The sequence below is a fragment of the Burkholderia sp. 22PA0106 genome (assembly GCF_047497155.1).
Taxonomy (GTDB): domain Bacteria; phylum Pseudomonadota; class Gammaproteobacteria; order Burkholderiales; family Burkholderiaceae; genus Burkholderia.
On the sequence record NZ_CP163163.1, the window covers coordinates 2,971,906 to 3,084,459 of the forward strand.

The 112,554-nt window shown below is 66.6% G+C and carries 107 protein-coding genes, 2 tRNA genes and 5 pseudogenes (2 of these 114 cut by a window edge); 46 read left to right on the forward strand and 68 right to left on the reverse strand.

What is annotated here, in order from left to right; all coding sequences use genetic code 11:
- From AB4850_RS28125 to AB4850_RS28135, 3 genes are all read left to right on the forward strand, one after another.
- Nucleotides 1-357, forward strand: the 3' portion of a protein-coding gene (locus tag AB4850_RS28125) for a glycosyltransferase family 2 protein (RefSeq protein WP_414442704.1). 423 nt of this gene lie to the left of the window's left edge; the window shows 357 of its 780 coding nt (coding positions 424-780); the start codon falls outside the window, past its left edge; the stop codon is at nt 355-357.
- Between the two features lie 144 nt (nt 358-501).
- Nucleotides 502-1,344 (forward strand): glycosyltransferase family 2 protein, encoded by an 843-nt coding sequence (locus AB4850_RS28130; protein ID WP_414442705.1) that lies wholly within the window; start codon nt 502-504, stop codon nt 1,342-1,344.
- A gap of 211 nt (nt 1,345-1,555) precedes the next feature.
- Nucleotides 1,556-2,836, forward strand: coding sequence for an O-antigen ligase family protein (locus AB4850_RS28135; protein WP_414442706.1), 1,281 nt, complete (start codon nt 1,556-1,558; stop codon nt 2,834-2,836).
- A 61-nt stretch (nt 2,837-2,897) separates the two neighbouring features.
- Here the strand turns inward: AB4850_RS28135 and AB4850_RS28140 are convergent, their stop codons facing one another.
- Nucleotides 2,898-4,112 (reverse strand): glycosyltransferase family 9 protein, encoded by a 1,215-nt coding sequence (locus tag AB4850_RS28140; RefSeq protein ID WP_414445633.1) that lies wholly within the window; start codon nt 4,110-4,112, stop codon nt 2,898-2,900.
- 144 nt (nt 4,113-4,256) lie between these two features.
- A complete protein-coding gene (dnaE, locus tag AB4850_RS28145) occupies nt 4,257-7,799 on the reverse strand; it encodes a DNA polymerase III subunit alpha (RefSeq protein WP_414442707.1) in 3,543 nt (1,180 codons plus the stop codon).
- A gap of 280 nt (nt 7,800-8,079) precedes the next feature.
- Between dnaE and AB4850_RS28150 the strand changes: the two genes are divergently transcribed.
- Nucleotides 8,080-8,967 (forward strand): sulfurtransferase, encoded by an 888-nt coding sequence (locus tag AB4850_RS28150; protein WP_414442708.1) that lies wholly within the window; start codon nt 8,080-8,082, stop codon nt 8,965-8,967.
- A 31-nt stretch (nt 8,968-8,998) separates the two neighbouring features.
- Nucleotides 8,999-9,892: a tRNA glutamyl-Q(34) synthetase GluQRS gene (gluQRS, locus tag AB4850_RS28155; protein WP_414442709.1), complete on the forward strand. Its 894-nt coding sequence runs from the start codon at nt 8,999-9,001 to the stop codon at nt 9,890-9,892.
- A 103-nt stretch (nt 9,893-9,995) separates the two neighbouring features.
- On the opposite strand, the gene AB4850_RS28160 is transcribed toward gluQRS, so the two are convergent.
- The 4 genes from AB4850_RS28160 to purT all read right to left on the reverse strand — a co-directional run bounded on the left by AB4850_RS28160 (nt 9,996) and on the right by purT (nt 13,571).
- The gene (locus tag AB4850_RS28160) at nt 9,996-11,459 is read right to left on the reverse strand and encodes a DEAD/DEAH box helicase (protein ID WP_414442710.1); all 1,464 of its coding nucleotides are present in this window, start codon (nt 11,457-11,459) and stop codon (nt 9,996-9,998) included.
- 224 nt (nt 11,460-11,683) lie between these two features.
- Complete coding sequence (locus AB4850_RS28165; RefSeq protein ID WP_414442711.1) at nt 11,684-12,067, reverse strand: MliC family protein; 384 nt, start codon at nt 12,065-12,067, stop codon at nt 11,684-11,686.
- Nucleotides 12,068-12,125: 58 nt separating this feature from the next.
- Nucleotides 12,126-12,287, reverse strand: a complete 162-nt coding sequence (locus AB4850_RS28170; RefSeq protein ID WP_414442712.1) for a DUF6726 family protein — start codon at nt 12,285-12,287, stop codon at nt 12,126-12,128.
- Nucleotides 12,288-12,356: 69 nt separating this feature from the next.
- Complete coding sequence (gene purT / locus AB4850_RS28175) at nt 12,357-13,571, reverse strand: formate-dependent phosphoribosylglycinamide formyltransferase (protein ID WP_414442713.1); 1,215 nt, start codon at nt 13,569-13,571, stop codon at nt 12,357-12,359.
- A gap of 187 nt (nt 13,572-13,758) precedes the next feature.
- Between purT and AB4850_RS28180 the strand changes: the two genes are divergently transcribed.
- Nucleotides 13,759-14,307, forward strand: coding sequence for an META domain-containing protein (locus tag AB4850_RS28180; RefSeq protein WP_414442714.1), 549 nt, complete (start codon nt 13,759-13,761; stop codon nt 14,305-14,307).
- A gap of 144 nt (nt 14,308-14,451) precedes the next feature.
- Nucleotides 14,452-18,384, forward strand: coding sequence for a DNA translocase FtsK (locus tag AB4850_RS28185; RefSeq protein ID WP_414442715.1), 3,933 nt, complete (start codon nt 14,452-14,454; stop codon nt 18,382-18,384).
- Between the two features lie 212 nt (nt 18,385-18,596).
- Here AB4850_RS28185 and AB4850_RS28190 read toward each other — a convergent pair whose 3' ends face one another.
- Nucleotides 18,597-19,805, reverse strand: a complete 1,209-nt coding sequence (locus AB4850_RS28190; protein WP_414442716.1) for a lactonase family protein — start codon at nt 19,803-19,805, stop codon at nt 18,597-18,599.
- A gap of 220 nt (nt 19,806-20,025) precedes the next feature.
- On the opposite strand from AB4850_RS28190, the gene AB4850_RS28195 reads away from it, so the two are divergent.
- Nucleotides 20,026-21,855 (forward strand): glycoside hydrolase family 15 protein, encoded by a 1,830-nt coding sequence (locus AB4850_RS28195; RefSeq protein WP_414442717.1) that lies wholly within the window; start codon nt 20,026-20,028, stop codon nt 21,853-21,855.
- Nucleotides 21,856-22,088: 233 nt separating this feature from the next.
- Nucleotides 22,089-23,630: a polyhydroxyalkanoate depolymerase gene (locus AB4850_RS28200; RefSeq protein ID WP_414442718.1), complete on the forward strand. Its 1,542-nt coding sequence runs from the start codon at nt 22,089-22,091 to the stop codon at nt 23,628-23,630.
- A gap of 111 nt (nt 23,631-23,741) precedes the next feature.
- Here the strand turns inward: AB4850_RS28200 and AB4850_RS28205 are convergent, their stop codons facing one another.
- Entirely contained in the window at nt 23,742-24,374 is a 633-nt protein-coding gene (locus tag AB4850_RS28205) for a TetR/AcrR family transcriptional regulator (protein ID WP_414445634.1), read from the reverse strand.
- A gap of 252 nt (nt 24,375-24,626) precedes the next feature.
- Between AB4850_RS28205 and rsxB the strand changes: the two genes are divergently transcribed.
- Complete coding sequence (rsxB, locus tag AB4850_RS28210) at nt 24,627-25,484, forward strand: electron transport complex subunit RsxB (protein WP_414442719.1); 858 nt, start codon at nt 24,627-24,629, stop codon at nt 25,482-25,484.
- A complete protein-coding gene (nth, locus tag AB4850_RS28215; protein ID WP_414442720.1) occupies nt 25,481-26,125 on the forward strand; it encodes an endonuclease III in 645 nt (214 codons plus the stop codon). The genes rsxB and nth overlap by 4 nt, the downstream gene beginning before the upstream one ends.
- A gap of 111 nt (nt 26,126-26,236) precedes the next feature.
- Here the strand turns inward: nth and AB4850_RS28220 are convergent, their stop codons facing one another.
- A complete protein-coding gene (locus AB4850_RS28220) occupies nt 26,237-27,172 on the reverse strand; it encodes a DMT family transporter (protein WP_414442721.1) in 936 nt (311 codons plus the stop codon).
- 189 nt (nt 27,173-27,361) lie between these two features.
- Here AB4850_RS28220 and AB4850_RS28225 point away from each other — a divergent pair, with 189 nt between their 5' ends.
- Complete coding sequence (locus AB4850_RS28225; RefSeq protein ID WP_414442722.1) at nt 27,362-27,796, forward strand: DUF1841 family protein; 435 nt, start codon at nt 27,362-27,364, stop codon at nt 27,794-27,796.
- Between the two features lie 109 nt (nt 27,797-27,905).
- Here the strand turns inward: AB4850_RS28225 and AB4850_RS28230 are convergent, their stop codons facing one another.
- Both AB4850_RS28230 and AB4850_RS28235 read right to left on the reverse strand, forming a co-directional pair.
- Nucleotides 27,906-28,274, reverse strand: a complete 369-nt coding sequence (locus AB4850_RS28230) for a c-type cytochrome (protein ID WP_414442723.1) — start codon at nt 28,272-28,274, stop codon at nt 27,906-27,908.
- A 38-nt stretch (nt 28,275-28,312) separates the two neighbouring features.
- Complete coding sequence (locus AB4850_RS28235) at nt 28,313-28,675, reverse strand: c-type cytochrome (RefSeq protein WP_414442724.1); 363 nt, start codon at nt 28,673-28,675, stop codon at nt 28,313-28,315.
- A 269-nt stretch (nt 28,676-28,944) separates the two neighbouring features.
- Between AB4850_RS28235 and AB4850_RS28240 the strand changes: the two genes are divergently transcribed.
- The 5 genes from AB4850_RS28240 (at nt 28,945) to AB4850_RS28260 (ending at nt 34,297) form a co-directional block, all read left to right on the forward strand.
- Nucleotides 28,945-29,787 carry an AAA family ATPase gene (locus AB4850_RS28240; RefSeq protein ID WP_414442725.1) on the forward strand — a complete coding sequence of 281 codons (843 nt, stop codon included), beginning with the start codon at nt 28,945-28,947 and terminating at the stop codon, nt 29,785-29,787.
- 85 nt (nt 29,788-29,872) lie between these two features.
- Complete coding sequence (locus AB4850_RS28245; RefSeq protein WP_414442726.1) at nt 29,873-31,048, forward strand: vWA domain-containing protein; 1,176 nt, start codon at nt 29,873-29,875, stop codon at nt 31,046-31,048.
- A gap of 167 nt (nt 31,049-31,215) precedes the next feature.
- Nucleotides 31,216-32,427 (forward strand): benzoate/H(+) symporter BenE family transporter, encoded by a 1,212-nt coding sequence (locus AB4850_RS28250; protein ID WP_414442727.1) that lies wholly within the window; start codon nt 31,216-31,218, stop codon nt 32,425-32,427.
- Between the two features lie 292 nt (nt 32,428-32,719).
- Nucleotides 32,720-33,673 carry a transaldolase gene (gene tal, locus AB4850_RS28255; protein ID WP_414442728.1) on the forward strand — a complete coding sequence of 318 codons (954 nt, stop codon included), beginning with the start codon at nt 32,720-32,722 and terminating at the stop codon, nt 33,671-33,673.
- A gap of 189 nt (nt 33,674-33,862) precedes the next feature.
- Entirely contained in the window at nt 33,863-34,297 is a 435-nt protein-coding gene (locus AB4850_RS28260) for a VOC family protein (protein WP_414442729.1), read from the forward strand.
- A 112-nt stretch (nt 34,298-34,409) separates the two neighbouring features.
- On the opposite strand, the gene mctP is transcribed toward AB4850_RS28260, so the two are convergent.
- From mctP to AB4850_RS28295, 7 genes are all read right to left on the reverse strand, one after another.
- The gene (mctP, locus tag AB4850_RS28265; RefSeq protein ID WP_414442730.1) at nt 34,410-35,960 is read right to left on the reverse strand and encodes a monocarboxylate uptake permease MctP; all 1,551 of its coding nucleotides are present in this window, start codon (nt 35,958-35,960) and stop codon (nt 34,410-34,412) included.
- Nucleotides 35,957-36,199, reverse strand: a complete 243-nt coding sequence (locus AB4850_RS28270) for a DUF3311 domain-containing protein (protein ID WP_414442731.1) — start codon at nt 36,197-36,199, stop codon at nt 35,957-35,959. Before AB4850_RS28270 ends, mctP begins: the two co-directional genes overlap by 4 nt.
- Nucleotides 36,200-36,486: 287 nt before the next feature.
- Complete coding sequence (locus tag AB4850_RS28275; RefSeq protein ID WP_414442732.1) at nt 36,487-37,404, reverse strand: spermidine synthase; 918 nt, start codon at nt 37,402-37,404, stop codon at nt 36,487-36,489.
- A gap of 151 nt (nt 37,405-37,555) precedes the next feature.
- The gene (locus AB4850_RS28280; protein ID WP_414442733.1) at nt 37,556-38,068 is read right to left on the reverse strand and encodes a DNA-deoxyinosine glycosylase; all 513 of its coding nucleotides are present in this window, start codon (nt 38,066-38,068) and stop codon (nt 37,556-37,558) included.
- An 8-nt stretch (nt 38,069-38,076) separates the two neighbouring features.
- Entirely contained in the window at nt 38,077-38,676 is a 600-nt protein-coding gene (locus tag AB4850_RS28285) for a chorismate--pyruvate lyase family protein (protein ID WP_414445635.1), read from the reverse strand.
- Nucleotides 38,676-40,574: a molecular chaperone HtpG gene (htpG, locus tag AB4850_RS28290; RefSeq protein ID WP_414442734.1), complete on the reverse strand. Its 1,899-nt coding sequence runs from the start codon at nt 40,572-40,574 to the stop codon at nt 38,676-38,678. The genes AB4850_RS28285 and htpG overlap by 1 nt, the downstream gene beginning before the upstream one ends.
- A gap of 164 nt (nt 40,575-40,738) precedes the next feature.
- On the reverse strand, nt 40,739-42,232 hold the full coding sequence (locus AB4850_RS28295) for a PLP-dependent aminotransferase family protein (protein ID WP_414442735.1): 1,494 nt from the start codon (nt 42,230-42,232) through the stop codon (nt 40,739-40,741).
- A 376-nt stretch (nt 42,233-42,608) separates the two neighbouring features.
- Between AB4850_RS28295 and AB4850_RS28300 the strand changes: the two genes are divergently transcribed.
- The 6 genes from AB4850_RS28300 to AB4850_RS28325 all read left to right on the forward strand — a co-directional run bounded on the left by AB4850_RS28300 (nt 42,609) and on the right by AB4850_RS28325 (nt 49,659).
- Nucleotides 42,609-43,292 carry a VOC family protein gene (locus AB4850_RS28300; RefSeq protein ID WP_414442736.1) on the forward strand — a complete coding sequence of 228 codons (684 nt, stop codon included), beginning with the start codon at nt 42,609-42,611 and terminating at the stop codon, nt 43,290-43,292.
- Nucleotides 43,293-43,341: 49 nt separating this feature from the next.
- The gene (locus AB4850_RS28305; RefSeq protein ID WP_414442737.1) at nt 43,342-44,253 is read left to right on the forward strand and encodes a DMT family transporter; all 912 of its coding nucleotides are present in this window, start codon (nt 43,342-43,344) and stop codon (nt 44,251-44,253) included.
- A gap of 46 nt (nt 44,254-44,299) precedes the next feature.
- Complete coding sequence (locus AB4850_RS28310) at nt 44,300-45,487, forward strand: PLP-dependent aminotransferase family protein (protein WP_414442738.1); 1,188 nt, start codon at nt 44,300-44,302, stop codon at nt 45,485-45,487.
- Between the two features lie 37 nt (nt 45,488-45,524).
- Nucleotides 45,525-45,983: a RidA family protein gene (locus AB4850_RS28315; RefSeq protein WP_414442739.1), complete on the forward strand. Its 459-nt coding sequence runs from the start codon at nt 45,525-45,527 to the stop codon at nt 45,981-45,983.
- Nucleotides 45,980-46,858: a PhzF family phenazine biosynthesis protein gene (locus AB4850_RS28320; protein ID WP_414442740.1), complete on the forward strand. Its 879-nt coding sequence runs from the start codon at nt 45,980-45,982 to the stop codon at nt 46,856-46,858. Before AB4850_RS28315 ends, AB4850_RS28320 begins: the two co-directional genes overlap by 4 nt.
- Nucleotides 46,859-47,274: 416 nt before the next feature.
- Entirely contained in the window at nt 47,275-49,659 is a 2,385-nt protein-coding gene (locus tag AB4850_RS28325) for an EAL domain-containing protein (RefSeq protein ID WP_414442741.1), read from the forward strand.
- Nucleotides 49,660-49,773: 114 nt separating this feature from the next.
- On the opposite strand, the gene AB4850_RS28330 is transcribed toward AB4850_RS28325, so the two are convergent.
- From AB4850_RS28330 to AB4850_RS28355, 6 genes and pseudogenes are all read right to left on the reverse strand, one after another.
- The gene (locus AB4850_RS28330) at nt 49,774-50,232 is read right to left on the reverse strand and encodes a CopD family protein (RefSeq protein ID WP_414442742.1); all 459 of its coding nucleotides are present in this window, start codon (nt 50,230-50,232) and stop codon (nt 49,774-49,776) included.
- A gap of 309 nt (nt 50,233-50,541) precedes the next feature.
- Nucleotides 50,542-52,866 carry a DNA topoisomerase IV subunit A gene (gene parC, locus AB4850_RS28335; RefSeq protein ID WP_414442743.1) on the reverse strand — a complete coding sequence of 775 codons (2,325 nt, stop codon included), beginning with the start codon at nt 52,864-52,866 and terminating at the stop codon, nt 50,542-50,544.
- 84 nt (nt 52,867-52,950) lie between these two features.
- Nucleotides 52,951-54,936, reverse strand: a complete 1,986-nt coding sequence (locus AB4850_RS28340; RefSeq protein WP_414442744.1) for a DNA topoisomerase IV subunit B — start codon at nt 54,934-54,936, stop codon at nt 52,951-52,953.
- A gap of 192 nt (nt 54,937-55,128) precedes the next feature.
- On the reverse strand, nt 55,129-55,680 hold the full coding sequence (locus AB4850_RS28345; protein ID WP_414445636.1) for a hypothetical protein: 552 nt from the start codon (nt 55,678-55,680) through the stop codon (nt 55,129-55,131).
- Nucleotides 55,681-55,713: 33 nt separating this feature from the next.
- Nucleotides 55,714-56,028: pseudogene (locus AB4850_RS28350) on the reverse strand (ATP-binding cassette domain-containing protein); the annotation flags it as partial.
- Between the two features lie 195 nt (nt 56,029-56,223).
- Nucleotides 56,224-57,072: pseudogene (locus AB4850_RS28355) on the reverse strand (ABC-F family ATP-binding cassette domain-containing protein); the annotation flags it as partial.
- A gap of 214 nt (nt 57,073-57,286) precedes the next feature.
- Here AB4850_RS28355 and AB4850_RS28360 point away from each other — a divergent pair.
- Complete coding sequence (locus tag AB4850_RS28360) at nt 57,287-57,469, forward strand: rubredoxin (RefSeq protein ID WP_206129333.1); 183 nt, start codon at nt 57,287-57,289, stop codon at nt 57,467-57,469.
- 109 nt (nt 57,470-57,578) lie between these two features.
- Nucleotides 57,579-57,653: transfer RNA gene (locus tag AB4850_RS28365), tRNA-Arg, on the forward strand.
- Nucleotides 57,654-57,941: 288 nt separating this feature from the next.
- Here the strand turns inward: AB4850_RS28365 and AB4850_RS28370 are convergent.
- From AB4850_RS28370 to AB4850_RS28390, 5 genes are all read right to left on the reverse strand, one after another.
- Nucleotides 57,942-58,178: a BrnA antitoxin family protein gene (locus AB4850_RS28370; RefSeq protein ID WP_414442745.1), complete on the reverse strand. Its 237-nt coding sequence runs from the start codon at nt 58,176-58,178 to the stop codon at nt 57,942-57,944.
- Between the two features lie 20 nt (nt 58,179-58,198).
- Nucleotides 58,199-58,516 carry a BrnT family toxin gene (locus AB4850_RS28375; RefSeq protein WP_414445637.1) on the reverse strand — a complete coding sequence of 106 codons (318 nt, stop codon included), beginning with the start codon at nt 58,514-58,516 and terminating at the stop codon, nt 58,199-58,201.
- Nucleotides 58,517-58,754: 238 nt separating this feature from the next.
- Nucleotides 58,755-58,955 (reverse strand): hypothetical protein, encoded by a 201-nt coding sequence (locus tag AB4850_RS28380; protein ID WP_414442746.1) that lies wholly within the window; start codon nt 58,953-58,955, stop codon nt 58,755-58,757.
- Between the two features lie 170 nt (nt 58,956-59,125).
- A complete protein-coding gene (locus AB4850_RS28385; protein WP_414442747.1) occupies nt 59,126-59,326 on the reverse strand; it encodes a hypothetical protein in 201 nt (66 codons plus the stop codon).
- 95 nt (nt 59,327-59,421) lie between these two features.
- A complete protein-coding gene (locus AB4850_RS28390) occupies nt 59,422-59,613 on the reverse strand; it encodes a hypothetical protein (protein ID WP_414442748.1) in 192 nt (63 codons plus the stop codon).
- Nucleotides 59,614-59,829: 216 nt separating this feature from the next.
- On the opposite strand from AB4850_RS28390, the gene AB4850_RS28395 reads away from it, so the two are divergent.
- A tRNA-Met gene (locus AB4850_RS28395) sits at nt 59,830-59,906 on the forward strand.
- Between the two features lie 79 nt (nt 59,907-59,985).
- Here the strand turns inward: AB4850_RS28395 and AB4850_RS28400 are convergent.
- The 7 genes from AB4850_RS28400 to AB4850_RS28430 form a co-directional block, all read right to left on the reverse strand.
- The gene (locus AB4850_RS28400; protein ID WP_414442749.1) at nt 59,986-60,510 is read right to left on the reverse strand and encodes an HD domain-containing protein; all 525 of its coding nucleotides are present in this window, start codon (nt 60,508-60,510) and stop codon (nt 59,986-59,988) included.
- Nucleotides 60,511-60,684: 174 nt separating this feature from the next.
- Complete coding sequence (locus AB4850_RS28405) at nt 60,685-62,532, reverse strand: hypothetical protein (protein WP_414442750.1); 1,848 nt, start codon at nt 62,530-62,532, stop codon at nt 60,685-60,687.
- Nucleotides 62,533-62,547: 15 nt separating this feature from the next.
- Nucleotides 62,548-62,949 carry a GtrA family protein gene (locus AB4850_RS28410; protein ID WP_414442751.1) on the reverse strand — a complete coding sequence of 134 codons (402 nt, stop codon included), beginning with the start codon at nt 62,947-62,949 and terminating at the stop codon, nt 62,548-62,550.
- Nucleotide 62,950: 1 nt separating this feature from the next.
- The gene (locus AB4850_RS28415; protein WP_414442752.1) at nt 62,951-64,000 is read right to left on the reverse strand and encodes a glycosyltransferase; all 1,050 of its coding nucleotides are present in this window, start codon (nt 63,998-64,000) and stop codon (nt 62,951-62,953) included.
- Between the two features lie 484 nt (nt 64,001-64,484).
- Complete coding sequence (gene pdxA / locus AB4850_RS28420) at nt 64,485-65,486, reverse strand: 4-hydroxythreonine-4-phosphate dehydrogenase PdxA (protein WP_414442753.1); 1,002 nt, start codon at nt 65,484-65,486, stop codon at nt 64,485-64,487.
- A 32-nt stretch (nt 65,487-65,518) separates the two neighbouring features.
- On the reverse strand, nt 65,519-66,796 hold the full coding sequence (locus tag AB4850_RS28425; RefSeq protein WP_414442754.1) for a four-carbon acid sugar kinase family protein: 1,278 nt from the start codon (nt 66,794-66,796) through the stop codon (nt 65,519-65,521).
- A complete protein-coding gene (locus tag AB4850_RS28430) occupies nt 66,796-67,791 on the reverse strand; it encodes a 2-keto-3-deoxygluconate permease (protein ID WP_414442755.1) in 996 nt (331 codons plus the stop codon). The genes AB4850_RS28425 and AB4850_RS28430 overlap by 1 nt, the downstream gene beginning before the upstream one ends.
- 272 nt (nt 67,792-68,063) lie before the next feature.
- Here AB4850_RS28430 and AB4850_RS28435 point away from each other — a divergent pair, with 272 nt between their 5' ends.
- Nucleotides 68,064-68,834, forward strand: a complete 771-nt coding sequence (locus AB4850_RS28435; protein ID WP_414442756.1) for a DeoR/GlpR family DNA-binding transcription regulator — start codon at nt 68,064-68,066, stop codon at nt 68,832-68,834.
- Nucleotides 68,835-68,954: 120 nt separating this feature from the next.
- Here AB4850_RS28435 and AB4850_RS28440 read toward each other — a convergent pair whose 3' ends face one another.
- Complete coding sequence (locus AB4850_RS28440; protein ID WP_414442757.1) at nt 68,955-69,692, reverse strand: glutamine amidotransferase; 738 nt, start codon at nt 69,690-69,692, stop codon at nt 68,955-68,957.
- Nucleotides 69,693-69,784: 92 nt separating this feature from the next.
- On the opposite strand from AB4850_RS28440, the gene AB4850_RS28445 reads away from it, so the two are divergent.
- Nucleotides 69,785-70,702: a LysR family transcriptional regulator gene (locus AB4850_RS28445; RefSeq protein ID WP_414442758.1), complete on the forward strand. Its 918-nt coding sequence runs from the start codon at nt 69,785-69,787 to the stop codon at nt 70,700-70,702.
- A gap of 27 nt (nt 70,703-70,729) precedes the next feature.
- Here the strand turns inward: AB4850_RS28445 and AB4850_RS28450 are convergent, their stop codons facing one another.
- Together AB4850_RS28450 and AB4850_RS28455 are read right to left on the reverse strand one after the other, a co-directional pair.
- Complete coding sequence (locus AB4850_RS28450; RefSeq protein ID WP_414442759.1) at nt 70,730-71,284, reverse strand: hypothetical protein; 555 nt, start codon at nt 71,282-71,284, stop codon at nt 70,730-70,732.
- Nucleotides 71,285-71,454: 170 nt separating this feature from the next.
- Nucleotides 71,455-71,841, reverse strand: coding sequence for a DUF3592 domain-containing protein (locus tag AB4850_RS28455; protein ID WP_414442760.1), 387 nt, complete (start codon nt 71,839-71,841; stop codon nt 71,455-71,457).
- 185 nt (nt 71,842-72,026) lie between these two features.
- Between AB4850_RS28455 and AB4850_RS28460 the strand changes: the two genes are divergently transcribed.
- The 3 genes from AB4850_RS28460 to AB4850_RS28470 all read left to right on the forward strand — a co-directional run bounded on the left by AB4850_RS28460 (nt 72,027) and on the right by AB4850_RS28470 (nt 73,991).
- A complete protein-coding gene (locus AB4850_RS28460) occupies nt 72,027-72,296 on the forward strand; it encodes a hypothetical protein (protein WP_414442761.1) in 270 nt (89 codons plus the stop codon).
- Between the two features lie 125 nt (nt 72,297-72,421).
- Complete coding sequence (locus tag AB4850_RS28465; protein WP_414445638.1) at nt 72,422-72,634, forward strand: hypothetical protein; 213 nt, start codon at nt 72,422-72,424, stop codon at nt 72,632-72,634.
- A 115-nt stretch (nt 72,635-72,749) separates the two neighbouring features.
- On the forward strand, nt 72,750-73,991 hold the full coding sequence (locus tag AB4850_RS28470; RefSeq protein ID WP_414442762.1) for a serine hydrolase: 1,242 nt from the start codon (nt 72,750-72,752) through the stop codon (nt 73,989-73,991).
- A 16-nt stretch (nt 73,992-74,007) separates the two neighbouring features.
- Here AB4850_RS28470 and AB4850_RS28475 read toward each other — a convergent pair whose 3' ends face one another.
- Entirely contained in the window at nt 74,008-74,568 is a 561-nt protein-coding gene (locus AB4850_RS28475) for an ecotin family protein (RefSeq protein ID WP_414442763.1), read from the reverse strand.
- A gap of 168 nt (nt 74,569-74,736) precedes the next feature.
- Here AB4850_RS28475 and AB4850_RS28480 point away from each other — a divergent pair, with 168 nt between their 5' ends.
- The gene (locus AB4850_RS28480; protein WP_414442764.1) at nt 74,737-75,087 is read left to right on the forward strand and encodes a hypothetical protein; all 351 of its coding nucleotides are present in this window, start codon (nt 74,737-74,739) and stop codon (nt 75,085-75,087) included.
- Between the two features lie 150 nt (nt 75,088-75,237).
- Here the strand turns inward: AB4850_RS28480 and AB4850_RS28485 are convergent, their stop codons facing one another.
- Entirely contained in the window at nt 75,238-75,594 is a 357-nt protein-coding gene (locus tag AB4850_RS28485; protein WP_414442765.1) for an ecotin precursor, read from the reverse strand.
- A 183-nt stretch (nt 75,595-75,777) separates the two neighbouring features.
- On the opposite strand from AB4850_RS28485, the gene AB4850_RS28490 reads away from it, so the two are divergent.
- The 3 genes from AB4850_RS28490 to AB4850_RS28500 all read left to right on the forward strand — a co-directional run bounded on the left by AB4850_RS28490 (nt 75,778) and on the right by AB4850_RS28500 (nt 78,300).
- Nucleotides 75,778-76,161: a DUF5594 family protein gene (locus tag AB4850_RS28490; protein ID WP_414442766.1), complete on the forward strand. Its 384-nt coding sequence runs from the start codon at nt 75,778-75,780 to the stop codon at nt 76,159-76,161.
- A gap of 147 nt (nt 76,162-76,308) precedes the next feature.
- Nucleotides 76,309-76,812, forward strand: coding sequence for a YbhB/YbcL family Raf kinase inhibitor-like protein (locus AB4850_RS28495; protein WP_414442767.1), 504 nt, complete (start codon nt 76,309-76,311; stop codon nt 76,810-76,812).
- Nucleotides 76,813-76,929: 117 nt separating this feature from the next.
- The gene (locus tag AB4850_RS28500) at nt 76,930-78,300 is read left to right on the forward strand and encodes an MFS transporter (protein ID WP_414442768.1); all 1,371 of its coding nucleotides are present in this window, start codon (nt 76,930-76,932) and stop codon (nt 78,298-78,300) included.
- Nucleotides 78,301-78,400: 100 nt separating this feature from the next.
- Here the strand turns inward: AB4850_RS28500 and otsA are convergent, their stop codons facing one another.
- Both otsA and AB4850_RS28510 read right to left on the reverse strand, forming a co-directional pair.
- A complete protein-coding gene (gene otsA, locus AB4850_RS28505; protein WP_414442769.1) occupies nt 78,401-79,816 on the reverse strand; it encodes an alpha,alpha-trehalose-phosphate synthase (UDP-forming) in 1,416 nt (471 codons plus the stop codon).
- A 135-nt stretch (nt 79,817-79,951) separates the two neighbouring features.
- On the reverse strand, nt 79,952-80,173 hold the full coding sequence (locus tag AB4850_RS28510; RefSeq protein ID WP_414442770.1) for a hypothetical protein: 222 nt from the start codon (nt 80,171-80,173) through the stop codon (nt 79,952-79,954).
- A gap of 287 nt (nt 80,174-80,460) precedes the next feature.
- Between AB4850_RS28510 and AB4850_RS28515 the strand changes: the two genes are divergently transcribed.
- Entirely contained in the window at nt 80,461-81,093 is a 633-nt protein-coding gene (locus AB4850_RS28515; protein WP_414442771.1) for a hypothetical protein, read from the forward strand.
- Entirely contained in the window at nt 81,090-81,590 is a 501-nt protein-coding gene (locus AB4850_RS28520) for a hypothetical protein (protein ID WP_414442772.1), read from the forward strand. Before AB4850_RS28515 ends, AB4850_RS28520 begins: the two co-directional genes overlap by 4 nt.
- Nucleotides 81,591-81,696: 106 nt before the next feature.
- Here the strand turns inward: AB4850_RS28520 and AB4850_RS28525 are convergent, their stop codons facing one another.
- Both AB4850_RS28525 and AB4850_RS28530 read right to left on the reverse strand, forming a co-directional pair.
- Nucleotides 81,697-83,025 carry an AAA-associated domain-containing protein gene (locus AB4850_RS28525; protein WP_414442773.1) on the reverse strand — a complete coding sequence of 443 codons (1,329 nt, stop codon included), beginning with the start codon at nt 83,023-83,025 and terminating at the stop codon, nt 81,697-81,699.
- Between the two features lie 22 nt (nt 83,026-83,047).
- A complete protein-coding gene (locus tag AB4850_RS28530) occupies nt 83,048-84,808 on the reverse strand; it encodes an ABC transporter permease (RefSeq protein ID WP_414442774.1) in 1,761 nt (586 codons plus the stop codon).
- 507 nt (nt 84,809-85,315) lie between these two features.
- On the opposite strand from AB4850_RS28530, the gene AB4850_RS28535 reads away from it, so the two are divergent.
- A complete protein-coding gene (locus AB4850_RS28535; protein ID WP_414442775.1) occupies nt 85,316-85,582 on the forward strand; it encodes a hypothetical protein in 267 nt (88 codons plus the stop codon).
- Between the two features lie 163 nt (nt 85,583-85,745).
- Here the strand turns inward: AB4850_RS28535 and AB4850_RS28540 are convergent, their stop codons facing one another.
- Nucleotides 85,746-87,059: an ATP-binding protein gene (locus AB4850_RS28540; RefSeq protein WP_414442776.1), complete on the reverse strand. Its 1,314-nt coding sequence runs from the start codon at nt 87,057-87,059 to the stop codon at nt 85,746-85,748.
- A complete protein-coding gene (locus AB4850_RS28545) occupies nt 87,043-87,768 on the reverse strand; it encodes a response regulator (protein WP_414442777.1) in 726 nt (241 codons plus the stop codon). Before AB4850_RS28545 ends, AB4850_RS28540 begins: the two co-directional genes overlap by 17 nt.
- Nucleotides 87,769-88,000: 232 nt before the next feature.
- On the opposite strand from AB4850_RS28545, the gene AB4850_RS28550 reads away from it, so the two are divergent.
- The 6 genes from AB4850_RS28550 to AB4850_RS28575 all read left to right on the forward strand — a co-directional run bounded on the left by AB4850_RS28550 (nt 88,001) and on the right by AB4850_RS28575 (nt 93,896).
- Complete coding sequence (locus AB4850_RS28550) at nt 88,001-88,561, forward strand: periplasmic heavy metal sensor (RefSeq protein WP_414442778.1); 561 nt, start codon at nt 88,001-88,003, stop codon at nt 88,559-88,561.
- A gap of 417 nt (nt 88,562-88,978) precedes the next feature.
- Nucleotides 88,979-89,755, forward strand: a complete 777-nt coding sequence (locus AB4850_RS28555; RefSeq protein WP_414442779.1) for an ABC transporter substrate-binding protein — start codon at nt 88,979-88,981, stop codon at nt 89,753-89,755.
- Between the two features lie 174 nt (nt 89,756-89,929).
- A complete protein-coding gene (locus tag AB4850_RS28560; protein ID WP_414442780.1) occupies nt 89,930-90,619 on the forward strand; it encodes an ABC transporter permease in 690 nt (229 codons plus the stop codon).
- Nucleotides 90,616-91,329 carry an ABC transporter permease gene (locus tag AB4850_RS28565; protein WP_414442781.1) on the forward strand — a complete coding sequence of 238 codons (714 nt, stop codon included), beginning with the start codon at nt 90,616-90,618 and terminating at the stop codon, nt 91,327-91,329. Before AB4850_RS28560 ends, AB4850_RS28565 begins: the two co-directional genes overlap by 4 nt.
- Before the next feature lie 17 nt (nt 91,330-91,346).
- Nucleotides 91,347-92,126 (forward strand): ABC transporter ATP-binding protein, encoded by a 780-nt coding sequence (locus AB4850_RS28570; RefSeq protein WP_414442782.1) that lies wholly within the window; start codon nt 91,347-91,349, stop codon nt 92,124-92,126.
- Between the two features lie 684 nt (nt 92,127-92,810).
- Nucleotides 92,811-93,896: a porin gene (locus tag AB4850_RS28575; RefSeq protein WP_414442783.1), complete on the forward strand. Its 1,086-nt coding sequence runs from the start codon at nt 92,811-92,813 to the stop codon at nt 93,894-93,896.
- A gap of 219 nt (nt 93,897-94,115) precedes the next feature.
- Here AB4850_RS28575 and AB4850_RS28580 read toward each other — a convergent pair whose 3' ends face one another.
- Both AB4850_RS28580 and AB4850_RS28585 read right to left on the reverse strand, forming a co-directional pair.
- Entirely contained in the window at nt 94,116-94,454 is a 339-nt protein-coding gene (locus tag AB4850_RS28580; RefSeq protein WP_013699037.1) for a P-II family nitrogen regulator, read from the reverse strand.
- Nucleotides 94,455-94,508: 54 nt separating this feature from the next.
- Nucleotides 94,509-96,200, reverse strand: a complete 1,692-nt coding sequence (locus tag AB4850_RS28585; RefSeq protein WP_414442784.1) for an NAD+ synthase — start codon at nt 96,198-96,200, stop codon at nt 94,509-94,511.
- A gap of 108 nt (nt 96,201-96,308) precedes the next feature.
- On the opposite strand from AB4850_RS28585, the gene AB4850_RS28590 reads away from it, so the two are divergent.
- Complete coding sequence (locus AB4850_RS28590) at nt 96,309-97,478, forward strand: GNAT family N-acetyltransferase (RefSeq protein WP_414442785.1); 1,170 nt, start codon at nt 96,309-96,311, stop codon at nt 97,476-97,478.
- Nucleotides 97,479-97,694: 216 nt separating this feature from the next.
- On the opposite strand, the pseudogene AB4850_RS28595 reads toward AB4850_RS28590, so the two are convergent.
- From AB4850_RS28595 to AB4850_RS28635, 9 genes and pseudogenes are all read right to left on the reverse strand, one after another.
- A pseudogene (locus AB4850_RS28595) lies at nt 97,695-98,536 on the reverse strand (IS256 family transposase); the annotation flags it as partial.
- A gap of 10 nt (nt 98,537-98,546) precedes the next feature.
- Nucleotides 98,547-98,789, reverse strand: a complete 243-nt coding sequence (locus tag AB4850_RS28600) for a hypothetical protein (protein WP_414442786.1) — start codon at nt 98,787-98,789, stop codon at nt 98,547-98,549.
- 522 nt (nt 98,790-99,311) lie between these two features.
- Nucleotides 99,312-99,983, reverse strand: a complete 672-nt coding sequence (locus AB4850_RS28605; protein WP_414442787.1) for a hypothetical protein — start codon at nt 99,981-99,983, stop codon at nt 99,312-99,314.
- Between the two features lie 28 nt (nt 99,984-100,011).
- On the reverse strand, nt 100,012-100,560 hold the full coding sequence (locus AB4850_RS28610; protein ID WP_414442788.1) for a hypothetical protein: 549 nt from the start codon (nt 100,558-100,560) through the stop codon (nt 100,012-100,014).
- A gap of 8 nt (nt 100,561-100,568) precedes the next feature.
- Nucleotides 100,569-101,582, reverse strand: a complete 1,014-nt coding sequence (locus AB4850_RS28615; RefSeq protein ID WP_414442789.1) for a hypothetical protein — start codon at nt 101,580-101,582, stop codon at nt 100,569-100,571.
- Nucleotides 101,583-101,683: 101 nt separating this feature from the next.
- Nucleotides 101,684-102,166, reverse strand: a complete 483-nt coding sequence (locus AB4850_RS28620; RefSeq protein WP_414442790.1) for a hypothetical protein — start codon at nt 102,164-102,166, stop codon at nt 101,684-101,686.
- Nucleotides 102,157-102,789 (reverse strand): pilus assembly protein, encoded by a 633-nt coding sequence (locus AB4850_RS28625; RefSeq protein WP_414445639.1) that lies wholly within the window; start codon nt 102,787-102,789, stop codon nt 102,157-102,159. The genes AB4850_RS28620 and AB4850_RS28625 overlap by 10 nt, the downstream gene beginning before the upstream one ends.
- A gap of 84 nt (nt 102,790-102,873) precedes the next feature.
- Nucleotides 102,874-104,046: a fimbria/pilus outer membrane usher protein gene (locus AB4850_RS28630; RefSeq protein ID WP_414442791.1), complete on the reverse strand. Its 1,173-nt coding sequence runs from the start codon at nt 104,044-104,046 to the stop codon at nt 102,874-102,876.
- A gap of 361 nt (nt 104,047-104,407) precedes the next feature.
- The gene (locus AB4850_RS28635; protein ID WP_414442792.1) at nt 104,408-104,941 is read right to left on the reverse strand and encodes a CS1 type fimbrial major subunit; all 534 of its coding nucleotides are present in this window, start codon (nt 104,939-104,941) and stop codon (nt 104,408-104,410) included.
- A gap of 439 nt (nt 104,942-105,380) precedes the next feature.
- On the opposite strand from AB4850_RS28635, the pseudogene AB4850_RS28640 reads away from it, so the two are divergent.
- Nucleotides 105,381-105,936, forward strand: a pseudogene (locus AB4850_RS28640) (GIY-YIG nuclease family protein); the annotation flags it as partial.
- 49 nt (nt 105,937-105,985) lie between these two features.
- Here the strand turns inward: AB4850_RS28640 and AB4850_RS28645 are convergent.
- The 10 genes and pseudogenes from AB4850_RS28645 to AB4850_RS28690 form a co-directional block, all read right to left on the reverse strand.
- Nucleotides 105,986-106,213 (reverse strand): annotated as a pseudogene (locus AB4850_RS28645) (inorganic diphosphatase); the annotation flags it as partial.
- Between the two features lie 64 nt (nt 106,214-106,277).
- Nucleotides 106,278-107,171: a hypothetical protein gene (locus AB4850_RS28650; RefSeq protein WP_414442793.1), complete on the reverse strand. Its 894-nt coding sequence runs from the start codon at nt 107,169-107,171 to the stop codon at nt 106,278-106,280.
- A 136-nt stretch (nt 107,172-107,307) separates the two neighbouring features.
- Nucleotides 107,308-107,979 (reverse strand): hypothetical protein, encoded by a 672-nt coding sequence (locus AB4850_RS28655; protein WP_414442794.1) that lies wholly within the window; start codon nt 107,977-107,979, stop codon nt 107,308-107,310.
- 54 nt (nt 107,980-108,033) lie between these two features.
- The gene (locus tag AB4850_RS28660; RefSeq protein ID WP_414442795.1) at nt 108,034-108,594 is read right to left on the reverse strand and encodes a hypothetical protein; all 561 of its coding nucleotides are present in this window, start codon (nt 108,592-108,594) and stop codon (nt 108,034-108,036) included.
- 8 nt (nt 108,595-108,602) lie between these two features.
- Complete coding sequence (locus AB4850_RS28665) at nt 108,603-109,607, reverse strand: hypothetical protein (protein ID WP_414442796.1); 1,005 nt, start codon at nt 109,605-109,607, stop codon at nt 108,603-108,605.
- 99 nt (nt 109,608-109,706) lie between these two features.
- Entirely contained in the window at nt 109,707-110,189 is a 483-nt protein-coding gene (locus AB4850_RS28670; protein ID WP_414442797.1) for a hypothetical protein, read from the reverse strand.
- Between the two features lie 8 nt (nt 110,190-110,197).
- Nucleotides 110,198-110,836: a hypothetical protein gene (locus AB4850_RS28675; protein WP_414442798.1), complete on the reverse strand. Its 639-nt coding sequence runs from the start codon at nt 110,834-110,836 to the stop codon at nt 110,198-110,200.
- Between the two features lie 468 nt (nt 110,837-111,304).
- A complete protein-coding gene (locus tag AB4850_RS28680; protein ID WP_414442799.1) occupies nt 111,305-111,787 on the reverse strand; it encodes a hypothetical protein in 483 nt (160 codons plus the stop codon).
- Nucleotides 111,778-112,410: a pilus assembly protein gene (locus tag AB4850_RS28685; RefSeq protein WP_414445640.1), complete on the reverse strand. Its 633-nt coding sequence runs from the start codon at nt 112,408-112,410 to the stop codon at nt 111,778-111,780. The genes AB4850_RS28680 and AB4850_RS28685 overlap by 10 nt, the downstream gene beginning before the upstream one ends.
- 84 nt (nt 112,411-112,494) lie before the next feature.
- On the reverse strand, nt 112,495-112,554 hold the 3' end of the coding sequence (locus AB4850_RS28690; RefSeq protein ID WP_414442800.1) for a TcfC E-set like domain-containing protein. 2,199 nt of this gene lie beyond the right edge of the window; 60 of the gene's 2,259 nt are visible here — the last part of the coding sequence; its start codon lies off the right edge, out of view; its stop codon occupies nt 112,495-112,497.

Below are 112,554 nucleotides of genomic sequence, written 5' to 3' on the forward strand. Positions count from 1 at the left end.
TTCTCCGACGATCTGGTGCACGAACGGCTGATTCACGACGGCCCGACCGCTCGCCTCGCGGGCAAGCTGCTGCACTACTCCTACGAGGATTTCGAATCGGTGCTCCGCAAGCTCGATGCCTATTCGAGCGCCGGCGCCAAACAGCGCCGCGCGGCGGGCCAGCAGGGAGGCTTCGGCAAGGCGCTGGGCCGCGGCCTGTGGGCCTTCGTGCGGACCTACGTGCTGCGGCGCGGCTTTCTCGACGGCCGCGCCGGCTTCATGATCGCGGTGTTCAATGCCGAAACCGTCTATTACCGGTTCCTGAAGCTCGGCGCGCCGCCACGCGCGGGCAAACCGGGCGGCCGAGCCGCGCCGTAGCGAGCGTCCCGGCCTGCACCGCCGGTTCGATCACGCGCGGCCGGCCGAGTACAATGCGGGCCACCGCCGCGCGCCGCATGCCACGCCATGCCACGCGCGTTCGTCCGTGCCACCGCGCGCCCCCCGTTTCCGAAGCCGACCGCCATGTTCTCCATCATCATCCCGACCTGGAACAACCTGCCGTACCTGCAATGCGTGGTGGCCAGCCTGCGCCGCCATTCCGCGCACGCGCACCAGATCATCGTGCACGTCAACGACGGCTCGGACGGCACGCTCGACTGGGTTCGCCGGGAAGGCATCGAGCACACGGCGTCGCCCGCCAACATCGGCATCTGCCATGCGGTGAATCTCGCCGCCGCGCGCGCGACGCGCGACTACATCGTCTACATGAACGACGACATGGCCGTCTGCCCCGGCTGGGACAGCGCGTTGCTGGCGCGCGCGCAGGCGATGCCGTCGACGCTGTTCATGCTGTCAGGCACGATGGTCGAACCGCGCGACACCGGCAACCCGTGCGTGGTGGTGCGCGATCTCGGCCGCGACGCCGAGGCGCTCGACCTCGACGCGCTCGCCGCCGCCACCCCGAGCCTCAAGCGTGCCGACTGGCTCGGCGCGACCTGGCCGCCGACGCTCGTGCATCGCGACTGGTGGCACCGGGTGGGCGGCTACAGCAGCGAACTGAGCCCAGGCATGAGCAGCGATAACGACCTGTCGATGAAGATGTGGGACGCGGGCTGCCGGATCTTCATCGGCGTCGGCGACAGCCTCGTTTACCACTTCCAGCAGAAGAGCACGGGCAAGGTCGTCAAGAACGACGGTCGCCGCCAGTTCCTCAACAAGTGGGGCATGACGCAGGCGACGTTCGACCGCTTCTACCTGCGCCGCGGTCAGCCGCTCGGCCAGACACTGGCGCTGGGCGAACCGCCCGTCGAGGGCGGCCTGAAGCGCGCGCTGCTGCGCTCGCGGCTGAAGCGGGCGTTTTCCTGAACGCTCGATTGGCCACTTGAGCGGCGGCCCGGTTCCGCCCGGCCCCCTTGCATTCGCCTGACGCAGCCCGGCAGCAACAACCGGGCCTCGGATTTGCCGGGCGGCAACGGCGCTCGCGTATACTCCGCACTTCGTCGCAAGGGCACCCGACCCGACGCCGTAGCGTGTCGCTGCCCCGGCTGCCTGCCAACCCCTGCTGATTCCGCTGCCGATGTCCTCGTTTGCCTCTGTCGCACCCGCTGCCACCCGGCGCCTGACGGCCGCCCGCATCCTCGCCGTCATCGCGCTGTGCATGGTGCCGGTCTCCACCGCCCTGACCAACGTGTTCTGCGCGCTGTTCGCCGTCGCGCTGTTGAGTGCACCCGAATTCTGGCGTGGCCTGCCCGCGCTGTGGCGTCAACCGGCGGCGCTGGCCGGGGTGCTGATGCTGGCCGCGCTGGCGCTGAGCGTCGCGTGGTCGGTCGCGCCGGCGCACGACGCATGGCAATGGGTCGGCAAGTACGACAAGATCCTCGCCCTGCCATTCGCCGTGCTCGCGTTCCGCAATGCCACGCCGAACTGGCCCACGATCGTGCGCTGGAGCCTGTTTTCAACGCTGGTGGCGATCCTCGTGCTGTCCACCACGAACTGGCTCGGCCTGACCGCGATCGGCCCGGCGCACAAGATCGAGTTGCCGCTGTCGCGCGCCTGGGTGTTCAAGAATCACATCGCCGCCGGCATGTTCGGCGCGCTGCTGTTCTACGTGGCGGCCGACATGATGCTGGCTGCCCGCACCGCGCGCGCACGCTGGCTGTTCGGCGCGATCGCGGCGCTCTCGCTCGTCAACGTGTTCGTGATGCTGCAAGGCCGTACCGGCCAGGTCATCGCGCTGCTGCTGATCGCCGTGATCGCGTTGCGCACGCTGAACGTGTTGCGCCATCGCTCGCCTCGCCTCGCGGCGCTGACGGCAGCACTGATCGTCATCGTGGCCGCCGCGCTGGTCGGCGTGGCCTGCACGATGCACGGCGGCCGCCTGATGAAGGTCGTGACCGAGGTGCAAGCCTACCGGCAAACCGACGCGATCACCTCCACCGGCCTGCGTCTGGCCTGGTACAAGCGAGCGATCGGGCTGTATGAGGAACGGCCGCTGGTGGGCTACGGCGCGGGCGGCCTCGGTTTCGAATTCGCGAAGCTGTCGGCCGGCAAGACGCTGGCCGATGGCCAGTTGACCGAAAATCCGCACAACGAATATCTGCTGATGGCCGTGCAGCTCGGCACGCTCGGCGTGGCGCTGTTCATCAATCTGCTGGTGCAGGTCTGGCGCGGCAGCCGCGCGCTCGATGCGCGCTCGCGCCATCTGTTGCTGGCCTGGCTGACGATCTTCGCGATCGGCAGCGCGGCGAATTCGCTGCTGCTCGATTTCGCCGAAGGCCACATGTTCGTGCTGCTGGCGGGGATTCTGATCGGCTGCGGCTACCGGCCCGGCGCCAGCGGCACGGCCGCGCGCGGTTGAGTGCTGGAATGGGCGGCGCGGCGGCGTATTGCCGCCGACACGCGCCATCGGCCAGGCCGCCTTACGCGGCCGGCCGCACCAGTTTGATCGGATTGACGATCTCCGACGGCGCCGTGCGCGCCGCCTCGGCCGGCAGGCCCAGCATCTGCGCCGCCGCCTGCGCGACACGCGCCGTCGACATCTGCATCAGGCAATCGCTGTAGCTCGCGACGTTGCGTTCGCAACCTTCCTGCCGGCACGGCACGCAAGCCCCCTCACCTTGCAGCAACAGCACGTTCTCGTGCCGCCCCGAGCCGACCAGCGGCCACGGATTGCCCGCGCCGCGCCAGCCTTGTGGCCAGGGCCCCCAGCGCACCGGATCGGACGGCCCGAACAACGCCACCACGGGCGTGCCGGTGGCTGCCGCCACGTGCGTCGCACCCGTATCGGGGCCGACGAACAGCTTGGCGCGCCGCACCAGCTCGGCGCTCTCGCCGAACGACAAACGCCCGACCAGATTCAACACGTCACCGCCCGCCGCGCGCGCCACCTGCTCGGCGTAATCGCGCTCGTTCTGCGCCGGCCCGCCACTCAACGCGACCGCATAGCCCAGGCCGCGCAGCCAGTCGATCAGCTCGACCCAGCCGTCGCGCCGCCATTGCTTGTAAGCGAACATCGGAAACGGATGCAGCACGACGAGCGGCTGCCCGGCCGCCACGGCCGGCGAGCTGGCCAGCAGCGCTTCGAACTTCGCACGCTGCGCCGGATCGCCGCCAAGGCCCGGCGCGACCACGTCCGGCACCGGCGCGACGCCGATCTGCGGCGCCAGCGCCAGCGTGCTGACAACGGTGTGTTCATGCTGGTGATCGTTGATCGCGATCCGGTTCAGCAGGAAACGCGTCCAGAGATTGACGCGATTCGGATCGACGAGCCCGACGCGGCGGCGGCCGGCGAACCACGTGTAGTAACGCGGTCGATCCGAGCTGAGCGCGGCGACGGCGAGATCGTAGCGACGCCAGAGCCGCGACGCATCGCGCAGCCGCTCGCCAAGCTTCGCGCGCTGGGCGACGACGATCACGTCACGGATATCGGGATTGCCTTCGAGCACGCCCTCGGTGCCGCGAAACACCAGCATGTCGATGGGCGTATCGGGCCAGCGCGCCTTCAACGAGCGCACGATCGGCGTGGTCAGCAGCACATCGCCGATCCGGCGCGTGGCGACGACGAGGACGCTGCGGGGCGGGCGATCGGGGGAAACAGGTCGGCCACGGCTTCGATGATTGGAGTGGGGAAGGATCGCGGCTTGCACGCCACTCGATCCGGTAACGCCGCGCGCGAGGCGCGGCGGACGTGAAACGAATCGGCCAGACAGCGAATGCCGCCGCGCGATGCACGCCGGCACCCGCCGCAACCGCGCGGCACGGCGCCGGGCCGGCCAGCCTCAATAGGCGATTTCGACGGCGCCTTCGCCGAACGTCGCGCGCAGTTCGGCCAGCAGCGTATCGCTGGGCTTCACACGCCACGCTTCGCCGAGACGCATCTCGCCTTGCGAACGCGCGTTGTTGTAGACGATCTGCACGGCCAGCCCGTTCGGGATGGGCGGCGCGGCACGGCGCCCGCCATCGCGGCCATCGCGCCCGCCTCGCCCGGACGGTGCCGGCGTCGGCGCCACCGGCGCAGCTTCGGCCTTGGCGACATGCGGTTCGAGCACACGGCGCAGCGCGCCGGCATCGGCATTGCCGTTCATGGTCATGCGAACCGCCTGCGCATAACGGCTGCGCGCACGTTCGAGATCCATCACCGCTTCGGCCGTGAAGCGCAGGCCGCCCGTGAAGGCGTCGTTACGCGCCTGCCCCTGCACGATCAGCAGTTCGTCTTCCTTGAACAAACCGCGATTCGCATCGAATTGCTCGTTGAACACGGTGATTTCGCATTGTCCCGAGCCGTCGTCGAGCAGCGCGATGATCATCTTGCCGCGCTGCGTCATCTGGGTGCGCAGCGAAGCGATGACGCCGGCCACGAGCTTGTCGCGCCCTTCCTTCAGTTCACCGAGCTTCATGCGCGCGAAGCGGCGCACTTCGTCGCGGTAGGCATCGAACAGATGCCCCGACAGATAGAAGCCGAGCGCGCCCTTCTCTTCCTGCAGGCGACGCTTGTCGTCCCAGGCCGGCTCGTCGACGAGCGCATGCGCATGCGGCGATTCCGCGCCCATGTCGAACAGCCCCGCCTGCATCGCGTTCGCTTCGGCCTGATCGGCCGCTTCCATCGCGAGCGGCACCGAGGCGATCAGTTGCGCGCGATTGATCGTCAGCGAATCGAACGCACCGGCGCGAATCAGCGCCTCGACGGTGCGGCGATTGACGAGACGGCGGTCGATCCGTTCGCAGAAGTCGAACAGATCCTTGAACGGGCCCTCTTCCTTGCGCGCGCGGAGGATATCTTCGATCGCGTTCTGGCCGCTGCCCTTGACGGCCCCCAGGCCGTAGCGGATCGTTTTGGAGCGCTTGCCGTCGGCTTCGGCCACCGGCTCGAAACGGTATTCGGACTGGTTGATGTCGGGCGGCAGCACCGTCAGGCCATTCACGAGACAGTCGTCGAACAGGATCTTCACCTTGTCGGTGTCGTCCATCGCGAGCGTCAAGTTGGCGGCCATGAATTCGGCCGGATGATGCGCCTTCAGCCAGGCCGTGTAGTAGGCGAGCAGCGCATAGGCGGCCGCGTGCGACTTGTTGAAGCCGTAGCCCGCGAACTTCTCCATCAAGTCGAAAATTTCGTCCGACTTCGTGCGCGCTAGGCCGTTCTTGGCCGCGCCCTCGGCGAAGATCTCGCGATGCGTCGCCATCTCCTCGGCTTTCTTCTTGCCCATCGCGCGACGCAGCAAATCGGCGCCGCCGAGCGAGTAGCCGCCGATGATCTGCGCCATCTGCATCACCTGCTCCTGATAGACCATGATGCCGTAGGTCTCTTTCAGGACGGGTTCGACGCGCGGATCCGGGTACTCCACCTTCTCGCGGCCGTGCTTGCGCGCGCAGAAGCTCGGGATCAGGTCCATCGGGCCCGGACGGTACAGCGACACGAGCGCGATGATGTCCTCGAAGCGGTCGGGCTGGGCATCCTTCAGCATGCCCTGCATGCCGCGGCTTTCCAGCTGGAACACGGCGACCGTATTCGCTTTCTTGAGGATCTGGAACGAGGCCGGATCGTCGAGCGGCACCTGTGCCAGCGACCAATCGGCCTTCGACGGATCGAGACGGCGGATGAAGCGCTCGGCCCAATCGAGGATGGTCAGCGTGGTCAGGCCCAAGAAGTCGAACTTGACGAGGCCCACGGCCTCCACGTCGTCCTTGTCGTACTGGCTGACGACGCCACCGTCCTCGCCCTGCACATAGAGCGGGCAGAAATCGGTCAGCTTGCCGGGCGCGATCAGCACGCCGCCGGCGTGCATGCCGACGTTACGCGTGAGCCCCTCGACGCGCTGCGCGAGATCGAGCAACTGATGGACTTCGTCCTCGTTGTCGTAGCGCTCCTGCAGTTGCGGCTCTTCCTTCATCGCGTCGGCGATGGTGACGTGCTTGCCCGGCTTGAACGGGATCAGCTTCGCGATGCCGTCGGTGAACATGTAGCCGAGGTCGAGCACGCGGCCGACGTCGCGCACGGCCGCTTTCGCCGCCATCGTGCCGAAGGTGGCGATCTGCGAGACCGCATCCGCACCGTATTTTTCCTTCACGTACTGGATCACGCGATCGCGGCCGTGCTGGCAAAAATCGATATCGAAGTCGGGCATCGACACCCGCTCCGGATTCAGGAAACGCTCGAACAGCAGGTTGTAGCGCAGCGGATCGAGATCGGTAATGCCGAGCGAATAGGCCACCAGCGAACCGGCGCCCGAGCCTCGGCCCGGGCCGACCGGCACGCCGTTGTTCTTGGCCCAGTTGATGAAGTCCGCCACGATCAGGAAGTAGCCGGGGAAGCCCATCTTCTTGATCGTGTTGCATTCGAATTCGAGGCGCTGGTAATACGTGGCGCGCTGCGCATCGCGCTCGGCGGTGTCCGGATAGAGCTGCTCCAGCCGCTTTTCGAGCCCTTCCTGCGAAAGCTGGACGAGGTAATCGTCGAGCGACATGCCGTCCGGCGTCGGGAACAGCGGCAGCTTCGGCTTGCCCAGTTCGAGCTTGAGGTTGCAGCGCTTGGCGATCTCGACCGTGTTCTGCACGGCCGACGGAATATCAGCGAACAGCGCGGCCATCTCGGCCTGGGTGCGGAAGCATTGATCGGTGGTGAAGCGCTTCTGGCGACGCGGATTGGCGAGGATGTCGCCTTCCGAGATACACACTCGCGCCTCGTGCGCCGTGAAATCGTCGTCGCCCATGAACTGCAGCGGGTGCGTGGCCACCACCGGCAGCTTCAGCTCGGCCGCGAGCTTGGCGGCTTCCTGCACGTAGGCTTCGGCGCCCGGCTGGCCGTAGCGCTGCAACTCGATATAGAAGCCACCCGGGAACACGCGCGACCAGCGCTGCGCATGGCGGCGCGCCGCGTCGAGGTTGCCGGCCGCCAGCGCGAGGCCGATGTCGCCTTGCTGCGCGCCCGACAGCGCGAGCAAGCCCTGGCCGAGTTCGGATTCGAGCCATTGGGCATCGACTTCCGCACGGCCGCGGTATTGATTGGTGAGCCAGGCCTTGGACAGCAGCTCGCAGAGATTCAGGTAGCCGGCCTTGTCGCGCACCAGCAGCAACAGGCGTGAGGGCTTGTCGCGATCGTCGTGGTTGGTGATCCAGACGTCGCAGCCGGCGATCGGCTTGACGCCCTTGCCACGGGCTTCCTGGTAGAACCGGACGAGGCCGAACGCGTTGCCGAGATCGGTCAGGGCGAGCGCGCCCTGACCGTCGGCGGCCGCGGCCTTGACGAGGTCGTCGAGGCGCACGATGCCGTCGGCAATCGAGAATTCGGAGTGAACGCGAAGATGGACGAAGCGGGGATCTGACATGGGCGTTATTGTAGCCGCGTCGTGGCGAAGGCAACGTCCGACGGCCGCAAAAAACGCCGCGCTGGCCATCCGGCCAGGTCTGGCGGGAGTCGCGCATCGGGCCACGTCGGTGCGACACGTTGCCTGCCCCGTTCGGCCGACTGGTCCGCCGCCCCGTTTGCGGGATAATACGGGTTTCGCTCATTCACGCGGCGGCCCGCCGCGCGGCATCGCACCCTCATTTGCGCCCTTTCCGGCGCAGCCGTGCGCCGCGCCCGCCCCGCTTCATCACCGGTTCATCATGTCCATCGTCAACCTCGCCGCCTACCGCTTCGTCACGATCGAGTCGCCCGAAGCCTGGCGGCCGCTCGTCACCGAGCGCTGCCAGTCGCTCGGGCTGCGCGGCACGATCCTGCTGTCGCCCGAAGGCATCAACCTGTTCATCGCCGGCACGCGCGAGGCCGCCGGTTCGTTCATCGCCTATCTGCGCGAAGATCCGCTGTTCGAGGGCAAGTTCGCCGACCTGCAGTTCAAGGAAAGCCTGTCCGATTCGCAGCCGTTTCGCCGCATGCTGGTGCGCCTGAAGCGCGAAATCATCACGATGAAGAAGCCGGCCATCAAGCCGGAGCTTGGCCGCGCGCCGTCGGTCGATGCGCAAACGCTGAAAACCTGGCTCGACCGCGGCCAGGACGACGCAGGCCGCCCGGTCGTGATGCTCGACACGCGCAATGCGTTCGAGGTCGATGTCGGCACGTTCGACCACGCGCTCGATTACCGCATCGACAAATTCAGCGAATTCCCGGCCGTGATCGATGCGAACCGCGCCGATCTCGAAGGCAAGACGGTCGTCTCGTTCTGTACCGGCGGCATCCGCTGCGAGAAGGCCGCGATCCACATGAAGGAAATCGGCATCGATCACGTCTACCAGCTCGAAGGCGGCATCCTCAAGTATTTCGAGGAAGTCGGCGGCGCCCACTATCACGGCGACTGCTTCGTGTTCGACCACCGCACCGCGCTGAATCCGCAACTGGCGCCAACCGGCAACGTCACCTGCTTCGCGTGCCGCGCCGTGGTCACGGCGGAGCAACAGCAATCGCCGCTGTACGTCGTGGGCCAGTCCTGCCCGGCCTGCCATCCGGCCGGTGGCAACGCCCTCGCCGGCGCGGCCTCCCGGCCGAACGCAGCCTGACGGCTGCCGGCTTTCGCGCACCGGGCCGGCCTTGAACTCGCGCTATTGCGGCCGCTTCGCGCCGTCGCCCACCGGCCCGCTGCATTTCGGCTCGCTGGTCGGTGCGCTGGCAAGCTGGCTCGATGCCCGTGCTCATCACGGCACCTGGCTGGTGCGAATCGAGGATGTCGACGGCCCGCGCACGGTGTCCGGCGCGGCCGATGCGATCCTCGACACGCTGGCCGCGTTCGGGCTCGCGGCCGATGCGCCGCCCGTCTGGCAGAGCCGGCGCGACACCGCCTACACCCAGGCGCTCGACGCGCTCACGCAAACCGGCCATGTCTATCCGTGCGGCTGCACACGCAAAGAAATCGCCGATTCGTTGCGCGCCGCCCACGAACGCCATACCACGCTCGCCTACCCGGGCACCTGTCGCGACGGCCTGCACGGCAAGCCCGCGCGTGCCTGGCGGCTGCGCGTGCCCGACGGCGCGGCGGCCGCGATCCGTTTCGACGATCGCTGGCAGGGCGCGCAAACACAGAACCTCGCCACCGAAGTCGGCGATTTCGTGCTGAAACGCGCCGATGGGCAATGGGCCTACCAACTCGCCGTGGTGGTGGACGACCGCGATGCCGGGGTCACGCATGTCGTGCGCGGCGCGGATCTGCTGGATTCCACCGCGCGGCAAATCCACCTTCAGCAATGTCTTGGCGTGGCAACGCCCACGTACCTGCACGTACCGGTGGTGGTCGACACCAACGGCGAGAAACTCAGCAAGCAGACCGGCGCGACCGCGCTCGATGCGACCAGGCCGTTGACCGCACTGGTCGCGGCGGCCACCCACCTGGGCCTGACGCTGCCGCCCTCGGCGCAAGCGTCTCTCGATACATTCTTCCCGGCGGCAACGGCAGCCTGGGCCGCGCGCTTCGGGCCGAACGCCCGCTGACCCGGCCGCACCAGGCACGACGCCCTTTCGTTGCAGCGCCACCCAAACAAAACGGGCGGACGCTTTCGCATCCGCCCGCTGTCAGGCCAAGGCCCGCCGCCGCTTACGACGACGAACGGCGCGGCATGCCGAAGCCGCCCAGCAGCGCGGCCAGCGGCTGCTTCGACTTCTTCTCCGGCTGGGCCGGCTGCTTGATCGCTTCTTCCTGCTCGCGCGCGCTCGACGACGGCACGTAAGGCTTCAGGAAAAACTCGTCGACCGGCGCCTCGCGACGCGAATGATGCGTGCGTTCGCCGCCGTGCGCAGGCGAGCGGCGCGGGCCGCGCGCTTCGCTGCGATCGCGTTCGCCACGCTCCCCACGTTCGCTGCGCTCGGCGTGTTCGCGGCGCGGACGCGCCGGCGCGTCGATGGCCAGCGGCTGCAACGGCAGGTCGCGCTTGATCAGCTTTTCGATGTCGGCCAGTTGCTTGCGCTCGTTCGGGCTGCACAGCGACAGCGCGTCGCCCGAGGCGCCCGCGCGGCCGGTCCGGCCGATCCGGTGCACATAATCTTCCGCGCTGAACGGCAGGTCGAAGTTGATCACGGCCGGCAGCTCGGCGATATCGAGACCACGCGCGGCCACGTCGGTCGCCACCAGCGCCTCGACTTCACCGCGCTTGAAGGCGTCGAGCGCCTGCATCCGTTCGTTTTGCGAGCGGTCGCCGTGAATCGCCGTGGCAATCACGCCGTCGCGTTCGAGCTGACGCGCCAGTCGGCTCGCGCCGAGCTTGCTGTTGCAGAACACGATCACCTGCTTGAGCGCGCGATCGCGGATCAGCTTGACGACGGCCGCCTGTTTGTCACCCTCGGGGATGTCGTAGACGATCTGCGTCACGTTGGTCGCGGTGGCATTGCTGCGCGCGACTTCGATGGTCAGCGGATTGGTCAGGTAGGTCGCGGCGAGCTTCTTGATTTCGGGCGAGAACGTGGCCGAGAACAGCAGCGTCTGGCGCACCTTCGGCAGCAGGTTCAGGATGCGCTGCAGGTCGGGCAGGAAGCCCATGTCGAGCATCCGGTCGGCCTCGTCGAGCACCAGCATCTGCACCTGGCCCAGGTTCGCCGTTTTTTGCTGAACGTGGTCGAGCAGGCGGCCCGGCGTCGCGATCAGGATTTCGACGCCGCGGCGCAGCTCGGCCATTTGCGGGTTCATGTCGACGCCGCCGAACACCACGGCGCTGCGCAGCGCCGTGTGCTTCGCGTACGAATGCACGTTGGCGGCCACCTGGTCGGCCAGTTCGCGGGTCGGCGTGAGGATCAGCGCGCGCACCGCGTGGCGCGCCGGCGAGGCGCTCGTGTTGGCTTGCGGCAGCAGGCGCTGGATGATCGGCAGCGAGAAGCTGGCCGTCTTGCCGGTGCCGGTTTGCGCGGCGCCCATCACGTCGCGCCCCGACAGCACGACCGGAATCGCCTGCGCCTGGATCGGCGTCGGCTTCGTATAGCCCTGCTCCGCAATGGCCTTCAGAATGTCGGGCGCGAGGCCGAACTGATCGAAAGTTGCGTCGACGGACGTGGCTGCTGAATCGGACATGGTTGGCGTTTCGCTCAAATGGCGCGGCGGGGAATCTGGCGCGGCAGCGCCGGTGACGGGCTGCCGCGCGAACGACATATGGAATGAATGACGGAACTACTGCGGCGCGCCGCGCGACGCCGCCGCGACGCCGGAAACGATCCCGGCGCGCCGCCCCGTGCGGCCGAACGCCGACGGAAAGGCCCGCATTGTAGCACTGGCCTGCGACGAAGCCGCGGCACGCCTCACGGACGCTTGCCGCGCGGGGCAATCTCCGTGCAATCGGCGAGCAGCGGCGGCGCATCCTGGCCGCCGATTTGATCGCGCAGGTTGCCGGTGCGGCCCTTGGTCCACCAGACATAGCGGCCCGCCTGATAACGGACACCCGAGGCGGACAGGGTATCGACGAACAGCATCGGCTTGCCGTCGACCGGCACCAGCGCGAAGCTCTGGCCGTTGCGGGCCAGCCAGTAGGCCACCCGCACCGGCTTCGGCCGATCCGCGCATTGGTAGGTCGACACGGTGCGCGCGTCGGCGTCGATTTCCTCGACGGTCAGTTGCGCGGCATGCGCAACCGAAGCCAGGCCGATGCCGGCCAGCAGGCCGGCGGCGAACGTGATGCGGATCATGCGGGCTCCAAGCGGGAGCCGCTTCCGACCACGAATCGGCCCCAATAACAAGAATCGATCAAGGATCGATGACGGCCGCGCAACCATCGGTTGGCGCGGCGGCCACGTGACCGACCAACGGCACCATCTTCAACCCGGCCGACGCGACGCGGCACGGCGCGGCGGCCACGCCGCAACCCGATACCGCCGCGCACAGCACGGCAATCAATGCCCATTTCATAGTGACACTCCCTGACCGGGCAGCAAATGCCGCCACGGCCTTCGATACGGTTGCGGCGCCTGGCCCGCCTCAGCGAGCCGACACCGGGCGAACTGCTGCTGCGGCCCGCCGTGCGCGCTCGCGCGCCTCGTCGACATCGGCGCCGGTCGCCACCGCCACGCCCATGCGGCGCTTGACGAAGCTCTCCGGCTTGCCGAACAGGCGCAGATCCACTCCCGGCACGGCCAACGCCTCGGCCACGCCTTCGAACGCGATGCCGGCCTCGTCGATACCGCCATAGATGACCGCCGAAGCGGCCGGCGACGACAGGGTCGGATCGACCGGCAGGCCGAGAATCGCGCGCGCGTGCAGTTCGAACTCCGACTGGCGCTGCGAGGCCAGCGTGACGAGCCCCGTGTCATGCGGACGCGGGCTGACTTCGGAGAACCAGACCTCGTCGCCACGCACGAACAGTTCCACGCCGAACAGGCCGCGGCCGCCCAGCGCCGTTGTCACTTGGTGTGCGATTTCGCGCGAACGTTCCAGGGCCAGTGCGCTCATCGGCTGCGGCTGCCAGGATTCGACGTAGTCGCCCGCCACCTGGACGTGGCCGACCGGGTCGCAGAAATAGGTCCGGGTCTCGCCGCTGGCCGGGTCGATCGCGCGCACCGTCAACTGGGTGATTTCGTATTCGAAATCGACGAAGCCCTCGACGATCACGCGGCCGTGGTTCACGCGGCCGCCAGCCATCGCGTATTGCCAGGCCGGCTCGATGTCGGCGTCCTGCTTGACGACCGACTGGCCCTTGCCCGACGACGACATCACCGGCTTCACCACACACGGGAAGCCGATCGATGCGACCGCCGCGCGGAATTCCTCGAACGACTGCGCGAACGCATAACGCGAGGTCGGCAGGCCGAGCTCCTCGGCAGCGAGACGGCGAATGCCCTCGCGGTTCATCGTCAGTTGGGTGGCACGCGCGGTGGGGATCACCTCGGCCACGCCGGCCGCCTCGATGGCCGCCAGCGCATCCGTGGCGATCGCCTCGATCTCGGGGACGATCAGGTGCGGCCGTTCGGATTCGACCAGCGCGCGCAGCGACGCCGCGTCGGTCATGTCGATCACGTGCGCGCGATGGGCGACCTGGTGCCCGGGCGCGTTCGCGTAGCGATCGACGGCGATGACTTCGACCCCGAGGCGCTGCAACGCGATGATGACTTCCTTGCCGAGTTCGCCGGCGCCCAGCAGCATGACGCGCGTGGCGGAAGGCGAAAGCGGCGTACCGAGCCGCTGACCGATCTGCATGAGATTTCCCGCTGAAATGATTGGGGTGAACGTGTGAGGAACAACCGAGCCGCGATGTTAACACGCGAGCCCGCAGCAACCTGACGCAGAACGTTTGCCGCCGCGGATGGTCTGCTCGCCTGCCGCGTGCCGACTGCGTTACTCTTACGCCTTTGCCAGCACCGCCATCAATACGAGGATCGAGGCCATGCATAACCCCTCCACGGCCTGCCGCACGCCCCACCGCTTCATGAAGCCGCTGCGCGCGCCGCTCGCCGCGGTGGCGCTTGCCGCACTGGCCGCCTGCGCGATGCCGACCCACCCCGATGCCGGCGCCCCCGCGTCCGATCCGTTCAATCCGGCCGCCATCCAGCTGGTCGACGACACGAGCTGGCAGCTCGCGAGCTGGCGCAATGCCGACGGCTCGCAGCGCGACGTGCCGCAAGGCGACGCCGGCGGCCAGCCGATCCAGCTGACGCTGTCGACCACCGACGGCGTGCGCCGCGCGTCGGGCTTCTCGGGCTGCAACCGCTATTCCGGCACCTATACCGTGAAGAACGGGCTGCTCGGTTTCGGGCCGCTGGCCGGCACGCGGATGGCCTGCCCGGCCTCGGCCGGCGGCAAGCTCGAACGCCCGTATCTCGATGCGCTCGCGCATATTTCCAAGGCCGGCCTGCAGATGCAGGCGCCGCAACAGCTATACCTGGTGACCGACGACGGCGCGACGCTGACATTCGCGCGTCGCGACCCCCAGTAATCCTTTCGATGCGCGCGGCCATCGGTCGATGCGCCGCGCGACAGCATCGTGCATCCGGCCCGCGCGCGGGGATCGGATGCCTCCCCCGGCTTAACCCGACGGGCCGCGCGCGGCGCCCGTCCTCGCGATTCCACGTTTCCTGGTATGCATAGCGTAGTTTTCGGCTGGTTCGGCGTCTCGGCCATCTGGTTCGTCCCCCTGGTCTGGCGGCTCGTCAAGTCGATGCTGCCGGGCGGCGCCGGCACGGCCGGGCGCGGCTTGATCCGCCTCTGGCTCGGCTTCGCGAGCGTGTTCGTCGCCAGTTGCACGCTCGCCACGGCGCTGCCGGGCGGCGACACCGGCGACGCATTCGGCCATGCGCTCGCGGCCGGCTTCGACCGCGTGTTCGGCCATATCGGCACGCCGCTGGTGATGGTCGCGCTGTTCGTCGGCGGCCTGCCCTGGCTGCTCGGCGCCGACTGGCGCACCACCAACGACTGGCTCGACCGCTCGTTCGGCTTCCGGCTCGGCCGTGGCGGACGGCGCGACGAGGACGAAGCACGCTCCGTCGCCGACCTGCCGCGCAGCGCGCTGCATCGCGACGAAGATCGCCGCGTGCGGCGCGCGGGCGATGTGCAGCCGTCGGCGGCGAACACCGTCAACTCGATGGCGCCCAAGCGCAACGGGCGTTTCGCGCGGCCCACGCTGTGGAAGCCCGACGCGAAGCGCGACATGCGCGGCGAGGCGCGGCGCGAAACGCGCCAGGAGCCGCGCGGCTGGACACCGCCGCCGATCACGCGGGTGCAGCCGGTCGAGCCGTCGGCGCCGCAGGGATGGTTGAATCCGAATTCGGGTAGCCGGCCGGTGTCAGGCAACAGCGGCATGGCCGCGGGGGCGATCGGCATGACCGCGGCTGCCGCGGCGGCCACCACCGCATCCGCGAAAGCCGCCACGGCGGCGGGCGCCGCAGCGATGGCCGCGCCGCCGGTGCCGCCGCCCTTCGTGCCGTCGTCGGTATCGATGCCGCCGGCTTCGCCGACCATCGCCTCGTCGGCCGTGCACGCCGCGCAGGCGGTCAAGGTGCTGCAGGAGCGCTATCCGTCCACGCGGCGCGCGGCCCCGGCCGCCACACCGATCCGCCCGGTCGTGCCGCCGATCACGCCACCGGCCCGGCCACCCGCGCCGCAACCTGCCCCCGCCCGGCCGTTGCCGCGCGCGGCCGCACCGGCGCAGAACGCGAACGTCACGCCGCGCCGTCCCACGCCACCGGCGCGTGCCCCGCTCTATGCCTGGAACGAGAAGCCGGCGCAGCCTGTGGAGCCTGCACCGAGCCTGCAGGACGCGCTGCGCTCGATCGATGCCAGCACGGCGCAATGGGCCGCGCTGGCCGGCGCGACGGTGACGCCGTCGGGCACCGGCGACCTCGCAAGCGCGGCCGCGGCAGGCAGCGCGCAAGCCGCGGGAATGTTCACGACGCGCGAGACCTTGCCGGACACGCTTGCGGCCAGCGCATCGGACGACACGGTGCTGCCGAGCACGCCGCCCGCCTTCGAGATGACGGCCGACCCGAGCGACGTGCCGCCCAGCCCGGATGCCGACGAAGAAGGCTCGGACACGTCGTCCGATGCCGTCATCGACATGAGCGCCTTCCTGCCGCCAGCGAATGACGGCGCGGGATTCGCGCATGACGCCGATGCCTTCGTCGGCCTTGCGCCGCAAATACCACCCGTTGATACGCAACCGCCCGCGCATCTCAAGAACAGCATCTCGACAACACGCGCCGCACCCGTCGCATTCGGCCCGGCTACGGAGCAGCGCGACGACGCCAACGTTTTCGCGCCAGCCGCACCACCGAGCCTGCCGGTCGAAGCCGTTGCGGCAACGCCCGACAGGTCAACGACACCCAATGCCGATGAACCGGGCATCACGCCGCTGCGCTCGTCGTTCGTCGCCAGCGGCGATGCCGTCAGTACGTCAGCATCGGCAACGGTCGGCGCAAGCAGCGCCATGCCTGCGGACGCCCATGCCGCGCCGCTGGGCAGCGTCGATACGAACGACGCCGCCCGGACGTCCGCCGGAACACCCCCGTTCGCATCTGCGCCGCCGCAAACGGTCGCCAGCAGCAGCCACCTCGCGCCGACACCGGCCCCCGTCACGGAAGCGCCGCCCGCAACCCACGCCGTCCCGCCTTGGGAAGCTCTGCCGAGCGCGCCGACCGATGCATTCGCGCCCGCCGTCTCGACATCCGCCTTCGCCGAGACATTGAGCGCACCGCTGACGGCCATGACACCCTCGACGCCGTCGGCCTTCACGTTCTCGTCGGCCAGCGACACCGACTACGCCGCGCCGCAGCCCTCGGTGCTGTCGACCGACGCATCGTTCACGCTGTCCACGCCGGGCGAGACGCTCGCTTCCGGCCTGGCCGCCTCGGAACCCGCAACGGCATCGGCCGACATCGCCCCGGCGTTCCTGCCGGGCGCATTCGCCCGGGCCACCGCGCAGCCTGCCGCGCCAACACCCACCTCGGCCGCTCAGGCCACCCCGCCCGCCGCCAGCGAACCGCCGGCCCGCCAGGCCCCGCCGAACGCCTTCGAATTCCGTGCCCCGGCCGCTTCGAACGTCGAACTGCCCGGCCTCGACCTGCTCGAACCGCCCGCCGACGACATGCCGCCGATCTCCGAGGCCGATCTGGCCCAGACCGGCCAGGTCATCGAGCAGCGCCTGCAGGAGTTCAAGGTGCCGGTCACGGTGGTCGGCGCATCGGCCGGCCCGGTCATCACGCGCTTCGAGATCGAACCGGCGCTCGGCGTGCGCGGCAGCCAGATCGTCGGCCTGATGAAGGACCTGTCGCGCGGCCTCGGCCTCACGTCGGTTCGCGTGGTCGAGACGATTCCCGGCAAGACCTGCATGGGCCTCGAACTGCCGAACGCGAAGCGCCAGATGATCCGCCTGTCGGAAATCCTCGCCTCGCGCCAATACCAGCATTCGGCCTCGCAATTGACGATCGCGATGGGCAAGGACATCACCGGCAACCCGGTCGTCACCGATCTGGCCAAGGCGCCGCACATGCTGGTGGCCGGCACCACCGGCTCGGGCAAGTCGGTCGCGATCAACGCGATGATCGCCTCGCTGCTCTACAAGGCCACGCCCGAGGAAGTGCGGCTGATCATGATCGACCCGAAGATGCTGGAGCTGTCCGTCTACGAAGGCATTCCGCACCTGCTCGCGCCGGTCGTCACCGACATGAAGCTGGCCGCGAACGCGCTGAACTGGTGCGTCGGCGAAATGGAAAAGCGCTACCGGCTGATGTCGGCCGTGGGCGTGCGCAATCTCGCGAGCTTCAACCAGAAGCTGCGCGATGCGGCCGCCCGCGACAAGAAGATCGGCAACCCGTTCTCGCTGACGCCCGAGGCGCCCGAGCCGCTCTCGCCGCTGCCGCTGATCGTGGTGGTGATCGACGAGCTGGCCGACCTGATGATGGTGGCCGGCAAGAAGATCGAGGAACTGATCGCGCGGCTCGCGCAGAAGGCGCGTGCGGCCGGCATCCACCTGATCCTCGCCACCCAGCGCCCGTCGGTCGACGTGATCACCGGCCTGATCAAGGCGAACATCCCCACACGCGTGGCGTTCCAGGTGTCGTCGAAGATCGATTCGCGCACGATTCTCGACCAGATGGGCGCCGAATCGCTGCTGGGCCAGGGCGACATGCTGTTCCTGCCGCCCGGCACCGGCTACCCGCAGCGCATCCACGGCGCGTTCGTGGCCGACGAGGAAGTGCACCGCCTCGTCGAATACCTGAAGCAATTCGGCGAGCCGCAATACGAGGAAGGCATCCTCGACGGCCCGACCGGCGAAGGCGGGTCGACGCAGGACCTGTTCGGCGAAGCGCCCGACGCCGAAGCCGATCCGCTCTACGACGAAGCGGTGGCGTTCGTGGTGCGCACGCGGCGCGCGTCGATCTCGTCGGTGCAGCGGCAATTGCGCATCGGCTACAACCGCGCGGCGCGTCTGGTCGAGCAGATGGAAACGGCGGGCCTGGTGTCGGCGATGGGCATCAACGGCAGCCGCGAAGTGCTCGCGCCGCCGCTGGCCGAGTAGGAAAACACGCGAAAAAATACGCGGCGCGCGGCACCGAAATTGCTCCGCTGCGCGCCAGGTGCGTCGAAAAACGTTGCATGAGCAAGCGGTCGGTTGCCCATGCAACGGTCGGCGCCATCGCCGGGCCGGCAGCCGAACCCGGCCTCATGAAAAACGGGCGGGGCGTGAAGCGACCCCCACGCGTCCCGCCCGTTTTTCATTCGTCGCCCGGCTTACGGCTGCACCGGCACCAGCTTGAAATCGACCGGCTTGCTCAGTGCGATCTTGCGCGCGTCGGGATCGAGCCGGCCCGTCGCCACGTCGCGGCGGAACACGTAGAACGCGCCGCTTTCCTGGTTGCCGACGATCAGCCACTTGCCGGTCGGATCGATCAGGAATTCACGCGGCGTCTTGCCGAACGTCGACTGACGGCTCACGAACGCGAGCTTGCCGCTCGCGGCGTCGATCTTGTAGGCCACCAGCTCGTTGGCATCGCCGCGGTTCGTCACGTAGAGGAAGCGGCCGTCCGGCGAGGCGTGGATCGCGCCGCCGCCTTCCTGGCCGTGGAAGCCGGGCGCCGACATCTTCACGCTCTGCAGATGGGTCAGCTTGCCGTCCTGGTAGCCATACACCTCGACGGTGCCCTTCAGTTCGGTCGTCAGATAGGCGAAGCGGCCGTTCTGCGAGAACACCAGGTGGCGCGGGCCGGTGCCCGGCGGCAGCGGCGTGTAGCGCGCATCGGTCGGGCCGAACAGGCCGCGCGAGCCATCGGGCGTGTAGCGATATTCGAACAGCTTGTCCACGCCGAGATCCTGCACGAACAGGTAGTTGCCATCGGGCGAGAACACCGTCGAATGGACGTGCGCGCCGTCCTGGCGCCCCTTCACCGGGCCGCCGCCCTCGTGATGCACGTTCAGCACCGAGGCGCCCACCTTGCCGTCCGCCTCGACCGGGAACACCGTGAAGCTGCCGCCCGGGTCCGCCGCCACCGAATAATTGGCCGTGACGAGGTACTTGCCGTCCGGCGACAGGCTCAGATAGCACGGATCGTTCCCTTCCGACGACACCCGATCGAGGAAATTCAGCGTGCCGGTTTTCGCATCGAACGCGAACGCGCTGACGCCGCCGCGCTGGCTGGCCGGGCCGTCGTCGCCGGGCAGCTCGTTGACGGCGTAGACGAAACGCCCGTCGCGGCTCGGCAGCAGATAGGACGGGTTGACGGTTTTTGCGGTCGAGACGACGGGCGACACGTCGCCGGTACGCGTATCGAACCGGTACACGTAGATGCCCTCGCTGCCCGCACCGGTGTAGGTACCGACCAGCAGGTTATAGACGGCATCGGTCGGCGCATTGGCGGTATCCTGCGCAAACGCGTGCGCGGCGGACAGCGACAGCACCACGGCGATACCCTTGATCCAGTGACCCAGTCTGAGCGGTGTCATACGCGTAATCCTCTCGAAATGGAGGGGCCGCGGTGCGGGAATATCAAGGCCGTTGGAACTTCCCTGCACCGAAACGCCTCAGTTGTTGTGATTGTTCAACGATTCGGGCGGCCCTGCCCGTTTCGTTCGAACGAAGTATACGGGGCCGTGCGCGCCAGCGTCGTTTCGCGGCGCGCACGGCTCGGAAAGCCAATCGTCAGCATCACGGAGAACTGCATACATGCCAGCCCTCATCGAAGACTACGCGCTCGTCGGCGACGGCCATACCGCGGCCCTGATCTCGCGCGACGGCTCGGTCGACTGGCTCTGCTGGCCCCGCTTCGACTCGGGCGCCTGCTTCGCCGCGCTGGTCGGCACGCCCGACCACGGCCGCTGGCTGATCCGCCCGTCCGCCGACGCCAAGATCCTGTCGAGCACGCGCCGTTATCGCGGCGAAACCCTGATCCTCGAAACCGATTACGAATGCGAGACGGGCTCCGTCACCGTGGTGGATTTCATGCCGCCCGGCAACGGCTGGTCCGAACTCGTGCGCATCGTGATCGGCAAGCGCGGCCACGTGCCGATGCAGATGGAACTGGTGCTGCGCTTCGATTACGGTTTCTCGATCCCGTGGGTCACGCGGCTGTCGCGCGAAGCCGGCATGAAGGCGATCGCCGGCCCCGACACGGTGGCGCTGCGCACCCCGGTGCCGCTGTCGGGCGAAAACCTGCGCACCGTCGCCGAATTCACCGTGCATGCCGAGGAGCGCGTGCCGTTCTCGCTGGCCTATGCACCGTCGCATCTGCGCCTGCCGCCGGCGCGCGAACCGCTGTCGATGCTCGCGCGCACCGAGAATCACTGGCTCGAATGGTCGTCGCGCTGCCAGATCCAGGGCCGCTACGCCGGCGCCGTGCGCCGCTCGCTGATCACGCTGAAGGCGCTGGCCTACGAGCCGACCGGCGGCATCGTGGCCGCGCCCACCACCTCGCTGCCCGAGCACATCGGCGGCACGCGCAACTGGGATTACCGCTTCTGCTGGCTGCGCGACGCCACCATCACGCTGCTCGCGCTGATGCGCGCCGGCTACTACGACGAAGCACGCGCCTGGCGCGCCTGGCTCGGCCGCGTGATGGCCGGCTCGCCCGAGCAGATCCAGATCATGTACGGCATCGCCGGCGAACGCCGCCTGCCCGAAATGGAGCTCGACTGGCTGCCCGGCTATCAGGATTCCAAACCGGTGCGAATCGGCAACAACGCGGCCAACCAGCTTCAGCTCGACGTGTTCGGCGAGGTGATGGCCGCGCTGCACCTGGCGCGCGTCGGCGGCTTGCAGGCCGACGATACCGTCTGGTCCGTCCAGTGCGCGCTGCTCACCCATCTCGAGAAAATCTGGCGCGAGCCCGACGAAGGCATTTGGGAAACGCGCGGCGGCCGCAAGCACTTCACGTTCTCGAAGATCATGGCGTGGGTGGCGTTCGATCGCGCGATCAAGTCGGCCGAGCAGTTTCGCCTGCCGGCGCCGCTCGACCACTGGCGCGCGCTGCGCGACGCGATCCACGAGGACGTGTGCCAGAACGCCTGGAACGAGAGCAAGCAGGCGTTCTCGCAGAGCTATGGCAGCGACGAGCTCGACGCGAGCGTGCTGATGCTGCCGTTGGTCGGCTTCCTGCCTCCGTCGGACCCGCGCGTGGTCGGCACGGTCGAGGCGATCGAGCGCGAGCTGCTGCACGGCGGCCTGGTGATGCGTTACCGCACTACCGATTTCGACGACGGCCTGCCGCCCGGCGAAGGCACCTTCCTCGCCTGCAGCTTCTGGCTGGTCGACAACTACGCGCTGCTCGGCCGGATCGACGACGCCCACCGGCTGTTCCGCCGGCTGCTGTCGCTGGCCAACGATCTGGGCCTGCTGGCCGAGGAATACGATCCGATCGAGGGGCGCCTGGTCGGCAATTTCCCGCAGGCGTTCTCGCACGTCGCGCTGGTGCATACGGCCATGAACCTGATGCACCACGAGGAAGAGATGGCGCAGGCGGCGGGCCAGCCGATGGCGGTGGAAACCGACGGCCGCTGAGGTCGTCGAGCCGTTCGGCAGCACGATTTTGCGACAGGGGCGAGTCAGTTTGCGGATTCGTAAAACATCGCAAAATCAACCCCGCATGGGGAAAATGCTGCGTTGCGGCATGAGGCGGAACCCGCTATGATCGTCGCGACTGGCCGGCCACCGAATACCGTGGTCCGGCCCCGGACTTGACTGCGCGCCGCGGCGAAGAGCGCTCCCGCGACGCTCTCCCCTCGGGAGCCCTCATGCTTTACCAAATGCACGAATTCCAGCGGGCGTTGTTGAGTCCGCTGACCGCCTGGGCACAGGCCGCGTCGAAATCCTTCGCCAATCCGTCCAGCCCGCTGTCGCTGATGCCCGGCGCCACGCGCTGGTCCGCGGCCTACGAGCTGATGTACCGGCTCGGCAAGGACTACGAAAAACCCGAATTCAACCTGCACCAGATCGAGAAGGACGGCCATCACATTCCGATCGTCGAGCAGACGGTCATCGAAAAGCCGTTCTGCCGGCTGCGCCGCTTCAAGCGCTTCGCCGACGATTCGGTGGCGGTCGGCCAGTTGAAGGAAGAGCCGGTGGTGCTGGTGTGTGCGCCGCTGTCGGGCCACCACGCCACGCTGCTGCGCGACACCGTGCGCACGCTGCTGCAGGATCACAAGGTCTACATCACCGACTGGATCGACGCGCGCATGGTGCCGGTGGAAACCGGCCCGTTCCATCTGGACGACTACGTCGATTACATCCAGGATTTCATCCGCCATATCGGCGCGCGCAACCTGCACGTGATCTCGGTGTGCCAGCCCACCGTGCCGGTGCTCGCGGCGATCTCGCTGATGGCGAGCCGCGGCGAGGACACCCCGCTGACCATGACCATGATGGGCGGCCCGATCGACGCGCGAAAGAGCCCCACCTCGGTCAACTCGCTGGCCACCAACCATTCGCTCGCGTGGTTCGAGAACAACGTGATCCACACGGTGCCGGCGAACTATCCGGGCGAAGGCCGCCAGGTCTATCCGGGCTTCCTGCAGCACACCGGCTTCGTCGCGATGAACCCCGAGCGTCATGCGCAATCGCACTGGGATTTCTACCAGAGCCTGATGCGCGGCGACGAGGAAGACGCGGAAGCCCATCGCCGCTTCTATGACGAGTACAACGCGGTGCTCGACATGGCCGCCGAGTATTACCTCGACACGATCCGCCTGGTGTTCCAGGAATTCGGCCTGGCCGAAGGCACCTGGGACGTGCGCGGCGAGCGCGTCAAGCCGGCCGACATCAGCCAGACGGCGCTGATGACGATCGAAGGCGAGCTCGACGATATTTCCGGCAGCGGCCAGACGCACGTCGCGCAGGAGCTGTGCACCGGCATTCCCGACGAACACCGCCGCAGCCTGACCGCCGAGAAGTGTGGCCACTACGGGATCTTCTCGGGCCGCCGCTGGCGCACCATCATCTACCCGCAACTGCGCGAGTTCATCCGTGAGCACCAGCCGGCCTCGAAAACGCCGGCCGGCGCGGCGCCGGTCGCACCGGGCAACGATGATGCGATCAGCGTGACGGCGTCGCAGGCCGCCGCCAGCCCGGCAATCAGTGCCGCCGCTCAGAATGCCGCAGCCGGCACCGCGCACGCCGCGCCGGCCAAGGCCGCGCAACGCACCACGCCCAAGCGCAGCGCCGCCGGCTCGCGCCGTTCGCCGGCCCAACCGGCCACGTCGACCAAGCCTGCCGCCAAGAAGGCCGTCGCACCGAAGGCTTCGCCGGCCCGCTCGCCGCGCGCCCGCAAAACGGTCTGAGCCTCGCGGGCGCGCAGCACGCGCCCGCTTCCACGACGCACGACAACGCCCCGCCCGGCGAGACACAGCCGGGCGGGGCGTTGCGCATTCGGAAGAGGAAAAGGCGCGCGCTCAGCGACGCAACAGATAGGACAGCAGAATATCGGTGTTCATGCGCACCATTTCGGCGCGTTCCTCAGGTGTGCTGAAGTCTCGGCCGAGCATGGCCGCCAGCGTGTAGCGGTTCGACACGATGTAATAGCCGAGCCCCGACAGCGTCACGTAGAAGCGCAGCGGATCGACGTCCGAACGGAACAGCCCGGCCGCCTGGCCGCGCGCGAGCACGCTGCCGAGCGTCTGCACCAGCGGAGAGATCATCGCGCGCAGGCTGTCCGCCTTCATCATGTAGCGCGCTTCGTGCAAGTTTTCGTTGTTGACGAGGCGCAGCAGCTCCGGATGATCCCGGTAGTAATCCCAAATGAAATGCGCAAGCCGAGTGACGGCCTCGACGGGCGGCACGCCGTCGAATTCGAGCACGCGCTCGGCTTCGTTCAGGGCGGAAAACGAATGTTCGAGGACGGCCGTGAACAACTGCTCCTTGCTGCCGAAGTAGTAGTACAGCATCCGTTCGTTGGTTTCGGCACGGCGGGCGATCTGGTCGACGCGCGCACCGGACAGGCCACCACTGGCGAATTCTTCTGCGGCGGCCAGCAGGATGCGGCGCCGGGTTCCTTCCGGGTCTCTTTTGATTTTCGGCTGAGTCATGTGTTTTGGCCCGCGTGATTCGCGTGATTCAGTCGGCATCGCCGGGGCGTCCGATCCGCATCCGGCACCGGGGGCCGACCCGGCCGGATAGGCGGTCGCGCCCTGCAGCGGTCGAGCAAAAAATGCGCCTTGATTATGCGCATAGGCGCAGCCGAGCGCAAGGCGGGAAATCGGCGATAATTGCGCTTTGCCGAACCCTGCAGGCCGCGCTGAAACGCCCTTCCCCCGGCGCGCGCCGCCTCTGCCGTCACCGTGACCGACATCCAGAAACTCGCGGATCGCATCGAAGATCTGCTTCCCCAGACGCAATGCACGAAGTGCGGCTACGAAGGCTGCCGACCCTACGCCGAGGCGATCGCCAACGGCACGGCCGGCTACAACCAGTGCCCGCCCGGCGGCCATGAAGGCATCGAGCGGCTTGCCGCGTTGCTCGGCAAGCCCGTGATTGCGCTCGCCGTCGAGCATGGCGAGGAGCGCCCGCGGCCGCTCGCCGTGATCGACGAACAGCTCTGCATCGGCTGCACGCTGTGCATGCAGGCCTGCCCGGTCGATGCGATCGTCGGAGCGCCCAAGCAGATGCATACCGTGATCGCCGAGCTGTGCACCGGCTGCGACCTGTGCGTGCCGCCCTGCCCGGTCGACTGCATCGACATGATTCCGGTCACCGGCGCGCGCACCGGCTGGGATGCCTGGACCCAGCAACAGGCCGACGGCGCACGCGCGCGCCACGACCAGCGCCTGGCCCGCCAGCAGCGGGCGCGCGAAGCCGCCGAGGCCCGCGCGGCGGCACGCCGAGCGGCCAGCGCCGCGAGCGCCGCCGAGGCCGCCCCTGCCGTCGAGGCCAGCGCCGCCATGCCGCAGGCCGCCGACGATCCGGAAGCGAAGAAGCGTGCGATCATCGCCGCCGCGCTGGAACGCGCACGCAAGAAGAAGGAAGAACTGGCCGCGAGCGGCAGCGCGCCGAAAAACACCGACAACGTCAGCCCGGCCGTGCAGGCACAGATCGACGCCGCCGAGGCGCGCCGCAAGCGCATCGAGGCCGAACGCCAGGCAGCCGATGCCGCCACCTCCAACGGCGAACCGCCGGCCACGCCGCCCCGCACCGAATGAACGCCAACAAACGACGCGCGATCTACGAAACGCTGCAAAGCCTGAACCCGCATCCGACCACCGAGCTCGAATACACCACACCGTTCGAACTCCTGATCGCCGTGCTGCTGTCGGCGCAGGCCACCGACGTTTCGGTCAACAAGGCGATGCGCAAGATGTTCCCGGTGGCGAACACGCCGGCGCAAATCCTCGCACTCGGCGAGGCCGGTGTGACCGACTACATCAAGACGATCGGGCTGTACAAGACCAAGGCGAAGAACGTCGTGGCGACCTGCCGGATCCTGCTCGATCAATACGGCGGCGAGGTGCCGGCCGATCGCGAAGCGCTCGAAGGCCTGCCCGGCGTGGGCCGCAAGACGGCCAACGTGGTGCTGAACACCGCGTTCGGGCAGCCGACCATCGCCGTCGATACGCATATCTTCCGCGTCGCCAACCGCACCGGCCTCGCGCCCGGCAAGGATGTGCGCGCCGTCGAGGCTGGGCTGGAGAAGTTCACGCCGGCCGAATTCCTGCAGGATGCACACCACTGGCTGATCCTGCACGGCCGCTACGTGTGCAAGGCGCGCCGGCCCGAATGCTGGCATTGCGCGATCGAGCCGCTCTGCGAATTCCGGCCCAAGACGCCGGCGCCGATCGAGTAAATCGTTCGTCATGCGAAGCGATACGCAAGTACGCGGCGGCTTCGGCTGCCGTTTTTTCATCGGCATCCGGTAGCGTTCAGTATCCGGTCGATTGTTTCGCAGTCCGATCCGTCATGCGTTGGCGGTCGCCGTGGCGGCATCGTCGGCCTTGCCGCCTGCCTTGACAAGCCACAGCACGGCCGTCAGCACCGCCACGCCGCCCGCCCACTGCAGCGGCGAAAGCGCTTCGCCGAACAGCAGCGCCGCGAGCGCGACCGTTACCACCGGCTCCAGCGTCGACAGCATCGAGGTGCGCGCCGCGCCGAGCAACGCGAGCCCGGCGAAGAACGCCAGCATCGCGCCGACCGTCGAGACCAGCGCGATACCGAGCAGTGCGAACCAGCTCGTCGTGGTGTGCGGCCAGTGCGGCGCGACACCGAACGCGGCCAGCCGCACCAGCGCGATCAGCACGAACATCGCGGTGGCGGCCAGGCAGATGATGGCCGTGGTGGCGAGCGGATCGACGCCGCGCGTGGCGCGCGCGCCGGCCACGATATAGAGCGAATAGATCACGGCGGCGGCCAGCGACAACGCGATGCCGAGCGGCTCGCCATGCCCGCCGCCGACCATCAGCGCCGAACCGGCCACGCACAGCACCAGCGCCATCGCCTTCCTGCGCGTGAGCCGCTCGCCGAGCCACCACGCCGCCAGCAGCGTGACGAACGCCGGATACAGGTACAGCAGCAGCGCGACCAGGCTGGCCTGCGCATGCTGCAATGCAGTGAAATAGCAGAACGACTGGCCAACGTAGCCGATCGCGCCCATCGCCGCGATCCGCGCGCAGGCGCGCCCGCCAGGCCATGCCACGCCGCGACGCCAGGCGATCAGGGCCAGCAGCGCGCCGCCGACGCCGAAGCGGAAGATCAGCAGGCCCAGCACGTCGACGCCGCCCGCATACGCGTAGCGGCCGAAGATCGCCATCGCGCCGAACGCGGCGGCCGACAGCGCGACGATCAGGGCGCCGCGAACGGCGGTGGACGGCGAAGCCTGCGCGGCGACGATGCTCATGAGCGAACCTGCTGGGGCGAACCCGCGGTGGAAGGATGAAAGGGCTGAACGGCCAACCGGCGATTCTAGCGAGCGCCGCGCCCGCCCGGTACTCAGGAAAGCGCGCAGCCCGGCCCGGCAGCGCGCGCGGCGGCGGCGTAGAATGGCCGCTTTCGCGGCACCTCGACCGCCTGCCAGAGCCCCCGAATCATGTTCAATCCGAGCCGCGACGAAGTGCGTCGCTTCTTCATCGACGCCCGCCGCAAACAGCGCCAGGGCGAAATCCTCACGCCGCTTGAAGCGATCGCCGCCGACTGGATCGTCGAGCATCCCGAATACCACGCGGAGCTCGACGACGACACCGAAGCGGGCGTCCGCGAATATCCGCCCGAGGCCGGCCGCACCAATCCGTTCCTGCATCTGTCGATGCATCTGGCGATCAGCGAACAGTTGTCGATCGACCAGCCGCCCGGCATCCGCGCCGCGCACGAGAAGCTGGCCGGGCGCCTGCCGTCGGCGCACGACGCGCAGCACGCGATCATGGAATGCCTCGGCGAGACGATCTGGGAAGCGCAGCGCACCGGTACGCCGCCCGATACCGATGCCTACCTGCAGCGCATCCTGCGCCGCGCCTCGCGCGACTGAGCACGCGCGGCGGGCCCCTCGCCAACCTGCGTCGCCAACGTCTCGCGCCCCAAAAAAAATGCCCCGCTTCAGCGGGGCATTTCATACCGGCCTCAGCCTAGGCGGCCGCTCACTTCTTGAACACCAGGCTGCCCGGCAGCGATTCCAGATAGGCCGCGATGTCGTTCATGTCGCCCACCGACAGGCTCTGCACCTGCGCCTGCATGATCGCGTTGTTGCGGCCGAGCAGCGGGTTGGTCAGGCCCATCTGGTACTGGCGCATCGCCCAGACGAGGTAGTCGGCGCGCTGCCCCGCGATGCGCGGATATTCGGCGTTGATCGGATTGTCGAGCTTGGTGCCGTGGCAGGCGGCGCAGTTGTGCGACTCGACGAGCTGCTTGCCCTTGGCCGCATCGGCCGCGTGCGCGACGCCCGTCGCGAGGCAGGCGGCCAGCGCAAGCGCCGCCGCGATGCGGAATGCCGGTTGAGGCTTGGTCATGGAGGCTCCTGTGCGGCTGAGCGAACGCCAGCGCGGGCTTATTTGTAGGGATTGATCTTCGAATCGGGCTTCTGGGCAGCGTAGTACGCGGCGAGATCCGCGATGTCCTGGTCGGTCAGCGACGCGGCAACCGCGTTCATCGACCCGAAATGGCGGTCCTTCTTCCGGTACGCCTTCAGCGCGTTTTCCAGGTATTGCTGATTCTGCCCGCCCAGCAGCGGCACCCGGTACACCTCCGGATACGCAGCGCGGTAATCTTCGATGCCATGACAGCCGATGCACGTCGCAGCCTTGGCGGCCCCGTCTTTCGGGTTGCCTGCCGCACGGGCCGCCGGAGCGGCGGACACCGCGAGCGCTACGATTACCGCGGCCACGACCTGTTTGCCGACGAAATTGTTCATAGCTTGTACCTAGCTTGAGGGGAAAACCTGTCGCCCGGTAAGGCAACGGACTGCGTCATTTTGCTTATAGATGAGACACGCAGGCCGAAAAGCGGGCCGATTGTACCGCGCTGCCGACGACGCAGTCCATCCGCGCCAGCCCTGCCCCGCACCCACCCGCTCCGGCCCGCAAACCCCCACCGGACAACGCCCGCCACGATACCAAGGGCCGCCCCGACGCAACAGCGCCTTTGACTTATACTGGGATTTTTCGCAGGAAACAGGCCGCCATGCGCTTCGAAGGTTCCTCGCAATATGTCGCCACCGACGACCTCAAGCTCGCCGTCAACGCGGCGCTGACGCTGCAACGCCCGCTGCTCGTCAAGGGCGAGCCCGGCACCGGCAAGACCATGCTGGCCGAGGAAGTGGCCGCCGCGCTCGGCATGCCGTTGCTGCAGTGGCACGTCAAGTCCACCACCAAGGCGCAGCAGGGCCTGTACGAATACGACGCCGTCTCGCGGCTGCGCGATTCGCAGCTCGGCGACGAGCGCGTCAAGGACATCGCCAACTACATCGTGCGCGGCGTGCTCTGGCAGGCCTTCGACGCCGACGAACCCTGCGTGCTGCTGATCGACGAGGTCGACAAGGCCGACATCGAATTCCCGAACGACCTGCTGCGCGAGCTCGACCGCATGGAATTCCATGTGTACGAAACGCGCCAGATGGTGCGCGCCCGGCACCGGCCGCTCGTCATCATCACGTCGAACAACGAGAAGGAGCTGCCCGACGCGTTCCTGCGCCGCTGCTTCTTCCATTACATCCAGTTCCCCGATCCGGTGACGATGCAGCGCATCATCGAGGTCCACTACCCCGGCATCAAGCAGGCGCTGGTGCGCACCGCGCTCGAGAGTTTCTTCGAATTGCGCGGCGTCGCCGGGCTCAAGAAAAAACCTTCGACGTCCGAACTGCTCGACTGGCTCAAGCTGCTGCTGGCCGAGGATATTCCCCCCGAAGCGCTGCGCTCCACCGACCACAAGCTGGTGGTGCCGCCGCTGGCCGGCGCGCTGCTCAAGAACGAGCAGGACATGAGCCTGTTCGAGCGGCTGGTGCAGATGAACCGCCACAACCGCTGAACGCCACGCCGCCGCCGAGGAACCCGATCGTGCCCTGCCCCGCCTTCGCCCCCGTGACCTGCGCTCGCCGCGCAGGGGTTTCGCGATGCTGATCGATTTCTTCTATTCGCTGCGCGCGGCCAAGCTGCCTGTTTCCGTCAAGGAATACCTGATGCTGCTCGATGCGCTGCGTCAGGACGTCATCCCGCCGTCGATCGATGCGTTCTACTACCTGTCGCGCATGACGCTGGTGAAGGACGAGCAATATTTCGACCGCTTCGATCAGGCGTTCGGCGCGTATTTCCACGGCGTGGCCACGCTGCCCGCCGACGCATTCGAGATCCCGCCCGACTGGCTCGAAAAGAAGCTGCAACGCGAGCTGACGCCCGAGGAACGCGCGCAGATCGAGGCGCTCGGCGGCCTCGACAAGCTGATGGAGCGCCTGCGCGAGCTGTTCGACGAGCAGAAGGAGCGCCACGAAGGCGGCAACAAATGGATCGGCACGGGCGGCACCTCGCCGTTCGGGCATGGCGGCTATAACCCGGAAGGCGTACGCATCGGCGGCCCGTCGAACGGCAACCGCACCGCGCTGAAGGTGTGGGAAGCGCGCGGCTACCGCGATTACGACGATTCGGTCGAACTCGGCACGCGCAACATCAAGGTGGCGCTGCGCCGGTTGCGGCGCTTCGCGCGCGAGGGCGCGGCCGACCAGCTCGATCTGCCCGGCACGATCCGCAGCACGGCCGCCAACGCCGGCTGGCTCGACCTGCGCATGGTGCCCGAGCGGCACAACAACGTGAAGGTGCTGATGCTGCTCGACGTGGGCGGCTCGATGGACGACCACATCCAGCGCACCGAGGAGCTGTTCTCGGCAGCCAAGGCCGAGTTCAAGCACCTGGAGTTCTACTACTTCCACAACTGCGTCTACGACTACCTGTGGAAGCACAACCGCCGCCGCCACGCCGAGCGCACGCCCACCTGGGACCTGCTCCACAAGTTCACGCCCGACTACAAGCTGATCTTCGTCGGCGACGCCACCATGAGCCCCTACGAGGTGGTGCAGCCGGGCGGTTCGGTCGAATACAACAACCCGGAGGCCGGCAGCGTCTGGCTGCGCCGGCTGGCCGACCAGTTCCCGCATCACGCCTGGCTCAACCCCGAGCCCGAGCGGCTATGGGAGTACCGGCAATCGGTGTCGATCATCCGCGACCTGCTCGGCGCGCGCATGTATCCGCTGACGCTGGCCGGGCTCGAATCGGCGATGCGGCAGTTGAGCAAGTAAGCGCGCCGCCCGCCGTCGTGCGGGCCGCCGGTGCATCTCGTCACCACAGGCGCCACGGGTTTCCGTAATATCCCGGCTTCACCGGTTTTGCACGCCGCCGCCGATCCGTCCGGATCGCCGCGCGGCGCCCGGTTCGCCGCCCCTCCCCGCTTCGGAGTGCTTGACACATGAACCCGTCCCACGCGCCCGGCACGCCGCCGGCCGCTCCCGCCCCGCGCTTCTTCGCGGATACCTCGCTGTCGGCGCTGGTCGCCGGTTTCGTCGCGATGATGACGGGCTACACCAGCTCGCTGGTGCTGATGTTCCAGGCCGGGCGCGCCGCCCACCTGAGCGACGCGCAGATTTCCTCGTGGATCTGGGCGCTGTCGATCGGCATGGGCGTGACCACCGTCGGCCTGTCGCTGCGCTATCGCGCGCCCGTGGTGGTGGCATGGTCCACGCCCGGCGCGGCGCTGCTGGTGGCCTCGCTGCCCGGCGTGCCGTACCCGTACGCGATCGGCGCGTTCGTGGTGTGCGCGCTGCTGCTGACGGCGATCGGCGTGAGCGGCGTGTTCGATTCGCTGATGCGGCGCATCCCGTCGGGCATCGCCGCTGCGCTGCTGGCCGGCATCCTGTTCGAGATCGGCATCGAGATCTTCCGCGCGGCGCAATTCCAGGCCGGCCTCGTGATCGCGATGTTCCTGACCTATCTGGTCGTCAAGCGGCTCGCGCCGCGCTACGCGATCGTCGCCACGCTGGTGGCCGGCACCGCGGTGGCCGGCGCGCTCGGCCTGCTCGACTTCAGCCGGTTCCGGATCGCGTTCGCGCACCCGGTGCTGACCGTGCCGGCGTTCTCGGTGTCGGCGATCGTCAGCATCGGCATTCCGCTGTTCGTGGTGGCGATGGCCTCGCAGAACGTGCCGGGCATCGCCGTGCTGCGCGCCGACGGCTACACCACGCCGTCCTCGCCGTTGATCGCAACCACCGGCCTCGCCTCGCTGGCGCTTGCGCCATTCGGCTCGCACGGCGTCAACCTGGCCGCCATCACCGCCGCGATCTGCACCGGCCCCGAGGCTCACGAGAACCGCGCGCGGCGCTATCCGGCGGCCGTCTGGTGCGGCGTGTTCTATTTGGTGGCGGGCGTGTTCGGCGCGACCATCGCCGCGCTGTTCGACGCGCTGCCGAAGGCGCTGGTGGTGTCGGTGGCCGCGCTGGCGCTGTTCGGCTCGATCATGAGCGGGCTGTCCAACGCGATGCAGGACGTCCGGCAGCGCGAGGCGGCGCTCGTCACGTTCATGACGACGGCGTCGGGCCTGACGCTGCTGTCGATCGGCCCGGCGTTCTGGGGGCTGGTGGCCGGCGTGATCACGCAGGTGATTCTCAACGCGCGGCGGGGGTGAGGGCGCGGGTCGGCAATCATTCCTGCGCCGCCCGCCTCCCCCCGCCTGCGCCGACACTCGGCCGCCATCGCGCACCGGCGCGGCAACGGCCAGCCCCCGGGCACGCCCGATGCTCCCTCGCTTGCGTTCGGCTCGACACGGACGCCGCCCCGAATCGGGCCTAGAATAGAGCACTTCGGTCGCCGGCCCGCCCTCCGTTCCAGGGGCGAGCCGCCGGCCCGCTTCGCCGCCGCGCGTTCGCCGCGCGGCCCTCCGTCGAACCCGGCGCGCTGCGCCTCTTCAACGATTCGCCATGACTACCGCACTCGACCAGCTGAAGCAATACACGACCGTTGTCGCCGATACCGGCGATTTCCAGCAGCTCGCGCAGTATCAGCCGCAGGACGCGACCACCAACCCCTCGCTGATCCTGAAGGCGGTCCAGAAGGACGCCTACAAGCCCCTGCTCGAAAAAACCGTGCGCGACCACGCGGGCGAATCGACCGACGTCATCATCGACCGCCTGCTGATCGCATTCGGCACCGAAATCCTCAAGATCATCCCGGGCCGCGTCTCGACCGAAGTCGACGCGCGCCTGTCGTTCGACACGCAACGCTCGATCGACAAGGGCCGCGAACTGATCCGCCTCTACGAAGCCGCCGGCATCGGCCGCGAACGCGTGCTGATCAAGCTCGCCTCGACCTGGGAAGGCATCCGCGCCGCCGAGGTGCTGCAGAAGGAAGGCATCAAATGCAACATGACGCTGCTGTTCTCGCTGGCCCAGGCCGCCGCCTGCGCCGAAGCGGGCGCGCAACTGATCTCGCCGTTCGTCGGCCGGATCTACGACTGGTACAAGAAGCAGGCCGGCGCCGATTGGAGTGAAGAGAAGAACGGCGGCGCGAACGATCCGGGCGTGCAGTCGGTGCGCCGCATCTACGCGTATTACAAGAAGTTCGGCTACAAGACCGAAGTGATGGGCGCGAGCTTCCGCACCACCAGCCAGATCACCGAACTGGCCGGCTGCGACCTGCTGACGATCAGCCCGGATCTGCTGCAGAAGCTGCACGAGAGCAACGACAAGGTCGAGCGCAAGCTGTCCGGCGACAGCGGCCAGGACGCCCCGGCCGAACGCGTGGCGATCGACGAGGCGTCGTTCCGCTTCCAGCTGAACGACGACGCGATGGCCACCGAAAAGCTCGCCGAAGGCATCCGCGCGTTCTCGGCCGACGCGGTCAAGCTCGACGGCCTGATCGAAGCGCTGCGCTGATCGATGGGCGGCATCGCCCGCCAGCCCACGCAACGGCCGCCTCGCGCGGCCGTTGTCGTTTCCGCCGTTTCGTCAACGGCCGCGTGCAAGCACTACAATTCCCGTCACGGAGCGCGCTCGCCGTTGCCGGCGGCGCCGTTCCCCACCCGTTTGTTCAGCAGGACGAACGAAGCTGCCAAGGAGACGACGATGCAAGTGCAACCGTACCTGTTCTTCGGAGGCCGCTGCGACGAGGCGATTGCCTTCTACCGCAGCGCCATCGGCGCGGAAGTCCAGATGTTGATGCGCTTCAGGGATGCGCCGCCGAACCCCGGCCAGCCGATCGATCCGGCCTCGGCCGACAAGGTCATGCACGCGAACCTGCGCATCGGCGAATCGCAACTGATGTGCTCGGACGGCGACGTGCGGCCCGGCGCGCCGCAGCAGGTGCACGACGGCTATTCGCTGTCGCTGAACCCGCCCGGCGTGGACGAGGGAAAGCGGATCTTCGCGGCGCTGGCCGAGGGCGGCACGATCGTGATGCCGTTCGGGCCGACGTTCTGGGCGCTCGGCTTCGGCATGCTGCGCGACCGCTTCGGCGTGCACTGGATGGTCAACGTCGAGGACCCGGCCGCGCGGCCCTGAACCCGCCCCACGCAAACCATCGAATAGCAAGGCCGGCCCCGACGCATGCAGCGGGGCCGGCCTCGCTCGTCAATCCATTCGTCATCCGAACAAAACCCCGACGCCCGCGCGTTCACCCCTCCGCCACGTCGAGATAATCCTCGGGCCGCGTGCGATCCTCGGCGCGCGCCATGCCGCTCGCGCGCACCGCCAGGCTGACCACCACCGACACCACCAGGTTGACCACCAGCGACCACACTGCCGCATAACCGGGAATCGCCAGGCCGAACAGGTGGATCGTGAAGATCGAGCCGGCCAGCTTCAGCGAGATCGCCATCCAGGTGCCGCACACGATGCCGGCGGCCCAGCCGGCCAGCAGGCCGCGATGGTCGAGCACGCGCGTGTAGAGGCCCAGCACGATCGCCGGCAGCGTCTGGATGATCCAGATGCCGCCGAGCAGTTGCAGTTGAATCGCGTAGGTCAGCGGCAGGCCGAGGATGAAGGCCACCGCGCCCACCTTGACGATCAGCGACACCAGCTTCGCGACGTTGGTCTCCTGATGCGGCGTCATGTTGCGGTTGAAGAACTCGCGGTGGATGTTGCGCGTGTAGAGATTGGCCGCCGCGATCGACATGATCGCGGCCGGCACCAGCGCGCCGATCCCGATCGCAGCGAACGCCACGCCGACGAACCACGACGGGAAGAAGTGCAGGAACAGCGCCGGCACCGCGAAGTTCGCGCCGTAGGCCTTGAAGTACGGCGCGAACTCGGGCATGTCCTTCACGCCCGAGGCCAGCGCCATGTAGCCGAGAAGCGCCAGCAACCCGAGCACGAACGAGTAGGCCGGCAGCATCGCCATGTTGCGGCGGATCGTGTTGCCCGAGGCCGACGACAGGATCGCCGTGACCGAGTGCGGATAGAGGAACAGCGCGAGCGCCGAGCCCACCGCGAGCGTCGCATAGGCGCTGTAGCCGTTCAGGCTCGATACGTCCGGCGCCTTCAGCATCAGCTTGGCCGGCGGCACCGAGCCGAAGATATGGCCGAAGCCGCCCAGTTGCGACGGGATCACGATGATGGCGGCGGCGATCGTCACGTAGATCAGGATGTCCTTGACGATCGCGATCATGGCCGGCGCGCGCAGCCCCGAGGTGTACGTATAGGCCGCCAGGATCGCGAACGCGATGATCAGCGGCAGGTCGCCGAGCAGGCCATGCGTGTCGATGCCGAGCCCGCCGATCACCACCTCGATGCCCACCAGTTGCAGCGCGATGTACGGCATGGTGGCGACGATGCCCGTCACCGCCACGGCCAGCGCCAGCATCCGGCTGCCGTAGCGCGCGCCGACGAAATCGGCCGCGGTCACGTAGCCCTGGCGCTTGGCGATGCTCCACAGCTTCGGGAACACCACGAACGCGAATGGGTAGATCAGGATCGTGTACGGCAGCGCGAAGAAGCCCATCGCGCCGGCGCCGAACACCAGCGCGGGCACCGCCACGAACGTGTAGGCGGTATAGAGATCGCCGCCGAGCAGGAACCACGTGACGATCGTGCCGAAGCGCCGCCCGCCGAGGCCCCACTCGTCGAGCTGGGCCAGATCGCCGCGCCGCCAGTGCGCGGCCACGAAGCCGAGGATCGTCACGCCGACGAAGAACAGCACGAAGACAATAGTTGCGGTCACGTTCATGGCCCGCCCTCCTTCGTGCCGCTCGCGCGCCAGCAGTGCTTGGTCTTGCCGTAGACGAACGCGGTGATCGCCGCGCTGGCCAGCACCCAGGCGAGCTGATACCAATAAAAGAATGGGAATCCGAACCATTGCGGTTCGACCTTGGCGTACGACGGCACCCAGACCATCGCCACCACCGGCAACACCAGCAACCAGAGCCAGCGCTTGGCGGCCTGGTTGGCCTTGGCTTCGTGAGCCATGACGTCTCCTCTCATGCTCGATTGTTTGGAGTCTTGAACGAGTTGGGCGGCACGGGCGCACGCAGGCCGATCGGCGGCGGTTCCCGGCTCGCAGAGTATAAGAGCCGGGAAAACCGGCAGATACGCGGGCGAACCCGGAGCAGGAGGCCGTCCGGCAACGGCGAGGGAAACAGCGGGGCGGAGGGTTGCGGCGGGAGAAACGAAACGGCCCGCGCCGGCCGGAAAAACCGGTGGCGCGGGCCTGAGCGCAAAGTGCGGAGAGCGCGGCGCGGGCCGCGCGCCGGCTGTCAGATCGTGAACGTGGCCGCGTCGCCGCCGGCCGATTCCTGAAACCCCTGGACCCACTTGCGGGCCGGCAGCTTCAGCGTGTCCTCGATCAGCGCCGCGCGTTCGTTCAGTTGTGCGTACGTTACCGCGAGCGCCGGGCCAGAAAACGCGAACGCGATCCGGTTGCCGTCGTGCACTTCCGGCAGCGCGATCACGCGCTGCTCGAACGCCGCGTTCAGGTGCTTCATGTTGCGCACGAAGCTCGGATGATCGCCGAACAGGTTGATGACGGCGACGCCGGCCTCGTCGAGGCAAGCACGCGCGGCGCGATAGAACGCCACGCTGTCGAGCACGGGGCCGCGCGCGGTGGCGTCGTACAGGTCGATCTGCAGCGCGCCGACGGTGCCGCGATTGGCCGGATCATTGACGAAATCCCAGGCGTCCGCTTCATGCACGGTCAGGCGCTCGTCGTCGTGCGGCATCGCGAACATCGTATGCGCGGCCACGATCACGGCCGGGTTCAGCTCGACCGCCTCGATGCGTGCGCGCGGCAGGTAGGCATGCGCGAACTTGGTCAACGCGCCGGTGCCGAGGCCCAGTTGGACGATGCGCTCGGGCGTGTCGAGGAACAGCAGCCAGGCCATCATCTGCTGCGCGTATTCGAGTTCGAGCGCGAGCGGCTTGCTCAGGCGCATCGCGCCCTGCACCCACTCGGTGCCGAAATGCAGATACCGCACGCCGCGCTCCTCGGAGAACGTCACGGGCGCGAAACGCGGCTTGCGCGGCGCCTCGATCACGGGTGCGTCGCTGAGATCGTCGTGGTTGGCGCGCGATTTGGAACGCACGCCGGCATGCTTGGCAACGGCTTCGTCGGCTCGCGAATTGTCGCGGCGAAACGCGCGCGCCTCGGCGGACGCGCGCTTGATCAGTCGGGTCATCTGGATGGCTCGCGCAGGCTGCGCGACTCGGTAGGAACGGGAGGACGAGAGGATAGCATCGGCGCGAGGCGGCTGGCCGTTTCATGGCGGGCTTCACGGCTGATTTCGCGGCCGCCGTGGCGCTCCCGCCGTGGCGCTCGTTTGCGCGGCTTCAGCCGGTCAGCCCGCGCCACATCGCGAGCTTCTGCGCAAACGACATCGACGCATGCGCCGGGCTGCTCGACGGCAGCCGCACGATCCGGTAGCGCGAGGCCAGTTCACCGAGCGTCTTTTCGCCGAGCGTCGCGGCCTTGCCGCCGTTGAAGCCGATCGTCTCGAGCGCGGGCAGGCTGGCCACCAGCCGTTGCAGATCGTTGCCGAGGTGATTGCGGATCGCGCTGTCGAGGCTGCCGTCGCGTTGCGCTTCGGCGATCACGTCCCAGAGGCCGAAGCCGTGCTGCAACAGCGTGTGCAGGCGCGCCTCGTAGGCCAGCGGCCGCAACGGCACGCCGAGCACCTCGCCGAGCAGATCCCAGAATTTGTTTTGCGGATGCGCGTAATACTGGCCGTGCGCCAGCGAGGCCGCGCCCGGCAGGCTGCCGAGCAGCAGCACGCGCGTCCCGCCGTCGACCACCGGCGGGAAGCAGCGCTTGAAGGCGGAATCGATGGCGCCGGCCGGATCCATGTGCGGAATCAGAAAACGCCGGCAAGCGCGGCCGGCGCGCCGATCACGCGCCGCCAGAGGCCCGGCAGCATGCATTCGGTCACCATCAGCGGCGCACGATGCCGCTCGAACACCGAGCGGCGCGCGACGAACGCATGCACCGGCGGCTCGCCGGCCGGCAGCGCCCGCTCGGCCAGCGCATGCACCGGATGCCCGGCAATCACGCGCCGGCTGACCAGCGCCGAGCGCCCGACCTGCGGATCGCTGTAGAGCAGTTCCGCGAGCGGCCGCGTGCGCAGCCGGCGGATCGCCTGCCACACGCCGCGGCTCGCGCCAAGCGGCGTCAGGCTGTGCGCGGCCACGCACGGCTCGCCGTCCACACTCAGCACCACCTCGCGCACCCAGCAGGCGCTGCGCGAGCTCAGGCCGAGCGCGGCCGGCTCGTCCGCCCAGGGCGCGGCCACCACTTCGCGCGTCACGCGCACGGTGACCTTGCCGAGCTTGGCCAGATGCGCGGTCAGCGAGCCGCCGCGCGTGAGCCAGTCCTTCTGCGCCGCGTGCAGGCCGGGGCGCGGTGGCGCGCTCCAGCCCGCGCCCGCCGCGTCGAATAGCACGCGCGGGCCGTGCATCACGCGCCGCGCGACAGCAGCAGGGCGTTGGTGCGCTTGACGAAGGCCGCCGGATCTTCCAGCGAGCCGCCTTCGGCCAGCATCGCCTGATCGAACAGCAGGTGGCACCAGTCGGCGAAATCGGCGCCGTCGGCGTTCAACTGCTTGATCAGCGGATGCTCGGGGTTCACTTCGAGGATCGGCTGCATCGACGGCGCCTGCTGGCCCGCCGCCTTCAACATGCGCTGCAGGTAGCCGCTCATGTCGTGATCGTCGGCCACCAGGCACGACGGCGAATCGGTCAGGCGGAACGTCACGCGCACCTCCTTGACCTTCTCGCCGAGCGTGGCCTGGATCTTCTCGACGATCGGCTTCATCGCCTCGCCGGTTTCTTCCTGGGCCTTCTTCTCGGCGTCGTCGATCGAACCGAGATCGAGGTCGCCACGCGCCACGCTGGCGAGCGGCTTGCCGTCGAATTCGTTCAGGTACGACAGCATCCACTCGTCGACGCGGTCCGTCAGCAGCAGCACCTCGACGTCCTTCTTGCGGAACACTTCCAGATGCGGGCTGTGCTTCGCGGCTTGCCAGGCGTCGGCCGTGACGTAGTAGATCTTGCTTTGCTCGGGCTTCATGCGCGACACGTAGTCGGCCAGCGACACCGTCTGCTCGGCCGTATCGCCGTGCGTCGAGGCGAAGCGCAGCAGCTTGGCGATACGCTCGCGGTTCGCGTTGTCCTCGCCCACGCCTTCCTTGAACACCTGGCCGAACTCGTTCCAGAACGTCTTGAACTTATCCTTGCCTGCGTCGTCCTCGGCGTTCGCGAGCTCTTCGAGCATCGACAGCACGCGCTTGGTCACGCCGTCGCGAATGGTGCGCACGTCGCGGCTTTCCTGCAGGATTTCACGCGACACGTTCAGCGGCAGATCGGCCGAATCGACGATGCCCTTCACGAAGCGCAGGTATTGCGGCAGCAGTTGTTCGGCGTCGTCCATGATGAACACGCGCTTCACGTACAGCTTCAGGCCGCCGCGGTAATCGCGGTTCCACATGTCGAACGGCGCGTGCGCCGGCACGTACAGCAGCTGCGTGTATTCGCTGCGGCCTTCGACGCGGTTGTGCGTCCAGGCGAGCGGGTCCTGGTGATCGTGCGCGACGTGCTGGTAGAACTGCGTGTACTGCTCGTCGGTGATCTCGGATTTCGAACGCGTCCACAGCGCGCTCGCCTGGTTGATGGTTTCGTCTTCGTCCTTCGCGACCATCTCGCCCTTTTCCTGATCCCATTCTTCCTTCTGCATCAGGATCGGCAGGCCGACGTGGTCGGAGTATTTCTGGATGATCGACTTCAGCTTGTGCGACGACAGCAGGTCGTCCTCGCCCTCGCGCAGATGCAGCGTGATGGTGGTGCCGCGCTGCGTGCGCTCGATCGCGTCGACCGTGAAATCGCCCTCGCCCGCGCTTTCCCAGCGCACGCCTTCCGAGGCCGGCGCGCCGGCGCGGCGCGTTTCGACCGTGATGCGGTCGGCGACGATAAAGCCCGAATAGAAGCCCACGCCGAACTGGCCGATCAGCGCGGCGTCGCGCTGCTGGTCGCCCGACAGCTTCGAGAAGAATTCCTTGGTGCCCGAGCGGGCGATCGTGCCGAGGTTGGCGATCGCCTCGTCGCGGCTCATGCCGATACCGTTGTCGTCGATCGTCAGCGTGCGCGCGGCGCGGTCGTAGCCGATGCGGATACGCAGGTTCGGATCGTTTTCGTACAAGGCGCCATTTTCGAGCGCCTCGAAACGGAGCTTGTCGGACGCGTCGGACGCGTTCGACACCAGTTCGCGCAGGAAGATTTCCTTGTTGCTGTACAGCGAATGGATCATCAGATGGAGGAGCTGCTTGACCTCCGCCTGGAAGCTCATCGTTTCATGTGCCATGGCGATTTTCCTGTGACTGATCGGTTGAATGGGTGCGGATCCGCATGCGGATCGTCTTCGGGCACCGAAATGGGGTCGGCCGGGGGGCTTTTCAAGACCCCACGGCCGGAGATGTTATCGACCTGGCCCCATCAGAACCGGCGGGGGCCGGGACGATACGCGGTTCAGGCCGCGTCCAGCTCGCCGCGTTCGGCCTCGGCCGTGCGGCGCGGCACCGAATCAAGGTAGCGCGCGAGGAATCCGGCCAGCGCCGGATCGCCGCAGTTCGCGACGTTGAAGCGCGTCCAGGTGGACGGCGACTGCTGCGGCGAGAACAGCCCGCCCGGCGTCAGCAGGAAACCCTCCTCGTGCGCCGCGGCGGCCAGCGCGCTGGCGTCGGCGCCGGTGTCGGCCCACAGGAACATGCCGGCCGCCGGCATCGTGAACAGGCGCATGCCGACCCGCTCCAGCATCCGCGCGGTCTTGTCGCGCACGCCGTCGAGCCGCCCGCGCAGCCGCTCCACGTGGCGCCGGTAATGCCCCTCGGTCAGCACCTTGTAGAGCACCCGCTCGTTGAGTTCCGGCGTGGCCATGCCGGCCAGCATCTTCTGGTCGGTCAGCGCATTGGCGATCTCGGGCGCGCAGGCCACGTAGCCCACGCGCAGGTTCGCCGCCAGCGTTTTGGAGAAGCTGCCGAGGTAGATCACGCGCTTCAGTTGATCGAGGCTCGCGAGCCGCGTGGCCGGGTAGCGCGCCGGGCACAGGTCGCCGTAGATGTCGTCCTCGACCACCAGGAAATCGTAGGCCTCGGCAAGCCGCAGGATGCGAAACGCCTGCGCGGCCGACAGCGAGGTGCCGGTGGGGTTCTGCAGCACCGAATTGATCACGAGCATCTTCGGCCGCCATTGCTGCACGAGCGTTTCGAGCGCGTCGAGATCGGGACCGTCGGGCGTGTAGGGCATGCCCACCAGCCGCGCGCCCTGCGAGGCGAAGCGGCCGAACATCTGGAACCAGGCCGGATCGCCGACGATCACGGCATCGCCCGGGCGCACGTAGAGCCGCGCGATCAGGTCGATGGCTTGCGTGACGCCGGACACCAGCACGATCTGCTCGGGCGACGCGCCGATCTCGGCCTCGGCCAGCCGCGTCTGCAACTGCTGGCGCAGCGGCAGGAAGCCCTGCGCGCTGCCCAGGCCGAGCATCTGCGCGCCGCTCTGGCGGCCCAGCGCGCGCAGCGCGCCGGTGATCAGTTCGCCGTCGAGCCAGCGCGCCGGCAGATAGCCGAGCCCCGGCCCCTTTTCCGGGCTGACCGTATGCAGCATGTTGCGCAGCAGCCAGACCACGTCGAGCGTGTTGTCGACCGGCGCGGGCGGCGTGTCCTTGCCGGGCCGGCCCGATTCGCCGGGCAGCGCGGCCGGCGTGCGCTCGCGCACGTAGAAGCCCGAGCCGCGCCGCGAATCGAGGTAACCCTGCGCGACCAGCCGCTCGTAGGCCTCCACCACGGTGAAGCGCGACACGTTCTTGTCGATGGCGAGCTTGCGGATCGACGGCATCCGCATGCCGGGGCGGAACACCCGCTCGTCGATGCGGCGGCGCGCCCACTGCACGAGCTGATCGACCAGCGTGAGCGTGGCGGTATCGTGCGGCGCGGGAATCTGGTCGAGCGGAACGGTGGACATCGCGATCCCTTGGAACTGTACAGAAAAGTATCGCGCCGATTGTACCGTTACTGTTCCGGTCCGTGCGATTACAGTTTTCAGGTCGCCATCAGGCGGGCATCCGCTTTCATCGCGCGGCCTGCCCACCTGGCGCAAGGCATCCGCCGGAGCCATCCGCTCCGCGCCGCCACCACGGCTTGCGTTGCACCTGCCCGGCCATCCGGCCATCAGCCAATACGGCAGGCCACCGCCCTTCCCGCCGGACGCCATCCGTCCGTACCGCACCTCGCCGCACCAGCGTATCGGGCCGGTTGCATGGGCCGGTTGCATGGGGCCGGCAGCCTGACGCAGCCCGTATGCCTGCGCCTCACCCGTTTTTGCCGAACCGAATACCGACATGACCGCACGACCGCTGAAACTCGACCACCTTGTGATTGCCGCGCGCACGCTCGACGAAGGCACGGCCTACGTCGCCGACACGCTCGGCACGGAGCCGGCCGGCGGCGGCGCGCATCCGCTGATGCGCACCCACAACCGCCTGTTCGGGCTGTGGGGCGGCGCCTATCTCGAAGTCATCGCGATCGATCCCGATGCGCCGCAACCTGCGGGCGTGCCGCGCCCTCGCCTGTTCGCGCTCGACGAACCCGCCATGCACAAGCGCATCGCCAAGGCGCCGGCGCTGGTGCACTGGGTGGCCCGTGTCGAGCCGCCGCGCCATCTCGACGTCTGGCGCCGCCAGTATCCCGAGCGGATTCCGCCCGTCGTGCGGATGCGCCGTGGCGACTGGTCGTGGAGCCTGACCGTGCCGGACGACGGCGCATTCCCGCAGGCGCCCGATCAACCGGCCCACGGCCTCGCGCCGTCGCTGATCCAGTGGGATACGCCGCGCCATCCGTCCGATGCCCTGCCGCACCACGACATCGCACTGACCGCACTGGCCGCCACGCATCCGGCCTCCGACGCGATCACCACGCACCTCGACTGGCTCGGCGCGGGCAAGCTGCTGGCCGTCTCGGCCGGCCAGTCGGCCGAGCTGATCGCGAGCTTCGACACGCCGAAAGGCGCGCGCACGCTGCGCTGACGCGCGGCCGTGCCGTTCCCCTCAACCCGACCGGAACCTCAAGACCCCAATGTCCGATTCCCGCGAAACCCGCGGCATGCTGCTCGGCCTGCTCGGCGTGATGATCTTCAGCCTGACGCTGCCGATGACGCGTGTCGTCGTCACCGAATTCCACCCGCTGCTCAACGGCCTGGGCCGCGCGCTGGCCGCCGCCGTGCCGGCCGGGCTGCTGCTCTGGTGGCGCCGCGAGGCGCTGCCCACGCGCGCGCAACTGAAAAGCCTGGCGGTGGTGTCGGCCGGCGTGATCATCGCCTATCCGGTGTTCTCGGCCTGGTCGATGAAGACGGTGCCGGCCTCGCACGGCGCGGTGGTCAACGGCCTGCAGCCGCTGCTGGTGGCGATCTACGCGGCGTGGCTGTCGCGCGAACGGCCGTCGCGCGGCTTCTGGCTGGCCGCGCTGGCCGGCAGCGCGCTGGTGATCGCCTATGCGCTGCGCGACGGCGGCGGCACGCCGCAAGTGGGCGACCTGCTGATGCTGGTCGCGGTCGGCATCGGTGCGCTCGGCTATGCCGAAGGCGCGCGGCTCGCCCGGCAGATCGGCGGCTGGCAGGTGATCTGCTGGGCGCTGGTGGTGTCCGCGCCGTTCCTCGTGCTGCCGGTGGGCTGGCTCGCCTGGGAGCACCATCTGACGCACCCCCAGCCGGCCCGGCTGACCACCTGGCTCGCGTTCGGCTACGTGACCGTGTTCTCGCAATTCCTCGGCTTCTTCGCCTGGTACGCGGGCCTCGCGATGGGCGGCATCGCGCGCGTCGGCCAGGTGCAATTGCTGCAGATTTTCTTCACGATCGCGTTCTCCGCACTGCTGTTCGGCGAATCCGTCGCGCCGTCCACCTGGCTGTTCGCGGCGGCCGTGATCGCCACCGTGGTGCTCGGCCGCCGTTCGGCCGTGCGCACCCTGCCCCAACCCGCCCGCGCGAACTGATCCGCGAGCGATACTCTCTCCTTTGCCCCGCACCATCGAGGACACCATGAACCCGAGCGACCTGCCCCAACCGAACTGGCCCCTCTCCCAACGCGCCCGCAAGCTGACCAGCTCCGCCATTCGCGAGATCCTGAAAGTCACGGAGCGTCCCGAGGTCATTTCGTTCGCGGGCGGGCTGCCGTCGCCGGCCACGTTCCCGGTCGAGCGCGTACGCGAGGCCGCCGACCGCGTGCTGCGCGACGCGCCGGCCGCGGCGCTCCAGTACAGCGCCACCGAAGGCTTCCTGCCGCTGCGCGAGTGGGTGGCCGAGCGCTACCGCGTGCGCACCACCCAGGTGCTGATCACCACCGGCTCGCAGCAGGCGCTCGACCTGCTCGGCAAGACGCTGATCGATCCGGGCAGCCGGGTGCTGGTGGAAACGCCCACCTATCTGGGCGCGCTGCAATCGTTCTCGATGTACGAGCCGAACTACGTGCAGGTGGAGAGCGACGATTTCGGCCTGGTGCCCGAGGCGCTCACGCCCGAGGTCACACGCGACGCACGCGCGCTCTACGCGCAGCCGAACTTCCAGAACCCGACCGGCCGCCGCATGCCGCTCGAACGCCGCCAGGCGCTCGCCAGGTTCGCGCAAACCAGCCCGTTCCCGGTGCTGGAGGACGACCCGTACGGCGCGCTGAACTACCAGGGCGAGCCGTTGCCGACCCTGCTGTCGATGGCGCCCGACCAAATCGTGCATATGGGCAGCTTCTCGAAGGTGCTGTCGCCCGGCGTGCGGATCGGCTACGTGATCGCCCCCGAGGCGCTGCACTTCAAGCTCGTGCAGGCCAAGCAGGCCACCGACCTGCACACGCCGTCGCTGACCCAGCGCATCGCCTACGAGGTGATCCGCGACGGCTTTCTCGACACGCATATTCCGAGCATCCGCGCGCTGTATGCCGCACAATGCGACGCGATGCTCGGCTCGCTCGCGCGCCACATGCCGGCAGGCGTGACCTGGAACCGCCCGGAAGGCGGGATGTTCATCTGGGTGCAACTGCCGGCGGGTATCGACAGCATGGCCCTGCTCGACGCCGCGATCGCGCAGCACGTCGCGTTCGTGCCGGGCGCGCCGTTCTTCGCCGACGACGCGCAGTCGAACACGCTGCGCCTGTCGTTCGTGACGGTGCCCCCCGAGCAGATCGAGGAAGGCGTGGCGCGGCTCGGCAAGCTGCTGCGCGAGCGCATCGCATCCTGAACCGCCTGACATCCATTCACACGAGGACATACAACAGATGGCAAACGTCTACGACAAACTGAAGGCTCTCGGCATCGAACTCCCGAACGCGGGCGCACCGGCCGCCGCTTACGTGATGAGCGCGCAAAGCGGCAACACCGTCTACCTGTCGGGCCACATTGCCAAGAAGGACGGCAAGGTGTGGGTCGGCAAGCTCGGCGCCGATCTGTCGACCGACGACGGCAAGCTGGCCGCGCGCAACGTGGCGATCGACCTGCTGGCCACGCTGCACGCGCACACCGGCGACCTCAACAAGGTCAAGCGCATCGTCAAGCTGATGAGCCTCGTCAACTCGACGCTCGAATTCACCGAGCAGCACCTGGTGACGAACGGCGCGTCGGAACTGATCGCCGACCTGTTCGGCGACGCCGGCAAGCACGCGCGCTCGGCATTCGGCGTGGCGCAGATCCCGCTCGGCGCCTGCGTCGAGATCGAACTGATCGCCGAAGTCGAATGACGGCCCGGCGCGTTCGCTTCAAGCAGGTCGACGTCTTCACGGCCACCCCGTTTCGCGGCAATCCGCTGGCGGTGATCTTCGACGCCGATGGGTTGTCCGACGCCGACATGCGGGCGATCGCGCACTGGACCAACCTGTCGGAAACCACCTTCGTCTGCACGCCGACCGATCCGGCCGCCGATTACCGGGTGCGCATCTTCACGACGGGCGGCGAGCTGCCGTTCGCCGGCCATCCGACGCTCGGCACGGCGCATGCGGTGCGCGAGGCAGGGCTGGTGCCGCGCACGCCGGGGCGGCTCGTCCAGCAATGCGGCGCCGGGCTGGTCGTGCTGCGCGAGCAGGCCGACGGCCGCCGCGCGTTCGCCGCGCCGCCGGCACGCGTGACGCCGCTGCCCGCCTCGGCCTATCCGGCGCTGGCGGCGGCGCTGCGCAGCGAGGCCATCGTGTTCGACGCGGCCCCGTGCGGCGTCGACAACGGCGCGCCGTGGCTGGTGGTGCGGCTCGCCTCGGCGGCCGACTGCCTGGCGCTCGCGCCCGATGCCCAGGCGCTCGCCGGCATCGTGGCCTCGGTCGGCACGCACGGCGTGGCGGCCTACGCGCCGCACCCGGCCGGCGGGCCGGCCACCTTCGAAGTGCGCTGCCTGATGACGGGCGAGCAATTCGGCGTGGGCGAGGACCCGGTCACCGGCAGCGCCAACGCGGCGATCGCCGGCCTGCTCGACAGCCAGGGCCTGCGCCCCGGCAATGCCTACACGGTGCGCCAGGGCACCGCGATCGGCCGCGACGGCCGCGTGTCGGTCGATTATGAAGACGGCAGCATCTGGATCGGCGGCGACACCGTCACCATCGTCGACGGCAGCTTCCTGCTGCCCTGAAATCCGCCGGCCGTGCGTCGCACGGCCGCGCTCGCATGAACTCGAAACGATCCTCAATTTTGTTTCAGATCATGCTTTCTTCAATAGCCCCCTATCCGCCCCGCCTCGGTTTTTGCCCTCGCTATCTAATTCGCTGACCAACCAGTAATATCGGGACCAATCGAACCCGAGCGGTCGCCACATGGGCCGGCACCCCATACGTGCCGGCGGCATGCCGTCCAAGGAGTCGGATAAAACACATGGCGCCACCCGCCCGACGCGGGGGCGACACCATCGCGCGATGCCGGGCAAGCGGCATGCGCTACCGGGCCACACGCCGACACGCCTGCGCCTCGCGCGCGGGCGCCTCCGTCGCGCGTGACCCAGCCGTCATGACCGAACCCGCTGTTCCATGCCGATCGACCGTTAGTCATCCGATGAATTCGTTTCGTCAACTCGCCGAGCTTGCGCGCCAGCCGCGCCCGCGCCGCACTCGCCGCCGCACGCTGTTCGCGATCCCCCTGCTCGGGATGATCGCGATCGCGCTGCTGTGGACGGCGATCGTCATGCGGCTGTCGATCGAGAAGGACAGCGCCTACCGCGAGGCCGCCGCCTCCGCCGCGATCCTCTCCACGGCGCTCGAGCAGCACACCATCAAGTCGATCCATCAGGTCGACCAGATCACCCGCTTCGTCAAGTTCGAGTTCGAGAAATCGCCGGAGCGCTTCAACCTGGCGAGCACCGTCGAGAAAGGCGTGGTGCCGAGCGATACGTTGATCCAGGTTTCGCTGCTCGACGCCAACGGGCACCTGTTCGCCAACACGGCCGATCCGCATCCGAAGCCCGTGGACCTGTCCGATCGCGAGCATTTCCAGGTGCATGCCACCCACAACGACGACGAGATGTACATCAGCCGGCCGGTGCTCGGCCGCCTGTCGGGCCAGTGGACGCTGCAGATGACGCGCCGCCTGAACGCCCCCGACGGCTCGTTCGCGGGCGTGGTGGTGGTGTCCGAGGACCCGAGCTATTTCACGAGCGATTTCTACAACAACGCGGCGGTCGGCAAGGACGGCGTGATCGCCGTGGTGTCCGATACCGGCGCGGTGCTGGCCCGCCGCACCGGCGCGCCGGGCACCGGCCGCGCCGCGGGCAGCTTCTCGGCCTCCGGCGTGTATCCGATCGCCGAGCGCGTGTCGGGCACCTATGCCGATCCGATCGACGGCACCATGCGGATCGTGTCGTACCGCCATCTCGACGGCTACCCGCTCGGCGTGCTGGTCGGGCTGTCGCAGGGCGAGGAGCTGTCCGACTACAACCACACGCGCAACGTCTATCTGCTGATGACGAGCTTCGTCACGCTGGCGATGCTGGCGTTCTTCGGCGTGGCGACCGGCCTGATCGGCAAGCTGCTCGGGCGCGAGCGCGAAATGACCCAGCTTGCCGAGTACGACCTGCTGACCGGCCTGGCGAACCGCTACACGACGCTGCGCGAGCTGCGCAACGACGTGGCCGAGCCGGCCAACCTGCGGCATCTGGCGATCCTGTTCATCGATCTCGACAACTTCAAGACCGTCAACGACACGCTCGGCCACAACGCCGGCGACATCGTGCTGCAGATGACGGCCGCGCGGCTGTCCGACGCGGTGGGTCACGACGGTTCGCTGTCGCGGATCGGCGGCGACGAGTTCGTGGTGGTGGTGAAGGGCGACGACGTCGAGCGCCGCGCCGTGCAGCTCGCCGAATCGATCATCGGCATGTTCGCCGACGCGTTCGAGGTGCGCGGCAGCACCTTCGTGCTGCATGCGAGCATCGGCATCGTGCTGCACGCCGTGCCCAACGAGAGCGAGATCGACCTGCTGAAAAAGGCCGACCTCGCGATGTACAGCGCCAAGGATGCCGGCAAGAACTGCTATCAGTTCTACGCCCCGCACCTGTCGCACCGTGCCGATCACCTGATGCGCTGGGAGCAGCAGTTGCGCGTGGCGCTCGCGGAGGAACAACTGTTCCTCGCGTTCCAGCCGAAGATCGACCTGACGCGGCGCTGCATCGCCGGCTTCGAGGCGCTGGTGCGCTGGAACCACCCTACCCACGGGCTGATCGCCGCCACCGAATTCATCGCGGTGGCCGAATCGACCGGCCTGATCGTGCCGATCGGCGATTTCGTGGTGCGCACCGCGTGCCGTCAACTGGCGCGCTGGCGCGACGAAGGCCACGACACGCTGACGCTGGCCGTCAACGTGTCGCCCGTGCAGTTCTGGCGCGGCGACCTGATCGACACCATCTCCAGCGCGCTGGCCGAAACCGGCATCGCGGCGGACCGGCTCGAGATCGAAATCACCGAGACGGCGATGATGGAGTTTCCGGAGCTGGTGTCCGACAAGATCATGGCGCTCAAGAAGCTCGGCATTCGCGTGGCGCTCGACGATTTCGGCACCGGCTATTCGTCGCTGTCGTATCTGCACCGCTTCGCGGTGGACACGCTGAAGGTGGATCGCTCGTTCGTGCAGGCGATTCCGGCCGACCGCAGCGTGTGCGTGATGGTGTCGTCGATCGTGCATCTGGCGCGCGCGCTCGGGCTGACCGTGGTGGTCGAGGGCACCGAAACCGAGGAGCAGGTCGCGTGGCTGTCGGCGCTCGGGCCGATCCAGGCGCAGGGCTTCCTGTTCTCGCGGGCGGTGCCGGCCGAGGGAATCGAGGCGCTGCTGGCGCGCTTCGGCGTGTGCGAAACATTGGAAGCCCGGCCGCGCGTGACGTCGAGCGCGGCGCATCTGGCCCGGATCGCGAACGTCTCGCACGAGCCGGGCGGCGGTCACGGCAACTGAGCGTTGCCGGGCGCGAGAAGGTGACGTGAGGTGAGGCGCGTGTCGCGCGCCGCCTCGGGCGGCTTCGGGCCGCCTCCGGCCGTGCTCAAACCGGCCGAACGCGCCCCCGCGAGTTCAAAAACCGCGCGACAGTACGGCCGTGGCGATCGTCACGACGCCGAGCACCAGGTTGACCACCACCAGCATGCGCATCGCGCCCACGGCGCGTGCGCCATCCGGCCAGTTCTGCGCCTGCACGGCGCGGCGAATGCGCGGGAAGATCGCGAAGCGGATATGGCCGAAGATCAGCATCATCAGCACGCCGAGGCCGGCCATCGCGTGCAGCGGCCAGGTGGCGTGCGCGCCGCCGTACGCGGTCAGCAGGAAGCCGCCGGTCAGCAGCGTGACCAGCACCGCGCCCGCCACCCAGTTGAAGAAGCGCCCGAACACGGCCTCGATCAGCGGCAGCCGCAGTTGCGGCGAGAGATCCGACAGCGCGGGGCGCAGGCAGAAATGCGCGAACACCATCCCGCCCACCCACACCGCGACGGCAAGAAGATGAAGGAACAGTGCGACGGGAATGGCGTGGGACATGGGGCAATCCTGAGGGTGTTGTTATCGGGCGAATCGAACCGGCAACCGAAACACGACAACCGGCAAACGGAAACCGGCTTGCGAGGGCGGCCTGAACCGGTTCGACCGGCCTGCGGCGCACCGGTTCGGTACGCGGGCGACATTTGACACGAAATCCCGCCGAATGTCGCGGCCCGCATTCGACGCCACGCTCGATCCGCCCATGAAAAAGCCCCGGCGCGCGGGGCAGCGCGGCCGGGGCCCGAGTCGGACGGAAGCCGATACGGGGCGCGCAGGCCGCGCGCCGCCGCGTGCGCTGCGTGCGGTACGTCAGCCGAAGATCGGCAGCAGGCCGGACAGCTTCAGCTTGAGCTCCGGCGCACGGCCCTTGCGGGCACGCTTGCCGACCAGCGGCGCAAGCGCCGCGCCCGCCAGCACCGCATCCTGCGCCTTGCCGCCGCGACCGGTGCCTTGCAGCAGCACGCCGCGACCGTCGATCGCCAGCGCCTGCACCAGCGTTTCCTTGTCTTCCAACGCCATCAGGATCACGCCGCGGCCGCCGGCCGACAGCGTCTTCATCTCGTCGATCCCGAACACCAGCAGGCGCCCCTGCCCCGACAGGCAGGCCACCTGCGTGGCGAGCGGCATGACCGGCATCGGCGCGAGCGGCACCGCGCCCTCGTCGATCGTCATGAAGGCCTTGCCGGCCTTCTGACGGCTGATCATGTCACCCACCTTGGCGATGAAGCCGAAGCCGTTGCTCGACGCGAGCAGCAGCGGCTGCTCCGCGCCGGCCGCGAAGTAATGCATCAGGTGCGTGCCCGATTCGAGTTCGATCAGCGAGGTGACCGGCACGCCGTCGCCGCGCCCGCCCGGCAGCACCTGCACCGGCACCGAATGCACGCGGCCCTTGCTGCCCCAGGCGATCAGCGTATCGGGCGTGCGGCACTGGAACGCCGCGTAGAGGCCGTCGCCGGCCTTGAACGTGAAGCTCGCCGGGTCGAGCCCGTGGCCCTTCAGCGCACGCACCCAGCCCTTTTGCGACACCACCACCGTCACCGGCTCGTCGATCACCTTGGCCTCGAAGATCGCGCGCTTTTCCTGCTGGATCAGCGTGCGGCGGTCGTCGCCGAACTGCTTGGCGTCGCCCTCGATCTCCTTGATCATGAGCCGCTTCATCGCGCTGTCGTTGCCCAGCAGCTCTTCCAGCTTGGCCTTCTCGGCGCGCAACTCGTCGAGCTCCTTCTCGATCTTGATCTTCTCGAGCCGCGCGAGCTGACGCAGGCGGATTTCGAGAATGTCTTCGGCCTGACGCTCGGTCAGCCCGAACGCCGACATCAGCGCGGCCTTCGGTTCGTCCGACTCGCGGATGATCCGGATCACCTCGTCGATGTTCAGGAAGACGATCATCCGCCCTTCGAGGATGTGGATGCGGTCGTCGACCTTGCCCAGACGATGGCGGCAACGCCGCGTCAGCGTCTGCTGGCGGAACCCCACCCACTCGCCGAGGATCGTGCCGAGCCCCTTCTGCGCGGGCCGGCCGTCGGGGCCGATCATCACGAGGTTCAGCGGCGCGTTCGATTCGAGGCTGGTGTGCGCGAGCAGCGACTGCACGAACTCGGTCTGATCGAGGGTGCGCGACTTCGGCTCGAACACGAGCCGCACCGGCGCATCCTTGCCCGACTCGTCGCGTACGGCGTCGAGCAGGTCGAGCAGGGTCTTCTTGGTATTGGCCTGCTCCTGCGTGAGCGTCTTCTTGCCGGCCTTGATCTTCGGGTTGGTCAGCTCCTCGATTTCCTCGAGCACCTTCTGGCCCGAGGTGTTCGGCGGCAATTCGTTGACCACCAGTTGCCACTGGCCGCGCGCGAGCTCCTCGATCTTCCAGCGCGCGCGCACCTTGAGGCTGCCGCGCCCGACTTCGTAGGCAGCGGAGATTTCCGCGTCGCTCGAGATGATCTGGCCGCCGCCCGGGAAATCCGGGCCGGGCACCAGTTGCATCAGCTCGGCGTGCGAGAGCTTCGGGTTGCGGATCAGCGCCACAGCCGCGGCCGCCACTTCGCGCAGGTTGTGCGACGGGATTTCCGTCGCGAGGCCGACCGCGATGCCCGACGCGCCGTTCAGCAGCGCGAACGGCAGCCGCGCCGGCAGCAGTTGCGGCTCCTGGAACGAACCGTCGTAGTTCGGCATGAAACCGACCGTGCCCTGGTCGATCTCGTCGAGCAGCAACTGGGCGATCGGCGTGAGCCGTGCTTCCGTGTATCGCATCGCGGCCGCGCCGTCGCCGTCGCGCGAGCCGAAGTTGCCCTGGCCGTCGATCAGCGGGTAGCGCATCGAGAAATCCTGCGCGAGACGCACGAGCGCGTCGTAGGCGGATTGATCGCCGTGCGGGTGGTACTTGCCGAGCACGTCGCCCACCACGCGCGCCGACTTCACGGGCTTGGCGTTGTTGCCGAGGCCCATCTCGTTCATCGCGAACAGAATGCGGCGCTGGACCGGCTTCTGGCCATCGCAGACATCCGGCAGCGCGCGGCCCTTGACGACGCTGACCGCGTAGCTGAGGTAGGCGCTCTCGGCATAATCGCCGAGCGTCAGGACATCGCCGCCTTCGGGCGGCTTGGGCGGCTCATCGAAAAAATCGGGGGTGTTGTCGTCCATCTGGTATCGCTTCCGTATCGGTTCAGGGGCGGCTCGGCCGGCGTGCCGCGCGGCGCATCGGGTGCGCGGCGCGGATCACGCCGTTCAGATATCCACCTCGACCTCGTTGCCCTTTTCCTCGAGCCAGCCGCGACGTGCGGACGCCTCGCCCTTGCCCATCAGCATCGTCATGCGCGATACCGTGGCGTCGTAATCGAGCCCGCCGAGCGCGACCGGCGTGAGGCGGCGCGTATCGGGATTCATGGTGGTGTCCCACAGCTGCTCGGCGCTCATTTCGCCGAGGCCCTTGAAGCGGCTGATCGACCATTGCGTGTCGCGCACGCCGTCCTTGCGCAGCTTGTCGAGGATCGCCTCGAGTTCGCCGTCGTCGAGCGCGTAGAGCTTCTGCGCGGGCTTCTTGCCGCGCGCCGGCGCATCGACGCGGAACAGCGGCGGCCGCGCCACGCACACGTGGCCGCGCTCGATCAGTTGCGGGAAATGCTTGAAGAACAGCGTGAGCAGCAGCACCTGGATGTGCGCGCCGTCGACATCCGCGTCCGACAGGATGCAGATCTTGCCGTAGCGCAGGTTCGACAGGTCGACGTTGTCGTCGGGGCTGTGCGGATCGACGCCGATCGCCACCGAGATGTCGTGCACCTCGTTGTTCGCGAACAGGCGGTCGCGCTCGGTTTCCCAGGTGTTCAGCACCTTGCCGCGCAGCGGCAGGATCGCCTGATATTCCTTGTCGCGGCCCATCTTGGCCGAGCCGCCGGCGGAATCGCCCTCGACCAGGAACAGTTCGTTGCGCGTGATGTCCTGCGTTTCGCAGTCGGTCAGCTTGCCGGGCAGCACCGCCACGCCCGAGCTCTTGCGCTTCTCGACCTTCTGGCCGGCGCGCGTGCGCGCCTGCGCCTGCTTGATGACCAGATCCGCCAGCTTCTTGCCGTGCTCGACGTGCTGGTTCAGCCACAGTTCGAGCGCCGGGCGCGAGAACGACGACACCAGCTTGACGGCGTCGCGGCTGTTCAGGCGCTCCTTGATCTGGCCTTGGAACTGCGGATCGAGCACCTTTGCCGACAGCACGAACGACACGCGCGCGAACACGTCCTCGGCCAGCAGCTTGACGCCCTTCGGCTGCAGGTTGTGCAGCTCGACGAAGCTTTTGACCGCCTGATAGAGGCCGTCGCGCAGCCCCGATTCATGCGTGCCGCCCGCCGGTGTCGGAATCAGGTTCACGTAGGATTCGCGCGTGAGCGAGCCTTCCTCGCTCCAGGCCACCACCCACGATGCGCCTTCGCCGTCGGCGAAGGTATCGTCGCCCGAGCTTTTCGAATCGGCGAAGCGTTCGCCCTCGAACAGAGGAATCAGCAGCTCGCTGCCGTTCATTTCGTCGAGCAGATAGCCGCGCAGGCCGTCCTGGTACTTCCAGACCTGACGCTCGCCGGTTTTCTCGGTGATCAGCACCACTTCGACGCCCGGCAGCAGCACCGCCTTCGAGCGCAGCAGGCGCTGCAGTTCGCCGGCCGGCAGGTTCGGCGAATCGAAATACTTGCCGTCCGGCCAGACGCGCACGCGCGTGCCCGACTTCTTCTCGCCGCGGCCGGCCGCCTGCGTGACGAGCGGCTTGACCACGTCGCCGTGCGCGAAACCGAGTTCGGCGATCTTGCCGTCGCGCCAGACCGTGACGTCGAGGCGCGTGGCCAGCGCGTTGGTGACCGACACGCCCACGCCGTGCAGGCCGCCGGAGAACGTGTAGGCGCCGCCGGCCGCCTTGTCGAACTTGCCGCCGGCGTGCAGGCGCGTGAAAACGATTTCGACCACCGGCACGCCTTCGTCCGGGTGCATGCCGTACGGAATGCCGCGACCGTCGTCCTCGACCGAGACCGACTGATCCGCATGCAGCGTGACCGTGATCTGCTTGCCGTGGCCGCCGAGCGCCTCGTCGGAGGCGTTGTCGATGACTTCCTGGATAATGTGCAGCGGGTTTTCGGTACGCGTGTACATACCGGGCCGCTGCTTGACGGGTTCGAGACCCTTCAGCACCTTGATCGATGCTTCGCTATAGGCCGCTGCGGGCTTTTTCGTGGACATAGGCGCTAGTTCATCCATCGTCCGCGATGCTTATCCCCAGATCATGTGGACAACATCGTGGACAAAACGTTGAATTCGATAAAAAAGCCAATCGAAACAATGCGCTGACGCGACTGCTCCGAAATCGGGCGGCGCCGCATGCGACGCCGGGGCCGAAACGCGGCGTATTTTACTGGTTCCTTGCGCGCGCGATCATGACGGCTTGCGCTTGGCCTCGAGTTCTTCCCAGCGTTCGAGCGCGACGAGCAGTTCGTTGTCGAGCGTGGCGAAGCGTTCGGTCAGGCGCGTGCCTTCCTTCGCGTCGCGCGCGAAGATCGTGCCGTCTTCGAGTTGCGCGTTGATCGCGGCCTGCTCGGCTTCGATCGCCGCGATCTTCTGGGGCAGATTGTCGAGTTCGCGTTGGTCGTTGAACGACAGCTTGACCGGGCGCTGGGTGTTGCGGCTCGCCGCGTTCTTGCCGGCGTCGTCCTTCGGCACGGCAGCCGGCGCGGGCGCGGCGGCTTCCTGCTGCCGGGCCAGATCCTTCGAGCGCGCTTGCTGGGTTTGCCAGTCGGTGAAGCCGCCGACGTATTCGCGCCAGGCGCCGTTGCCTTCCGACGCGATCACCGAGGTGACCACGTTGTCGAGGAAGGCGCGATCGTGGCTGACCAGCAGCACCGTGCCGTCGTAGTCGGCCAGCAGCTCTTCGAGCAGTTCGAGCGTGGGGATGTCGAGGTCGTTGGTCGGTTCGTCGAGCACCAGCACGTTGGCCGGCCGTGCGAACAGGCGCGCCAGCAGCAGGCGGTTGCGTTCACCGCCCGACAGCGAGCGCACCGGCGAGCGCGCGCGCTCCGGCGCGAACAGGAAATCGCCGAGATAGCTCATCACATGCTTCTTGGTGCCCGCCACTTCCACCCATTCGCTGCCGGGGCTGATGGTATCGGCGAGGCTCTTGTCGAGATCGAGCTGCGCGCGCATCTGGTCGAAGTACGCCACCTGCAGGTTGGTGCCGGTGCGGACCTTGCCTTCGTCCGGCGTGAGTTCGCCGAGGATCAGCTTCAGCATGGTGGTCTTGCCGACGCCGTTCGGGCCGATCAGGCCGATCTTGTCGCCGCGCATCACAGTGCTGGAGAAGGTATCGATGAAGGTGCGGCCGTCGTAGCGAATCGTGACGTCGGTCAGCTCCGCGACGATCTTGCCCGACTTCTCGCCCTGCGCCACGTCGAGGCGCACGTTGCCCTGCGAATTGCGGCGTTCGGCGCGCTCGTTGCGCATGTCCACGAGCCGCGCGATGCGGCCCACGCTGCGCGTGCGGCGCGCTTCCACGCCCTTGCGGATCCAGACTTCTTCCTGTGCCAGCAGCTTGTCGAACTTCGCATTCTCGACGCGCTCGACTTCCAGCTGCTGCTCCTTGCGCGTTTGATATTGCGAGAAGTTGCCGGGATAGGACAGCAGCCGGCCGCGATCGAGCTCGACGATGCGGGTGGCGACGCGATCGAGGAACGCGCGATCGTGAGTGATGAACAGCACGCTCGAGCGCTGCGAGATCAGCAGTTCTTCCAGCCAGCGGATGCCTTCGAAATCGAGGTGGTTGGTGGGTTCGTCGAGCAGCAGCACGTCGGGCTGCAGCACCAGCGCGCGGGCCAGCGCCACGCGCTTCTTCATGCCGCCCGACAGCGCTTCCACCAGCAGTTCGCCGTCGAGGCCGATCTGCGCCAGCGTGGTGGCCACGCGGGTGCGCCAGTTCCAGCCATCGGCCATGTCGAGCGACGCCTGCAGCGTGTTCATGCGCGCCATCAGCGCGTCGTGCCCGGCGCCTTCCGGTTCGTCAGCGAGCCCGTGCGCGACCGTGTCGAACTCGTCGAGCAGCGCCTGGATATGCGTGAGACCGCCCGCCACCGCGTCGAACACCGACAGCCCCGGCTCGAATTCGGGCTCCTGCGACACGTAGACCGTCACCAGATCCTGCTGGCGGGTGATCAGACCGTCGTCGGGACGCGCGAGCTCCGCGACGATCTTCAGCAGCGAGGACTTGCCCGCGCCGTTGCGGCCGATGAGGCCGACGCGTTCGCCGGCTTCGAGCGAAAAATCCGCGTGATCGAGCAACGCGACGTGACCGAACGCAAGCTGCGCGCCGGTAATGGAATAGAGCGACATGGGGGGAGCGGCGATGAGAGGGATTCGGAAGCGCCCATTGTAACGGGCATCGGGAGTGGTTCTAAGTTGGCCGGATGGCGAGCCGCGCGCAACGGTGCGGCGAACGTTGATCGGGCGCAGGCTGGGCGGCCGGGCGTTTCGGGTATATTGCGCGGTCTGCCGGCCAGCTGCTGCACAATTTTCACTGTTTCCGCACTATTTTCCGATCGTCATCATGAGCGAAGTCGTCGAATACCAAAGCTGGGTCTGCCTGATCTGCGGCTGGATCTACAACGAACAGGAAGGCCTGCCCGACGAAGGCATCCCGGCCGGCACACGCTTCGCCGACATCCCGGCGGATTGGCGCTGCCCGCTGTGCGATGTGGGCAAGGAGGATTTCGTGGTGGTGGATTTTTGATTTTGCGGTGAGGTTGCGGGCGGACGCGCTTGACAGCCGTTTTAGGGGCGGGAAGCTTTGCTATACTCTGCCCCGCTGAATCGCGGCGCCGTCACCGGCGCCCTATCCGCTCCCCGTAGTTCAATGGATAGAACAAGCGCCTCCTAAGCGCTAGATACAGGTTCGATCCCTGTCGGGGGGACCAGTCAAGCCCCAAACCTTCCCCAAGTTTCACCTCCCACCCCCCTCTCAAGCCCGCCCAGTAAGGCTTTTAGCCCCCAGCGTTATCAGACTTTGCTCAAAGACAGCGAGCACCTTTGTTGGTATTTTTTGTTGGTACCTGCCGATACCAACAACCGAACCGGTTCTCGGTGCGATAAGCCTTACCAGCAAGCGAAGGGAGAACTCCCATACCGCCTCATCGATGTCCGCTTCGATTTGTGTTTTAAGGAGAGGCGTGTGGCCTTGGGCTGGCCACGCCAGACACACAACCTCACATCATGCCGTGTGATGTCGCGTAGTCCCTGAGCGCATCGTTCATGCGTGTTTGCCATCCGTCGCCCTGGGCCTTGCAGGCATCCACGATGTCAGGATCGATCCGCAGTTTGAGCGGCATCTTGGGATTGACCGACTTCGGCCTGCCACGCGGCTTCGTCAACTTGGCCGCAACCTCCTCGCCTAACAACTCGGACAACACGTCTTCCGCCGGTCGCGCGCGCGAAATCGGCATCCGTCCACGCCGGATTGTCGTCAGTCGGATTGCTGGTTTTTTGCTTGCTCATATCTCTTCACCTCACGGGAGTTGGCTTTTCGAAGGCTGATAACGTGAACCATGCCGCCGCGCGGCGTGAACACCAGCATATGAAGGCGATCGTCTAAATAACCGAGCGCCTGGAAGCGGCGCTCCGGATACGCCATCCGGACATCTTCCACGATCAACGCACCTGCCATCTCGAAGTCATGAGCCAGCTCGAAGGAGAGGCCGCGCTCGGCGATGTTCTTCTCGCTTTTGTTCGCATCATAGTGACCTGCGGAGGAATTTTGTAGCCGCTCAAGCTGCTTGCGTATGAGGGCAATGACTCGTTCGACGAATGCGAAGGCCTTGTTCATAGGCCTCGCGTATCACCGAGGGGCACGAGACCAACCGCCCCGCTGGCGGTATCGAACTGCGTCGACACTGATGACCGGGTGCTACGCCCAGTCCATCGGCTGGTGTGCATCCGGTGATGCCAGGACGGATGTGTGACAACGAGGTGTGCTCGAATCGCACACGCGTTGGCATGCTTAAAACCGGCACGATCTAGCGCTACGCTTGCCCGTCGCCAGACACCGCTTGCTGACGAAGTTCGTCGCGCAACTCCTTCAGCACCTGGATCGCGCCGGCGATACGCAACAGGGTTTGCTGCAATTCGCGTTGCCTGTTCTCAAGCGCGCGAAGTTGCTCTTCGCCGGCCCGGTGGTTGTCCTCCAGCTCCTGGAGGCGAGCGGAAATGGTGGCTTCGTTCATGGTCTGGCCTGTTTGTTATGGATGACCGGTGATCCTGGCACGAAAGCGGACGCGTCACAAATGAAAAGCCGCGCTTGGGGCAAAGCTGTCGGAATCGCCTCAAATTATGGAAAACCTCCGCAGCGCCTTAACGTGCAGGAATTTGTCGACGCCAGCCCCACCTGCCGACACTACTCCGGCCCTTCCCCCGAAGCCCCGTGCCGCCGCACATCGTCAAGCAACTCGGTCAGCACCTGAAGCGCGCCGTCGATACGCAGCAACGTCTGTTGCAGTTCGCGCTGCTGCGTATCGAGTCGACGAAGCTGCTCTTCGCCTGCGCGCCGATTTTCCTGAAGCGACTGAATACGCGCTGTGATTGCTGCTTCGTCCATGATTTCGGTGGAATCCCATCAAGATAAAAAGTGGAAGCACAAAAGTCCGGCGTCTCACCGTCGCGACCGAGCGACTCGCCAGCCCAACCACGAACCTACGTTCGAGACAGCGTCTGATAATTGATCGCGATGATCTGCGCGACGGTCGCCACGGTTTGACTGTCGTGCGTCAACAGCACCTTGTCGGAGAGTTGCTTCGCCAGCACAAGTTGCTGAAGCGCCAACGACGCTGCTTTTTCGATCGAGAATTCGGCTGCATCAGCCGGCAGAGTATCGAAATACGACATCGGAAGCTCCTTCAAGGGTGATGATGCGAACATAGCATCGGCCCTTTTTGGGAAGCGCAAACAACTGCAAAACCTGTCCGGTCAATTGCAACACGGTTCAACGCATGCATCCACTGGGCACCGTCGCTCGCAGCGCGCGGGAATGCATACCCAGCCCGCTACCCATACCCGCCCGATCCATTTGACTTCCCCCCTCGCCCCGAGTACACTACGCGTCGCGGGGTGGAGCAGTCTGGCAGCTCGTCGGGCTCATAACCCGAAGGTCATAGGTTCAAATCCTATCCCCGCAACCAAATATCAAAAGCCCGCTCTGCGAAAGCAAGCGGGCTTTTTGCTGTGCCGCTCCCGAACATCGAGGCGGCACGTCCTACCTCACGCCTCCGGCCGCCTCGCATAAGCCTCGTCGAACAACCTCTCCAGCGTCGGATGCACGCCGCGCACCTGGTCGGCCACCTCCTTCGCCCAATCGAAATACTCGCGCTTGCGTTGCTCGGGCCAGTCGGCCGGCGGGTTCTCGGCGATGTCGCGCAGGTTGCAGATCTTGTCGGCGAGCTTGACGAGCTTCGCGCGCCGGCTGATGTGCGCGGCATGCTCGACCTGAAGGCGCTTGCGCTCTTCTTTCGGCAGCGATTTGTCGTCGGTCACGTCGCGCACGATATCGGCCACGATCTGGCCGAACAACTGCACCAGCTCCTGCTCCGTGGTAGCGGTGTCCTCAATCACGTCGTGCAGGATCGCGGCGGTCAGCACCGGCTCGTCGTCGATGCCGGCCTCGTTGGCCAGCACGTTGGCCAACGCGATCGGATGATTGATGTAGGGCGAGGCATCGACGTCCTTGCGACGCTGGTGTCGGTGTCTCTCGGCGGCGAACGCCAGTGCGGCAATGAACTTGCTCATCGGTAACCACCCCTGCGCTCTCACGCGTGATTTTGCGAAAGTGTAAGGGATAGCCGACCCCCACACGTTCGATTCCATTCTCGAAAACGACAACATGCATTCCGGATGCGCCCGCCATCGCGATCGGGCCGGCAATCATCGCCCGATCGAGACGGTTCGTCGCAACGCGCAACATCAGCGCCGCAACACCTCGACCCGGCAGAACTGATACGGATCCTTCCCCGCCCCGATCCCCGCCGAATACGCCGCGCAACTGCCCGGCACGATCGCGAACCCGCGGGCGTGCAGCACGGCATCCATTCGCGTGACGATCGCGCGATTCTCGGCGTCGATATCCCTCACATCGTCGGCGCGCAAGCCGATCGTGCAACGCGCCGGGCCGTCCGTCCCGGCAACCGGCAGCACCGCCGCATGCAGGCGCACGCGCCTGACCAGCGACGTCAGCATCGCGCAGCCGCGCTCGCCATGCGTCAGGCCGAGCTTGCCGAGCGTGGCATCGAGTTGCGCGACGGTATCGGCCCGCCCGTTGTAGGCCCCCCCGAGCAGCGCGTACACCGGCCCCTTGCGGCTGTCGGCGATCTCGTGCACGCGCGGCATGTAGCCCGCGCCCTCGGGGAATCCGACATCCACGCCGACAAACGCCACCGCCGGCGGAAACAAGGTGGAGAGCCAGGCACGCGGCTGCTCCGCGTTCACGAGCAGCACGGTGGTACGCGCCGGCTGGTCGAGCGGCGGCACCTCGGCGTGATAGAGCGGATCGGCCCAGCCGTTGTGCCCCCAGGTCGGCGCGCCGCCGGCCACCACGATCGCCGTGGCGATCCCGAGCAGCCACTTCGCCCAGCGCCGGGCGCGGGCATGGGTCGTCAGTTGCGTGAGCACGAGGAACGCGACGAGCGGCGCGAGCACCTCGATCGGCACGATATAGCGATAGATGCCGAACAGCTTCATCCACAGCACGAAGCCGAACGCGAGATACGCGATCACGAACGCCGCGCGCGGGTCCATGCGTTCGCCGCCGCGCGCCGCCAGCCTCGCGGACACGGCACGCGCCGCCCAGATCAGCCCGAGCACATAGACGATCGCCCAGATGATCTGCCGCAACCCGGCCTCGCCGCCGCGATGCGCATCGAGCGAAATGACGAAAGGCCACAGCACCGTCTCCACGATGCCGTGCGGCATCCAGCGCGTATCGCTGATCGACAGCGGCTTGACCAGCGGATTCGGAAACACGGCGCTGAACTGCGGAAACAAAGGATTCCCGAACGTGTGCCACATCCGCAGCATCCAGTAGCCGCCGGTCGCGGCAAATCCCGCCAGCACGCCGATGCCGAACACGAAGCCCACGCGCAGGCGCACCAGCAGGTTGCCCGGCATCGCCGCGAGCAGCGCGCCGCAACCGGCCACGGCGAACACCGCGTTGGTCAGCTTGAGCCCCGCCGCCAGCCCGATCAGCAGGCCGCCGGCCAGCAACACGGCGAAGCCCCGCACGCTGAAGCGCCCGAGTGCATCCCAATGCGCCACCAGCAGCGCGACGCCGGCCAGGCAGACGACGGCGGTAGTGCTGTCGCCCATCGTATTGCCGAGCACGGACAGGAAATTCGCGGTCAGGCAGCCGGCCAGCGCCAGCCAGAACGGCACGCGCTGACGATCGGCGCCGGGCAGCCCGGCCAGCAGGCGGCGCGCGATGTCGAGCAGCAGCACGAACATCAGCCCGTGAAACGCGCCGATCAGGAAACCCACCAGACGCGGCGGCCAATGCGTGTTCAGCCAGTAGAACAGCACGTCCAGCAAGGGATTGAAATAGCCCTGAAAACTCGCGGCGCCGAGGTCGGTGGTCAGCTTGCCGTGCAGGAAGGCGAACGCGGCGTACAGGTGATAGTTGTGCAGATCCCAGTTCGAATCGGCGCCGAGCCACAGCGAATAGCAGCCGAACAGCAGCGGCACCAGCACGATCGCGATACGCGAGGCGAGCGGCAGGCTCGGCGGATGAGAACGGGACGAGAAGGATCGGGAGACGGACATCGAGGAATCCGGAATTTACGGCCGCGCCGAACGCCGGAACACCCACCACTTGGCGCTGGCGAAGTTCACGGCCATCCCGGCGATCGAGCCGACCGCGACGCCGGCGAACGGCAGCCAGCGCGTGGCCGGGAAGTTCAGCACGACGGCGCTGTAGGCGGCGTAGTTCACCGCGCCGCCGAGCGACATGGCCAACAGGTATTGCCACCATTCGCGCCAGGCCGAGCCGCGTGGCGCGTCGGATTGGCGGAACGTGTAGCGGCGGTTGATCTGCCAGGTGGTCCAGACCGCCGCGAGGAACGACAGCGCGCGCCCGACGAAATAGCCCTGCCCGGCGGCGAGTGCGAGCCAGAGCACCGACGCGTCGACGGCAAAGCCGAGCGCGCCCGCGATCAGGAAGCGGAACAGCTGACGGCGCATCTCAGCGGCGCGAGCGCAGATGCAGCGGCCCGGGCTCGGCCAGGTAGGCGAAGCGCTTGGTCTCGCTGCGGCCGCGCGTGACGGTGTCGAGCACGATGCCGCAGGTCAGGAACATCGCCCCGGCCAGCATGATCGCCACCGACAGCACGGCGGTGGGCAGGCGCGGCACGAGCCCCGTCTTCAAATACGTATCGAGCAGCGGCAGCGCCAGCCCGACGGACAGCAACCCGCACAGCAGCGCGCCCACGGAGAAGAACGCCAGCGGCTTCTCGGCCTTGAGCAGACGCAGGATCGTCAGCAGAATCCGGAAGCCGTCGCGATAGGTGTTGAGCTTGCTCTCCGAGCCTTCCGGCCGCGAGCGATAGACGGTATCGATCTCGGCCACCGGCATGCGCAACTCGAGCGTATGCACGGTCAGTTCGGTCTCGATCTCGAAACCGCTGGCGTGCGCCGGGAACGATTTGACGAAGCGGCGCGAGAACGCGCGATAGCCGGACAGCATGTCGGTGAAGGTCCGCCCGAACAGCCAGGCCGCGCACGAGGTCAGCATCCAGTTGCCGAAGCGATGGCCGGCGCGGTAGGCCGCCTGCTCGTCGGTGCGGCGCGTGCCGACCACCATGTCGCGCCCGTCGATCAGCACGCCGTCGATCAGCGCCTGGGCGGCGGTGGCGTCGTAGGTGTCGTCGCCGTCGACGAGCACGTACACGTCGGCCTCGATATCGGCGAACATGCGGCGGATCACGCTGCCCTTGCCCTGATCGCGCACGCCGCTCACCACGGCGCCGGCACCGCGGGCCACCCCGGCGGTGCCGTCGGTCGAGTTGTTGTCGAACACGTAGACGGTCGCGCCCGGCACGGTGCGCTGGAAATCGGCCACCACGGCCGCGATCGTCACGGCTTCGTTGTAGCAGGGCACGAGGATGGCAACCGTTGGTGCGGCGGCCCCGGCGTTCGTCGGGGCGGATCGTGCATCGGCTTGCGGTTCGCCCGCCGCCCGGCCCGCGGGCAACTGCCCCTCGGCCCGGCCGTCCAGCATGGTTGTCGTGGTCATCATTCTTTCCGCAAGGCCGGTCGGCGCCGGCCTTGTCATTCAGGGCATCGTGCCCCCGTTGGGGCGACGGCGGCCCGGCATCGCCGCCGCATCGAATCCGTGCCCGGCTGCCCGATTCCGCCGGGTCGAAAAACAGCGTGCGATTCTACCTTACGCGGCATGACGCGCCGGAGCCGGCCGCCGCGCGCGGCAACCGCCCCGGCACGATGCGGGCGTGCGCAGGATGACGGGATCGAAGGAAAAACACGGGCCGCCACGCAGCAAATCGCTGCGCAGGCTTGGGCCGACTCGGGGCCGCCAGCCGCCGAAACATCCGGCAGAGCGCCGGAAAGGAAGGAAGAAGCCACACCTCGACGCGTCACGCGATAGGCGACGCGCCTCCCCATGACCACGCGGGCCGCCGGGGGAAGCGGCCCGCTTCGTCATCGGCCGGCACGCGCAGGGGAGTCGCGAGCCGGCCCGGGCGGCGCGCAGCGCGCCGCTTTCAGGTGCGGCGCGTCGCCAGTTCGGCGCCCTGGCGCAGCGCTTCGAGCATGCTGCCTTCGTCGGCGATGCCCTTGCCGGCGATGTCGAACGCGGTGCCGTGGTCCACCGAGGTGCGCACCACGTCCAGCCCGACCGTCACGTTGACGCCGGCTTCGAGGCCGAGCACCTTGACCGGGCCGTGACCCTGATCGTGATACATCGCCACCACCAGGTCGAAATCGCCACGGCCGGCGCGGTAGAACAGCGTGTCGGCGGGCAGCGGGCCGGTCACGTCGAGGCCGCGTTCCTGCAGTAGCGTCACGGCCGGGATGATCTTCTCCTCTTCTTCGCCATAGCCGAACAGGCCGTTCTCGCCCGCATGCGGATTGATGCCGCACACGCCGATGCGCGGCTTTGCAATGCCGGCCTTGATCAGCGTGGCGTTGCCGCGCTCGATCGTGCGTTGCACGAGGCCCGGCTCGATCTTGCGGATCGCGTCGATGATGCCGATGTGGGTCGTGACGTGGATCACGCGCAGTTGCGGCGCGACCAGCATCATCGACACTTCCTCGACGCCCGTCAGGTGCGCCAGCATTTCGGTGTGGCCCGGGAACTTGTGGCCGCCGGCATGCAGCGCTTCCTTGTTCAGCGGCGCGGTGCAGATCGCGTCGATCTGGTTGGCCTGCGCCAGCTCGACGGCGCGCGCGATGTAGCGATAGGCCGCATCGCCCGCCACCGGCGAGAGCTGGCCGAACGGCAGGTCGGCGGGAATCAGTTCGAGGTCGATGCAGTCGATCGTGCCGCGCTCGTAGCGCGCCTGCGCGGCGCCCTCGATGCGACGCACGGTGGCCTGCACCCCGGTGATCTCGATCGCGCGCTCCAGCCGGCGCGCATCGCCGATCACGAGCGGGCGGCATTGCTGGTAGACGGTGTCGTGCACGAGGCTCTTGACGACGACCTCGGGGCCCACGCCGCTCGCGTCGCCCATCGTGATGCCAATTACAGGAAGATAGTTGCTCATGATGTGTTTCGTTCAGGGTGGATTCGTGGGGTTCAGGCGCTGCGGCGCGCCGTGGGCATCTGCTCGCCGCGCAGGTGCCGCCAGGCGCCGAGCAGCGCGTGTTCGGTGCCGAACGCGCCGGCCTTGGTGACGACGCGCGGGCCGAGGCCGTCGGCCGGGCGGCCGAGCGCAACACCCGCCTCGATCTCGCAGGCCAGTTCGAGGCCGCCGATTCGCGCGGCGGCCAGCATCGCGCGGGCGGTCTCGCCGCCGGTCACGATCAGGCCGCCGAGGCCGTCGACATACGGCGCGACGAGCGCGGCGAGCGCGTTCGACAGGTGCGAGCCTTCGGCCGGGTCGAACGCATCGTCGCGGCCGATGCGCACGATGGCGTCCTGCTGGCCGCGCAGGCACGCGCCGATGCGGTCGTGCCACGCGCGCCATTGCGCGTGGCCGCTGCCCTCGCGCAACACGGCCGGCGGCACGATGAATTCGGCGATGCCGGCCTCGGTGCGCAGCAGCACGCACTGACGCTCGGAGATCGCCGACAGGCTGCCGACCAGCGCCAGCAGCGGGCCGGCCACGGCGGCATCGGCCGGCGTTTGCGCCACCGGTTCGGCTGCGGATTCCCGTTGCGCCGCGAACAGGTCGGGCAGATCGGCGAGCTCGCGCGACAAGCCGCCCGAGCCGACCCAGAAGAACGGCGCGTCGATCGCGGCCGTGACGCGCGCGATCGCGGCCAGGTCCTCGCCGGTTTCGGCATCGACGACGATCGCGCTCGCGCCGCCCTGCGCCATTTCAGCGAGCAGTTCGGCGATCCGTTGCGGCGCGGCGCGCAGCGTTTCGAGCGCGACATGCTCGACGCGCAGGCCGGCCGATTCCAGCATCGCGCGCAGCGCGGCGTCCTGGCCGGCGTTGTCCAGTTGCCAGGTTTCGGTTTCCTCGAGCGGCACGCCGCGCACCATCACGCGGCCGTCGCGCACGGTGCGGCCGGTGGCCGGAAACGCGGGCGCGACGATGGCCGGGCCGGCCAGCGCAGCGAGCGCCGCCACTTCGGCCGCCCAGTTGCCGCGCAAGGTCGAATCGATTTTCTTGTAGAGCCGACGGCCCGGCGCCTGCAACGCCTGCCAGGCATCCGCCGCGCGCTGCGCCGCTTCGGCGGGCGTCAGGCGGCGCGTGTCGGTATCGACCGCCACCACCGCCGCCGGCCGCACCGGCACGCTCGCGTCGAGCGACACCACGGTGCGCCGCCCGGCCGCCGCGAACGCGATCGCGCAATCGGCGGCGCCCGACAGGTCGTCGGCAACAATCAGCAGACCGGACGTGCTCATCACGCGCCCTCTCGCACCGGGTTGCCGGCTCGCGCGCCGCCCTTGGCGTTGACGCGCTTGGCCACCGCGGCGGTGAGGATCGGCGAGGCGATCGCGGTCACCACCACGCAGGCCGCCACCAGCAGCGTGGCCGACTTGGCCGCTTCGGTGTACACGGGGTTGGCCGCCGCGATCAGCGCCGGCACCGCCGCCGCATTGCCCGCGGTATTGGCCGCCGCCACGCCGGCCACGCCGGTGCCGCCCGTCAGGCGATCGGCGATGTAGAGCGGCACGCCCGTCACGATCACCACCGCGACGCCGAGCAGGATGCCGAGCAGGCCGGCCTGCCAGACCTTGTGCAGATCGAGGCCGGCGCCGAGCGCCAGCGCGAAGAACGGGATCATGACCGGCACCGCGCGGCTCAGGAACGCGCGCATTTCGCGGTCGAGATTGCCAAGCAGCATGCCGAGCGCGAGCGGCAGGATGCTGCCGACCAGCGTGGGCCACGGGAACGCCGACAAACCGGCCACGCCGAGCGTGACCATGGTCAGGAACGGGCCGGATTCGAGCGACATGATGGTGTACGCGCCGACATCCTCCGAGCGGCCGTACTGGCCCATCAGCGCCATGTAGAGGCCGCCGTTGGTGTCGTTCATCGCGGCCACCACGGCCAGCGTCGAGATGCCCGCGAACAGGCCCGACGACACCGGCTGCTCGCCGAGGAAATGGCCCAGCACGATGCCCGTCACGATCGCCGCGCCGACCTTGGTCACGAACAGCGCCCCGCCCTTCTTCAGCAGGTAGGGCGTGGCCTTCACGTCGATGCTCGCGCCCATGCATACGTAGAACACGGCGAGGATCGGCAGCGAGCCGGTGAACAGCGCGTTGGTGAACGAGCCGAAGAATTTCGGCATGGTCGGCAGGAACGTCGCGATCAACGAGCCGATCAGCAGCGGGACGATCATCATCCCGCCCGGTACGCGCTCGATGGCGCGCTTGATGTGAATCTGAGCCATCCGTGTCTCCCCAGGCAGTTTCTGTTTGAATCGGTCACACTTTGACCGATTCGATCAAAACGGAGTGTAGCGACAACGTCGGGTTTGGGCAATTGCTCGTTCCCACGGGATTACCCTGATCGATTGGTGCAAAAAGTCGCTCCATATTGAGCGAATCGATCAAAATATCGGTCATTCGATCGGAGCGCGCCGGGCAGCCGCCGGGCGCGGGGCGTCCGCTACACTGGCGAGCCTCGTCTCCAGCAACCATCGAAACACTGCACAGGAACTTCATGAAAGTCGAGAAACGCCGCGAGGCGATGCTCAAGGCCGTGCTGTCCGGCATGAACGACGTCGCCGCGCTCTGCGAGCATTTCGGCATGTCCGAGGCGACCGTGCGGCGCGACCTGCGCGCGCTCGCCGACGAGCGGCGCATCGTGCGGACCTACGGCGGCGCGGCGTCGGTCGGCATGCACGAGCCGGAGGAATCGCTCGACACCCGGCGCGCGAGCTTTCGCGAACAGAAGGAAGCGATCGCGCGCGCGGCCGCGCGGCACGTGCAGGACGGCGACACGATCTTTCTCGATGGCGGCACCACCACCGCCGCGCTCGCGCGCTGGCTGTCGGGGCGGCGCGACATCCACGTGGTCACCAACAACCTGCTGGCCGTCACGACGCTGGCGATGGCCGAGGTGCGCGTGACGCTGCTCGGCGGCGACGTGCGTCCGTCCAGCATGAGCACGCTCGGGCCGATCGCGCAGTTGGCGCTGTCGCGCATCAGTTTCGACAAGGCGTTCCTGGGCGCGGATGGCGTGGTGGCCGGGCGCGGCCTGTGCGAGGCGTCGGCCGAGCAGGCCTATCTGAAGGAATGCATCGCCGCGCAGGCCGCGCAGGTGCTGGTGCTGGTCACGTCGAACAAGCTCGAACGCGCAAGCCAGCAGCACTGGACGCCGCTCGATCGCAACTGGACGCTCGTCACCGACGCGCAGGCCGAGGCCGCGCTGCTCGCGCGCTTCGAGCAGCGCGGCGAAGTGACGGTGGAGTGCGCAGTACAGGACGACTGAGGCAGGCGGGGGCGGCCGTGAAGCAGGCCGTGAAGCAGGCCGCGAAGCAGGCCGCGAAGCAGGCCGCGAAGCAGGCCGTGATAGCAGGCCGTGATAGCAGGCCTTAAAACAGCCCGCGCTTCAACAGCCCGCGCACAAACGCGCAAAACGCCCGAGCAGGCCGAACGCGACCGGCGTGGTCCGCACGCTCACGTTCGGCGGCACCGCGTCCGCGCCATGCTCGCCCGGCTGCGCGCGCAGGATCGCGAGATACGCCTCGATCGCCGCCTGCGGAAACTCCGGATGAAACTGCACGCCCCAGGTGCGCGCGCCGTAGCGAAACGCCTGGCACGGATCGGCCTCGCTCGCGGCCAGCAAGCGCGCGCCCGCAGGCAGACGATGAACGGACTGGTAATGCACGACCTGCGCGTCGAAACGGGCGGGCAGCGCGCCGAACAGCGGGTCCGCCGCCGCGTCGGCCGTCTTCGAGATCGACACCGTGCCGATCTCGAACCGCCCGTCGCGGCGGTCGCCCACCTCGCCGCCGAGCGCCTGCCCGAGCAATTGATGGCCGTAGCAGATGCCGAGCATCGCCGGGCCGTCGGCGGATTCGGCGGATTCGGCCAGCCAGCGCCCGAGCCGCTCGCTCCAGGCCTCGCGCGCCGTCACCATCGCATGCGAACCGGTCACGACGATCCCGGCGAAACCGCGCGGGTCGGGTAAGGCCTCGGCGCTGCGCGCGTCGAACCGCTCGACCGGCAGGCCCGCGTCCGGGTCGGACACGAGGCCGGCCTCGATCCAGTCGGCGAAATCATCGTGGGCGGCACGGATCGAGGCGAAGGTTTCGCCGGCGATCACGATCAGAAGCGGTTTTTTCATCGAACGGGCAACGATTGGCGGGACGGTGCGCCGATTGTACGCAGCCCCCCGGCGGCCGATAATACGCGCGACCGAGCAAGGACCTGTTCCCCGTGAGCACAAATCAGATTCCGCCGTTGATGGTCGAGATGGCGACCCTCGTCAAGGTCGCGGAGGCCGGCAGCTTCTCCGAGGCCGCGCGCCGGCTCGGCTCGACGCCGTCGGCGGTCAGCCGTTCGATCGCCCGGCTGGAGCGCGCGCTCGGCACGCGGCTGATCGTGCGCACCACGCGCCGGCTGCGCCTCAGCGACGAAGGCATGGAAGCGCTGCGCCATGCCACCGAGCTGGTGGCGGCCGCCAAATCGGTGATGTCGCTGGCCGAACGGCGCTCGGCCGAACCGGCCGGCACGCTGCGCATCAGTGCCCCGCGCGCGCTCGGACGCTTCCTGATCCATCCCAACATCCCCGATTTCCTCGCCGCGCACCCCTCGGTGGACGTGGTGCTGAAGCTCGACGACGGCCCGCTCGACCCCGCCGCCGATCAGGTCGACATCGTGTTCCGGATCACCGACGATCCGCCGCCCGGCCTGGTCGGCCGCAAGCTGCTGCGCATCGAGCATGTGGTGTGCGCGACGCCGGCCTATCTGGCGCGGCACGGCGCGCCCGCGCATCCGCGCGAGCTGGCCGCGCACAGTTGCGTGACGCTCAGCGAGGATCCGGTCGACACGCGCTGGCGCTTCGAGAAACAGGGAACGACGGTGGCTATCGACGTGCGCGGCCGCTACGTCGCCAATCATTCGGGCGTGCGGCTGGAGGCGGTGCTGGCCGATATCGGCATCGGCGGGGTGCCGCATTTCGTGGCGGCGGCGGCGCTGCAGGACGGCCGCGTCGCGCGCGTGCTGCCCGACTGGGTGTTCAAGACGAACTATTACGGCGACGCCTGGGCGTTCTGCTCGCCGAGCCGCCACACCGTGCCGAAGATCCGCAGCTTCCTGGCGTTCATCGCGCAGCGGATCGGGGCATCGGGCTGAGTGCGCCGTGACGTGGCGCGCCCGGCGTCAGTCGTCTTCGTCGTCGTCCTTGACCTTCGCCTTTTCCAGGTTCTTGACCATCTCGTCCTGAACCTGGCCGATCTTGCGCGTCATGTGCTGGACCATCTCCTGCTGCACGCGATGCACGTCCGGATCGACGCCGGGCGGCGCCGCGGCATGCAGCGCCGCATGCCCCGTCATGCCGATCATTTCGGTATCGGTCATCGGCCCGAGCGCGGAGATGTCGTACTGCTCCGCCAGCTCGGCCGAACCGGGCAGCGATGGTGCGTGCTGCGCGATGAATTGCATCGCGTGATGCTGCGGCGCGAGCGGGTGATGGGCGGCGACATGAGCCGAGTGCGGCGAGGCATCGGCCCCCGACGCCGTGCGGTTGCGCGGGCGCCCGCCCGCCGCGCGCTGCTGGGCCGCGAAGCTGGGCGGCATGTTCGACAGGTGGCCCATCGAGACGCGGCGCGTGTTGTCGCCGTGGTCCTGCCGCTGCCCGGGCGCGGGCTGCCGCGGGTCGGTGCGCGCGGTATCGACCGGCGCGTTCGTCAGGTTGCGAAGGTTTGTCGTCACCATGATGGCGGCCTGTGTCGGAAGGAAGCCGCTCATTTACACCCGAACGGCCGCGCTGCGCGCGCGACTTGGCGAAGCCGGCGACCGATATGCGAAACGGGCCGCCCGACGGCGCTTATGCACAGGCATCCGGCGTGCCGCGCCTGTGCATGAACCTCGCTTGCCGAGGTTTTTCAGCCGTAACGCCCGCGCGTGGGTGCGCCCCGAATGCCGCTCCACAGAAACGCCGCCGCCAGCACGCACAGGAACACCGACACACACCAGATATCCACCTCGTCATCGATCGATGCGCTCGCCTCGGGCGTCGCGGCACGCAGCCGAACCGGCACGCGCTGGCCGGGCTCCAGCGAGCGCCAGGTGCCGATCGGGTGCGTGTGATGCGTGCCGTCGGGCGCGTCGAAAGCCACCTCGGGATGATGGCCGCCGGCCAGCAGCCGCACCACCGTGCCGGTCACGACGGTGGACGACAGCCGGTAATCGACCGTGCGCCAGGTAAAGCCGGCGGCCACGATCGCCAGCACGGCCCCGACGACGAGAAACAGATGGTTCGAACGTCTCACTGCGATTGGCTCCCTCGAAACACAATGGTTGATATGACTTCCCTGCGATGACTTCCCCGCGATGGCTTCCCTGCCATGCGTTTCCTGCGGCGGCCGGCATCCCCGCCCATCTCCGCGCCGCGCTCGTGCGAAAATCCCGCCTTTGCCGCGCCCGGCGCGGCCCACGTCACACGAAAGGCGCCTTCATGAACATCAACGAACAAATCTCCGCGCTGACCGCCGCCGAACTGCAAACGGCCGGCGCCAGCCAGGCCACCGCGATCGCGCTGTCGGTGCTGCTGCGCCACCTGCGCTCGCCGCAGCTCGCGCAACTGCTGTCGTCGGCCTTCGAGAATCACGAGGCCGTGATGCTGCAATCGCCGTGGCCCGACCAGATGCTGCATTCCTACAAAGCCACCCGCCGCCTGCTCGAAGGCGCGGCCGGCGTCGAATCGCCCGACATCGCCAACGACTGATCGCGCCCCCGCGCGCCCAGCCCGCGTCTTGCATGGCGCGCCGCTTTGCTGCGATCATGGCGCCGTCGCGCCTCGCGCGGCCGGCGCTCACCACGTGCGTGCCGCCCTTGTTTCCGCTGCCGACGATGCCCACCGATTCCGACCAACCCAAGCGCCGCCCGTCCATCCGGACGCAGAACATCATCGCCGTGATTGCCGGCCTGATCACGTTCGCGGCCGGCGCGGGCTGGGTGATCTACAGCTATGTGGTCGATCGCGAAGCGCCCTATTTCGCGATCCCGCTGGTGTTCTCGGTGCCGGTGATCGTCGCGGTCGCGATCCGCAGTTTCTGGGACTGACACCCGTTGACGCCGCGCCGCATTCGACGCGGCGCGCGAATCTTTCCGTCATGCGCCTGTCCTATGCGCGACGCCGGCCAGCCCGGGCCGCGTCCGTCCAATTGCCGTCATCCGCATGATCTGCCAACTGCTTGCTTCCCTGCTGCGTCGCCCGCCTTCCGCGCGACGCCTTCTCGCCCTGGTCCTGATGACGTTCGCCACGGCGCTGCTGTCCGCGGTGTCCGGCCCGGCTTCGGCCACCACCGCACGCCACTGCGCCGCCCATCACGTCGCGCACGGCACACGCTGCGTCGCGCGGCCCGTCAGGCACGGCCATCATGCGACGGCGCTCAAGTCGCGCCGTCATCCCGTCGTGCACCGCAAACCGCGCCGCCGTGCGGTGCCCAAGCACGGCGTGGCATCGCACGAGCGCGTGCATCGCAAGCGCGCCGCGCGAGGCACGCACGCGAAGCGCAAGCCCCGGCATCCGCTGCATCCTCCGGTGCGCCATGCGGCGCGCGCCGGCGCGGCCGGTATCGAGCGCGGCGAGGCACCCGTCGCCGAGCAAAGCGCCGATCCGATCGGCCACTTCGCGAAGCCGCAACTGCTGGCTGGCTGCGGCTACTCGCCGGCCACCCGGCGCCTGCTGCGCTCGCGCTCGATCTACGTGGTGGACGAACGCACCGGCACCGTGCTGCTGGAGCGCAACGCCCAGCAGATCCGGCCGATTGCCTCGGTATCCAAACTGATGACGGCCGTGGTCTGGCTCGACCATCAGGCGCCGCTGGCGAAGAAAATCCGCGTCACCGCGGCGGACCGCGACACGATCAAATTCACCGGCTCGCGGCTGAAGGTCGGCTCGGTGCTGTCGCGCCGCGACATGCTGCATATCGCGCTGATGTCGTCGGAGAACCGCGCCGCCGCGGCGCTCTCGCGCGACTATCCGGGCGGCCGCCCGGCGTTCCTCACCGCGATGAACCGCAAGGCGCGCGCGCTCGGCATGAGCCATTCGCATTTCGTGAGCCCGACCGGGCTGTCGCCGCACAACGTCTCGACTGCCAGCGATCTCGCGAAATTGGTGGCGGCCGCCGACCACTACACGCCGATCCGCACGTTCTCGACCGATCGCGGCCAGATCGTGCGGCCGGGCCACGGCCAGTTGCGCTATGTGAATTCGAACGCGCTGGTGCGCGGCGGCGACCGCCGCATCACGCTGCAGAAAACCGGCTTCATCAACGAAGCCGGGCATTGCGTGGTGATGCGCTATCGGATCAACGGCCGGCCGGTGGACATGGTGCTGCTCGACGCCCCCGGCCCGCGTGATCATCTCGCCGACGCGATCCGCATCCGCGATTGGCTGGCCTGCTCGCTGCATTGAGCAGGCCGGGCCGCGTTCAGCGCACCGCCGCGCGGCCCACTTCGTTCGAGCCTTGCCAGAGCCGGTAGCGAACCTCGTAGCCCACCGGCGCATACACCACCACCGGCAAACGGCTGTCGTAGCGCAACAGGAAGCCGTCGCCGCGGCCGATCACGAACGCCGTTTGCGGCGCGGCCGACGGCGGACACGCCATCATGGTCGACACCACCGGCCCGACATCGGTCACGCGATACAGCGGATAGCCGGTGCCGGGCACCGTGTCGTGCTGCAGCCGCGCCGAAAAGCTGCGGACGTTGCAATCGGCCGGCAGCGTCTTGCCGACGATCACTTGCACACGCACGTCCTCTTCGAGCGGCAACGCCGGCAGCACGATCACCGAGCGCTGGAGGCCCGGTTGCGGGGCCGGAAACGACGTCAGCTCGACGTTGGCGGCCGTCGGCGGCACCGCTGCGACGGGGTTGGCGGGAACCGTGACGGGCGCCGGCGCGGGCGTGCCGGTTTGGGCGATGGCGGCGCTGGACGCGCACAGGGAAACGGCGAAAGCGGCGGCTGCGAACAGCCGGTTCGGACGATGCATGAGGATCTCCTGATCGAGCGGCGGGTGCCGAAAGGATTCACGCCGGCACGCCACGCCGTGGCGGCGCGCGCGGCGAGAGTCAAGCGATTGTAATCTCCTGACACAATTCGCCGCGAACCATGCACGCCCTGCCCTTTCTTACAGTCAGCACCTTTGGAGAACCCCATCATGCTGAGACTGCTCGGAACGCTCGGGATCGCAGCCGCCCTGGCAGGCTGCGTCGCCGCGCCTGGCGGCTATTACGACGGCTACGCCGATCCCTATTATTCGAACGGCTATGCCTACGGCCAACCGGCCTACGCGCCCGTCTACGGCACGGTGAACGTATGGGGCGGGGGCGGCGGGGGCTGGGATCGCGGCGGCTGGGGCCACGGTTGGCGTGATCGTGGCGGCTGGCACGGCGGTGGTGGCGGCTGGCATGGCGGCCGGGGCGGTGGTGGCGGCCACTGGCAAGGTGGCGGCGGCGGTGGCCGAGGAGGTGGCGGTCACGGCGGCGGCGGTGGCGGGCACGGCCGCTGATCGCGCTTCGGGGCGTCATTCACGCCCCGGATTGCAACCAGTTGTATCCGCGAACACCATCGTCACGCCATCGCATCAAACGACAACGCCCGCCCGGATCTCCCGGGCGGGCGTTGTCGATTCCGGACGCCTGCCGGCGTCCTGCCGCGCTTACCAGCCCGGCTGCTGATAGTAGCCCGGCGCCGGCTGCGGACCGCAAGGCACGTAGGCGTTGCGATAGCGGTCGAAGCAGGCGCCCGGGGGCGGGCCGGCATAAACCGGCTGGTACTGCGCCGGCTGATAAGCCGGTTGGGCATAAACCGGTTGCGCATAAGCCGGGGCTGCGTACACCGGTGCCGGCGCCACGGCCGACGACACGATCGCACCCAGCACGGCCCCGCCGATCAGCGCGCCGATCACGGCACCACCGCCCCCGCCGCCGTGCCAGCGTCCATGAGCCGAAGCCGGCCCTGCCACCGCAAGCGCACCGGCCGTTACCAGCACCGCGACAATTTTCTTGTTGATCATGTTGCTCTCCACTCAAGGTGGTACGTGATGAAACCCATTGTGGGACGAGTCCTCCGTAACAGGTGCAGCAAGTGGTAACGCCCGATTACGGCTGTAAAGCGTCACGAAAACAACCGTAAGCCGCCCCACAAACCGCATGCTAGGATTTTCGAGACACCAGAACGACTCTGCGGAGACGCCGCCATGGACCTCGATATCGCGCACCGGTTCGACGCCGAGTTCGCCCCCCGCATCGCCGAGCGCATTACCGCGCTGCTCGGCCCGCATATCCGCGCCGACGTGCGCCCCTACGGCGGCCACGGCCATCCCACCCATATCGACGTCACCAGCACCACGCCCGAACACGTGCGCGGCTATCCGCACGCGCTGCATCTGACGCTGACCTGGGATTCCGAGGAAATCGACCGGCTCGTCATCGACGATCACGACGGCACGCGCTTTGCGCGCTACCTCGACGCGCTCGCGAAGAAGCTGCCGGGATGGCAAAGCGCACGCGGTCTCGACTTCGGATCGCGTACCCAGACCGAACCCGCCGTGCTGCTCGGCGGCCTCGATTTCGAGGCCTGAACGGCGCGCGCGGCACGGCCCCCGCCTGGCGTCGCGCCCCGGAAGCCGGTGATACACTCGCCCGGTTCGCGTCGGCGCCACGGTGCCAGCCACGGCCGTTTCGGCGACGCGCCCGTTTCGTCGAACCCACGAATCCTGGAGGCTTCAATGGCTGAATTCCGGCTGCGGACCCACGCATTTCCCGAAGGCGGCTTGATGCCGAAAGCGCAGGAGTACAACCACGCCGGCTTCGGCGTCGACGGCGGCAATACGTCGCCCGCGCTGACCTGGGAAGGCGTGCCGGCCGAGGCGAAAAGCCTCGCGATCACCGTCTACGATCCCGATGCGCCCACCGGCAGCGGCTTCTGGCACTGGGTGGCCGTCAACCTTCCGGTCGGCACCACGGCGCTGCCGGAAAACGCGGGCGCGGCGGGCAGCACCACGCTGCCGGCCGGCACGGTGCAGGTGCGCAACGACTACGGCGACGAAGGCTTCGGCGGCGCCGCGCCGCCGCGTGGCGACGCCGCGCATCGCTACATCTTCACCGTGCACGCGCTGAAGGTCGACAGCCTGCCGATCACGCCGGACACCACCAACGCCGTGGCGCGCTTCATGATCCATCTGAACCAGGTCGCGTCGGCCAGCTACACGGGCCTGTACGCCCTGAAGTAAGCGCAGCGCCTCGGCGGTGGCGCCCGGCGCGCCGCCGCGTTCCCAACCGGTTGCGTCCGCAACCCGATCGAGCGGCGCCACGCCTCACGGCAACGCCGCCCGCACCCTCGCCCGCCCATGAACGCCGACGATAACGGCCTCCCCCTTCCGCAGCGCTACTGGGCAATCGCCTGCATCGCGCTCGGCATCACGCTGGCCGTGCTCGACGGCGCGATCGCCAATGTCGCGTTACCCACCATCGCCCACGACCTGCGCGCCTCCGACGCCGCCTCGATCTGGATCGTCAACGCCTACCAGCTCGCGGTCACCATCTCGCTGCTGCCGCTGGCCGCGCTCGGCGACCGGATCGGCTACCGGCGCGTCTATCTGGGCGGCCTGGCGTTGTTTACCGTGTCGTCGCTCGGCTGCGCGCTGTCCGATTCGCTCACCTCGCTCGCGGCGATGCGCGTGATCCAGGGCTTCGGCGCGGCCGGCATCATGAGCGTCAACACCGCGCTGGTGCGCATGACCTACCCGTCCCGGCTGCTCGGCCGCGGCATCGCGCTCAACGCGATGGTGGTGGCGCTGTCCTCGGCGGTCGGGCCGACAGTCGCCTCCGCCGTGCTGGCGGTGGCCGCGTGGCCCTGGCTGTTCGCGATCAACGTGCCGATCGGCATCGCGGCCGTCGCGGTCGGCCTGCGCGCGCTGCCGCCCGATCGCGGCCACGACGCGCCCTACGACTACCTCAGCGCACTGCTCAACGCGTGCGTGTTCGGCCTCGTGATCATGACCGTCGACGGGCTCGGCCACAGCCAGAATCACGCGATGGTGATCGCGAGCGGCATCGGCGCGGTGGTGCTGGGCTACGTGTTCGTGCGGCGGCAGTTGAACCAGCCCGCGCCGCTGCTGCCGGTCGACCTGCTGCGCATTCCGATCTTCGCGCTGTCGATCAGCACCTCGGTGGCGTCGTTCACCTCGCAGATGCTGGCGTTCGTCGCGCTGCCGTTCTGGCTGCAGCACACGCTCGGGCTGTCGCAGGTGGAAACCGGCCTCTACATGACGCCGTGGCCGCTCGTGATCATGGTGGTCGCGCCGCTGGCGGGCGTGCTGTCCGACCGCTATTCGGCCGGCATGCTCGGCGGCATCGGGCTCGGGCTGTTCGCGGCCGGGCTGCTCGCGCTCGCCATGCTCGGCGCGCATCCGGCGCCGTTCGACATCGTCTGGCGGATGGCGCTGTGCGGCGCGGGCTTCGGGCTGTTCCAGGCGCCGAACAACCGCACCATCCTGTCGTCCGCGCCGCGCCATCGCAGCGGCGGCGCGAGCGGCATGCTCGGCACCGCGCGGCTCACCGGGCAGACGCTCGGCGCGGCGATCGTCGCGCTGATCTTCGACATCGTGCCGGCGCGCGGCCCGACCCTCGCGCTATATGCGGCCGCCGCGTTCGCGGCCGTGGCGGCCTGCGTGAGCCTGCTGCGGCTCGGCGCCAAACCGCCCGCGCACGCGGGCTGAACGGCGGCCACTCGTCACTTCAACGAAAAACGGCGGCGCCGAAGCGCCGCCGTGGAAGGGATGCATGCCGGAGCGCACCGGCTTGCTGCCGGCCCGCGCCTCAGGCGTCCACGCGCCGGCCGACGCGGCGCGTGACCGAAGCGGCCGTGGCGACGCTGCGCAGGTCGGTCAGGAACGAATCGCGCCACACGCCGAGATCGTTGCGCTTGAGCGCGGCGAAGTTGCTGCCGTGACGCTCGCGGCGCTCGCCGAGCGGCATCGACAGTGCACGCTCCAGCGCATCCGACATCTGCGACAGATCCGACGGATTGACGATCAACGCGGCCGGCAGTTCGGCCGCCGCGCCGGCGAATTCCGACAGCACCAGCACGCCCGGATCGTCGGGATTCTGCGAGGCCACGTATTCCTTGGCGACCAGGTTCATGCCGTCGCGCAACGGCGTGACGTAGCCGACGTGCGCGTGGCGGAACAGCGCCATCAGCAGATTGCGTTCGTACTTGCGGTTCAGATACTGGATCGGCGTCCAGTCGAGCTGCGCGAAGCGGCCGTTGATGCGGCCGGCCTCGCGTTCGAGCGCCTGCCGGATCCGCTGGTAGGTCTGCACGTCCGAGCGCGTGGGCGGCGCAACCTGCACGAACGACACGCGGCCCTGCCAGCCCGACGCGTTGGTCAGCATCCGCTCGAACGCCTGGAAGCGCTCCACCAGCCCCTTCGAATAATCGAGCCGATCCACGCTCATCACCAGCTTGCGGTCGCGGATCGCATCGCGCAGCGCGGCCACCGGCTTGCGCTGCGCATGCTGCACGGCCGCCTCGGCGATCGCATCCGGATACACGCCGATCGGATAGGCGCCCACCTTCACCACACGGTTGTGCACGTGGAGCATGCCGTCGTCGGCCGCCGTGCCGATGCCGCGCCGCTCCAGGTAATCGACGAACGACTGCTTGTCCGATTCGGTCTGGAAACCCACCACGTCGTAGGCGCTCATGAAGCGCACCAGCTCGTCGTGCGGCGGCACCGTGCGCAGCACCTCGGGGGCGGGGAACGGGATGTGGAGGAAGAAGCCGATCGGGTTCTTCACGCCGAGCGCGCGCAGCGCATGCGCGAACGGCAGCAGGTGGTAGTCGTGCACCCAGATGATGTCGTCCGGCTCGATCAGCGCGACGAGCTGCTTGGCGAGCGTCTGATTCACGCGCAGATAACCTTCGTACTCCTGCCGATCGAAGCGCGCGAGATCCATCCGGTAATGGAACACCGGCCACAGCGTGGCGTTCGAGAAACCGCGGTAGTACTGGTCGTAGTCGCGCCGCGACAGGCCCACCGTCGCATAGGTCACGTTGCCTTCGCGCTCGATCACCGGCTCGCCGGCCTCGCCCACGATCTCGCCGTTCCAGCCGAACCAGATGCCGCCCGACTGCCGGAGCGCGTCGAGCACGCCCACGGCGAGACCACCCGCCGACGGACGTGCATCCTGACCTGCCGCCACGCGATTCGAAACCACGATCAATCTGCTCATATGGCCTGCCCCCTGTACTTGAATGAAGCGGTGCACGGACGCACCGATTCCTTCCGTCGCAGCACGCGGCATGCCTGGCGCGACGGGATGGAGATTCGAATGGACGAAATGCCGGGCGCGACGCGCGTCGATCGTTCAGGCGTCCTGTTCGGAGCCGAGATCGCGCTGATAGTCGAGCCCTTCGGGACGCGCCCCACCTTGGTTGTGTTCGCCGTCCGCCGGGCCGCCGGAGGCTTCGGGCGTCGTGTCCGACGACGCCGGAGCGGGCTGGCTGGCCGGAACCTCGGCGCGGCGCAAGCCGTCGTCGTGATCGGGGCGGGAAAGGCGCCGGGTTCGGCGCATGGCAGGGTGTCTCATCGAGCTGTAGGGCGTGTCGCCGTTGAACAGTCAGTGAAAACCCAGTGTAGGCTGGCCCGATCCATGCGGAGGTAACAATTACCTTCAATTTGTAACGACTCGACCCTCACCGCGCGATTTGTAAGACACTATGCGCCGACCGGCGCCGCGATCGGTTTTGCCCGCTTTTGCCGAATCGCAAACGTTTGTCCATCTTTTGCAATCCGGGTCGGATACTTGCAAGACAATGGCGGCCGGTGCCGCGCCACCTGCGGGCGCGGCGCATTCCAGACAGGACCGCATCCAGCATGAATTCACGCATCGCCATGCCCGGGCAGCCGGCCCGTCGCGCCGCGCGCCTCTCGCTTGTCGCACTCGTAGGCGCCGCGCTGGCCTCCACGCTGCTTTCCGGCTGCAGCTCCCTATATAGCGAAGGCGCCACCACCGGCGCCGGTATCGCCGGCGCCGCCATCGCCAGCAAGGTCACCAACAACGCCGCCGTCGCCTCCGGCATCGGCCTCGGCGCGGTGGCCGCCGCGCGCGCCGGCGTGCAGTACACCCAGCGCGTGGCCCACGCCTATTCGCAAGACCAGATCGCCAACGCAGCCGGCCCGATCGACGTGGGCGGCGTGGCACGCTGGTCCACCAACCACTCGGTGCCGATCGAGGAAGACGAACACGGCCGCGTGACCGTCAGCCGCCTGATCAGCGTCGGCCCGCTCGACTGCAAGGAAATCGTGTTCTCGGTGGACACCGATCCCCCGCGCGAGCCGAAAACGGCGCAAGCGGGCGCCGCCGCATCGGGCGCCGCCGTGCCGGCCGCCGCCCCCGCGCCGGAGCCGAGCAGCGCGTTCTACGTCGCGACGATCTGCCGTGACGGTCCGAAATGGAAATGGGCTTCGGCCGAACCGGCCACCGGGCGCTGGGGAGCGCTGCAATGATCCCGCTGCGCACCGCGGCGGTGGCTTGCGCGCTGGCGGCAGCCATCGCCACGCTGCCCGGCTGCGGCTCGGCCGGCGCGGCCAGCGGCGCGCTGGCCGGGGCGGCCACCGGGCTGGTCACGGCCAACCCGGCAATCGGGATCGGCGTCGGCATCGCCGTGCAGGCCGCCACCGACGAAGCCGTGAACCGCACCATGAAGCGTTTCCACGCCAACCAGCAAGCCGTGATCGCCACCACCGCGGGCGGCCTCGCGGTCGGTCAGGTCGCGCCGTGGAAGGTCAAGAACCGCCTGCCGATCGACAACGGCGAGGGCGAAGTGCGCGTGACGCGTGCGTTCTCCACGTCGCTCGCGCTCTGCAAGGAATTCGCGTTCTCGGTGAAGGACGGCGAGCACGCCGACTGGTATCTCGCCAGCGCCTGCGAAACGCCGCAAGGCGGCACCTGGGCCTGGGCCTCGGCCGAGCCGGCCGTCACGCGCTGGGGCGCGTTGCAGTAAGTGGCCGCTCAACGGCTGCAATCAGCGATCGTGGAAAAGCAAATGCGCGCGGGTCGCAAGACCTCGCGCGCATCGCGCACCACTCACCATCCGGCAACCACGCCGATCAGGACTCCACGTCCTCGAGGCTGAAGATCTCGGTCTGGTCGTTGTACGAGAAGATCTCGCCGTAACGGCCCCAGTCGATCACCGCATCGAGCGTCTCCTCGGCCGCGCTGTCGGACAGGAAATCCTCCAGCTCCTGCTCGAAGCGCACGCGCGGCGCGCGATGGCCCGGACGCTCGTTGAGCACCTTCTTGATCCGCGCCGCGAGCGGCACGTGGCGCAGCAGGTGATCGGCGAACATCATCTTGCGCTCCTGCGTGCCGAACTCGGCGAACACGCGCGCCGGCGGCGTCAGGAACACGTCGCCCTCGCGCACGTCGGCGAAGCCGAGGTGCTGCAGCACTTCGGCGATCGGGAACAGGTCGTCCACCTCCAGATGCAGCGAGCGCGCGATTTCGGGCATGTCGGCACGGCCGTGGTACGGCGCGGCGGCCAGCGTCTCGATCAGGCCGGCCATCAGGTTGGTCGACACGCGCGGCAGCCAGCTGTTGGCCTCCAGTCCCTTCTTGGTGGCCTCGCCGGTCTGGCGCGCCGTCATCTTCGCGTAGATGTCGTCCACCAGCTTGCGGAACGCCGGGTCCAGGCGGTTGCGCGGGTGCTTGAACGGCACCTTGATCTCGGCGATCACGCGGCCCGGGTTCGACGACAGCACCAGGATGCGGTCGCACATGAACACCGCTTCCTCGATGTTGTGCGTGACGATCAGCACCGACTTGATCGGCATGCGTCCCTGGGTCCACAGATCGAGCAGGTCGGTGCGCAGCGTTTCGGCCGTCAGCACGTCGAGCGCCGAGAACGGCTCGTCCATCAGCAGGATGGTCGGATCGACCACCAGCGCGCGCGCAAAGCCCACGCGCTGACGCATCCCGCCCGACAGCTCGCGCGGGTAGGCGTTCTCGAAGCCGTCCAGACCGATCAGATCGATCGCCGCCAGCGCGCGCTCGCGGCGATCGCGCGCGCCCACGCCGAGCGCTTCGAGGCCCGCTTCCACGTTTTGCAGCACGGTGAGCCACGGAAACAGCGCGAAGGTCTGGAACACCATCGCCACGCCCTCGGCCGGGCCGTCCAGCGGCTTGCCGAGATAGGTGACCTCACCGCCGGTCGGCTCGATCAGGCCGGCGATGATGCGCAACAAAGTGGATTTGCCCGAGCCCGAACGGCCCAGCAGGCCGACGATCTCGCCTTCGCGCAGCGACAGGTTCGCGCCGTCGAGCACCAGCAGCTCGCCCTGGCTCTTGTTGAAGCCCCGGCTGACGTCCTTGACGTTCAGGATCTCGTCGCCGAGGCGCGGCGGCACGGGCGGCGTCGGGGCAGCATTCGGATTTTGCATCGCGTTTCGCTCTCAATGAGTCTCAGTCGAGCCGCAGCTTGGCTTCGGCATAGGCGTACAGCGGACGCCACAACAGGCGGTTAAACAGGGTCACGAACAGGGACATGACCGTGATGCCCATGATGATCTTCGGGTAGTCGCCCGCGGCGGTCATTTGCGAGATGTACGCGCCCAGCCCGTGCGCCTGGATCTTCGTGTCGCCCCACTGCACCAGCTCGGAGACGATGCTCGCGTTCCACGCGCCGCCCGAGGCGGTGATCGCGCCGGTCACGTAATACGGGAAGATGCCGGGCAGGATCGCCTGGCGCCACCATTGCCAGCCGCGAATGCGGAAATTGGCGGCGGCCTCGCGATAGTCGTTCGGGTAGGACATCGCCCCGGCAATCACGTTGAAAAGGATATACCACTGGGTGCCGAGCACGATCAGCGGCGACAGCCAGATGTCCGGGTTCAGGTGGAAGCGCGCGATGACGATCACGAACACCGGGAACAGCAGGTTGGCCGGGAACGCGGCGAGGAATTGCGCGATCGGCTGGACCTTCTCGGCCAGCGCCGGGCGCAGGCCGATCCAGACGCCGATCGGCACCCAGATCACCGAGGCCACCGCGATCAGCAGCACCACGCGCAGCAGCGTGGCGAGGCCGAGCAGGAACACGTGGCCGACTTCGCCCCAGGTCACGCCGGTCGCCACGAACGACACCACGCGCCAGATCACGTAGGCGGTGCCGATCAGCACCAGGATCGACCAGCCGATGTCGGCCGCGCGCGAAGCGCGGCGCTCGACGCGCGGCAGCGCGAAACGCGAGGCGTCGAACGACGGCAGCCGGAACGGAATGCGCGCCGTGCGGGCCAGCAGCCAGCCGGCCGGCACCAGCAACTGGTGAATCAGGCGGGTGCGGCGCACCAGGTCGAGCAGCCAGGATTCGGGCGCGTCGCCCGAGCTGGTGTTCTCCATGCGGAACTTGTCGGCCCAGGCCACCAGCGGGCGGAACAGGAATTGATCGTAGGCGAGGATCACCACCGTCATCGACAGGATCACCCAGCCGATCGCGGCCATGTTCTTCTCGGTGATCGCCTGCGCCAGGTACGAGCCGACGCCCGGCAGCGTGATGGTGTGGTTGCCGACCGTGATCGCCTCGGAGGCCACCACGAAGAACCAGCCGCCCGACATCGACATCATCATGTTCCAGACCAGGCCCGGCATCGAGAACGGCACCTCGAGCTTCCAGAAGCGCTGCCAGGTGGTCAGGTGAAAGCTGCGCGAGACTTCGTCCAGGTCGCGCGGCACCGTGCGCAACGACTGGTAGAAGCTGAACGTCATGTTCCAGGCCTGGCTCGTGAAGATCGCGAAGATCGCGGCCAGCTCGGCGCCGGCCACGCGGCTCGGCACCAGCGCCAGGAAGAACGTGACCGTAAACGAGATATAGCCGAGCACCGGCACCGATTGCAGGATGTCGAGGATCGGCACCAGCACCATGCCGGCACGGCGGCTCTTGGCCGCCAGCGTGCCGTAGACAAGCGTGAAGACCAGCGAGGCGACCATCGCCGCCAGCATGCGCAGCGTGGTGCGCAACGCGTATTCGGGCAGGTTCGCCGGGTCGAGCGAGATTTTCTGGGTGGTCAGCGTGCCGATCGGCGCCATCGTTTCATGGAACCCGACGGCCGCCATCGCAATGACGCAGAGGATCAGCGGGAACGCGATGAAATCCCAGCGATTCGGCAGCACGCGCCACGCCGAGGCATTCGCGTTCGCGATCCGGTTCGGATTGAAACCAAAATCCATCAGGCACCCTCCCCGGCATGGCCGTGCTGAGCGAAATATGAGGCCATCATGCGTGCCCGGCCGGGCCGGCGCGCAAGTGCGGCGATTCTTTATGACCGACAAGCCGGGCGTGGGCTACCGCTGCCCCGCCCGCACACCACCTCGTGCCGGCGCCGTGCGGCACTCCCCACGGGCCGGACGCAACGACGGCAGACACTACACCACACCGAATGACAGGCACAAGCACGTGGCACGCAATGTGCGCACATCGCCCGGCAACGGCGGGCGAACCTCATGCAAATCGGCTGGAATGCGAGCTGACTGAAAGAAGCTGCAAGCGGGTTGCAACGTGTCGGGTGCGATGCAGGCCGAATTATGCCGTGATACGGGACGCGGGGAAACCCGCTCGGGCAAGGAAGCAACAGGCTTCACGCCGGCGGTTCGGCGCACCGCTTCCGAGCGCGCGCGGCGAAGCAGGTATGATCGGGTTTGCTTCGCAAGATCGAACGTCACAAGCAGGAGGGCTGAATGGCAGGAAATCTGGTTATCGTATGCCGCGATCAGGACGCCGATGCGTTCTATACGCTGATGCAGGAATACGGCGCGTTCCAGGCGCGGCTGTCGTCCACCGCGTGGTATCTGAACATGAACATCGTGCCGGAATCGTTGCAGGACGAGATCCTGGAACGGCTCGGCAAGTACACCACGCTGTATATCTTCGAGGCGACCACCGTCACCTACAACACCATCGACAGCCACGCCGCCGAAACGCTCGGCACGCTGTTCGGCGAGTAGGCGCACGCGTGCGGCATCGGGGAGGCGGCCAGGCCGCTTGCCCGGCGCCGTGCCTCCGCGCTCCGCTTTCCATTCCCGTTTGATCGATCCTGCCGCGTTGCGCGCCGCTCCTCGCGGCATTGCCGCCTGATTCGGCCGTACGCCCGCTTCCCGTCACGCCAAGTCAGGCGTCCGCCGGCTCCCGCTCCGGTTTCGGCATTGCGCCGAACGGAAACTCCATCGCCACCCGCAAGCCGCCCTGCTCCTGATTGCCGATCCGGCACTGGCCGCCCACGCGCTGCACGAGCCGCTCGACGATCGCGAGGCCGAGCCCGCTGTGGCCGTTGCCGCCGCGCGCCGGATCGAGCCGCACGAACGGCCGCGTGGCGTCGGCGAGATCGCGCGGCGCGATGCCCTTGCCGTGATCGCTGACGGTCAGCAGGTAGCCTTCCGCGGTGCGCTCGGTGGCGATCCGCACGGGCGGCGCGCCGTAGGCGTGCGCGTTGTCGAGCAGATTCGAGAGGATCCGGTCGAGCGTGGCGGTGGGCAGCCGGAAGCCCGGCCCGGCCGCCACCGCGATTTCCACCGGCGCCGCGTTGGGCGCGACCGCGCGATAGGTGCGCGCCATCCGCTCGCAGGCCTGATCGACCGCCACCACCTCGCTGCGATCGGCGCCGCCGTGCGCGAACACCAGGAACTGATCGACGATGTGCGACATGGAATCCACGTCGCGCACCACGCCGTCGCGCAGGCGCGCGTCGTCCATCATCTCGGCACGCAGGCGCATGCGCGCGAGCGGCGTGCGCAGATCGTGCGCCACGCCGGCCAGCATCACGGCCCGGTCGTTCTCGGCCCGCGACACCTGCTCCACCATGTGATTGAAGCCGCGCGTGAGCTGGCGCAGCTCGCGCGGCCCCTTCTCGCGCACCGGCGGCACCGGCATGCCGCGGCCGAAACGGCCGACCGCGCGCGCCAGCGAACGCAGCGGCTGCTGAAGCTGCCAGGCCGCGAACAGCGCGGCCATCACGGCCGCCGCGAAGATCATGCCGAGCCACAGCAGCATGCGGTCGCGCGAACGGCGCGGGTGCAGCGGCTGCGCCGGCACCACGATCCAGTTCTTGTCGGTCGGCTCCTTGACCCACAGCATCGGCGGCTTGCCGGGCGGCCCGATGCGCACCATGGTGCCCGGCGTCATGTGTTCGCGCAGATCCTCGATGAAGCGCCGCAGCGGCGGCGGCTTGTTCGGATCGTCCGGCGGCACGTCGGCGCTGTCGGACGGCACCAGGCGCACCCGCGACGGCAGCGGCAGATCGGGCGTGCGCTCGACGTGCTGGCGCACGGCATCGACGAGGAACGCCGCTTCCTCCACGGCGTAACGCGTTTGGGTTTCGCTGCGGTCGAGCCGGATCGCCAGGTACCAGGCGAAATGCGACAGCAGCAGGACGCCGACCACCAGCAGCGCGAGCCGCCCGAACAGCGAATCAATGGGTCTGCGCATGGGCCTCGCCGTTGGGCACGAACACGTAGCCGCGTCCGCGCACCGTCTGGATGAAGCGCGGCGTGGACGGATCGCTTTCGAGGATCCGCCGCAAACGCCAGACCTGCACGTCGATACCGCGATCGGTGCCGTCGTATTCCGGGCCGTGCAGCAGTTCGAGCAGGCGCTCGCGCGTGAGCGTGCGCAGCGCGTTGTTGACGAAAATCTTCAGCAGCGCGAATTCGCTGCTCGACAGCGTGGCCGGCTTGCCGTCCACCGACAGCGTGCGCGCCTGGAAATCGAGCACGAAGCGGCCGAACGCATAAGGCTCGCGCTGTTCGGGGGCCGCCGCCGAAGGCGTGGCGCGCCGCCGGCGCAGCACCGCCTGGGCGCGGGCCAGCAACTCGCGCGGGTTGAACGGCTTGCCGAGGTAATCGTCGGCGCCGAGTTCGAGGCCGACGATGCGGTCCACGTCGTCGGCACGCGCCGTCAGCATGATCACGGGGATGTCGTCGCCGGCCGCGCGCAGTTGACGCAGCGCGGTCAGGCCGTCGACGCCGGGCATCATCAGGTCCAGCACGATCAGGTCGGGGCGTTCGCGCTCGAGGCGCTTTTCGAGCGAGGCGGCGTCGTGCAGCACCGACACCTCCATGCCCTGACGCACGAGGTAGTCGCGCAGCAGGTCGCGCAGTTCTTGGTCGTCGTCGACGATGAGGATCTGGGTAGTCATGGCGTGAAGTTTACCGTGCGGGTTGGGGAAGGCGGCTGAAACATCTTCGCGAATGGGTTACTGCGAATTACCGCGCAAGGCAGATGTAATGCCCGGTAAACGCGGGCAGGCCCGACGTAACACGGTGTCCGAGGCGCTTGGCTACGCTGCGTCTTACCCGATGCGGAAACAGGCGGCGCCAGCCGGCCCGCCCCGCCGTGTCGACGATCCCATTCGACCAGGAGTCATCGCAATGTATAAGAAGACGTCCCGCGTGGCTATCGCAGCCGCCTCCGTTCTGGCCCTCGCCTTCGGCGCCGCCGCGCATGCGGCCGACTCGGCCCCGCCGCCCGACGCGCCGCACGGCGGCCCGGGCATGCATCACCACGGCCACCACGGCGGCCCGCTGGAAGTGTTCAAGCGTCTGCATGCGCAACTGAAGCTGACGCCGGCGCAGGAACAGCAATACCAGGCGGCCGAGGCCACCACCCGGCAGAACCGCGACGCGATGCGCAAGAACTTCGAGCAGTCGCGCGCGCAGTTCGACGCCGCGCAAAGCCAGCCGATCCTCGATCTCGACGCGATGCAGGCCGCGCGCGAGCAGGTGTTCCAGCAGAACGCCCAACTGCACCAGCAGACCGAAAAAGCCTGGCTGGCCTTCTACGACGGCCTGACCGACCCGCAGAAGACGCAGGTCAGCACGGCGCTGAAGGCCGATTTCGCCAAGATGAAGGCGCGCCACGAGAAGATGAAGGCGCACTGGGCGAATCGCCACGCGGCGAAGGCCGCCGCCGCTTCGGCACCGGCGCAGTAAGACGATGGCATCCGGCCGGGGTCGAAGCGGCCCCGGTCGAACCCGAAAACGGGGCGGTCCGCTTGCGCGGCCGCCCCGTTTCGTTGTTTTTGCGCGTCCCAAGCATGCGTCGGCCGGTCAACGGCCATGTCCGCGCATTGCCCGGCCTACGCGCGGCATCGTCCGCCATTGCGGCCGATTCGCGCCGCCACCCGCTCCGCCGCACCGGCCCCTGCGCCGCCTTCCGGCACCCCGGCAAACTCCCGAGCACCGATTCGACCTTGCTCGCCGCCGGCTCGGGTAAAATACCGCGCTTTTGGCCGGCCGGGCCTTGCCCGACCGCGCGCCGAAGCCGCCGTGACCGAATTTTGGCTGTCTAGAATACGGCCGGCGCGCGACCGGCAGCAGCCGGCCTGTCAGCGTCGCAAGAGGAAACAGATGAACAAGCTCGCCCTGTGCGCAGCGCTCGCCCTGATGGCGGGCAGCGCCTTCGCGAAGGAATGGAAGACGGTCCGCATCGGCGTCGACGCCAGCTACCCGCCGTTCGAATCGGTCGCGCAGAACGGCGACATCGTCGGCTTCGACGTGGACCTGACCAGGGAAATCTGCACGCGCATCGCGGTGCGCTGCAAGTGGGTTGCGCAGGATCTCGACGGCATCATCCCGGCCTTGAAGGCACGCAAGTTCGACATCATCGTGTCGTCGCTGACCGTGACCGACAAGCGCCGCGAGCAGATCGATTTCTCCGACAAGCTGTACGACGCGCCCGCGCGGATGATCGCCAAGGCCGGTTCGCCGCTGCGGCCGAGCGTGGCGTCGCTGAAGGGCAAGCGGGTCGGCGTCGAGCAGGGGTCCACGCAGGAAACCTACGCGAAGACCTATTGGGAAACGCAAGGCGTGACGATCGTGCCGTACCAGAACCAGGATCAGGTCTACACCGATCTCGGGACGGGCCGGCTCGACGCCGCGCTGCAGGACGAATTGCAGGCCGACTACGGCTTTCTGCGCACGGCGCGCGGCAAGGGCTTTGCGTGGGCCGGCCCCGAAGTGAAGGATCCGAAGACGATCGGTGACGGCACCGCGATCGGCCTGCGCAAGGAGGACACGGATCTGAAGGCGAAGATCAACGCCGCCCTCGCCGCGATGCACCAGGACGGGACGTACGACAGGCTGTCGCACCAGTACTTCTCGTTCAGCGTGTATTCGGCGAAGTAACCACGTTTCGGCCGGAGCGGCCGCCGCGCTACCCAGCGCGGCCCGCCCGGCACGAGGAAGTCGAAAGCCGCCCGGCGGAATCACCGGGCGGCCCGACACACAAGCACGGGGCGCGCCGCCAACCTGCGGCACGCGTCTTTCGCGGCGCACACGATGCGCCGTCAAGGACCTCATATGTTTCTTTCCGGCTACGGCCCGCTGATACTCTCGGGCACCTGGCAGACCGTCAAGCTGGCGGTGCTGTCGCTGGCGCTGTCGTTCGTGCTCGGGCTGCTCGGCGCGGGCGCCAAGCTCTCGCGCAACCGCATCTCGCACGGCATCGGCACGCTCTACACCACGCTGATCCGCGGCGTGCCCGACCTGGTGCTGATGCTGCTGCTGTTCTACAGCATCCAGATCTGGCTGAACCAGTTCACCGACCTGATGAACTGGGATCAGATCGACATCGACCCGTTCGCGGCCGGCGTCCTGGTGCTCGGCTTCATCTACGGCGCCTACTTCACCGAAACCTTCCGCGGCGCGTTCCTCTCGGTGCCGCGCGGCCAGCTCGAAGCGGGCGCGGCCTACGGCATGTCGAGCTGGCAGGTGTTCACGCGGGTGATGTTCCCGCAGATGATGCGCTTCGCGCTGCCCGGCATCGGCAACAACTGGCAGGTGCTCGTCAAATCCACCGCGCTGGTCTCGATCATCGGCCTGGCCGACGTCGTCAAGGCGTCGCAGGACGCGGGCAAGGGCACGCTGCGTTTCTTCTTCTTCACGCTGCTCGCGGGGGCGATCTACCTCGCGATCACGACGATCTCGAACTTCGTGCTGATGTGGCTGGAAAAACGCTACTCCGCCGGCGTCCGCAAGGCTGACCTATGATCGAACTGATTCAGGAATACTGGCGCAACTACCTGTATACCGACGGGTATCGCTTCACCGGCGTGACCATCACGCTGTGGCTGCTGGTGGTATCGATCGCGCTCGGCTTCTGCCTGTCGGTGCCGCTCGCCTGCGCGCGCGTGTCGAAGCGCAAGTGGCTGTCCGGCTCGGTGTGGCTCTATACGTACATCTTCCGCGGCACGCCGCTCTACGTGCAGTTGCTGCTCTGCTACACGGGCCTCTACAGCCTGCACGTGGTACGCGACACGGCCATGCTCAACGCGTTCTTCCGCGACGGCATGCACTGCACGCTGCTCGCGTTCACGCTGAACACCTGCGCGTACACCACCGAGATCTTCGCCGGTGCGATCAAGGCGACCAACTACGGCGAGATCGAGGCCGCGCGTGCTTACGGCATGTCGACCTTCACGCTGTACCGCCGCGTGATCCTGCCATCGGCGCTGCGCCGCGCGCTGCCGCTGTACAGCAACGAAGTGATCCTGATGCTGCACGCGACCACCGTGGCCTTCACCGCCACCGTGCCCGACATCCTCAAGATCGCGCGCGACGTCAATTCGGCCACCTACATGTCCTTCCACGCGTTCGGCATCGCCGCGCTCCTCTATCTCGCGATCTCGTTCACGCTGGTGTGGCTGTTCCGCTGCGCCGAGCGACGCTGGCTCGCCTACCTGCGCCCGCAAGGCAAATAAAGGCGCGAGGACTCCTGATGAATTCCACGATGCACAAGCTTTTCGTCGACGATCTCCACAAGCAGTACGGCAGCAACGAAGTCCTGAAGGGCGTGTCGCTGAAGGCGCACGCCGGCGACGTGATCAGCGTGATCGGCTCGTCCGGCTCGGGCAAGAGCACGATGCTGCGCTGTATCAATTTCCTCGAACAGCCGAACGCCGGCCGCATCTTCGTCGACGGCGAAGAGGTACGCACCGCGAAAGACAAGGGCGGCGCGCTGAAGGCCGCCGACACCAAGCAGTTGCAGCGCGTGCGCACCAAGCTCGCGATGGTGTTCCAGCACTTCAACCTGTGGTCGCACATGAACGTGCTGGAAAACGTCATGGAAGCGCCGGTCAACGTGCTCGGGCTGTCGAAGCGCGAGGCCGAGCAGCGCGCCCGCGAATATCTCGAGAAGGTGGGCCTGCAGCCGCGCGTCGAGAAGCAATACCCGTCACACCTGTCGGGCGGCCAGCAGCAGCGCGTGGCGATCGCCCGCGCGCTGGCGATGCATCCCGACGTCATGCTGTTCGACGAGCCGACCTCGGCGCTCGACCCGGAACTCGTGGGCGAAGTGCTGAAGGTCATGCAGAAGCTGGCCGAGGAAGGCCGCACGATGATCGTGGTCACGCACGAAATGGGCTTCGCACGCAACGTGTCGAACCACGTGATGTTCCTGCACCAGGGCCGCGTGGAAGAAGAAGGCGCACCGGCCGAGGTATTCGGCAATACCCGCAGCGAACGTCTCAAGCAGTTCCTGTCCGGCAGCCTCAAGTAAGTTCTTTCCCCGAGCACCCGCTCACGCCGGCATCGCGCGCGACACGCTTCGCGCCGCGCTGCCGGCGCTCCCCGCCTCACTCGCCTCCCCTGCGCCTCGTTCGCTTCACGTTGCCCGCGCACGTTCGCTTGCCGCCAACGTGAATTCGCGCACTCGTTTATTAAAAACAACTAAACACTTTCGTACCGCGCATGAAATCGTCGTCATTTCTTTACGGATAGCTAACGATTTCCAGTCCTGATCGAATTACGCCCGCCGTATTCGGGCGTCAATAGTGGCAATCCTTGACCCCCCTCCCGGAAATCCATGAGCGCCTTATCCGGCAAGGACTTGTCTTATTTTTCGGCACCGTTTAGGCGGTGTCCCGGGCAGCGTTTATTGCAATTTGGCGACATCAGCTAGTCAAACAACGATTTTCGTCGCCACCAAAGTGTATTTTTGCTAAATTAGTAACCAAAGTAGCAAAACGAAAGTCATGAAATGTAGTTTAGCTTCATGACAACAGGAGACCCCGGCTTTGCCCAACCGGCAAAACGGCCTGCAAAGAGCTTAGTCCGCACGCCAGGCAGTGCCTATCCGGCATCGCACGCGGTCTCTCTGGTTATCCCATGTTGACCGGATGCATCCCAAACATCCGGCATGTGCGCAGTTGGTGGGTTGACTTTTTGACAGGGTATGGAGGAGATGATGAAGAAAGCATTGCTCGCGGCAGCACTGATGACTGCCGGAGTGGCGGCGCATGCGCAAAGCAGCGTGACGCTGTACGGTCGTCTGGATGCAGGGCTCGAATACCTGAACGGCGGCCAAGCCGGTCACACGGTCCGCGCGGAAAGCGGCGACTGGGGCACCAGCCTCTGGGGTATCAAGGGCACCGAAGATATCGGCGGCGGCAACAAGGTGGTGTTCCACCTCGAAGGCGCATTCAACACCATGAACGGCAACATGGGCACCAGCGGCACGATCTGGGATCGTTTTGCGACGGTCGGGATCTCGAACGACGCATACGGTACGCTGCTGTTGGGTCGCGAACTCGCGATCGCCAACGGCGTGTGGGATTTCGACCCGTTCGGCCAGTCGAACTGGTCGACGGCATCGCTGGTGCGCGGTCGTAACTGGAACAAGACCAGCAACAACATTTCGTACCAATCGCCGAACATCTACGGCTTCGACGCTTACGGCGTGTACTCGCTGTCGAACCAATCGACCTTCAACGGCGGCTCCGGCGCACCCGGCAGCCAAGGCCGCAGCGATGGCCTGCAGGTGACCTACACGAACTCGCTGTTCCAGATTCGTGGCCTGTTCGACGAAACGCGCGATGGCGTGAACGGCAAGTTCGACGACGTGTTCAACAACTCGCGTGAATACTTCATCGGCGCGAACGTGTTCCTCGGCGCCTTCAAGCTGCAAGCGGCCTATCAGACGTCGCATGCGGACAGCGCCGGCCCGGCAGGCAACGCCGGCATCACGTCGACGCAACAGGCTTGGGGCGGTGTGACGTGGCAAGCGACGCCGGCAGCGGCGATCATCGCGGCGGTGTACCACGTGAACGCGAACAACGGCGGCGGCAACGCGACGATCTACACGATCGGCGGCTCGTACAACCTGTCGAAGCGCACCTTGCTCGACATCCAGGCTGCCACGCTGCGCAACAGCAAGACGGCCAACTTCGGCCTGAACGCGAACCCGTCGGGCACGGCAGTGGCAACCGGCAACCCGCATCCGGGCGGCTCGCAAACGGGTGTCTACGCCGGCATTCAGCACCTGTTCTGATCGCCGGCGCCTGACGGCGACCCGCGACATACCAAGATTCTCAGTTTCACGCTGCTGCGAGAGGCGCGTATCGGTGCGGTACCCCAACGGGTATCGCACCGTTTTTTATTGGCGCGCCGGGCTTCGCTTCGCGCATGCCGCCGAGACGGACACAAAAACGCCAACGGCCCGGATCACCGGGCCGTTGGCGTTTGTGCATAACGACAGCGCAGGCGGCGCTCAGACCGCCGCTTCGTTTTCCTCGCCGGTGCGGATGCGGATCACGCGCTCCACGTCGGACACGAAGATCTTGCCGTCGCCGATCTTGCCGGTGCGCGCGGCGCCGATCACGGCGTCGATCACCTGGTCGACCTGATCGGCCGCGACCACCACTTCGATCTTCATCTTCGGCAGGAAATCGACCACGTACTCGGCGCCGCGATACAGCTCGGTATGGCCTTTCTGGCGGCCGAAGCCCTTCACTTCCGTCACGGTGAGGCCGGTCAGGCCGACTTCGGCCAGCGCCTCGCGCACTTCGTCGAGCTTGAACGGTTTGATGATGGCGGTAATGCGTTTCATGATGATGCTCCGGATAAGGGGACGACTGAGACGGATTCTACGCGCGGCGCCCCGTCAGTCGATACGCTCGTTGAAGCGCGACGTGATCGGATAGCGCCAGTCGCGGCCGAAAGCCCGGTGCGTGACGCGAATGCCGATCGGCGCCTGGCGCCGCTTGTACTCGTTGATCTTGATGAGGCGCGTGACGCGCAGCACGTCCGCCTCGTCGTAGCCGGCCGCGACGATCTGGGCGAGCGGCCGGTCTTCCTCCATGTACATGCGCATGATCGCATCGAGCGCGTCGTACGGCGGCAGGCTGTCCTGGTCGGTCTGGTTCTCGCGCAGTTCCGCCGACGGCGCGCGCGTGAGAATCCGCTCCGGGATCACGTCGGTCTTGCCGAACTCGGCCGCGCCGTTGCGGTAATGACAGAGACGATAAACGAGTGTCTTGGCGATGTCCTTGATCACGGCGAAACCGCCGGCCATGTCGCCGTACAACGTGCAGTAGCCGACCGCCATCTCGCTCTTGTTGCCGGTGGTCAGCACGATCGAGCCGAACTTGTTCGACAGCGCCATCAGCAGCGTGCCGCGGATGCGCGCCTGGATGTTCTCCTCGGTGGCGTCCTCGTCGCGGCCGGCGAAATCGGCGGCCAGCGCGCCGCGGAACGCGTCGAACATCGGCGCGATGGCGATCTCGTCGTAGCGCACGCCCACCCGGCGCGCCATCTCGGCCGCATCCGTGGTGGAGATGTCGGCCGTGTAGCGCGACGGCATCATCACGGCGCGCACGCGCTGCGCGCCGAGCGCGTCGCAGGCCACCGCCAGCACCAGCGCCGAATCGACGCCGCCCGACAGGCCGATCAGCACGCCCGGAAAGCCGTTCTTGCCGATGTAGTCGCGCACGCCGAGCACCAGTGCGCGATAGACCTGCGCCTCGGCGGACAGCCCCGGCGCGATCTCGGCCGTGGCGGCCACGGGCCGCGCGCCGTCGAATTCGACGATCGCGTGCCCTTCCTCGAACTGCGCCATGCGCGCGACCAGTTGGCCCGCGCCGTCGAGCACGAACGAGCCGCCATCGAACACGAGCTCGTCCTGCCCACCGACCAGGTTCACATAGACCATCGGCAGGCCCGTCTCGCGAATCCGCGCGCGCAGGATGTCGACGCGCACCGCGTCCTTGTTCATGTGATACGGCGAGCCGTTCGGCACCAGCAGCACCTCGGCGCCGGCCGCCTTGGCCAGTTGCGAGGCCGCCGCGTGCCAGGCGTCCTCGCAGATCACCACGCCGAACTTCGTGCCGTTCAACTCGAACACGCACGGTTGCGGATCGCTCGCGAAGTAACGCTTCTCGTCGAACACCTCGGTGTTCGGCAGTTCGTGCTTGCGGTAGGTGGCGCGGATTTCGCCGCCTGCGATGAGCGACGCGGCGTTCCAGGTATCGACCGGATTGACGCCGCGCTCGATCGGACGGTTTGCATTACCATCGGCGCTGGCGGTGCGCAGCGGATGGCCGACCAGCACGGCCAGGCCGTCGAGCGGCGCGAGGCGCGCGGCCAGTTCCGCCAGCGCCTCGGCGGCCGCCACGTAGAACGCGGGCCGCAGCAGCAGGTCTTCCGGGGGATAGCCCGACAGCGCCAGCTCCGGCGCGACCAGCAAATGCGCACCATCCTTGTGCGCGGCGCGGGCGGCTTCGACGATCCGGGCGACGTTACCGGCGAAATCGCCGACGGTGACGTTGAGTTGGGCGAGAGCGATACGGGTTTTCATGACGGGAACTGCGCGGCCTCACGGGCCGCGTGACAGGCGCCTTGCCGGCGCATCACCGGCGCACCGCGCGCAAACGCGCGCACGCCGAACGAAACGGATGTCAGACGGTTGAAACACGAACGCAACGATTATCGCATGGGGCTCCTGCGCTCTCCGCTCGAAACGGACGCGGCCGAATGGAACGCCCTGCTCGAGCGACAGGCGCACCCGACGCCGTTCCTGCGCCATGAATTCCTGGCCGCGCTCCATGCCACCGGCTGCGCCGTCGACGAATCGGGCTGGGCGCCGAACTTCCTGACCCTGACCGACGAGGCGAGCGGCGCGCTGGTGGCGGCGGCGCCCGTCTACGCCAAGCACCATTCGTATGGCGAGTATGTATTCGACTGGGCCTGGGCCGACGCCTACCAGCGCAACAACGTGCCGTACTACCCGAAGCTGCTGTGCGCCGTGCCGTTCACGCCGGTGCAGGGCACGCGCCTGATCGCCGCCAATGACGCCGCGCGCCGCCAGCTCGCCGCCACGCTGGTGGCGCTGGCCGAGCAGAGCGAGGTGTCGTCGCTGCACGTGCTGTTTCCCACCGCCAGCGAAGCCGAGTTGCTGGCCGAGATGGGCATGATGCTGCGCGAGGGCGTGCAGTTCCACTGGCTCAATCAGGGCTATCGCCACTTCGACGATTTCCTCGCCACGCTCGAACAGAAAAAGCGCAAGAACATCCGCGCCGAGCGGCGCAAGGTGGCCGAAGCCGGCGTCACGTTCCGGCGCGTGCGCGGCGAGGACGCCACCGACGACGACTGGCGCTTCTTCTCGCGCTGCTACCGGCAAACCTACCGCGAGCATCATTCGAGCCCGTACCTGAATCTCGATTTCTTCCGGCGCATCGGCGAGACGATGCCCGAGAACCTGCTGCTCGTGATCGCCGAGGCCGACGGCCGGCCGATCGCCAGTTCGCTGGCCGTGTACCGGCGCGATCCGGCCGGCGGCGGCACGCTGTACGGCCGCTACTGGGGCGCGCTCGAACACGTGCCGTGCCTGCACTTCGAAACCGCCTACTACCAGTTGCTGGAGTTTTGCATCGAGGAGAAGTTGAGTGCCTTCGAGGGCGGCGCGCAGGGCGAGCACAAGCTCGCACGCGGTTTCATGCCCACGGTCACGCATTCGGCGCACTGGCTCGCGCATCCGGCCTTCGCCGATGCGGTGGGCGAATTTCTCAAGCGCGAGACGGGTCAGATCCACGCGTATGTCGACGAACTGCGCGAGCACAACCCGTTCAAGGCCTGATCGCGTGTCGGCGCCGCGCGAACGCAACGCAAGCAGCATGGCCGCGACGAGCAACCTGGCCCCATCGCCCGAACGCAGCCGTTGCGTGGCAACGCGGCCGCTCGCCAGCCGGGCATGTTGCACGATTCGTCTGCAACTCGGCGATCGATCGCATACGAAACCTTTTTAAACAGTGTCTCGATCGTCAAGGTGAGGCGATTTTCAACAGCCTGTCGGCGCCTGGACGAGCGTTTTGCGGCCCTTGTCGCTGGCAAATTCCAGGCTATTGCGAATCAGGTGCACGATGAGGTCTGCACGGTGGCGCGGGGGTAGACCGCGGCGATCGCCTCGGGCAAGCCCTTCAGGCCGTCCGCCACGGCGATCAGGATGTCCTGGCATCCGCGCGCCCTGAGTTGGCCGAACACCTCGAGCCAGAATTCCTCACCTTCGGTCTGCTCGATCCAGAGGCCCAGCACGTCGCGCTGGCCGTCGGCCTGGACGCCCAACGCCAGATAGACGGCCTTGTTGACGACCATGCCGTCATCGCGAATCTCGACCCGCAGCGCGTCGAAGAACACCAACGGATACATCGTCTCCAGCGGACGGCCCTGCCAGGCGAAGGCTTCGGCCATGACCTCGTCGGTGACCGAACTGATGAAATCGGGAGACGCCTCGGCTCCATAGCTCTCGGCCAGAAATGCGCGGATCTCGCGCACGCTCATGCCACGCGCGTACATCGCGATGATGCGTTCGTCGAAGCCCGCAAACCGGCGCTTGTGCTTGGGGATGAGGATCGGCTCGAAGCTGCCGTCCCGGTCGCGAGGGATTTCGACACGAACCGGGCCGCGATCGGTGATGACGGTCTTGCCACTGGCGCCGTTGCGTTCGTTGGCCTGACCGTGCGGCTTGACCTGGCCGGACGCGTAACCCAGATGCAGATTCATCTCGGCACCCATCGCCCGTTCGATGACGGCCTTGTTGAACGCCAGCATCAGGTCCTGAACTTCGCCGAGCGACATGGACCCTTCGGCCAGCGGGTCCACCAGTTCGTTGGGCGTGCGTTTCTTTTTCATCGGCATATCCATGCAATCAACGCCTCACGATATGCCCCGCCCACGAAATGGCGGATAGGTCCAGCGGGGGAAGAACTTCCGTGTTGCTTGCTTTTTCGCCAACACCCTGATTTTCACCGAATCCAATGTATGCAACACCGGGCTTTTCACCAGCGTCGTCACCAAAGGCCGTATTTTCAGCCCCAATGGCAATGGCCGGCCCATCCGAAAAACTATGATTTCCCATTGTCATCCCACAATACGTAAAAAAATTCAGCATTCAATCCAAACCCAGCAGTCTCTGATTTGTTGCAATAGATCGCACACACCCGAGCAGAATAAATATTCACACATATTTCCCCATCACCATTCAGGCAAATGGCACGAGCAAGCTTCTCGCCCTGCCTCAAAACTCCGCATTTGCAGTCGATATCAACCGCAATCGTGCCAACTCCATTTCCACGATCAAACCAACCACCTCCACTACAACCCGATGACACCCCCATCAATTACAAATTTTTCAAGGCGCACGCCTTCTCGCCATCTGGCATCGGCAATACAAGGATCGCAACTCCGGTCAACATCCAGAACTTTCTTTAAACATGTTTAGCATCCCTAATTTCTATAAACCACCGATGCCTTCAACCTGCAACGAGTTGTCGCGCATCAGGCATTCATCGATGCAATGGGCGAATATCTCGAGCGAGCGACGGATCGGATTCAGATCCACGCTTACGTCGATTCACTACGCAAGCACAAGCCGTTCAACACCTGATCGCGCATCCATTTCGCGAACTCGCCGCTACCGGTCGCGCGTCGCCCCACGACAGGCCGGATGGCCCGGCACCATCACGGTCGCTCCCGCCAGCACGCGCGGCACATCCGGGTAGACATTGAACTCGTCGAGCCGCCGGCCGTCCACCTCGGCGCCTTCCACGCGATAGTGGACGTTGCCGGTTGCGTTCAGCCGCGCGCCGGACGCCTCGCACGTCACGGCGAGCCCCTCGCGGGCCGTCGGCGGCAATTGACGGACGATGTTGCTGAACGCGAGATTGGCGACAACCGCCGCGGATGAATGCCCGCGATCGCTGCCGAGCAGCTTGACGACCGGCCGGACCTCCAGCCGATAGACCGTTTCCTTCGCGACGGGACGCATCACCTTGAGCTTGATGGTCTTCCCCTGCCCCGGCGCGAGGCTCATCTGAAACGGATAGGCATACAGCGCCGGCCGCGCCGCGTCGCCGACCGGCTCGAGGTGTTCGTCCTCGAGCGGTACGCCGGGATTGAGCAGGCGTGACAGCGTCACGCTGACGTATTCGGTGCGATTGCCGTTGTTGACGACCTTGATCGACGTCACCTCGGCGCCGACCTTCGCGTCCTTCGGGCTGACGTCGATCGTCGCGGCCGCCGACATCGGCGCGGCCATCGCCGCCAGGGCCGCGGCGCACAGCCATCCGTTCGAAACTCGCTTCATGCTGAACCTCTCCTGCTTGCTGGGGCCGTCAAGGCTCGGTAATCACCGGCTCGAAGGTCATCGACAACACGCCGCTGTAGGTGCCCGCGGTGCTCTTGAAATCCCCGGCGGGCGGTAGCGCCGCCACATCGAGGACGTAGTAGCCCACCGAATCCTCACCCTCTTGCGGGGGAGCCGGATTGCGGAACTCCGCGCTTCGATCGAGCGTCAGCGGCTTCGGCGCGCCGCCTTCGATGCCGAGCGTGACCGTTGGGGCTCGGAAAACCAGCGCGGAATTCGATTGATGCGTGATGCTCAGCGGCGCATCGAGACGGACCTGAAACGTGCCGCTGCTCGATACGACCTTCAACCGGGCCTGCGCCTCGAACGCCGTGTCCCAACCGCCGAGCTGCTGCATCTCGAGCCCTTGATCGAACCAGCCGCCCGTGTCGTTCGTCACGAACAGGTTGTTCGGCCGCGTGACATGCGCGGTCACCTTGCTGCTGGTTTTTCCGCTCAGGACGACCTTCTGCGCGGACGCAACGGCGGGCAGCATGGCCGCGGCGAGCACGACGGCCCACCAGATGGGGGTTTTCATGAACGTTCTCAGGGTTGAGTGACGACCGTGAAGGTCAGCACATCGCTGTAGTCGCCTTCCTTCACCTTGCTATCGACCGTTGTCTTGAACGTCGGCACGAAGCAGGTCTTTCCGGAATCGCTCATCGTCAGCGCGACGTTCGTCGCGTTCGGCAAGGAGAAAGCGCTGCTGCCTAATAAGGCGACGTCGTACGGAATGAACTGCGACGCATCGCTCATGTTCTTGAGCCGGTATCGATTGCCGACGACGCCATTGGCATTGCTCGCGTCGATGATGAAGCGCTTGCCCTTGACCGACGGGCCGGAATACGTGAAGCAAAGCTGGTTGGCCACTTCAGGAAAGGTTTTTTCCGAATCGCCGCGCGGCAATTCGCCGAGGCTCCAATCCGGCGCCGTCATGTTGATCTTGATGTCCAGCGGGAGAGCAACGTCCGGGTTGGTTACTTTTTCGCAAACACCGTTACTCTCACCGTATCTGATGTAGACAGCACCGGATTTTGCACCAAAATCGCCGCCATATAACTCGCGATTCGCTGCCAGAAGCGTGACAGCCGGCCAATCCGAAAGATAGGAATTCTTCACCACCAGTCTGTAATTCGCAACGTAGCTTTCATGGATCCGCCAATCTGTCTTTTCAAGATAATAACTACCATTATAACTTGTATATTTTCCTGAATACGAATTCAAATAACCGTAATTACGCTCACCATTCAAGTAAACGGTTTGATCAAAAGCAGTCGGCAGCTTCACACGTCCGGATTTATCATATATATACATTACAATAGATCGCGAATAAAGAAGTTTTCCGGCAGGAAATCCTGACGATACGTCCTTGTAGCTGACATCAACGCTAATCGTGCTAGTTCCATTTCCGTTATCAATCCAACCGCATCCGCCATAACCACTTGCAACATCAAGAAGATACGGTGGTAAACCAGCGCACACCTTCCCACCACTCAACATAATCGACACAAGAATTGCCGATCCGGCCAACCCTCTGCGCCAAGCTCTTTTTTTAAACATATCAAGCGCCTTGAAATTTCAGAAAAACCGACCGCCTTTGAATATAAAAAACATCATCATCGGCAGCCAGCAAGACACGAAACGGGTTTCACCCCACCGGCTTATCGTTCTTCGCCACGCAATTGATAAATCACCACGCCATACCCGACACTGACGAACAGCGGCGCGGCCGTACCTCCCGCCCCGCCCCCATCGACCACGATGCGCTCGCGAGGCCGGAACGTGACGCGCCACACTTGCGTGCGCTGCGGCACGGCGAGCGCTTTCAGTGCGATTGGGTATCGCTGCCCAGGCGACAGCGCCAACCGCCTCGGCAGCACCAGCAAGGTGGGCCGCGGCACCTCCTCCACCGGCTCGAGCCGCTCGGGAACCTGCCCCGGGTTGGCGACCCGTTGCTGCGTCACATCGAGATACAGCGGCGAATCGCCGATGTTTTCAACCCATAACTGGCTGGCCGCGCCGTCCGGCTTCAGCCTGAGTTCGGTGCGGGACAACTTCAGCACGCCCGCCGCGGAACACGCAAAGCACCACGACACTGCCAGCGTGCCCACCAGCCAGTGCGCCGCGCCCTTCGTCACGGACATGTCAGCGTGACCGGCTCGTCGTCGTCCTTCAACGTCATCCGGTGCGTGGCGAAGTGCTGCGGCGTGCCCGGAAACACGGCGAGGGTTTGCGAGGGTTTCGTTGCATCCTCAACCACATCGGTCAGGATTTTCCGGATGTTTCCCGTGTTCTCCAGCGTGATCCCGCCATCCTCGCAGCGATGTGTCCAGCCGGAACGCTGCTTGCCCGGCGCCGGCATGTGCCGCACCAGCACGCCGTACCCGATCGCGACCGACATCGGCGCGGTGATCGTGTCCTGCGGCGCGCTCTCGACCCGCAATGCCCTGACGGGCACGATGTAGAGCCGGTAGAGTTCCTCCTGCGCCGGCTCCGCCAGGGACTTCAGCACCACCGAGCGCGTCTGGTTCGGCCCGAGCGTCAGCTTGTCCGGGCTGGCGAGCATCCCGGGGTGATCGACGTCGCCAAGCGCAACCCGCGTTTCCGGCGTGACGCCGGGGTTGGTGACTTTCTGCACCGAGATATTGAGGTACAGCGGCGAATCGCCGACGTTCTTGACGGTCACATGCCGTTCGTGGGCATTGAATACCTTCGTGGTGGCAGGCATCACCATCAGTTCGCCCTCCGCGCGAGCACCCTGGCTCATGCACAGTGACAGCGCCGCGCAGCATGCCGCGGATGCGATTCGTCGGATTGTTTTCATCGACTTGCCTTTCAAAATTGGGACGCGTCATTCGCAGCGGTAATAGCTGCCTTGCGCGCCGTTCAGGTTGCAGTGGTAGCGCTTCCCGTCGCGATTGACCGTGAGCCGCGACATCAGCTTCTTGCTGACGAGCGAGAACAGGCCGTTCTTATGGACGGTGTCGCCGCTTTCCTCGATCGTTCCACTCAGCGGCTTGCCTTCGGCATCGGTCAGGAAACCGCTGTAGATCATGCTGATATCGACACGCGCCGATGCCGAATAGAGCTGCCCGGGATGCGCGCGCACCACGTTCGCAGGCACCTCGATATTCATGTCGAGATCCTGGCTGTTGCTGAACACCCGCGCGAACGGGACGTCCTGGTAAGCGGGCAGCGGCACCGCGTAGGTACCGTTGCCGGCCACCGGGTTGCCTTCGACATTGAAGCCGTATTTCGTGCCTTCGATATCGGGTGTTTTCAGCAACATCGCGCTGCCGCTGCCGCTGTACCGGCCGAGTGCAGCGCCATGCCGGTTCGCGGCCGCCATGCCCCGGTAATTGAAATCGACATTGGTAATGCCCGCCGCGTGGCCGATGTTCAGCGACGCGTCGCCCCGCGTGCCCGACCGGCTGCCATAGACGTTGGCGCCGAAATCGTTGCCCACGCGATTGGCGTTCATCCCGATCGTGGACGTGCCGAACCCGTCCTGGAAATCCTTGCGTACGTCGGCGTTCAACTGGGTCTGCCCGCCGGAATGCGCGGCCCCGAAGCTCGCCTGCACCTTTTCCAGCGTCATCGTCATGTTCAGATAAACACCGTAGCCTTTTCGATCACGCTGGAAGCCACCCTTCTGCACGCCCAGCGCAAAGGTGGCCCACAGGCCGTTCGGGCGATAGTTCCAGCGCACCTCGGCCTGGTGAGAACGGCCGAAGTTCGATTGCTGATAGGTGTAGCCGAAGCTCTGCGACGGCAAACCCACCCAGGTATTGCCGTTGATGTTCGCCGCGCGATAACCATCGGAGGCCGCGCGCAAATCCACCGCATGGTTGTTGACGATGCCGAGGTGCGTGGGCGGGGCGATGTAATCGTTGCGTGAATCGCGGATGACGATCGACCGCCTGAGCTTGTCGACGCTCACGAAATAACCGTCGACCTGCGTGTCGCAGCCGTCGCGGCAACGCTTGTAATCCAGTTGCGAAACGATCCGTTTCAGCGTCTCCACGTCATTCGCCGAAATCCCGTTTGCCCGATATTTTTCTTCGTCGAATTCAAGCGCGTTCGTCACGGACGAATAGGAGACGAAACCCGGCAGGGTGCGACCGTTGAATGTCGCCACATAATGCGCGCGGTCATCCAGCTCGGCCTCGCCGAATCCTTCCGGAACGCCATAGGAAACCTTCAGGTTCCCGAATGCGCTCGACGAAATGAAAATGAAGGCCCCGACCCAAATCGTATTGAGTCGAAACGGAATTGAATCGGGAGTCACGTGGGTTTATTCGGAGATCGCAGAAGCAAGAATTCGCTTCGATTCACGGCAGATGACGGGAACCTCGAGCGAGCGAAATTCCCGTGCAATGGGAGATTTACTCGGACGGTGAAGCGGCCGCGACCGGCTCGAACACCATCACGAGATCGCCGCTATAGCTGCCGTTCGTGCTCGCTTCGCCGATTTTCGCCGGCGCGTTGACGTCGATCGTCAGGCCGTGAACTTCGTCGAAACCGCCATTGCCCACCGTCGTCTGGGTGATTGTCTGCGGGGTACCGAACTTGACTTCGGTGTCGCCGCCATTGCTCGACAGCGTGACCAAGGCATTCGCCATTTCATAAGCACCGCTCGCCAGCTTCAGCGGCTGGGCGAGCGAGATATTGAAATCCTTGTTCTTCGACCAGACGCGCACGGGCAGCGTCTTGGTGAACTTGGCCTGCGTGTAGTCGGTCGCCTCCAGCTCTTCGGTGCCGTACCACGTCGAACCATCCGGCTTCGAAACGAAAATGCCGTCGTTGATCTGCGCCGTCAGCGTGATCTTTTTCTGGACCGTATCGGCCTGCGCCACGTTCGCCGCACCAAGCAACACCAGTGCCGCGCCAACCGCCACACCCATCTTTTCAAACTTCATGACCAACCCCTTAAAAAATTAAGTACTACAAATTGCGTGAAAATTTGCAATATCGCGAACAACATTCGATCTATCGCAAACTTACAGCAGACGCCATGATCGTCCAGACGAAGTGTTGATATCAATCAGATAAATCTGATTATTTAAAATTTATCAAAAAATATACGTTACAAAATATTTAATCCATCTCAACAAAGTGCGACATCAAGGGCCACATAAACCCCCAAATAATATTGTGGGCGTGCTAGATCACCTTGCCTGGCGCGGGATTCGCCCGGCAAACCATCTAGCGTGGTCGAGCGATTTTTTGTCCGAATTGCCGGGCCAGACTCACTTCCTGCCAGGAATGAGCGGCAAGGTTTTCGAGCCCGGTGGGAGAGGCGTCACGCTTTTTCTGAGAAACTGGCGGCCTTGCCTCATCCGATTGGCCTACCCCGCCATGTCCTGGTTTCTCTATCTGATCGAATGCGAGGACGGCAGCGTCTACACCGGCATCACCACCGATGTGGACGCCCGCTTCGCGCAGCACGCGAGCGGCAAAGGCGCGCGCTACACGCGGGCGCGCAAGCCGCGCACCGTGCTGGCGTGGTTTCCGTTGGCCGACCGCTCCAGCGCCTCGCGCGCCGAGTACTGGGTCAAGCGGCTCACGCCGGTGCAAAAGCGCGCGCTGGCAAGCGGTCGGCGCACGCTGGAATCGGTGTTGCCGGCGGCGGCGGTCGAAGTCGAAGCCGGCGATGAGGCAGCCGGTATGGTGACGGCGGCGGAAAGCGTCGTCGCGGCAGCCGAACCGGCTACGTCCACCGTTGCCGATGCCGCCGTGTTCGTCGCGCTGGCCGACGCCTGCGCTGCCACCCTCGCCGACTCGCCGCCCGGCATCGGCTCGAAACGCCGCGCGGCCCGCCGCCCGCGCGCGCGTCGCCCGTCATCCTGACGCCCCCCGCCTCGCTCCCCGCGCGCCCATGAAAAAACCGCGCGGCCCCGAAACGGAGCACGCGCGGTTTCGCACGGCAGGCCGGCACGCTCGCGCGCGCCGGCGGGACAGGCTTACTTGGCCGCGTTCGCGACGCCTTCCGTGATTTCCTTGTGGGCGGCGTCGATGTCGGCCCAGCCCTCGACCTCGACCTCGACCCACTTGCCCTTTTCGAGCGCCTTGTATCGCTCGAAGAAGTGCTTGATCTGATCATTCAGGTAAGCCGGCACGTCGTCGAGCGACTTGAGGTTGGCCGTCATCGGGCAGACCTGCGGCACGGCGATCGGCTTCGCGCCCACGCCGACTCGTCGGTTATCTGCTGCATGGCGGAGACGCACGCAACCGGCCCCCTCACATCGGGCTTTCTCAGGGTTGAACGATGACCGTGAAGGTCATCACGTCGCTGTAGTCACCTTCCGCCACGTTATCGACCGTTGTCTTGAACGCCGGCACAAAACAGGTCTTTCCGGAATCGCCCATCGTCAGTGCGACATTTTTCACGTTTGGCAGGGAGAAAACGCTGTTGCCTGAAAAGCTGACGTCATAAGGAATGAACTGCGAAGCGTCGTTCGTGTTCTTGAGGCGGTATCGATTGCCGACGGTGCCGTTGGCATCGCTCGCATTGATGAGGAAGCGCTTGCCCTTGACATCTGGAGCGGAATACGTGAAGCAAAGCTGGTTGGCCACTTCCGGGAAGGTTTTTTCCGAATCGCCGAGCGGCAATTCGCCGAGATTCCAATCCGGAGCCGTCATGCCGATTTCGATGTCGAGTGGAGGAGGCACTTCCGGGTTAGTTATTTTTTCGCAAACACCATCATTCTCACCAAACCTGAGGTAGGCTGCACCGTTCTTATCACCGACATCGTCACCGTTCGTATAATTCCCAGCCCTAACTGAAATAGCCGGCCACTCCGACACTATGGAATTATTTATCCGCAACACATAATGCGCAACAAAACTAGCGGTATTCCGCCAATTCCCAAGCCTCCCGCTATACATTACATACCCCTGGCCCGAGTACACCTTCGAAGATGCTGTCCCATCCAAGGTAATAGATGAAGCTAAATTTGCACTCGGATTCAAAGATCCGTCTTTACTATAATTATAAATTAAAATACCTCGACCAAAAAGCGACAACCCCGGAGGAAGAGCGCCGGCCACTGGCTTGTAGTTGATATCGACGCTAAGCGTGCTGGTTCCATCTCCATTATCAATCCAACCACATCCGCTATAACCCGATGCCACATCGAGCAATACCAATTTATAAGCGGCGCATGCCCTCTCACTACCCGATATCAGCAATGCGAGAATTACAACTCCGCACAATTTTCCGCACCAACCTATTTTTTAAACATGTTGAACACCTTGAATTTTCAGACAAATCCACCACTCGCCGCTACGGCTTGTGCTTCGCCACCCGGCAGGCCGGATGGCCGGGCACCGTTACAACCGCTCCCGCCAGCAAGCGCGGCACATCCGGATAGACGTTGAACGCCTCGAGGCGCTGGCCATCCACCTCGGCCCCTTCCACGCGGGCATGAACGTTGCCGGTGGCGCTCAGCCGCGCGCCCGACGCCTCGCACGTCACGTCGAGTCCCTCGCGGGCCGCCGACGGCAGTTGGCGAACAATGCTGCTGAACGCGAGATTGGCGACCACCGCGGCGGATGAGGTACCGCGATCGCTGCCGAGCAGCTTGACGACCGGCCTGGTCTCCAGCCGGTAGACCGTTTCCTTCTCGACGGGACGCATGACCTTGAGCCTGATGGTTTTCGTCTGCCCCGGCGCGAGGCTCATCTGAAACGGATACGCATACAGCGCGGGCCGTGCCGCATCGCCCACCGGTTCGAGGTGTTCGTTCTCGATCGGCACGCCGGGATCGAGCAGGCGCGACAGCGTCACGCTGACGTATTCGGCGCGACTGCCGTTGTTGACGACCCGGATCGATGTCACGTCGTCGCTGATCTTCGCGTCCTTCGGGCTGACGTCGATCGTCGCCGCCGCCGGTATCGGCGCGGCCATCGCCGCGAGGGCCGCTACATATAGCCATCCGGCCGAAACTCGCTTCATGCTGACCGCCTCCTGCTTGCTTGTGCCGCCGGACACAGGCCCGGCGTCGTGCCGTCAAGGCTCGGTGATGACTGGCTCGAAAGTCATCGACAACACACCGCTGTAGGTGCCCGAGGTGCTCTTGAAATCCCCGGCGGGCGGTAGCGCCGCCACATCGAGCACGTAGTAGCCGACTGAATCCTCACCCTCTTGCGGGGGAGCCGGATTGCGGAATTCAGCGCTTCGATCGAGCGTCAGCGGCTTCGGTGCCCCGCCTTCGATGCCGAGCGTGACCCTCGGGGTTCGGAACACCAGCTCGGGATTCGATTGATGCGTAATGCTCAGGGGCGCATCGAGGCGAACCTGGAACGTGCCGCTGCTCGATACGATCTTCAACCGGGCCTGCGCCTCGAACGCCGTGTCCCAGCCGCCGAGCTGCTGCATCTCGAGCCCTTGATCGAACCAGCCGCCCGTGTCGTTCGTCACGAACAGGTTGTTCGGCCGCGTGACATGCGCGGTCACCTTGCTGCTGGTCTTTCCGCTGAGGACGACCTTCTGTGCGGACGCAACGGCGGGCAGCATGGCCGCGGCGAGCAAGACGGCGTACCAGATGGGCTTGTTCATGGGCTTGTTCATGGATGTTCCTAGGGCTGGGTGATGACCGTGAAGGTCAGCACGTCGCTGTAGTCGCCCTCCTTCACCGTGTTATCGACCGTTGTCTTGAACGTCGGTACGAAGCAGGTCTTTCCGGAATCGCTCATCGTCAGCGCGACGTTTTTCTCATTCGGCAAGGCGAAGGCACTGCTACCCGACAAAGCGACGTCGTAAGGAATGGTCTGCGACGTGTCGTTCATGTTCTTGAGCCGGTATCGATTGCCGACGACCCCATTGGCATTGCTCGCATTGATGATGAAGCACTTGCCCTTGACCGACGGGCCGGAATACGTGAAGCAAAGCTGGTTGGCCACTTCAGGAAAGGTTTTTTCCGAATCGCCGCGCGGCAATTCGCCGAGGTTCCAATCCGGCGCCGTCATGTCGATCTTGATGTCCAGCGGGGGAGGAACTTCCGGGTTGGTTACCAATTCGCAAACACCGTTACTCTCGCCGTATCTGATGTAGGCAACACCGGACTTTTCACCAGCGTCGTTACCATTCGTAAAGTTCCCGGCCCTGAGGGCCATAGCCGGCCAATCCGAAAAAGTGGAATTTTTCACTAGCACCCTGTAATGCGCAACAAAACTTGCCATATTGGTCCAAGTAGCACTGGGCTTTGAAAGATACATTACATACCCTTCTCCGTAATATCTCTCAGTGGTGGACACCCCATTCATGGAGACGGATTGAGCGAGATCGGAGCTCGGCTTCAAAGAACCACTTTTGTCGTACGCATACACCAAAATACCTCGCGACAAAAATCTCGTGCCGACAGGTTTTGTTGCGGCAGTTACTTGCTTGTAGCTGACATCAACGGCAATCGTGCTAGTTCCGTTACCATTATCGACCCAACCGCACCCACTATAACCATATGCCAGATCGAACAACTCCAGTTTGAGAGCGCAAGCCTTCCCACTACCCGACAAAATCAATACGAGGATTACATATCTGATCAGCCGCCCATGCCATCCTCTTTTATTAAGCAAACAAATCATCGTGAAACTCCAGACGAAATTACTGCCACTAATTATAAAAATCATGGGCGCAGATCATCGGCATTCATCTGGGCATGAAACTAACTTCGCCCCACCGGCTTATCGTTCTTCGCCACGCAATTGATAAATCACCACGCCATACCCGGCACTGACGAACAGCGGCGCGGCCGTACCTCCCGCCCCGCCCCCATCGACCACGATGCGCTCGAGCGTCAGCGGCTTCGGTGCCCCGCCTTCGATGCCGAGCGTGACCCTCGGGGTTCGGAACACCAGCTCGGGATTCGATTGATGCGTAATGCTCAGGGGCGCATCGAGGCGAACCTGGAACGTGCCGCTACTCGATACGATCTTCAACCGGGCCTGCGCCTCGAACGCCGTGTCCCAGCCGCCGAGCTGCTGCATCTCGAGCCCTTGATCGAACCAGCCGCCCGTATCGTTCGTCACGAACAGGTTGTTCGGCCGCGTGACATGCGCGGTCACCTTGCTGCTGGTTTTTCCGCTCAGGACGACCTTCTGTGCGGACGCAACGGCGGGCAGCATGGCCGCGGCGAGCAAGACGGCGTACCAGATGGGCTTGTTCATGGATGTTCCTAGGGCTGGGTGATGACCGTGAAGGTCAGCACGTCGCTGTAGTCGCCCTCCTTCACCGTGTTATCGACCGTTGTCCTGAACGTCGGCACGAAGCAGGTCTTGCCGGAATCGCTCATCGTCAGCGCGACGTTTTTCTCATTCGGCAAGGCGAAGGCACTGCTACCCGACAAAGCGACGTCGTAAGGAATGGTCTGCGACGTGTCGTTCATGTTCTTGAGCCGGTATCGATTGCCGACGACCCCATTGGCATTGCTCGCATTGATGATGAAGCGCTTGCCCTTGACCGACGGGCCGGAATACGTGAAGCAAAGCTGGTTGGCCACTTCAGGAAAGATTTTTTCCGAATCGCCGCGCGGCAATTCGCCGAGGTTCCAATCCGGCGCCGTCATGTCGATCTTGATGTCCAGCGGGGGAGGAACTTCCGGGTTGGTTACCAATTCGCAAACACCGTTACTCTCGCCGTATTTGATGTAGGCAACACCGGACTTTTCACCAGCGTCGTCACCATTCGTATAGTTCCCGGCCCTGAGGGCGATAGCCGGCCAATCCGAAAAATCGGAATTTTTCACTAGCACCCTGTAATGCGCAACAAAACTTGCCGCATTGGTCCAAGTAGCACTGGTCTTTGAAAGATACATTACATATCCTTCTCCGTAATAGCTCTGACTGGTGGACACCCCATTCAGGGAGAGGGCTTGAGCGAGAGCACCGGGGCTCGGTATCAAAGAACCACTTTTGTCGTACGCATACACCAAAATACCTCGCGACCGAAATCCCGTGCCGACAGGTATTGTTGCGGCAGTTACTTGCTTGTAGCTGATATCAACGACAATCGTGCTAGTTCCGTTACCATTATCGACCCAACCGCACCCACTATAACCATATGCCAGATCGAACAACCCCAGTGTGAAAGCGCAAGCCTTCCCACCACCCGACAAAATCAATACGAGTATTACATATCTGATCAGCCGCCCATGCCATCCTCTTTTATTAAGCAAACAAATCATCATGAAATTCCAGACGAAATTACTGCCACTAATTATAAAAATCATGGCCGCAGATCATCGGCATTCATCTGGGCATGAAACTAACTTCACCCCACCGGCTTATCGTTCTTCGCCACGCAATTGATAAATCACCACGCCATACCCGACACTGACGAACAGCGGCGCGGCCGTATCACCATTCCGGCCCCCATCGACCACGATGCGCTCGCGAGGCCGGAACGTGACACGCCACACTTGCGTGCGCTGCGGCACGGCGAGCGCTTTCAGTGCGATTGGGTATCGCTGCCCAGGCGACAGCGCCAGCCGCCTCGGCAGCACCAGCAAGGTGGGCCGCGGCACCTCCTCCACCGGCTCGAGCCGCTCGGGAACCTGCCCCGGGTTGGCGACCCGTTGCTGCGTCACATCGAGATACAGCGGCGAATCGCCGATGTTTTCAACCCATAACTGGCTGGCCGCGCCGTCCGGCTTCAGCCTGAGTTCGGTGCGGGACAACTTCAGCACGCCCGCCGCGGAACACGCAAAGCACCACGACACCGCCAGCGTGCCCACCAGCCAGTGCGCCGTGCCCTTCGTCACGGACATGTCAGCGTGACCGGCTCGTCGTCGTCCTTCAACGTCATCCGGTGCGTGGCGAAGTGCTGCGGCGTGCCCGGAAACACGGCGAGGGTTTGCGAGGGTTTCGTTGCATCCTCAACCACGTCGGTCAGGATTTTCCGGATGTTTCCCGTGTTCTCCAGCGTCAGCCCGCCGTCCTCGCAGCGATGTGTCCAGCCGGAACGCTGCTTGCCCGGCGCCGGCATGTGCCGCACCAGCACGCCGTACCCGATCGCGACCGACATCGGCGCGGTGATCGTGTCCTGCGGCGCGCTCTCGACCCGCAATGCCCTGACGGGCACGATGTAGAGCCGGTAGAGTTCCTCCTGCGCCGGCTCCGCCAGGGACTTCAGCACCACCGAGCGCGTCTGGTTCGGCCCGAGCGTCAGCTTGTCCGGGCTGGCGAGCATCCCGGGGTGATCGACGTCGCCAAGCGCAACCCGCGTTTCCGGCGTGACGCCGGGGTTGGTGACTTTCTGCACCGAGATATTGAGGTACAGCGGCGAATCGCCGACGTTCTTGACGGTCACATGCCGTTCGTGGGCATTGAATACCTTCGTGGTGGCAGGCATCACCATCAGTTCGCCCTCCGCGCGAGCACCCTGGCTCATGCACAGTGACAGCGCCGCGCAGCATGCCGCGGATGCGATTCGTCGGATTGTTTTCATCGACTTGCCTTTCAAAATTGGGACGCGTCATTCGCAGCGGTAATAGCTGCCTTGCGCGCCGTTCAGGTTGCAGTGGTAGCGCTTCCC

Bases quoted from the DNA above. Each gene is read 5' to 3' on its own strand.
- AB4850_RS28535 (WP_414442775.1), top strand. From the start codon at position 85,316: ATGGCAGGAAATCTGGTTATCGTATGCCGCGATCAGGACGCCGATGCG.
- AB4850_RS28270 (WP_414442731.1), bottom strand. From the start codon at position 36,199: ATGGCTCACGAAGCCAAGGCCAACCAGGCCGCCAAGCGCTGGCTCTGG.
- AB4850_RS28195 (WP_414442717.1), top strand. From the start codon at position 20,026: ATGCCAGCCCTCATCGAAGACTACGCGCTCGTCGGCGACGGCCATACC.
- AB4850_RS28410 (WP_414442751.1), bottom strand. From the start codon at position 62,949: ATGCGCCGTCAGCTGTTCCGCTTCCTGATCGCGGGCGCGCTCGGCTTT.
- AB4850_RS28510 (WP_414442770.1), bottom strand. From the start codon at position 80,173: ATGAGACACCCTGCCATGCGCCGAACCCGGCGCCTTTCCCGCCCCGAT.
- AB4850_RS28325 (WP_414442741.1), top strand. From the start codon at position 47,275: ATGAATTCGTTTCGTCAACTCGCCGAGCTTGCGCGCCAGCCGCGCCCG.
- AB4850_RS28600 (WP_414442786.1), bottom strand. From the start codon at position 98,789: ATGCTGAATTTTTTTACGTATTGTGGGATGACAATGGGAAATCATAGT.
- AB4850_RS28390 (WP_414442748.1), bottom strand. From the start codon at position 59,613: ATGTCGTATTTCGATACTCTGCCGGCTGATGCAGCCGAATTCTCGATC.
- AB4850_RS28460 (WP_414442761.1), top strand. From the start codon at position 72,027: ATGAACATCAACGAACAAATCTCCGCGCTGACCGCCGCCGAACTGCAA.
- AB4850_RS28150 (WP_414442708.1), top strand. From the start codon at position 8,080: ATGTCCATCGTCAACCTCGCCGCCTACCGCTTCGTCACGATCGAGTCG.
- AB4850_RS28495 (WP_414442767.1), top strand. From the start codon at position 76,309: ATGGCTGAATTCCGGCTGCGGACCCACGCATTTCCCGAAGGCGGCTTG.
- AB4850_RS28385 (WP_414442747.1), bottom strand. From the start codon at position 59,326: ATGGACGAAGCAGCAATCACAGCGCGTATTCAGTCGCTTCAGGAAAAT.
- AB4850_RS28295 (WP_414442735.1), bottom strand. From the start codon at position 42,232: ATGTCCACCGTTCCGCTCGACCAGATTCCCGCGCCGCACGATACCGCC.
- AB4850_RS28620 (WP_414442790.1), bottom strand. From the start codon at position 102,166: ATGTCCGTGACGAAGGGCGCGGCGCACTGGCTGGTGGGCACGCTGGCA.
- AB4850_RS28565 (WP_414442781.1), top strand. From the start codon at position 90,616: ATGATCGAACTGATTCAGGAATACTGGCGCAACTACCTGTATACCGAC.
- htpG (WP_414442734.1), bottom strand. From the start codon at position 40,574: ATGGCACATGAAACGATGAGCTTCCAGGCGGAGGTCAAGCAGCTCCTC.
- AB4850_RS28550 (WP_414442778.1), top strand. From the start codon at position 88,001: ATGTATAAGAAGACGTCCCGCGTGGCTATCGCAGCCGCCTCCGTTCTG.
- AB4850_RS28555 (WP_414442779.1), top strand. From the start codon at position 88,979: ATGAACAAGCTCGCCCTGTGCGCAGCGCTCGCCCTGATGGCGGGCAGC.
- AB4850_RS28480 (WP_414442764.1), top strand. From the start codon at position 74,737: ATGCTGAGACTGCTCGGAACGCTCGGGATCGCAGCCGCCCTGGCAGGC.
- AB4850_RS28685 (WP_414445640.1), bottom strand. From the start codon at position 112,410: ATGAGCCAGGGTGCTCGCGCGGAGGGCGAACTGATGGTGATGCCTGCC.
- AB4850_RS28440 (WP_414442757.1), bottom strand. From the start codon at position 69,692: ATGAAAAAACCGCTTCTGATCGTGATCGCCGGCGAAACCTTCGCCTCG.
- AB4850_RS28380 (WP_414442746.1), bottom strand. From the start codon at position 58,955: ATGAACGAAGCCACCATTTCCGCTCGCCTCCAGGAGCTGGAGGACAAC.
- AB4850_RS28400 (WP_414442749.1), bottom strand. From the start codon at position 60,510: ATGAGCAAGTTCATTGCCGCACTGGCGTTCGCCGCCGAGAGACACCGA.
- AB4850_RS28340 (WP_414442744.1), bottom strand. From the start codon at position 54,936: ATGTCCACGAAAAAGCCCGCAGCGGCCTATAGCGAAGCATCGATCAAG.
- AB4850_RS28605 (WP_414442787.1), bottom strand. From the start codon at position 99,983: ATGAAGCGAGTTTCGAACGGATGGCTGTGCGCCGCGGCCCTGGCGGCG.
- AB4850_RS28220 (WP_414442721.1), bottom strand. From the start codon at position 27,172: ATGAGCATCGTCGCCGCGCAGGCTTCGCCGTCCACCGCCGTTCGCGGC.
- AB4850_RS28680 (WP_414442799.1), bottom strand. From the start codon at position 111,787: ATGTCCGTGACGAAGGGCACGGCGCACTGGCTGGTGGGCACGCTGGCG.
- AB4850_RS28230 (WP_414442723.1), bottom strand. From the start codon at position 28,274: ATGACCAAGCCTCAACCGGCATTCCGCATCGCGGCGGCGCTTGCGCTG.
- AB4850_RS28200 (WP_414442718.1), top strand. From the start codon at position 22,089: ATGCTTTACCAAATGCACGAATTCCAGCGGGCGTTGTTGAGTCCGCTG.
- AB4850_RS28520 (WP_414442772.1), top strand. From the start codon at position 81,090: ATGATCCCGCTGCGCACCGCGGCGGTGGCTTGCGCGCTGGCGGCAGCC.
- AB4850_RS28330 (WP_414442742.1), bottom strand. From the start codon at position 50,232: ATGTCCCACGCCATTCCCGTCGCACTGTTCCTTCATCTTCTTGCCGTC.
- AB4850_RS28370 (WP_414442745.1), bottom strand. From the start codon at position 58,178: ATGCCGATTTCGCGCGCGCGACCGGCGGAAGACGTGTTGTCCGAGTTG.
- AB4850_RS28610 (WP_414442788.1), bottom strand. From the start codon at position 100,560: ATGAAAACCCCCATCTGGTGGGCCGTCGTGCTCGCCGCGGCCATGCTG.
- AB4850_RS28670 (WP_414442797.1), bottom strand. From the start codon at position 110,189: ATGAACAAGCCCATCTGGTACGCCGTCTTGCTCGCCGCGGCCATGCTG.
- AB4850_RS28655 (WP_414442794.1), bottom strand. From the start codon at position 107,979: ATGAAGCGAGTTTCGGCCGGATGGCTATATGTAGCGGCCCTCGCGGCG.
- AB4850_RS28580 (WP_013699037.1), bottom strand. From the start codon at position 94,454: ATGAAACGCATTACCGCCATCATCAAACCGTTCAAGCTCGACGAAGTG.
- parC (WP_414442743.1), bottom strand. From the start codon at position 52,866: ATGGACGACAACACCCCCGATTTTTTCGATGAGCCGCCCAAGCCGCCC.
- AB4850_RS28160 (WP_414442710.1), bottom strand. From the start codon at position 11,459: ATGTCCGATTCAGCAGCCACGTCCGTCGACGCAACTTTCGATCAGTTC.
- AB4850_RS28250 (WP_414442727.1), top strand. From the start codon at position 31,216: ATGAACCCGTCCCACGCGCCCGGCACGCCGCCGGCCGCTCCCGCCCCG.
- AB4850_RS28500 (WP_414442768.1), top strand. From the start codon at position 76,930: ATGAACGCCGACGATAACGGCCTCCCCCTTCCGCAGCGCTACTGGGCA.
- AB4850_RS28285 (WP_414445635.1), bottom strand. From the start codon at position 38,676: ATGCACGGCCCGCGCGTGCTATTCGACGCGGCGGGCGCGGGCTGGAGC.
- AB4850_RS28305 (WP_414442737.1), top strand. From the start codon at position 43,342: ATGTCCGATTCCCGCGAAACCCGCGGCATGCTGCTCGGCCTGCTCGGC.
- AB4850_RS28225 (WP_414442722.1), top strand. From the start codon at position 27,362: ATGTTCAATCCGAGCCGCGACGAAGTGCGTCGCTTCTTCATCGACGCC.
- AB4850_RS28135 (WP_414442706.1), top strand. From the start codon at position 1,556: ATGTCCTCGTTTGCCTCTGTCGCACCCGCTGCCACCCGGCGCCTGACG.
- AB4850_RS28475 (WP_414442763.1), bottom strand. From the start codon at position 74,568: ATGCATCGTCCGAACCGGCTGTTCGCAGCCGCCGCTTTCGCCGTTTCC.
- AB4850_RS28470 (WP_414442762.1), top strand. From the start codon at position 72,750: ATGATCTGCCAACTGCTTGCTTCCCTGCTGCGTCGCCCGCCTTCCGCG.
- AB4850_RS28570 (WP_414442782.1), top strand. From the start codon at position 91,347: ATGAATTCCACGATGCACAAGCTTTTCGTCGACGATCTCCACAAGCAG.
- AB4850_RS28530 (WP_414442774.1), bottom strand. From the start codon at position 84,808: ATGGATTTTGGTTTCAATCCGAACCGGATCGCGAACGCGAATGCCTCG.
- AB4850_RS28260 (WP_414442729.1), top strand. From the start codon at position 33,863: ATGCAAGTGCAACCGTACCTGTTCTTCGGAGGCCGCTGCGACGAGGCG.
- AB4850_RS28425 (WP_414442754.1), bottom strand. From the start codon at position 66,796: ATGAGCACGTCCGGTCTGCTGATTGTTGCCGACGACCTGTCGGGCGCC.
- AB4850_RS28310 (WP_414442738.1), top strand. From the start codon at position 44,300: ATGAACCCGAGCGACCTGCCCCAACCGAACTGGCCCCTCTCCCAACGC.
- AB4850_RS28235 (WP_414442724.1), bottom strand. From the start codon at position 28,675: ATGAACAATTTCGTCGGCAAACAGGTCGTGGCCGCGGTAATCGTAGCG.
- AB4850_RS28665 (WP_414442796.1), bottom strand. From the start codon at position 109,607: ATGATTTGTTTGCTTAATAAAAGAGGATGGCATGGGCGGCTGATCAGA.
- AB4850_RS28615 (WP_414442789.1), bottom strand. From the start codon at position 101,582: ATGTTTAAAAAAAGAGCTTGGCGCAGAGGGTTGGCCGGATCGGCAATT.
- AB4850_RS28545 (WP_414442777.1), bottom strand. From the start codon at position 87,768: ATGACTACCCAGATCCTCATCGTCGACGACGACCAAGAACTGCGCGAC.
- AB4850_RS28560 (WP_414442780.1), top strand. From the start codon at position 89,930: ATGTTTCTTTCCGGCTACGGCCCGCTGATACTCTCGGGCACCTGGCAG.
- AB4850_RS28240 (WP_414442725.1), top strand. From the start codon at position 28,945: ATGCGCTTCGAAGGTTCCTCGCAATATGTCGCCACCGACGACCTCAAG.
- AB4850_RS28360 (WP_206129333.1), top strand. From the start codon at position 57,287: ATGAGCGAAGTCGTCGAATACCAAAGCTGGGTCTGCCTGATCTGCGGC.
- AB4850_RS28585 (WP_414442784.1), bottom strand. From the start codon at position 96,200: ATGAAAACCCGTATCGCTCTCGCCCAACTCAACGTCACCGTCGGCGAT.
- AB4850_RS28415 (WP_414442752.1), bottom strand. From the start codon at position 64,000: ATGACCACGACAACCATGCTGGACGGCCGGGCCGAGGGGCAGTTGCCC.
- AB4850_RS28540 (WP_414442776.1), bottom strand. From the start codon at position 87,059: ATGCGCAGACCCATTGATTCGCTGTTCGGGCGGCTCGCGCTGCTGGTG.
- AB4850_RS28435 (WP_414442756.1), top strand. From the start codon at position 68,064: ATGAAAGTCGAGAAACGCCGCGAGGCGATGCTCAAGGCCGTGCTGTCC.
- AB4850_RS28675 (WP_414442798.1), bottom strand. From the start codon at position 110,836: ATGTATCTTTCAAAGACCAGTGCTACTTGGACCAATGCGGCAAGTTTT.
- AB4850_RS28575 (WP_414442783.1), top strand. From the start codon at position 92,811: ATGATGAAGAAAGCATTGCTCGCGGCAGCACTGATGACTGCCGGAGTG.
- purT (WP_414442713.1), bottom strand. From the start codon at position 13,571: ATGCAGATCGGTCAGCGGCTCGGTACGCCGCTTTCGCCTTCCGCCACG.
- otsA (WP_414442769.1), bottom strand. From the start codon at position 79,816: ATGAGCAGATTGATCGTGGTTTCGAATCGCGTGGCGGCAGGTCAGGAT.
- nth (WP_414442720.1), top strand. From the start codon at position 25,481: ATGAACGCCAACAAACGACGCGCGATCTACGAAACGCTGCAAAGCCTG.
- dnaE (WP_414442707.1), bottom strand. From the start codon at position 7,799: ATGTCAGATCCCCGCTTCGTCCATCTTCGCGTTCACTCCGAATTCTCG.
- AB4850_RS28190 (WP_414442716.1), bottom strand. From the start codon at position 19,805: ATGACACCGCTCAGACTGGGTCACTGGATCAAGGGTATCGCCGTGGTG.
- AB4850_RS28635 (WP_414442792.1), bottom strand. From the start codon at position 104,941: ATGAAGTTTGAAAAGATGGGTGTGGCGGTTGGCGCGGCACTGGTGTTG.
- AB4850_RS28515 (WP_414442771.1), top strand. From the start codon at position 80,461: ATGAATTCACGCATCGCCATGCCCGGGCAGCCGGCCCGTCGCGCCGCG.
- AB4850_RS28465 (WP_414445638.1), top strand. From the start codon at position 72,422: ATGCCCACCGATTCCGACCAACCCAAGCGCCGCCCGTCCATCCGGACG.
- AB4850_RS28320 (WP_414442740.1), top strand. From the start codon at position 45,980: ATGACGGCCCGGCGCGTTCGCTTCAAGCAGGTCGACGTCTTCACGGCC.
- AB4850_RS28485 (WP_414442765.1), bottom strand. From the start codon at position 75,594: ATGATCAACAAGAAAATTGTCGCGGTGCTGGTAACGGCCGGTGCGCTT.
- AB4850_RS28130 (WP_414442705.1), top strand. From the start codon at position 502: ATGTTCTCCATCATCATCCCGACCTGGAACAACCTGCCGTACCTGCAA.
- AB4850_RS28430 (WP_414442755.1), bottom strand. From the start codon at position 67,791: ATGGCTCAGATTCACATCAAGCGCGCCATCGAGCGCGTACCGGGCGGG.
- mctP (WP_414442730.1), bottom strand. From the start codon at position 35,960: ATGAACGTGACCGCAACTATTGTCTTCGTGCTGTTCTTCGTCGGCGTG.
- AB4850_RS28625 (WP_414445639.1), bottom strand. From the start codon at position 102,789: ATGAGCCAGGGTGCTCGCGCGGAGGGCGAACTGATGGTGATGCCTGCC.
- AB4850_RS28185 (WP_414442715.1), top strand. From the start codon at position 14,452: ATGCATAGCGTAGTTTTCGGCTGGTTCGGCGTCTCGGCCATCTGGTTC.
- AB4850_RS28245 (WP_414442726.1), top strand. From the start codon at position 29,873: ATGCTGATCGATTTCTTCTATTCGCTGCGCGCGGCCAAGCTGCCTGTT.
- AB4850_RS28315 (WP_414442739.1), top strand. From the start codon at position 45,525: ATGGCAAACGTCTACGACAAACTGAAGGCTCTCGGCATCGAACTCCCG.
- AB4850_RS28280 (WP_414442733.1), bottom strand. From the start codon at position 38,068: ATGGATCCGGCCGGCGCCATCGATTCCGCCTTCAAGCGCTGCTTCCCG.
- AB4850_RS28275 (WP_414442732.1), bottom strand. From the start codon at position 37,404: ATGACCCGACTGATCAAGCGCGCGTCCGCCGAGGCGCGCGCGTTTCGC.
- AB4850_RS28660 (WP_414442795.1), bottom strand. From the start codon at position 108,594: ATGAACAAGCCCATGAACAAGCCCATCTGGTACGCCGTCTTGCTCGCC.
- AB4850_RS28450 (WP_414442759.1), bottom strand. From the start codon at position 71,284: ATGGTGACGACAAACCTTCGCAACCTGACGAACGCGCCGGTCGATACC.
- AB4850_RS28490 (WP_414442766.1), top strand. From the start codon at position 75,778: ATGGACCTCGATATCGCGCACCGGTTCGACGCCGAGTTCGCCCCCCGC.
- AB4850_RS28300 (WP_414442736.1), top strand. From the start codon at position 42,609: ATGACCGCACGACCGCTGAAACTCGACCACCTTGTGATTGCCGCGCGC.
- pdxA (WP_414442753.1), bottom strand. From the start codon at position 65,486: ATGAGCAACTATCTTCCTGTAATTGGCATCACGATGGGCGACGCGAGC.
- AB4850_RS28180 (WP_414442714.1), top strand. From the start codon at position 13,759: ATGCATAACCCCTCCACGGCCTGCCGCACGCCCCACCGCTTCATGAAG.
- AB4850_RS28170 (WP_414442712.1), bottom strand. From the start codon at position 12,287: ATGAAATGGGCATTGATTGCCGTGCTGTGCGCGGCGGTATCGGGTTGC.
- AB4850_RS28205 (WP_414445634.1), bottom strand. From the start codon at position 24,374: ATGACTCAGCCGAAAATCAAAAGAGACCCGGAAGGAACCCGGCGCCGC.
- AB4850_RS28525 (WP_414442773.1), bottom strand. From the start codon at position 83,025: ATGCAAAATCCGAATGCTGCCCCGACGCCGCCCGTGCCGCCGCGCCTC.
- tal (WP_414442728.1), top strand. From the start codon at position 32,720: ATGACTACCGCACTCGACCAGCTGAAGCAATACACGACCGTTGTCGCC.
- AB4850_RS28405 (WP_414442750.1), bottom strand. From the start codon at position 62,532: ATGTCCGTCTCCCGATCCTTCTCGTCCCGTTCTCATCCGCCGAGCCTG.
- AB4850_RS28165 (WP_414442711.1), bottom strand. From the start codon at position 12,067: ATGATCCGCATCACGTTCGCCGCCGGCCTGCTGGCCGGCATCGGCCTG.